Here is a 114,139-nt window from a genome sequence, read left to right as displayed (position 1 = left end):
AACAACGGCAATCGGCGCAACTTTTGCAACCCTGTTGCGCGCGCCCTGCCCTAGCATCGTGGGTATCCCTTCAAGGAGCGCCCCATGGACCTCGCCCAGCCCCGCCGCGTCGAACACCAGCAGACCGACAAGGGCTACGTGCCGGTGTACACCACCGCGCTCGTCGAGCAACCGTGGGACACCTACACTGCCGACGACCACGCGACCTGGAGCACGCTGTACCAGCGCCAGCGCGAGCTGCTGGTCGGCCGCGCCTGCCAGGAGTTCCTGGATGCGCAGGACGAGATGGGGATGAGTGCGCACATGATTCCGCGCTTCGACCAGCTCAACGAAGTGCTCGGCGCGGCCACCGGCTGGACCCTGGTCGGCGTCGAAGGCTTGTTGCCGGAACTGGATTTCTTCGACCACCTGGCCAACCGCCGTTTCCCGGTGACCTGGTGGATCCGTCGCCCGGACCAGATCGACTACATCGCCGAACCGGACCTGTTCCACGATCTGTTCGGCCACGTGCCGCTGCTGATGAACCCGGTGTTCGCCGATTACATGGAGGCGTACGGCCGCGGCGGCGTCAAAGCGCATGCGATCGGTCCGGATGCGCTGCAGAACCTGACCCGCCTGTACTGGTACACCGTGGAATTCGGCCTGATCGACACGCCCGAGGGCCTGCGCATCTACGGTGCGGGCATCGTGTCGTCGAAGGGAGAGTCGCTCTACTCGCTGGAATCGGACGCGCCCAATCGCATCGGCTTCGACCTGCAGCGGATCATGCGCACGAAGTACCGCATCGACACCTTCCAGAAGACCTACTTCGTCATCGACAGCTTCGAACAGCTGATGCAGGCGACGTCGCCGGACTTCACCCCGATCTACGCGGCACTGGCCAACCAGGCGCATCTGCCGGCCGGTGACGTGCAGGGCGATGACCGCGTGTTCCAGAAGGGCACGGGCGAAGGCTGGGCTGACGGCGGCGACGTGTGAGACGCGCTGGCCTGCGGGTATCCTGCACGGCATGACCGATGTGTTTGCCGCCCTGCGCGTGACCGACGTCGCTTTCGACGACGACTTCATCCTGCTGGCCCTGGCCGATGGCCGGCGCACCCGACAGCCGCTGCGCTGGGCACCCGCGCTGTTCGAAGCCGATGCCGGGCAACGCGCGCAGTGGGTCGCCACCGCCGATGGCCTGGGCGTGAACTGGCCGGCACTGCTGCCGGCACGCGAGGCGGGCGTGGTCGATATCCTCAACCAGGTCTGGGAAGACCGCTACGACGCGGCGATGGCGCGGCTGAAGGACGCCGGATGGACGCTGGATGCGCTGTCCGATGAGGACCAGCAACTGGTGGCGCTGTGGCGCATGGAAGCGGACATCAACAACGGCGGCTTCATGCAGTTCCTGTGCAACTGGGGCGACCCGACCTGCCAGCTGGCGCTGCGCGCGCTGCAGGCGATGGGCGCGACGCAGACCCACGCGATCCTGGCCGGCATGCGCGGGCTGCTGGATCGGCTGGAAAACGACCCGGCGATCAAGGAACTGACCGACCTGTACGACGCGATGAGCGAAGACGAACAGCAGGCGCTGGAAGCCTTCGAGGACGCCTATTTCGAGCGCCCGGAAGACCTTGCGCGGTTCGGGCTGAAGCACTTCGGCGCGGAGCCGCTGATAACCTGACTGGCCACAATAGGCGCGTCTGGTTTGATGTGATGTCGCAATTGGCCTTGAATCTCAGTCTTGGACCCTAGCAATCTTGCGTGCTGTCCCGTTCGATCCAATGCCCTTGGCCCATGGAGGCCTCGGAGCGGCAACGCTCGAATGATCTTTGTCGATGCATGACCTTCGCTCTGGCTTGAAGGCCGGTCATAAGAGATAGCTCACTAATGCAAACGAGAGTTGAGACGAAGTCCAGCAAGCGCGTACGTGTCGCCGCTGGAGACATCTTTGCAGTTCCATTGGATGCCGAGCAGCAGAGCTTCGGCTACATCCGGGCATATCAGGATGTGGATGTCGGTATTCTCCCTGTCATCTCCAAAGCACGCATTCTTCCCATTGCGCAGATACCCGCTGTGGGCAGCGTGCTGGACGTATTCCTCTTTCAGGATGCTCTGAAGACGGGAAGATGGCCGCGTATCGGCAACCTGCCGTTCAGTGATGAAGCCTCAGCGTGGGCGCCTGCTAGACGACAGGTCGCTGCATTGCGACCTGAAGTGAGGATGGTTGTATTCCGCGGGCACTTCATTGCAGCCGACAAATTTGGCCAGTACGACGAGCTACCGCTTTTTCAGAAGTTCGATGAAGAGGATGTCATCAGGGAAATGCTGCAGCGAGCCGATGGATTCCTTGTCATGGACTCTTAGTGCATCCATCCATTTTTGCCGAGAGCGGCGGCCGCATCGACCGAAGCAGCCGAGCGCAGGCTCGGCTCTACAGGATCAGCGCGGGTACGCCAGCAGCAGCACCAGGTCCTCGTCACCCACCTGCTGCAGCGCATGGCGGCTGCCCTTGCGGGTCAGCAGCGCGTGCCCGGCGTGCACGTCGTACTGCCTGCCGTCCAGCACGTAGCTGCCCTGCCCACTGACGATGTAGTAGATCTCATCCTTGTGCTGCGGATGCAGGCCGATACCCGCGCCCTTGTGCAGCACGCGCTTGCGCAGCACGAAGGGCAGGTCCGCCGCGTCGGCAAAGAACGGATACGCGGTGGTGGGCCCGCCGCCGCCGTGCGGGCCGGGCTGCATGCGCGCAATCGTGCCTTCGTGCACGACCTGCGAATCTCCCGTCGCACCGGCGCCCTGCCCTGCATCCATCACGTCGCAGTCGATGTCCCGCACCAGCGCCGGCTGCAGCGCGGGTAGCAGCGGCACCGCCTCGCGCAATACCAGGCAGGCCACCGCATGGGCGCCGGCCACGCTGAAATGGGTGCCGTCGGTCTTGTTCTGTTCGGGCACGAACAGGAAGTAGGGTCGCGCGCCCTCCTCACCCAGCGCGCGGATCCAGCGCATGCTGCGATCATTCAGATCAATCAGCGCAATCTGCTCGCGCGCGGCCAGCGCCTTCATCGACTGTGTGTAGCGGCCATGCGTGTCCAGCAGTGAACCGAAGTCGTACAGCAGCCGCGCCACCGGCGTGACCAGCACCGGCGTGGCGCCCTTTCCGCGCGCGACCTGTACGTAGCGCATCAGCAGGCGCGGATAGTCGCTGTCCGGGTCGGTATAACGCGTGCGGTCTTCGAACTTCGCATCGTTGTGGCCGAACTGGATCAGCAGCACGTCGCCTTGGCGCAGCTCGGCGGCGATGGCATCCAGGCGCCCTTCGTCGATGAAACTGCGCGTGCTGCGCCCGCCCTTGGCGTGGTTGTGCACCTCCAGGCGCGCCGGGTCCAGGTAGCTCTGCAGCGCCTGGCCCCAGCCGGCCTGCGGCGCGCGCTCGGGGCCGTATGCGGCCGCAGTGGAGTCGCCGGCAATGAAGACCCGCACGGGCGCCGCCTGTGCGGTGGTGCACGACAGCAGCAACAGCAGCAACAGCTTGCGCATGACCAGGCCCTTGTAGAGCCGAGCCGTGCTCGGCTGCTTTGGGAAAGCGGTGCGGACCAAGGTCCGCACCCACCGTTCGTCGCCTTGCCGTCAGCGCGCCAGCCAGCCACCATCGACCGGCAGCACGGCACCGTTGATGTAATCCGACGCGGACGAGGCCAGGAACACCGCCGCACCGGCCAGGTCATCCGGCGTGCCCCAGCGGCCGGCCGGGATGCGCTCCAGGATCGCCTTGTTGCGCGCTTCATCGGCGCGCAGTTGGGCGGTATTGTCGGTAGCCATGTAGCCCGGGGCGATGGCATTGATGTTGATGCCCTTGCCCGCCCACTCGTTGGCCAGCAGCCGGGTGATGCCGGCGATGCCGCTCTTGCTGGCGGTGTACGACGGCACGCGGATACCACCCTGGAAGGACAGCATCGAAGCGATGTTGATGATCTTGCCGTGGCCCTGTTCGATGAAGTGGCGGCCGGCGGCCTGCGAAATGAAGAACGCGGACTTGAGGTTGACGTTCATCACGTCGTCCCAGTCCTGCTCGCTGAAGTCCACCGCATCGGCGCGTCGGATCAGGCCGGCGTTGTTGACCAGGATGTCCAACCCGCCCAGCCCTTCGATGGTCTCGCGGACCACGCGCGCCACCGGCTCGATGCTGATCAGGTTGGCTTCGATGGCCAGGCAGCGGCGGCCCAGCGCGGTGATCTTTTCGATGGTGTCGGTGGGCGGGGCGATGCCGGCCACGGCGACGTCGGCGCCAGCGGCGGCCAGTGCCACGGCGATGCCCTGGCCCAGACCGGTATTGCCACCGGTTACCAGAGCGACCTTGCCTTCCAGGCTGAAGGGATTAGCCATTGCGTATGCGTTCCTTGATTGGGGCGAGCGGGGTCAGCGCTACGGCCGCCGGCACACGGTGCGCGGCGGCCAGGCGGGCTTACTTGAGCTGGCAGATGTCCAGCACGTGCATGTCGGTGTAGTCCAGGTTCTCGCCACCCATCGCCCAGATGAAGGCGTAGTTGCTGGTACCGGCACCCATGTGGATCGACCACGGCGGCGACACGACCGCTTCGTTGTTCTGGATCACGATGTGGCGCTGCGCGTCCGGTTCGCCCATGAAGTGGTAGACGCGGTCGCTGTCGCCCAGGTCGAAGTAGAAGTAAACCTCGCTGCGACGGTCGTGCAGGTGCGGCGGCATGGTGTTCCACACGCTGCCCGGCTTTAGCACGGTCAGGCCCAGCAGCAGCTGCGAGGACTGGCAGGTGGCCGGCACGATGTACTGGTAGATGGTGCGCTCGTTGCTGGTTTCCAGCGCGCCGCGGTCCAGTGCAACGGCGTCCTTGATGGACAGCTGCCTGGTTTCGAAGCGGGCATGGGCCGGGGTCGAGGCCAGATAGAACCGGGCGGGGTTGGCGGCGTCCTGCGAGGCGAATACGACCTCCTTGCTGCCCATGGCCACGTACAGACCGTCCTTCGGACCCAGCGTGTAGACGGTGCCATCCACGGTGACCGTACCGGTGCTGCTGCCGACGTTGATCACGCCCAGTTCCCGGCGCTCCAGGAATGGGTGGCCTGCGGCCGAAGCGGGTTCAGTCTGGGTCGGCAGCGCAAGCGGTGCGTCCACCGGGGCGGCGCCACCAATCACGAAGCGCTCGTAGTGGGTGTACTTGAGGGTCACCGCACCGGCGTTGAACAGGCCATCGAGCAGGTACAGGTCACGCAGCTGGTCGTTGCTGGCACCGTGGATGGCATCGGGATGGGTGGCGTAATGGGTCTTGCTGTACATGGCGTCTCCAGAGCGGGGGGCGGGCCGACGGGTCGGCCCCGGCGCGGTTCACGGTCGATTCTAGCCAGACAGGAAACCGGTGTCATTTTGCGTCGCACGATGCCGGGGATGGCCCGCAGGCGCGGTGGATCGGGTGGATGGGGCAGGGGCGTGTTACGACCAGAGGTCATGACCTGCAGGATTGATCCCTGGGGGATCAATCCTCCGGCGGCTGGCAGGAATCGCGGACGATCAGGTGCGGCCGCACGCTGGCAATGGGCAGCGCGGCCTGGCCTTCGGGCTGGATCAGCATCGCCGCGGCAGTGCGCCCGGTATCGCGCGTGTGCCGGCGCACCGAGGTCAGCGAGGGCCACAGGCGCGAGGCCAGCGGGCTGTCGTCATAGCCGACGATGGACAGCTGGCGCGGAATGTTGATGCCCGCGCGCAGCGCCACCTTGTAGATACCGGCAGCCATTTCATCGTTGCCGGTGAAGATGGCGGTCGGGCGGCGCTTGCCCAGCAGCAGTTTCTCGGCAGCGGCTACACCGGATTCGAAGGTGTAGCCGGCCTCGATGATGCGGTCCTTCGGCAGCTCGATACCGCGTTGCAACAGTGCGTCGATGAAGCCGGCGGTACGTTCATGGGCCGAACGGTAGGCGCTGGGACCGGTCACCAGTGCAATGTCACGGTGGCCGAGCGAGAGCAGGTAGTCGGCGGCTTCGGCCGCACCATCGCGGTCATGGGTGACCACCATCTGCGAGCTTTCGTCCAGCGGCAGCGCTGCCACGCGGGTAAACCGGCAGCCGATCTCATCCAGCATGTCCGCCAGCGCCTGGTCTTCCGAGGCACGCGGCACCAGGATCACGCCGTGCAGCTTCTGCTGCTGCACGAAGCGACGCACGCCTTCGATGTAGCCGGGGCTGCGGCTATCACAGGGATGCACCACCAGCTCGAAGCTGGATCCACGCAATGCATCCAGCGCGCCGTACTGCATGTCCACGATGTACTGCGCGGTGGGGTTGTCGTAGACCATGCCGATCAGGAAGGAGCGGCGGAACGCCAACCCGCGGGCCAGTGGATCGGGCGTATAGCCCACTTCACGCATCAGCGCTTCCACCTTGTCGCGCGTGTCCTTGCGCACCAGTGGCGAGTTGTTGATGATTCTTGAAACCGTTTTCTTGGATACACCCGACAGTCGCGCGATGTCGTTGATGGTGGCTACCTTGCCCTTCGCCAATGCCGGCGTAGCGGCATCGTTCTTGTTGCGCACTGACATGTTTTGAACCCGGTAAGTCTGGGGATTCCGGCTCCGCGCTCAGTCCAGCGCGCGGTAGCGGAAGTTGCGGAAGGTTACCGCACCGTCGCCGGCCGCATACAGCGCCGGCTTCAGCGCCAGGAACCTGCCCGCGACATTGTGATGGTATCCGGACACTTCCATCTGAACCGGATACTTCTGCCAAGTGTGCCCGTCGGTGCTGGAGTGGAAGGTGACGATGTGCCGGTTGTTGGTCACCCGCAACCACAGCCGGCCGCCGCGGCCCGGCGCCGGCCTGGCAGGGCGCTCCTCGCCGTAGCGATGCATGATGAACGACTCGCCGTTGCTGCCTACGCCCACGTACAGCCGGTCGCTGTAGAACAGCAGCGCGCCACCCACGGCACCGGGGGCGATCTCCATCTCCACCTCGAACTGGTAGGCCCGGTCGCCGGCGATGGTGGTCAGCGGCGAGGCATCGCGCGGCGTGCTGCCCTTGCCCTGCAGGACCAGGCCGTTGCCACTGAAACCCAGCCGGCGGTACTCGTCCTGCGCCGGGTTGAAGAACGCCCACTGTGGGCCAAGCGTGCTGCCGCGGAAATCATCCGACAGCGCCATGCCATGAGGCGACAGCGCCTGTCCGGCCGGCTTGCGCAGTGGCTGGCCGAGGTCGCCGCCGTTGGCCCGGAACCAGCCGTCAGCGGTCCATTCGATCGGTTCGAGCAGGGCCTGCCGACCCAGCGTCCAGAAGCCGTTCTCGTACCCGTGGTACATCATCCACCAGCGTCCATCGGTCCCTTCGATCACCGTCGCGTGGCCGCGTGACCACCAGGGCTCGGCCGCCGACTGCGTGCGTGTGATCGGGTTGTTGGGCGCGTTCTCCCATGGGCCGTGGATCGAACGCGAGCGCGCCGTGATCACCATGTGCCCGGTCGGCGGACCGGCGGTGCCACCCACTGCCGTGGTCATGTAGTACCAGCCGTCGCGGACGTGGATCTTCGGGCCTTCCTGCGCGTAGGCCTCAACGTCCCAGTCCTGCGGGTAGCGCCAGCCGTCATAGACGTGTTTCGGCTTGCCGACCACGCTCAACCCGTCGTCGGCCAGCTGCACGTAATCACCGCCACTGAGGAACAGGTAGCGCTTGCCGTCTTCACCCACTGCATGGCCGGGATCGATGTAGCCGCCCAGGCCGATGTCGATCGGCGCGCTCCACGGGCCCTTGATGTCATCGGCCCAGACCACGAAGTTGCTGCGGCGCTCGCCGGTGCGGGCCGGGAAGTAGATGAAGTAGCGCCCCCGGTGCTTGACGATGTCCGGCGCCCAGATCGCCCCCACGTTGCGGGTGATCGCATGGCCCAGCGGCTGCCAGTTCACCAGGTCGCGCGAGTGCCAGATCGGTAGGCCGGGATAGGCGTCGAACGACGACAGCGTGAGGTAGTAATCGTCTCCGTCCTTGAGCACCGAGGGATCCGGATGGTCGCCGGCCAGCACCGGATTGAGGAACGTGCCATCGCCACGGTCCGCCTGGCGCTGGTGTTCCAGCCCCCGCGCCCACTGCGCCGGGGCGCGCGCGGCCTCCGCCGCGGGTGCAGGCCGTGCCGGCAGCAACAGCACGAGCAGAGTGGCGGTGGCGGCGATACGCAGTGCACGCATGGCAGTCTCCTTGTGGCTCAGCCGCGCAGCGCGGCGGGCAGCCACAGCGACAGTGAGGGGAAGAAGGCCACGACCAGCAGCACGGCGAGCGCGGCGAACCAGAACGGCCAGATGGTGCGCATGCTCTGGCCCACGCTGATCTTGCCGATGGCCGTGCCGATGAACAGCACCGAGCCTACCGGGGGCGTGACCAGACCCAGGCCACCGGTGAGCACCAGCACCAGGCCGAAGTGGATCGGATCGATGCCGTAGGCGCGGGCCACCGGCAGGAAGATCGGCGTGCAGATCAGGATCATCGGCGCCAGGTCCATGAAGGTGCCCAGCAACAGCAGCATCACCACGATCATCAGCAGCACCATGAACTGGCTGTGCGCGAACGACTGCAGGAACTCGACGGCGGCCGCGGGCACCTGCAGGTAGGCCAGCAGCCAGCCAAACACGGCGGCGGTGGCAATCACGAACAGGATCACGCCCGTGCTGCGCGCGGCATGGATGACGGTGTCGAAGAACTCGCGCCAGCGCAGTTGCCGGTACAGCACGGTGGTCACCAGCAAGGCGTAGACCACGGCGATGGCTGCGCTTTCCACCGCGGTGAAGATGCCGGCACGGATGCCGATGAAGATCAGCGCGACCAGGCCCAGGCCGGGCAGGGCGGAGACGATGCGCAGGGCCACGGCGCGCCAGCCGGGAAAGACCTCCACGCCATAGCCGCGGCGGCGCGCCACCGCATAGCCGGTGACCATCAGCGCCAGCGTCATCAGCAGCGCGGGGACAATGCCGGCGGCGAACAGGTCGGCGATGGACAGGCCCCCGCCAGCAGCGGCCGAGAACAGGATCAGGTTGTGCGACGGCGGCACCAGCAGCGCCACCAGCGCGGCGGTGATGCTGACGTTCACCGCGAAGTCGCGGTCATAGCCGCGCTTGACCATCTGCGGGATCATCGTGCCGCCCACCGCCGAGACATCGGCGATGGCCGAGCCGGACACGCCACCGAAGAACAGCGAGGACAGGATCGAGACCTGGCCGAGGCCACCGCGCAAGCGGCCAACCAGCGACGAGGCCAGGGCGATCAGGCGCTCCGAGATGCCGCCGCGCATCATGATCTCGCCCGCGAAGATGAACAACGGAATGGCGATCAGCGAGGCCGAGCCGGTACCGGCCGAGATCTGCTGCACCAGCACGATGCTGGGAATATCCAGGTAGAGCAGGGTGGCCAGCGCGGCTGCGGCCAGCGCGTAAGCCACCGGCACGCCGAGCAGCAGCAACACGGCGAACACGGAGAACAGGATGGTGATACCCATGGATCAACGATCTCCTTCAGCGTCTTCGGCGCCGGTGGCGCGGGCCTGCAGCGCGTTCCACGCACGGTTCAGCGCGAACAGCAGCATCAGCCCGCCGCCCACCGCCAGTGGCAGGTAGTTGATGCTCTGCGGCAGATCGGCGCCGGCGGTCTTGATGTCCAGGCCGTCGAGCAGCAGATCACCCGACCAGAAGGCGATGAAGCCTCCCAGCACCGCCACAACCAGCTGCACCAGCACGTCCACCGCACGGCGCAGGCCGGGGCCCATGCAGGCGTGCAGCAGGAAGAAGCCGAAGTGGCGGTTGGTGTGCACACCGCAGGCGGCACCCAGGCTCATCGCCGTGGCCAGCAGCAGCAGCGTGACCGGCTCGGTCCAGCTGGGCGAATCGTTGATCACGTAGCGCGCGAACACCTGCCAGCCCTGCACCACCACCAGCCCCAGCAGGGCAGCAACGGCGCCGTAGATGGCGATGTCGGCGATGCGGTCCAGCAGGCGCTGGCCAGGCCCGGTGGCGGGCGTCGTCGTCTCGGTCATGGCAGTGTCCTCAGGCGGCGCGGATGCGGTCGACCAGCGCGGCGATCTCCGGCTGCTGCAGGTACTGCTGCAGCAGCGGCTGGGCGGCGGTGCGGAAGGCGGGCATGTCCACCTCGTTGGCTTTCACCCCATAGGCCAGCACGGCGCGGCGTGCAGCGTCCTCCGACGCATCCCACTGCTCGCGCATCACCTTCACCGATGCGCGCGCGGTCTGCAGCAGAAGCTGGCGGTCGTCAGGCGACAGGCGTTCGAAGCTGGCACGCGACATCAGCAACACGTCCGGCGCGTACGAATGGTCGCTCTGCGACCAGTAGTGCGCCGCTTCGAAATGGCGGCTGGAATGGAAGCTGCGCATGTTGTTCTCGGCGCCGTCGATCATGTGGGTTTCCATGCCGGAGAACGTGTCGCCCAGCGACATCGGCGTCGGGTTGGCGCCGAGCAGGCGCATCAGCTGGATGAAGATGTCCGATGAGGCGACGCGCAGCTTCAGGCCGTGCAGGTCCTTGGGCGAAACGATGGGGTGCTTGGTGTTGTAGAAGCAGCGTGCACCGGAATCGTAGATCGCCAGGCCGACCAGGCGGCGGCCCTGGAAGCCGCGCAGCACGGCTTCGGCCACGCCGTCATCCAACGCGGCACGCTGGTGCGCCACCGACGTGAACACGTAGGGCAGGCACAGCGCCTGGGTCAGCGGAAAGGCATTGTTCAGCGCACCGGCATAGACGCGGGTGATATCGATGGCACCGAAGCGCGCCATGTCGATCGCCTCGGATTCGCGGCCCAGCTGGCCGGAGTGGTACTGGCGCAGGCGCAGGCGGCCGTTGGTTTCGCGCTGCAGCGTTTCGCCGATCCACTTCACCGCGGTGACGGTAGGGTAGTCGGCCACATGCACGTCGGTGGCGGTCAACAGCGCGCCACCGGCCAGATCGCTGCCCGGCCCGCGGCCACAGGCGGCGAGCATCGGGGTGGCCAGGGCAGCAGCGCCACCGGCCAGGAAGTTACGTCGTGTGATCATCTGCGCCCTCCCGCGCGTGTTCACCAGGGCAGCCCCGCGGTCATCCCGCGGGCACGGCCCGGCAGGCAATGTCACCGAAGCCGGCAAAGCGCACCAGCGCCGTTTGTCCTGCCTCGATATCGTGGATGCCGGTGGCATTGCCGGTGGCGATCAGGTCGCCCTTGCGCAGCGGCCGGCCACGCAGGGCCGAACGGGACAGCGCAAAGGCATAGGCCGCCCGCAGGCCACCGGGCAGGCGGGTGGCGCCACCGATGCCGACCACCTCACCTTCGATCAGTGTCTCGGCACGCAGCGAGTTTTCGTCGCGTGCGGTCCAGTCGACGATCTCCGGGCCCAGCACCAGGCCGTTGTTGTTGCCAAAGTCGGCCACCACCACGCGCGGACCGAGTTCGTTGATGGTGGCGAGCGGACTGCTGGCCACTTCCACGCCGATGTAGAGGCGCGCAGGCAGCGCTTCGGCCTGTTCCGGGGACCAGTGCAGCTGTCCGGCCGGCGCGTCCTCCAACAGCTCCAGCACGTACTCTGCTTCGACTGCGCCGAAGCCCCCGACGAAGACCGGGATGTCGCTTGTTCCACCGGTATCATTCCAGAGCTGACGTTTGAAGATCGGCCCCAGCAGGCGCTCATCGCCGGAGCCGTCGCGACGCTCGGCAGCGATGTAACCCACCTTCCAGCCGACCACCGTATCGCTCCACAGACCGATGGCCTTGTCCTGCACGTGGTAGGCAGCCACCAGATCGACGGGGATCTCTCCGGGGAACGCGGGCAGGGCCTTGCCTGCGCGGCGTGCATCGGTGAAGGCGCGGGCGATGGCGGCTGCACCGTCCGGCGCCGGCCTCTGCCCCTGTGTGCCGTGTTCGTTGCTCAAGAACGGTCTCCCTCTGCGTTGTTGCACTGCCCATCGACAGCGTCTGCAGGAGGTGTATATGGTAAACCGGTGTCATCGCGCAAGCCGCAGCGCATCACACCCGCTTCCGGGGCGCTTGCGGCACGCTGCCCACCCTTCGCTGGAGCCCGGTCCGCCATGCGTCTGCCCCCTCTTGTGCTGTTCCTGTGCGTTCTGTTGACGCTTGCCCCGGCACGTGCCGCCGACGTCCCGCTGCGCGACGGCCAGCGGCTTGCCGGGGAGGTGGCGGGCGAACGCCTGCCGCTGTGGCCGGACGGCCAGGTACCTGGCCAGAGCGCTCCGGCACGGAAGGCGCGGGTGGTTGAGCGCAGCCCCGATCCGGCCCATCCGGACCGGTTCGTGGACGGGATCGATGCGCCATACATGATCGTGCACGCGCCGCCACGTCCGAACGGGCAGGCGGTGCTGGTCATTCCGGGCGGCGGCTACCAGCGGGTGGTAATCGACAAGGAGGGCAGCGCGCTGGTGCCGGACTGGGTGCAGCGGGCAGGCTTCACCCTGTTCGTGCTTCGCTACCGCCTGCCGCAGCCGGGCAGGGACCGCCAGGCGGCGCTGGCCGATGCCCAGCGTGCGCTGCGGGTCGTGCGCGACCAGGCCGCACGCCGCGGCCTGGAGGCTGACAATGTGGCGGTCATGGGCTTTTCCGCCGGCGGCCACGTGGCTGCGCGGCTGGCCACCGGCTTCGATGCTCCGGTCTATCCCGCACGCGATGCGATCGATCAGCTGAGCGCGCGCCCGGCACGGGCGGTGCTGGTCTACCCGGTCATCGACATGGGCGCGCATGCGCACAGCGGTTCGCGCGGGCGATTGCTGGGCGAGCACCCTGACCCCGCATTGGCGGCCCAGTACTCGGTGCAGGAGCACGTGCGCGCGGACATGCCACCGACCATGCTGATCCATGCCAACGACGATCGCGTGGTCAGCGTGCACAACAGCGAGGTGATGGCGCAGGCGCTGGCCAGGGCAGGTGTCGAGCACGAACTGCATGTGTTCGCCCATGGTGGCCACGGCTTCGGCATGCGCCTGCAGCCCGGCTCCACCCTGGCGCAGTGGCCAGCGCTGGCACAGGCATGGCTGACAGCAGGAAAGGGTGCGGAGGGCAGCCGATGACGGGAGCACCCGACGATCTGCAGCGCCGCCGTTTCCTGCGCGACAGCGCGCGCTGGGCGTTGGCCACGGCCACGCTGGTGGCACTGCCGGCAGCGGCGTTGCCCGGTGCACGCGACGAACGCCTGCCGATCGTCCGCGTGCGCGGGGGGCGCGTGCGCGGCCAGCATGAACAAGGCGTGCTGGTATTCCGCGGCGTGCGCTACGGCGCCGATACCGGCACCCATCGCTTCCAGCCACCACGCCGGGAAGCGGCATGGAACGGGATCGCCGACGCACTGGACTATGGCGCGGCCGCACCGCAGGGCGGCGCGGAAGGCCCCGGCAGCGAAGACTGCCTGTTCCTCAACGTCTGGACCCCCGCACTGGGGGATGGCGGCCGCCGCCCGGTGCTGGTCTACATGCACGGGGGTGGGTTCAACAACGGCTCCGGCAGCGATCCGCTGTACGACGGCAGTGCGCTGTGCCGCCGCGGCGATGTGGTGGTAGTGACCCTCAATCATCGGCTGAACACCTTCGGTTACCTGTACCTGGGCGCACTTGGCGACGCACGCTACGCCGCGTCGGGGAATGTCGGCCAGCTCGACCTGGTACAGGCGCTGCAGTGGGTACGCGAACACGCGGCGATCTTCGGCGGTGACGCTGGAAACATCACCGTGTTCGGCCAGTCCGGGGGCGGCGCCAAGATCGCCACGCTGATGGCGATGCCTGCGGCACGCGGCCTGTTCCAGCGCGCGTGGACAATGAGCGGGCAGCAGGTCACCGCGGCCGGCCCGCGTGCCGCCGCACAGCGCGCCGCCATTGCAATGGAGGCAGTGGGTGCAAAGGACCTGTCTGCCCTGCTGCGGCTCCCGGCCGCCGATCTGCTTGCAGCCACCCGTGCCCGCGATCCATCGCGGGTGGAAAGCACATCGCTGTACTTCGGGCCGGTACTGGACGAAGTCTCCCTTCCGGTGCATCCGTTCTGGCCGCAGGCACCGCGGCAGTCGGCCAGCATTCCGATGGTGATCGGCAATACGCGCGACGAGACCCGCGCCTTCCTCGGCAACGATCCGGCCAACTTCGCGCTGACCTGGGAAACGCTGCCGGCGCAGCTGGAACGCCAGCAGTTCGTGGATCTGCTGCCGCAGACGGTGATCGCCGAGTACCGGCGCCTGTACCCGCATTACACGCCTTCGGAGGTGTTCTTCGCGGCCACTACCGCAGGCCGTTCCTGGCGCGGCGCAGTGGAGGAACTGGAAGCGCGTGCGCGCCAGCCCAGTGGGGCCGCGCCCACCTGGGCCTACCAGCTGGACTGGGGCTCACCGGTGGAGCAAGGCCGGCTGCGCGCCTTCCACACGCTGGACATCCCACTGGTGTTCGACAACGCCGGCCTGCCCGGCGCACGCACCGGTGGAGGTGCGGATGCGCATACGCTGGCGGCGGCAATGAGCGACGCACTGATCGCCTTCGCGCGCAACGGCGACCCCAATCATCGCGGAATGCCGCAATGGCCACCCTACGCGCTGCCCCGGCGGCAGACCATGCTGTTCGATCGCCAGAGCGGCGTGGTGGACGATCCTCGTGCCGGCGAACGTGCGCTGTACGCGAAAGTACCGTTCGTGCAGCGCGGTACGCAGTGATGACACCGCGGTGCAAACATTCTGTTAACCCCTCTCGGCTAGAGTCGGGACATGGGAACGATGTCCTTGCCACCGTCATTCACCGGCCGGGAGCGGCTGTTCGCTGCGATCGATGCCGCGGTGATGCTGGGTACGCCGGAGGCCATCACCGGTGCGCTGCAGCGGGTGCTGCGCGAGGCCATCGTCGATCCGTCCATCCAGCTGCCCCCCTGCGTGCGGCGCCCGGTCGAAGGGCATTACGCACGCCGTGAACTGCACCGCAGCCCGACCCTGGGCTACAGCGTCATCGCCATGTGCTGGGGCCCAGGCCAGGGCACGCCCCTGCATGACCACGATGCCATGTGGTGCGTGGAAGGTGTCTGGCAGGGCGAACTGATCGTCACTCCCTATGCGCTGATTGAACAGGATGGCGAACGTCATCGCTTTGCCGCCCAGCCCACGCTGTACGGCCACCGCGGTAGCGCCGGCAGCCTGATTCCGCCGCACGAGTACCACACGCTGTGCAACGCCAGCGACGCAGACGTGGCCGTGTCGCTGCACGTCTACGAGGGCGTGATGGAACGCAGCGCGGTGTTCGAGCCGTTGGATGATGGCTGGTACCAGCGCCGGATGAAGCGGCTGGAGACCGAGGCGTCCTGACCCGCGCCGGATCAAGCCGGGCGTAATGCAGGCATCATCGTGGCACGCCGACCACGTTGTTGAGCCGGGTCACTTCCTCGCCACCGTCGGCCAGCGCCACGCGCACGCGCAGGCCGCTGCGGTCACCGGCCGGCAACGGCAACCAGACCTGCACGGTCTTCGGCTGCAGGTCACTGGGTGCCCCCAGCGCCGGCACGTCCGTGCGGGCGATCTCGCGACCGCGCGCGTCTTCCAGCATTGCTACGCCCACGCCGGTGCCGACATGGCCCAGGCTGTGCACGGTCACCTGCAGCTGGCTGCCGTCGATGCGTACGTCGCCGCGACCCACGCCCAGGTCCGGCCGTGTTTCCACCGGTGTTCCCTCGGACACGCGTTCAAACTCGAACACCTCTGTACGCCCGGGACGGAACTGCAGCGCTACCGAAGCGCTGGTTTCCAGCTGCACGCGGCGTTCGGCGGGCGTGCCGTCGATGTGGCCATCGCCATCGGCATCCACGCCGCTGCGTATCCGCCAGGTCCCGCTGGCCACGTTCCAGCCGGTCATGTCGGCGCCGATGGTGCGCGTGCCCAGGTTGTAGCTGGTAACGGTGAAACGTTCACGCGACGGCGCATGCACCAGCAGGGCGACCTGTTCGGCCGCGTCCTCGCGGTCGAAGCGCCAGCTGACGGTATGGCCGGGCCAGCTCTGGTTGCGCTTCAGCGCGATGCCGCCCAGGCGTGCGCGCTGCAGGAATTCACTGGGCGCTTCCACGCGGTCGGACCACCAGTGGCCCTCGGTGTTCATGTATGCGCGCTGCACTTTCGCCTGCAGGCCGTCGGCATGCAGGGCGGCGATGTATGACCTGTCGCCGCTGGCCTGCCACGCCATCAGGCTGGCGAAACCGGTTTTTCCCGCGTCGGCCTCGGCGCGCAGCAGCGGGTACCAGTCCTGTTGCCGGCCCAGTACGTCCACGACGTTCTCGCCCAGGTTGGCCAGGGCGCCCGGGCCGCCACGGGCCACGCGGTAGTCCAGTGCCTGCAGGTACTTCGCATCGCCGCTCCAGCGCCACGCCGCCCAGAAGGTGTGCATCGTGTCGCCGTTGCCGGAGCCGTTGTTCAACTCGCCGCCGCGGGTGGCACCGCTGGCCCAGTTGATCTCGTTGGGCAGGGTGAAGCCTCCCTTGTCGTCCTTGCCTGCGTGGGCCAGATAGCCATCGGCCAGGCCGATCACCAGCGCGCGGCCGGTGGGATCGGCGTTGTACTGGCCCAGCAGGAACGCCGGGTGCAGCACCGGGAAAGAATACGGCTTCTGCCACTGCCAGTTCGGTTCGCGGTAGACCTTGTTGCCACCGAACCAGTTGCTGGAAAACAGCAGGTGGCCCTGCGGGTTGCGCAGGATGATGCGCTCGTCGAAGGCCTTCACCGTTTCCATCAGGCGTTCCAGCGTCAGCGGGTCGCCCCAGTTGAGGTAGAGCATGGCGCTGTTGGTGTTGATGCCTTCCTCATAGGAATGCAGCTCGTCGGTCTCGATGGTGCTCAAGCCGTTGCTGAACATGCCGTTGCGGTACACCGCATCGGACAGCGCGGTCAGCGAGGCGTTCAATCGATCCGGCTGCACACCCATCAGGGCCAGCCCCGGCCACTGCTGGGTCAGGTCGGAATCGTCGGAGATGCCACCGCCGAAATCCCCGTAGGCCACCTGCCGTTCATCGATCCACCAGTCGACGAACTGCCGCACCTGCGCCAGGTCCTGCACCTGGTTGAATGCCCACGCCGGCACGCCCCTGGGCACGGCAGGCGCCGTGTAGGGCGGGCGGCCCTGGCTGTTGTAGCTGATGTAGTTCCAGTACAGGCGGCCGAGTTCATGGTCCGGATCCACCCGCAGCAGGTCGCTCAGGTCCGCATACACGCGCGCGTACAGGCGTTGGCGCTTGGACGTGGTGTGCTCTTCCACCAGGAAGCCCCAGTTGTCGCGGACCTGGTTGAAGCGGTCGGCCACGTGCTCCCTCAGCGCGTCGGCGCGCGGCTTGAACACCAGCCGGACCTGCGCACCGTCGAGGGCATCGGCATCGAAGCCCGGTGCGGCCGAGGCGATGCTCAGCCACAGGCTGTCCGGGGTGAGGATGCGATCGCGCAGGTCCAGCCACAGCGTGCGTTTCTGCCCTGGTGGCACCGACACCGATACGTCGATCATGTCGCGCGCCGGCCAGATCGGATCCTTGATGCGGATGTTCAGCGGGACCAGCCCATCGTGGGTGGGCGGCAGGTTGAGCGCGGGAAGGTCGATGGCCACGCCGTCCAGGCCGTCGTGCATGTTCTCCCAGCTGTAGGCCCAGCTGCGGATCAGCGGCTGGTTGGCGGGTGCATCGCCCACCCCGGAAGGGATCAGCACGTGCACGATGGGCCGCGGATGCGCAGGCAGGGTGCCTGCATCCCGGCGGCGGGAACCGGCGCCCTTCGGCAGCGCCATCACCGTGCTGCGTTCGGCGGCCGGGAAACGTCCATCGATGTAGCGGCGCAATGCGTCCAGGTTGGTGTAGTCGGGCAGCGCGTGGCTGTCGATGATGTAGGTCTGCTTCACCGTGCCTTCCGGCTCGCCGCCCTCGCTCACGTGGTAGGCCCAGATTTCCTGGATCGGTGTTTCCTGCTCGACGTTGCTGAAACGCAGCACGCCGCCGCGCTGCGCGGCAATGTTGTCGACGCTGCGCACCACCCCGCGCGGGCGCGTGATCAGCACGTCGGTGGCATGTTCGGCGTCGGGCCCGTGGGAGAGGGTGCCGAAGGCCGCACCACGGATCTCCACCCGGTTCACCGTTTCGGTGGCCGGCAGGGTCAGGTCCAGGTGCTGGCCGCCTTCCACATAGGTGTTCCAGTCCGGAAGCTGGAAGTAGTCATTGCGGCCGGGCAGGCGCGAGCGGTTGTAGACGCCCGGCCAGGTGGTTTCGGCGATGCCATCGGTGGCCTTCCACATCCACGCCTTCAGGTCACGGGTGTCGGCAAATTCGATCTTGCGGATGCGGGTGCCGCCCGCCGCCACCGCTGGGGGTGCAGCCCCATCCCAGCCGAAGCGGTGGCGCCAGGCGCGCGTGCCATCGGCAACCCCCACGGCGCTGGCCGGTTCGCGCCCGCGAGCCAGCGCTGCCACCGCTGGCACATCCAGCATGCGGTCGTAGACCCGGATGTGCTGGAAATCGCTGCCACGCAGGAAGTTGTAGCGGCTCTGCACCTGGTACGGCGCCATCACCCGACCGGCCAGGCCAAGCTGGTCCAGCGCGGCATCGTAATCGCCGGTGGCCTGCGCGCGCGCGACTTCGCGGCCATCGATGAACAGGCGCACGCCCTGGTCCTCGTCCCAGGCGAAGGCCAGGTGCAACCACTGGTCGGGACGCGGCAGTGCATCCATGCGGAACGACACGCGGGTGCGTGCCAGGTTGGCATCGGTGACGAAGGCATCGAAGCCGTGCCCGTTCCAGTCGATGCGCAGCCAGGCCATGTCCCAGCTGCTGTGGTCGGCGTAGCCGACGCGGAAGATCACGAACGGCGCTTCACCCACCGCGTAGCGTGAACGCCAGTCGAAGGCCAGCGTGCCGCGCTGGGCCAGGATGTTGCCCGGCGCATCCCAGGCAAGCACGCCGTCGTCTTCCCATTGGATGGCCTTGCCATGCTTGCCGTCGTCGACCACCGCCACCTTGTCGCGAAAGTTCGCTACGGCCTCACCGTGAGCGGTCACGGCCTGCAGGCCGTGATTGGCATCCACATGGAAGAGCAGGGTGGGGACATCGGCGGCGGCCGTCGCGGGGCCTGCGGCCAGGGCGACTGCCAGCAGCAGGCAGCGGAACACGGTCGTGCGGTGCGGCATGGAGACATTTCCTTTCAACGGGCGACGGCCGGCGGAGGGCCGCCGGACCGTAGCAAGGCCACGCCGCAGCGGCACCTTGCGGCGCAGCAGCGGTCATGGCGAACCGCGGCGCGTATCGGCACGCGCCGCCGGCGTTGCTCAGAACTTGTAGCGCACGCCCAGCAGGAACTGGCGGCCGGTTTCGGTGTACTGCAACGGCAGTCGGCCGGTCAGCGGCGAGTAGACCCACTCGTCGGACGCCTCGTTGGTCAGGTTGATGCCTTCCAGGCTCAGTTCCAGCTGGTCGCTGATCTTGTAGCGGACGGAGGCATCGAACACCGTGGTGCCGGTCATGCCGTGATAGCCATCCAGATTGAAGCCGGTCTCCTGGCCAGGGGCCTGGGTCAGGTAGTCATCGCGGTTGGTCGCCGAGATGCGGCCGGCAAACCGCTCCCCTTCGTAGAACAGCGTCGCGTTCCACGATGACTTCGACAGACCGGTGAGATCGGTCTTCATGACCGGCTGGCCTGCCGAGTTGAGGTACTGGATCTTCGATTCCACCCAGGTGTAGTTCAGCTGTATGCCGAGGTTGGCCCACTTGCCGGGCAGGAAGGTGAAAGGCTGCGTGTAGTTGGCTTCCACGCCGTGCAGTTCGCCACCGGGCGTGTTGACCGGCTTGCTGTAGGTGAAGTCATCGCTGGCCGAGGCTCCGGTGCCTTCCAGCAGCGAGGCGGGCAGGCCGCTGTCGCTGTAGGGACGCACTTCGCGGGTGGTCTGGATGAAGCTCTCGATATCCTTGTAGAACAGGCCGATGCCGGCCATCGCGCCCTCGGCGAAGTACCATTCGAAGCCGAGATCGACATTGGTCGCGCGGATCGGATCCAGGTCAGGATTGCCGCTGGAGATGGTGCGCGCGCCGCCGGCCACAGCCACGGTCGCACCGGGCGTCAGGCTGCCCAGTCCCGGCCGGCTCATCACCTTGGCCGCGCCGAGCCGGATCAGGAAGTCCGGCGTGACTTCCGCCACCAGGTTGAGCGAGGGCAGGGTGTCGTCATAGGTGCGGTTGGCCGTGGTCTGCACCGTGCCGTTGGCCAGCGTGGACAGGCCGGTGGAGGACTGCTTGGTGCGCACGTACCGCACGCCCACGTTGCCTGACAGGGGCAGGCTGCCCAGTTCGGTGGAGAACTCGCCCATCAAGTAGGCACCGCGGTCCTTTTCTTCCACGCTGCGCACATTGTTGGCACGCGGCGCCACCGCGAAGCTGCCGCTGTTGCTGTAGATGTCGAACTGCTCGGCAATCGCCCCGAGGTCGGGGACGACCCAGCTGGCGGGGCTGCCGTTGATGCCCTTCAGCCCTGCGGGCGTGGTCATGCCCGCCGGCACGACCTTCGTGCCATCGGCAAAGCCGGGTACGGCCAGCTCGCTGGCACGGCGCAGCTCGGTGGTGCTGAACGTGTAGTCCTTGGCCAGCACGCCGCCCTTCAGGCGGAAGCCCGGGCCGAGATTCCAGTTGAAGTCGATCTGGCCGGTATCGAAGTCATTGTCCACGTACTGCGGCCGCAGGCGGATTTCCGCCAGCTCCCAGCCGTTGGGGTTGGTCGGGTCGATGCCATAGTTGAGGACCGGCGCGCGGTTGTTGCCACGATAGTCGTAGCTGTAACCATCGACGTCATACTTGTCCATGATCACCGTGGTCTGCACGGGGTTCTCATGCCTGGAGCGCGAGATGCCGATCTTGCCGGACAGGGTGAAATCATCTCCGAAGCGATGCTGGCCGTTCAGTGCGATCTGCTTGAACTCGGTACTCCATTCGTCATGGCGGCTTTCGGAACGGATGTCGACATTGTCGAACTCGCCCTGGACCAGGGCGTTGTTCTCGATCACGCCGTTGCGGACCACCATGGCCGGCTTGCCGGCCAGGCGCGGCGTGCTGCTGGTGCCGCGGCTGAAGGAGATCGCCTCGATGTAGTTTTCATCGCGGGTGGCATCGATCTTCGAGTACAGCGCGTCGAGCGAGATTTCAGTGGCATCGCCGGGTTTCCACTGCAGCGAGCCGGTCACGCCCAGGCGCTTCTGCTCATGCTCCATCTGCACGTAGCGCGGGAAACGCGGATGGAACACGTTGGCACCACGCGCTGCGGCGAACGGCGAAGAGGCCGCGAAATTGCCGTTGCTCGGGCCGTTGGCCCAGCGCCCGGTGTTGGAGCCTTCCTCCAGCGCCTGGCGCTCGGAGTAGGCCACCGAAAGCAGGGCGCCGAAGGTGCCATCGGCGAAGGTATTGGATACCAGCGCCGCGACCCGCGGGTCGGCCTTCTCGGCCATGGCGTTGTAGCTGGCCTGGCCACTGGCGGCGAAGGTGAAGCCCTCATAGTCGAACGGCCGCGCGGTACGCAGATCAACCGTGGCACCCAGCGAGCCTTCTTCAACGTCGGCCGAGGCGGTCTTGCGCACCAGCAGCTGCGAGAACAGGTCCGAGGCGAACACATTGAAGTCGAAGCCACGGCCGCGGTTGGTGCCACCGCTCTGGTCACCGGCGCCGACGGTGGTCAGCGCCTCCATGCCGTTGATGCGCACGCGGGTGAAATCCGGGCCCAGGCCGCGCACGGAGATGTTGCGGCCTTCGCCGGCCTCGCGGGTGATGACCACGCCCGGGATGCGCTGCAGTGATTCGGCCAGATTCAGGTCGGGGAACTTGCCGATGTCCTCGGCAACGATGGCGTCGACCACGCCGGCTTCGCCGCGCTTGATGTCCAGCGCCTTTTCAACGCTGGCGCGGTAGCCGGTGACGGTGACCGTGTCCAGATCGGTGGCGGCCTGCTGCTGGGCAGCCGCCGTGGTGGACAGGGCCAGCGCCACGCCCATTGCCAGCAAGGTAACCGGTGTCTTTTTTCCGTGGATCCGAGATTGCATGCCTTTCCCCTCTCCCAAAGGTCTGGTATCGCAGCTGTGCAGCGGAATGACACCGCTGGTCAAAGCCGACGTTAACAGCACGCCTCGAATCGGGCATCTTGCAGCGCAACAGATCCGCAATGTCTCCAAGACGCTTGCAGGACAATGGTTTCGACATGCGAACCGAGCATCCGCAGCGCAACTTCGGTCTAGAATGACACCGCTAGTCAACGCCACACCCCCACGTGGTCCACAACCATGCCGCGCAGTGTCCCACGCTGGCGGCAAGCACGAAGGAGCGGAGATGGGTCGTATCGTGTGTTTCGGGGAGCTGCTGCTGCGCCTGGGTGCGCCCGGCCGCGAGCTGCTGCTGCAGTCTCCGCAGTTGCAGGTGCACGTGGGCGGAGCGGAAGCCAACGTGGGTGTCTCGCTGTCCCGGCTGGGACACCAGGTCTCGATGGTCGGCGCGGTCGCAGGCAACCCGCTCGGTGCCCACGCGCTGGCAGAACTGCGCCGGCACGGCGTGGACACCCGCCACGTTCACGAGGTGCCGGGCGCTCGGATGGGGCTGTATTTCCTCACCACCGGGGCGGTCCAGCGTGCCAGCGAAGTGGTCTATGACCGCGCGGACTCGGCGTTCGCGCGCAGCACTGCGGGCGACCATGACTGGCCGGCGTTGCTGCAGGGCGCGCACTGGCTGCACCTGTCCGGGGTCAGCCCGGCACTGGGGCCGGAGGTCGCCGCAGCGACGCTGGATGCCGCACGCGCGGCGCGGCAGGCCGGGGTTCGTGTTTCCTTTGACGGCAACTTCCGCCCCAGGCTCTGGCAGCGCTGGGGTGGTGACGCCCAGGCCGTGCTGCACGAGCTGTTCGCCCAGGCCGACATCGTCTTCGCCGACCACCGTGACATGGAGGTGGTGCTGGACCGGCCGTTCACGCAACAGGAGCCGGTCGCCCGCGTCGAGGCCGCCGCCGTCGCTGCGTTCGCAGCGTTTCCACAGCTGCAGTGGATGGCGTGCACGCAGCGGCAGGTGATCAGCGTCGACCACCATGCGATGGGTGCACTGTTGCTGGGCCGCGACGGAACACGCGCGCAGGCGCCCGTGCGCCAGCTGCAGGGCATCGTCGATCGCATCGGCGGTGGCGATGCCTTCGCGGCCGGCATCCTGCATGGCATCCTGTCCGGCCTTGATGCCGACGCCACTGTGCGCTTCGGCCTGGCCGCCGGGGCCCTGAAGCATTCCATCCCCGGTGATTTCAATCCTGTCAGCGAAGCTGACGTGCTGGCCCTGATGGGCGAGGAGCGATTCGATGTCCGCCGCTGATCCGCGCGTGCGCGCGGTGCTGAAACTGGCACCGGTGATTCCGGTGTATACCCCCGGCTCGGTGGAGGAGGCCGTGCAGGTCGCACAGGCGCTGTTCCGTGGTGGCCTGCCGGTAATCGAAGTCACGCTGCGCACGCCGCAGGCGATGGACGCCATCCGGGCGATGCGGGAGGCGGTACCCGATGCCGTGGTCGGTGCCGGCACCGTCCTCACGCCCGCGCAGATGCAGGCGGCCCGGGAGGCGGGCGCGCGTTTCGCCGTGTCGCCCGGCGCTACGCCGGCCCTGTATGCAGCCGCCCGCGATGCCGACCTGCCCTACCTGCCGGGCGTGGCCACCGGGTCGGAATTGATCCTGGGCCTGGAGCACGGCCTGGATACGTTCAAATTCTTCCCTGCCGTGCAGGCTGGCGGCGCCGCGCTGCTGTCGGCCTGGCACGGGCCGTTCGCCGATGTCCGCTTCTGCCCGACGGGCGGGATCAGCGTGCAGACCGCACCACAGTTCCTGCACCTGCCCAACGTGCTGTGCGTGGGCGGTTCGTGGCTGACCACCCCGGCGCTGCTGCAGACCCGCGACTGGGATGCCATCGAACGCCTGGCCCGCGAGGCCGCAGTGCTGGCCGGCTGAGGCCGCTGCTGCGTTGCACCGGGCAGCGTCGGGCACCGTCGCGCGCGCTCAGCGCGTGGCGGGCCGGCCCAGGCGCCGGTACAGCGTGCTGCGGCTGATGCCCAGCTGCTTGGCCGCCGCGGAGATGTTGCCGTCGGCGGCCTGCAGGGCCTGACGCATCACCTCCTCGGCGATATCGCGCAGCCCACCGCGGACAGCGCAGGCGCTGTCTGCGGCCGTCACCTGCGGCGACAGCGGCGTGCTCATCAGGTCCGCCGGCAGGTGTGCTGCAGTGATCGGCTCGCCGGGGTCGCTCAACGCCACCAGGGTGCGCAGGCAGGCCTGCAGCTGCCGCAGGTTGCCCGGCCAGCGCTGCCGTTGCAGCAGCTCCAGCACCTCGGCCTGCAGTACGCGGCCTTGGGCCATCGGTGCCCACAGCGCCTGCAGCAGGGCGCCGCGCTCGTCCAGTTCGCGCAGGGTGGGCAGGTGCACCACATGATCGGCGATGCGGTAGTACAGGTCCGCGCGGAAGCGTCCGTCGGCCACGGCCTGCTGCAGGTCGCGGTGGCTGGCGCAGACGAGGGCGAAGTCCAGCTTTACCGGACGGCCACCGCCGAGCGGTGACAGTTCGCGTTCCTGCAGTACGCGCAGCAGTCGCGGCTGCAGGGCCAACGGCATGTCGCCGATCTCATCGAGGAACAGCACACCCCCCTGGGCCTGCCTCAGCAGGCCGGTACTGCCCTGCCGGCGCGCGCCGGTGAAGGCCCCTTCCTCGTAGCCGAACAACTCCGCTTCGATCAGCCCCTCTGGCAGGGCCGCGCAGTTCACCGCCACCAGCGGCTGGCCGGCGCGCGTACTGCGGCGGTGCAGCTCGCGTGCGAATACTTCCTTGCCGGTGCCCGTCTCCCCCTGCACCAGCACCGGCAGGCCGGCATCGAGCACGCGCACGGCCCGGTGCAACTGCTGCTGCACCGGCGTGGCCAGCACCGTGCCGGGCGCCGCCGGCACGGGAGCCACGGGGACCACGCGCGGAGCGCGTGCGGACACGACGCTGCCGGCGCGTGCGCGGCGCTTGCTTTCACTGTGGCCGTACAGCGCGCGTCCCTGCCGGTCCAGCAGCATGCCGTCGTCGTGCAGCCGCGCAAGTGGCTGGTCGAACAGGGCCTCGTAGGAGGCGTGGCCGATGTCGTGCCGGTCCAGCCCGAACAGCCCCAGGCCAACGCGGTTGGCAGCCACCAGGCGGCCGTTGCGGAAGCCGAGCAGCGCTTCGCGCGGGCTGCCCAGCAGCAACGGCTGGGCATGCAGGTGCAGCAGTTCGCAGTCGTCCAGTCCGTCGGCAAAGTAACGGTGCTCGATCTGGTCCACGGCCTGGCGACCCAGCGCCAGCGCATGCAGATGGGCGTGGCGCGCGTCACCGGAAATGTCGAGCACGCCCACGCGCTGGCCGAAGGGATCGAAGATCGGTGTGGCCGAGCAGGTGAGGATGCCGTGCGGGGCGAAGAAATGCTCGCCGCCGCGTACCTGCAGGGCGCGGCCTTCGACGATGGCGGTGCCGATGGCATTGGTGCCGACGGTGCCTTCGTCCCAGCGCACGCCGGGCATCAGCGCGACCTGGCCGGCACGGTCCAGGAAGCTGTTGCTGCCCTCGGCATCCAGCACCCAGCCTTCCTCATCGGTGAGCAGCACGATGCCATCACTGCTGGCCAGCGAGCCGGCCAGGCCTTCCAGCTCGGGCCGGGCCAGCCGCCATAGGCGCTCGCGGCGCTGGCGCAGTTCGCGCAGGGAGGGTTCGGGCACCGGCGCCACGTCGGGCCGTGCATCCACCGATAGGCCCTGGCGCTGGCAGCGCCGCCACGACTGCAGGATGGCGTCGGGTACCACGCCAGCCGGCACTGCACCGCGCTCGAAGAAGGCACGGCGCGCGCCGCCGACGCGCTCGGGAAGAATCGGCTGGGACACCCTCTCGCTCCTTGTCGCATTCTGCGACAGCTGTTGCGGGCACTGTTTCGATTAAAAGCACATCCCGCCTTCAAGTGCCATGACGTCCACTGGTGCGCTGCGGCATTCCGCCAGGGGACCGCCAACACTGATGCCGCCGCGCCGCGTGATGCGCCGCAGCACCGGCGGGATTGGCACGCTCGTTGCGGTAGCCGGGCAGGTCCCGGGTTGTCCGGGCCATCCAAGGAGTGCCCCCGATGAATGCCGTTGCTTCAATCCCGCCCTCGCCCTCAACCGACCCGGCCGGTCCCGGCACGCTGTTCAAACCCCGCTACGACAACTACATCGGTGGCCAGTGGGTGGCACCGCGCAGCGGCCAGTACTTCGACAACATCACGCCGATCACCGGCAGGGTGCTCACCTCGGTGGCGCGCTCCAACGCCGACGACATCGAGGCCGCGCTGGATGCGGCCCATGCCGCCAAGGAAGACTGGGGCAGGCGCTCCACCGCCGAGCGCGCCAACCTCCTCAACCGCATCGCTGACCGCATCGAGCAGAACCTGGAACTGATCGCGCGCGCCGAGACCTGGGACAACGGCAAGCCGATCCGCGAAACCCTCAACGCCGACATCCCGCTGATGATCGACCACTTCCGCTATTTCGCAGGCGTGGTGCGCGCGCAGGAAGGCAGCCTGTCGGAGATCGACAAGGACACCGTGGCCTACCATTTCCACGAACCGCTGGGCGTGGTCGGCCAGATCATCCCGTGGAACTTCCCGTTGCTGATGGCGGCCTGGAAGCTGGCCCCGGCGCTCGCCGCCGGCAACTGCGTGGTGCTCAAGCCGGCCGAGCAGACCCCAGCCTCGATCTTGGTGCTGATGGAGATCATCGGTGACCTGCTGCCCCCGGGCGTGCTCAACATCGTCAACGGCTTTGGCCTGGAAGCAGGCAAGCCGCTGGCCAGCAGCCCACGCATCGCCAAGATCGCCTTCACCGGCGAGACCAGCACCGGCCGCCTGATCATGCAGTACGCCAGCCAGAACCTGATTCCGGTGACGCTGGAACTGGGCGGCAAGTCGCCCAACATCTTCTTCGCCGACGTGATGGCCGAGGACGATGATTTCCTCGACAAGGCCGTGGAGGGCTTCGTGCTGTTCGCGCTGAACCAGGGCGAAGTGTGCACCTGCCCGTCGCGTGCGCTGGTACAGGAATCCATCTACGAGCGTTTCATGGAACGGGTGCTCAGGCGCGTGGCCGCGATCAGGCAGGGTGATCCGCTGGACCCGGACACCATGATCGGCGCACAGGCCTCCGCCGAACAGCTGGACAAGATCCTCTCCTACATCGACATCGGCAAGCAGGAAGGGGCCGAAGTGCTGATCGGTGGCGAGCAGAACACCCTGGGTGGCGACCTGGCCGGTGGTTACTACGTGAAACCCACCGTATTCAGGGGCCACAACCGCATGCGCATCTTCCAGGAGGAGATCTTCGGGCCGGTGGTAGCGGTGACCACCTTCAAGACCGAGGAAGAAGCTCTGCAGATCGCCAACGACACGCTGTACGGCCTGGGTGCCGGCGTGTGGAGCCGGGACGCCGCGCGCCTCTACCGCATGGGCCGTGCCATCCAGGCCGGGCGCGTGTGGACCAACTGCTATCACGCCTACCCGGCGCACGCCGCATTCGGTGGCTACAAGCAGTCGGGCATCGGCCGCGAGAACCACCGGATGATGCTCGACCACTACCAGCAGACCAAGAACCTGCTGGTCAGCTATTCGCCGAAGAAGCTCGGCTTCTTCTGATGGATTGATCGGGATCAAGGCGCAGGCATGGGGCCGGCGCCATCCTGTCTGCAAGCGCACTACGGAGAAGCATGCATGAACAGAACCATGAAGGCCGCCGTCGTCCGCGAGTTCGGCAAGCCACTGGTCATCGAGGAAGTCGTGGTACCGCGCCCGGGGGCGGGCGAGGTGCTGGTCAGGATCGAGGCTTGTGGCGTCTGCCATACCGACCTGCACGCCGCCGAGGGCGACTGGCCGGTGAAACCGAACCCGCCGTTCATCCCCGGCCACGAGGGCGTGGGGCACGTCGTGGCCGTGGGAGGCGGGGTAGGGCACGTCAAGGAAGGCGACAGGGTCGGCATCCCCTGGTTGTACTCGGCGTGTGGTCATTGCGAACACTGCCTGGGTGGCTGGGAAACGCTGTGCGAGACGCAGCGCAACACCGGCTACTCGGTCAACGGCGGCTTCGCCGAGTACGCACTGGCCGATGCCAACTATGTCGGCCTGCTTCCGAAGGACGTGGGCTTCGTCGAGATCGCGCCGGTGCTGTGCGCCGGCGTGACCGTCTACAAGGGCCTGAAGGTCACCGACACCAAGCCCGGTGACTGGGTGGCGATTTCCGGCATCGGTGGCCTGGGCCACATGGCGGTGCAGTACGCTCGCGCAATGGGCCTGAACGTGGCCGCGGTGGACGTGGACGATACCAAGCTTGCACTGGCGCGCCAGCTCGGCGCGCAGGTCACCGTCAACGCGCGCACCACCGACCCGGCCGCCTTCCTGAAGAAGGAAATCGGTGGCGCACACGGTGCACTGGTCACGGCGGTGTCGCCGAAGGCGTTCGAGCAGGCACTGGGCATGGTGCGCCGTGGCGGCACTGTCTCGCTCAATGGCCTGCCGCCCGGCAACTTCCCGCTGGATATCTTCGGCATGGTGCTCAACGGCATCACCGTGCGCGGCTCGATCGTCGGTACCCGGCTGGACCTGCAGGAATCACTGCAGTTCGCCGCCGAGGGCAAGGTCGCGGCCACGGTCAGCACCGACCGCCTGGAAAACATCAACGACGTGTTCGCGCGCATGCATGCGGGCACCATCGAAGGCCGCGTGGTGCTCGACTTCGCCGCCTGACCGCCTGTGCATGGCCGCCGTCGCTCCGTCCCCCTCTCCCACGGACGCGGCGGCCATGCCGATTCATCGGATCGGATCCACACACATTTCGGTAGTGCCGGCCGTTGGCCGGCATGCCGGGTTCTCCGCCGCAGCCGTACAATGCGCGCATGCCTGGCGTGCTCAAGACCCTGTTCCTGTCCATCGTTGCCCTGATCGGCGGCGTGCTGTCGCTTGCGCTGGTCAGCAGCGTCGCCAGCTGGCTGCCACCGTTGCTGGGCCTGTCGCCGGACAACAACAGCGTGCAGCTGGGCTGGGATCTCGCCTTCAGCGTGCTCGGTGGCATCGCCGGGGTTTCCTTTGCCACCTATTACGCGCCCTGCTGGCCGCGATCGCACGGCTTCTCGATCTGGTCGCTGGTCGCGCTGGGCTGTGGCTACGCAATGTGGACGGCCGGTGCGGATTTCCCGTTCTGGTTCGTCATTTCACTGCTGGCGTCACTGCCGTTGCAACTGCTGGCCGGCTGGTGGTTCGGACGTCGTCCCTCGCGCGATGCAAGGTGATGCCGCCCCTGTAGAGCCGAGCCCGTGCTCGGCTTTCATGCACATCGACACAGGCAGCCGAGCATAGGCTCGGCTCTACAGGTCCATGCGCGGCAACGTCTGCTTCAGCCGCGCGATGCCGTGCCAAGGGTCCGCCTTCAGCCGCTTCGCGCGCGCCAGCGCCTTGCCCATGGGAAATGCGTCGGCGGCATTGATGCGAGCCAGTTCATCCCAGCGCAGCGGTACTGCCACGCCAGCGGAATCGCGCGCACGCAACGACCACGAGCACACACTGGTGGCACCCCGCGTATTGCGCAGCCAGTCGATGAAAATGACGCCACCACGCTTGGCCTTGCTCATTGTTGCCACGTAGCGGTCCGGCGCCCGCTCCGCCATCGCCCGGGCGAACGCCTCACAGAACGCCTTGGCCTGTTCCCAGTCGGCCTTGGGCCGCAGCGGCACCACCACATGCACGCCCTTGCCCCCGGACAGCCGCACGAAACTCTTCAGGCCGGCTTCCTGCAGGCGGTCACGGACATCACGCGCAGCGGCTTTCACCTCTGCCCATCCCACCCCTTCACCGGGATCGAGATCGAACACCAAGCGATCCGGGTGCTCGGGATCGGCCACGGTCGCGCCCCACGGATGCAGCTCCAGGGTGTTCATCTGCACCAGTTGCAGCAGGCCCCGCACATCGTCGATGTAGACGTAGTCCTCGCGGCCGCTCTTCTGCTGCAGGGGCACCGCGTGCACGGCATCGCCCAGGCCGGGGCCATGGTGCTTCTGGAAGAAGCAGGCCTTGCCCACGCCATCCGGGCAGCGCAGCAGTGACAAGGGCCGCCCGGCAATTTCGGGCAGGATCCAGCGCGCCATGCGCTGGTAGTAGTCCGCCACGTCGCCCTTGCTGAGCTTCTGCCTGGGGAACACCACCCGCTCCGGATGGGTGATCTGGACCTCGCCCCCGGCTTCAGCACTCGATACGGCCACTCCCAGGTCCTCCTTCTGCTTGTCGCTGCGCAGCCGCTTGAAACTGGCCTGGCGCAGCAGGCCTTCCTTGCCCCAGCCACGGAACGCCACCTCCGCTACCGTCACCGGCTTCACCCAGCGAACGCTGGCGGCGCGGAACGGCACATGCGCGGGCAGTTCCAGCACCGGCGTCCTCACCGCCAGTGGCTGCAGTGCCTTGAGCAGCGCGCGCAGGCTCTCGTCGTCGAAGCCGGTGCCGACCCGCCCCACATAGCGCAATCCGCCGTTGTCCGGCGTGGCGAGAAGCAGCGAGCCGAACCCTACCCGGGAGCCCTTCGGTGCCGTGTAGCCGACAATCACGAACTCGTCGGTGTCTTCATGCTTCACCTTCACCCAGCTGCGTGCACGGGTGTTCACGTAGGGCGCATCCACCTGCTTGCTGACGATGCCTTCGAATCCCGCCTTGCCGCTGGCATCGAATACCTGCGGGCCATGGTCGATCACGTGCTCGCTGAAGGCCAGGGTTCCGGGCGTGGGTCCGATGAGATCCTTCAGCAGCGCCTTGCGCTCCAGCAGCGGTGAACGACTGATGTCCACGCCGGCCACACCCGGCAGATCGAACACGATGTAGCGCAACGGTTGCTTCGAACTCCCGTCGATCACGCGCTGCAGCGCGGCGAAGTCGCTGCGTCCATCCCGGTCCAGCACCACCAGCTCGCCGTCCAGTCGCGCATCCGTCACCGGCAGTGCCTGCACGGCCTGTACCACCTCGGGGAAATCACCGGTCCAATCCAGGCCGTTGCGGGAGCACAGCGTCACCTTGCCTTCGTGCAGATCGGCCAGCAGGCGATAGCCATCCCACTTGATCTCATGCAACCAGCGCTCGCCGTCCGGTGCACTGTCGCGATGATCGGTCAACTGTGGCTTGAAGGCACGCGGGTAGGGCGTGTCACGCGCGCCGTCCAGGTTGAGCGCTCGCGCATGCCAACGCGCATCGGCCTTGCGGGTCGCCGATCGTGCAGCCGGTGCGGCGCGCGTTGACTTGCCCGCCGTGCGCTTGCTCACTGCGGATGTGCGTTTCGGCATGGGGGATTGGAGCAGATCATCTGCTTCGGCATCACGCGCTTCCCCGTCGTCGCGTTTGATCAACAGCCACTGCAGCTGGCGTCCCTTCATCGCTGTGCGCACCAGCTTCCAGCCGCCGGCCAGGCGTTGCCCATGCAGCACGAAGTCGATCTTTCCTGCTGCCAGTGCCTGCAGTGGATCGCCTTCGCAGGCCCATGTGCCGTGATCGAAGACCTCCACGTGGCCAGCGCCATAGTGGCCTTCGGGAATGTCTCCTTCGAAAACGGCGTAGGACAGCGGATGGTCTTCCACTTCCACGGCCAGCCGCTTGTCACCAGCGCGAAGCGAAGGACCCTTCGGCACCGCCCAGCTTTTCAGCACACCGTCCATCTCAAGGCGGAAGTCATAGTGCCGCGAACTGGCATGATGCAGCTGTATGACAAAGATCGGCCGCCGCTTCGGGTTGCCGTGTGCGGGTGTGTCGTCAGGTTCCGGTGTCTGCCCGAGGCCACCGCCAAGCCGGCGCTTTCGCCGGTACTGGTGCAACGACATGGCTCAACCTGCCTTGCGCCGTGCAGCGGTTTTCTTTGCGGCCTTCTTCGTTGCCTTCTTTGCGGCTTTCTTTACCGTCGGCTTGGTGGCTGCTTTCCGCGTTGCCGTCTTCTTCGCCGGCGTACGCTTGTTCGCGTCCAGGCTCTTCTGCAGCAGCGCCATGAAATCGACCACGTTGGTGGTGGCATCCTCGCGCGGTACAGGCTCATCCTCCACCCGGGTGGTACCGCCCTTGGACTTGATTCGCTTGTTAAGCACCTGCTGCAGGCGCTCGCGGAATTCGTCGTGGTACTGCGACGGATCCCAGTCCCCGGACATCGACTCGATCAACTGCTCGGCCATCGCCGTTTCCTTGCTGCTGATGCGGTAATCGGCGAGCTTCCCGGTGGGCAGCTTGTAATCTTCGGGATCCACCAGTTCCTGCGGATAGCGCAGGATCATCAGCACCAGCGCGTCCGCATGCGGCATCACCGCGCACAGGTATTCGCGGGTACGCACCACCACCCGGGCGATGCCCACCTTGCCGGTACTGCGCAATGTCTCGCGCAGCAGCACGTAGCCCTTTTCGGCCTTCTTGCCGGGCACCAGCAGGTAGGGTTTCTCGTAGTAGCGCGGGTCGATCTGTGCGGCATCCACGAACGATTCCACCTCCACCGCTTCGTGGCTTTCCGGTGCCGCAGACCGGATATCGCCTTCCTCCAGCACGACATAGCTGCCCTTGTCGTACTCGTAGGCTTTGACGATATCCTTCCATGGCACTTCCTCGCCGGTATCGGCGTTGACCCGCTCGAAGCGGATCGGCTTGCGGTCGCGGGAGTCGAGCATGCGGAACTGCAGATCGACCTTGCGTTCGCCTGACATCAGCGACACCGGCACGTTGAGCAGGCCAAACGACAGCGTGCCGGTCCAGATCGGGCGGGCCATGAGCGTACCTTTGGCGGGGCAGGGCATCCAGCTTCGGATGGACGGTGTAAACCACCCGTGTCGATACCGTGCACGTGGGTTCTACGAAGAACGGTAGTGCCGGCCGCTGGCCGGCAGAGCTCGCGGCCTGAAGTTTCCTGAGGTTGCCGGCCAGCGGCCGGCACTACTGCAGCAACGGCCTCACCGCCACCGCAGGAATATGATCCAGCGCGCGCCAGGCGTCTTCCACCACCGGCCGTGCCTGCGACCAGCTCAACCGCGACTGCCCGCGCATCTGTTCCCAGTGTTCGGCCAGTTCCTCGCACGTATCCGCGGCGTCACCGCGCGGCCAGTCGGCAGCGTGGGTGGTCAGTGCGAAGGCATAGACCGGGCATAGATCGCGCCAGTTGCGGTGGTTCTGCCCGCGACGCTCTTCGTAGTCGCTGAGCATGTACTGCAGGTAGTCCTGTGCCACCGCCTGCGGATCTTCATGGCGGCGCGTGCGGCGTTGTGCGGTGCGCTGGCCGAGCGGATCGAGCAGGGCGTTGAACACGGACGGTGCGGGTCGTTCAAGACGGGGCATGGCCGGCTCCTGCAGCGGGGGCGGGTGGGCAGGAATACGCGCGGTGCCGTTACCGGGGGGTGAGCGAGATGTTCATGACGCCGGGTTCGCGGCGGCTTTACCTGTGGCGCGGTGTAGTGGGAGCCCCGAGCGCAGGTAGCCAGCCCATGAGCCGAGAGACTTCCCGAGACCCGTTGCGGGAAAACCAGCCACCCATTCCCGGTGAACAGCGCGGCAAGCGCGATGCCGACAATGCCGACTACCGCGGCACCGGCGCACCTTTCTACGACGCCGAGCACGGTGGCGACCATCTGCCGGTGAAGCACGAGGCTGAACAGGCCGCCCAGGACCGCAAGGATGGCGGCGACCGCCATCGCGGCGGCCAGGAAAGCCCGCTCAAGCGTCGCGAACGCAAGCAGCGCGCCAGCGACAACCAGGACGAGGCGCTGGAGGAGACCTTCCCGGCCAGCGACCCGACCTCGCCGTTCGTACCGGCCAAGGCCCCCGACTGACGGGTAGTGCCGGCCGCTGGCCGGCAACGCCTGGGCTGCCCTGCACAGAGCGATGCCGGCCAGCGGCCGGCACTACCACTTCAATGCCACGACCACTGCAGGCCAATATTGGCTCGCCGTCCCGGTCCCGGCTCATAGAAGCGCCCGTTGCCGTCGTTGACGATCACCGAGCCGATGTAGGCCTGGTCCAGCACGTTCTCCAGCCGGGCGAAGGCGCGCAGCTCGCCGCCCGGCAGGCGCCAGCGACGGCCGGCTTCCAGGTTCAGCAACGCGTAGCCCGGCGCCCGCTCGGTGGCTACGTCGTTGACCACGGTATCGCTGCTGGCGGCGGCCTCCAGTGCCCACTGCCAGTCGGCCGGCGTCCACTGCAGCCGGGCAAACGCCTGCTGGCGCGGTACCCCGGGCAGGCGGCTGCCTGCAGCAACCACGCTGTTCGAGGTCAGGTACGGCGAGCGCACCTGCGCCTGCAGCCAGGTCCATGCCAGCTGCAGTTCCAGCTGTTCGGCCAGCGGCTGCCGGTAGTGCAGTTCCACGCCCTGGCGGCGGGTGCGGCCGATGTTGCGATAGGTGCTGCGTCCGCCGATGTTGCTGGCAACTGCCAACTCATCGTCGGTATCTGCGCGGAACAGGCTGATATCGAGCTGGGTTCCGTTTTGTGCATGCCATTTGCTGCCCACCTCCAGGCTGCGGCTGCGCGCCGCCGCCAGATCCAGCGCCAGTCCCGCCTGGCCGTCGGCGCGATACCCCAGCTCGTTGAAGGTGGGCGTCTCGAAGCCGCGGCCCACGGATGCATGCAGGCGCCACTGCGGGCTGGCCTCGAAGCTGATCCCGGCCACCGGTGTGGTCGCCTGGTAGCGGCGGTGGCCACTGTCGTCGGGGTTGGCGCCGACGATGTAGCGGTCGTCGGATTCGAAGCGCACCGCGCTGTGACGCACGCCGGCCAGCAATGACCAGCGCGGGCTCCACTGCCACCAGGCCTGGGCGAACTGGTCCACGTTCTGCACGACGTCGATCTGGTCACGGCGTAGGCGCCCGCGCACGCCCAGGATGCTGCCGATGAAGTTCTCGTAGCCGGTGCGGTGCTGGCGCTGGCGGTCTGCGCTGAGCCCGGCCACCAGATCCAGCGGCCGGCCGGCCAGGTCGCCGTGCCAGCCCCAGCGCGCGTCCAGCCCGCCATAGCCGCCCTGCAGATCGATCACTCCGCCGGCATGCAACGGGCTGTTGGTCTGAGCTGCCGGCGGGATCGGCAGGTACTGGCGTACCGCGCGCTGGCCGGCATAGCCCATCAGCTGCCAACGCTGCGGCCCGGCTTCACGGGTCCAGCGCAGGCCGGTCTGCTGCTGGCGCACCGATTTACGGGTGTTGTACTGGTGCGCCACGGCGGTGGCCTGGCGCGGATCGGCCGCCACCTGGGCACGGCTCAGGCCCAGCGGGTCCTGCGCATCGGGGGCATCCAGCGCATTGAGCAGCAGCTCCAACCGTCCACCGCCCAGATCACCACCGATACGCGCAGTGAGCGATTCGCGGCGGGCACGGCTGTGGTCGCGCCAGCCATCGGTACGGAAGTGGTTGGCGGCGATGTTGTAGTCCAGCCCGCGACCGGCCCCCTTCAGCTGCGCGCCGACGCTGAGCGTGCTGTCGGCGCCGGCGTTCACGCGCAACCGCCACGGATCGCCGGCCTGGCCCTGCGCACTCCAGACCTGCAGCACGCCGCCGGAAGAGTTGCCGTACAGCGCCGAGAACGGCCCGCGCAGCACGTCGATTCGCTCGGCGCCGAGCAGGCTGGCATGTGACAGCTGGCCCTGACCGTCAGGCATGGTGGCCGGCACGCCGTCGATCAGCACCCGCACCCCGCGCACGCCAAAGGTCGAGCGTGCGCCGAAGCCACGGATCGACAGCTGGGTGTCCTGCGCGAAGTTCTGGCGGTCACGGGCGACCAGGCCCGGGACCCCGGCCAGCGCCTCGGACAGCTGTGCACCGGCGCCGGCACGCGCGGCGTCGATCCAGACCGTGTCCTGGCTCGCCGGCAGCGCGAACGGGTCGATGCCGGGCACGCGTGCGGCCTGCACCTGCACGCTGGGCAGGGCGGTCGGCGCGGGCTCGGCCAGCGCCGCCCAAGGCGACAACAGCAGGGCAGCGAGCGGCAGGCAATGGCGTCGTGCGGCAGGATTCATGATTCAGGTTGATGGATCGGGCGGCAACGCACGCCATGGTACGGGGCTGCGGATGACGATGGCGGCGGCCAGCCCCGGCAGGCTTTGTTACGATGGGCTGTTTCCGGCTGCAAGGCCGCAGACCGCGTAGCGCACTTCCTCCCCCTTTCCGTCTACCGAACGAGTACCGCCGTGTCCTTCTTTGCAAACGTGGAACTGGTCCCAGGCGACCCGATCCTGGGCCTGACCGAGGCGTACAACGCCGACAGCCGCCCGACCAAGGTCAACCTGGGTGTGGGCATCTACTACGACGAGAGCGGCCGCATCCCGCTGCTGCGCGCCGTCAAGCAGATCGAGCAGCAGCTTGCCGCTGAAGCCAAACCGCGCGGCTACCTGCCGATCGACGGCCTGCCGGCATACACGCAGGCCACGCGAGAGCTGGTATTCGGCAAGGACTCGCCGCTGCTGGCCGCCGGCCGCGTCACCACCGCACAGACCGTCGGTGGCAGCGGTGCGCTGCGCGTCGGCGCCGACGTGCTGAAGAAGCTGCTGCCGCACGCCACCGTGGCGCTGAGCAACCCGAGCTGGGAGAACCATCGCGCGGTGTTCAGCGCCGCCGGTTTCGAGGTGCTGGATTACACCTATTTCGACCCGACCACCCATGGGGTTGATTTCGACGGCATGCTGGCCGACCTCGGTAAGCTGGAAGCCGGCACCGTAGTGCTGCTGCATGCCTGCTGCCACAACCCCACCGGTGCCGACCTCACGGTCAGCCAGTGGAAGCAGGTCGCGCAACTGCTGAAGGACAAGCAGCTGTTCCCCTTCATCGACATGGCCTACCAGGGCTTCGACAAGGGCATCGAGCAGGACGGCGCCGCCGTGCGCATCATCGCCGAAGCCGGCATCGACAGCTTCATCGTCGCCAACTCGTACTCGAAGTCGTTCTCGCTGTACGGCGAGCGCGTGGGTGCGCTGTCGATGGTGGCGCCGACCGCTGCGGACGCCAAGGCGGTGCAGTCGCAGGTCAAGCGCGTGATCCGCACCATCTACTCCAGCCCGTCCACCCACGGTGCTGCGCTGGTGGCCGGCGTGCTGACCAATCCGGAACTGCGTGCGATGTGGGAGCAGGAGCTGACCGAGATGCGCGAGCGCATCCACGCCCTGCGCCAGGGCCTGGTCGAGAAGCTGGCCGCCGCCGGCGCGCCGCAGTTCGGTTTCATCAACGAACAGGCCGGCATGTTCTCCTATTCCGGCCTGAGCCGCGAACAGGTCGAACGCCTGCGCGACGAGTTCGGCATCTACGCCGTCGGCACCGGCCGCATCTGCGTGGCCGCGCTGAACCAGAACAACCTGGAATACGTCGCCAAGGCCGTGGCCACCGTCGCCAAGGCCTGAAGCAACACTGCACTGGTTTGAGAACAAAGGCGCCGAAGGGCGCCTTTGTTTTTGCTCCTGCTTTGCCTTTGCCACACTCTCCGCGCTCGCGGCGAACCCTGAAGCGCAGGGCGAGGCACACCGTGGCCAGGACCGTGAGGCGCGTGGATACGCCGATCGAGCCCCCATGGATGGGTTTACGGCGTGTCCTGGTCACGGTGTGCCTCGCCCTGCGCCTCCATGAAGGAGTGCGCCGACAGCGCAACGCATCTGGAAACGATTACGCCTTCCCGCGCTCACGCACGCCCCCGCCAGACGGGCGACAATAGGCGTTTTCCCGCTGCCGAGACCTGCCCGCCCATGTCCCGTACTTCGTTGACCCGCTTCCTGATCCAGGAACAGCACGCCGGCCGCATCAATGCCGACCTGCGCCAGCTGATCGCCGTGGTCGCCCGCGCCTGCACCAGTATCTCCATCGCCGTCAGCAAGGGCGCCCTCGGTGGCGTGCTCGGCGACGCCGGTACCGGCAACGTGCAGGGTGAAGCACAGAAGAAGCTGGACGTGATCAGCAACGAGATCCTGCTCGAAGCCAATGCCTGGGGCGGCCATCTCGCTGCCTGCGCCTCGGAGGAAATGGACCATAGCCAGCCGGTGCCGGACATCTATCCGCGCGGTGATTTCCTGCTGCTGTTCGATCCCCTCGATGGCAGCTCCAACATCGACGTCAACGTCTCCGTTGGCACCATCTTCTCGGTGCTGCGCTGCCCGACCAACGTCGAGCTGCCAGGCGATGACGCCTTCCTGCAGCCGGGCAGCAAGCAGATCGCCGCTGGCTACTGCATCTACGGGCCCAGCACCCAGCTGGTGCTGACCGTCGGCCACGGCACCCACGCCTTCACTCTGGACCGCGAGAAGGGCGAGTTCGTGCTGACCACCGAGAACATGCAGATTCCGGCGGCCACCCAGGAGTTCGCCATCAACATGTCCAACCAGCGTCACTGGGAAGCGCCGATGCAGGCCTACGTCAGCGACCTGCTGGCAGGCAAGGAAGGCGCGCGCGGCAAGAACTTCAACATGCGCTGGATCGCCAGCATGGTGGCCGACGTACACCGCATCCTGACCCGCGGCGGCATCTTCATCTACCCGTGGGACAAGAAGGATCCGTCCAAGGCCGGCAAGCTGCGCCTGATGTACGAAGCCAACCCGATGGGCCTGCTGGTCGAACAGGCCGGCGGCGCCGCCTCGACCGGCCGTGAGCGCATCCTCGACATCCAGCCTGATCAGCTGCACCAGCGCGTGCCGGTGTTCCTCGGTTCGCGCGAAGAAGTGGCCGCAGCGGTGCGTTACCACCACACGCACGACGAAGCGAAGGGCTGACGGCTCGACGCCTGACGACGGTCATGGCAGTTCGATGACATGACCGCAGGGTGACACCGCGGGCGGCAAACGGCACCATCAAGCCGTTGCCGCCGAAGGAATGCACGCATGCACGAGCAGGGCCCGGTCGATTTCATCGAAGTCATCCACAACGCCGTCCCCAGTGAGGTCTGCGCGGCGATCGTCGAGCGCATGCGTGCCACGCGTGGGCTGCTGCCTGGTGCGGTGGGCAGTGGCGTGTTCCCCGAGCTCAAGCACAGCAAGGATCTGCGCATCAGTGGCCTGGACGGCTGGCAGGACGTCGACCAGCAGCTGCAGATCGCCGTGTTCAACGGCCTGCTGACTTATCTACGCCGTTATCCACAGGCATTGATCGCGCCGCTGATGTTGCAGATCCAGGACAGCAACGGCCAACCGCGACGCCTGTCTGCCGAGGACTTTCCCGACATGCCGCCGCAGCAGCTGGCCGACCTGGCCCGCACCTGCCTGCGCCCGGGCGCGATCAACCTGCAGTGGTATGCGGCAGGCGAGGGCGGCTACCCGTACTGGCACTGCGAGCTGTACCCGAAGGATGCGCAGGCCGAGACCCTGCACCGGCACGTGCTGTGGACGCTCTACCTCAACGACGACTTCGACGAAGGCGAGACCGAGTTCCTGTTCCAGGGCCGCAAGATCGCGCCACGCACCGGCAGCCTGCTGATCGCCCCGACGGCGTTCACCCACACCCATCGCGGCAACCGGCCACAGGGTGGCGACAAGTTCATCGCCACCAGCTGGATCCTGTTCCAGAGTGCGCAGAAGTTGTTCGGGGGGTGACGCAGAACTGCTCGTCGGCCTTGATGTAGAGTCGAGCCATGCTCGACTGATGGCCTCAGAACAACGACCCCTGCGGCGAATCCTTCTTCGGCGGCAACGGCTTCTGGAACCGGCTGCAATCCAGCTTCGGCCAATGGCTGTTCTGCGCATTGAATCCCAACCGCTTGCGCGCCAGCTTGAAGCGGTTGTTCAATAGATCGGCATACACGCCCTGGCCCCGCATGCGCGTGCCGAACCGGCTGTCGTAGTCCTTGCCGCCGCGCAGCTGCTGGATGGTGCTCATCACATGCGCGGCGCGATCGGGATGATGCGTGTCGAGCCAGTCGCGGAACAGTGGTGCCACTTCCAGCGGCAGGCGCAGCAGCACGTAGCCCGCGGTGCTCGCACCTGCGTCGTGTGCGGCCTCCAGCACGGCTTCCAGCTCGCTGTCGTTGATCCACGGAATCACCGGCGCCACCATCACGCCCACCGGGATACCCGCATCATGCAGGCGCTTCATCGCGCGCAGCCGTGCATGTGGCGCCGATGCACGCGGTTCCAGCTTCGCGGAGAGATGCGGGTCCAGCGAGGTCACCGAGAAATGAACGCTGACCAGGTTCTCCGCGGCCAGCGGCGCAAGCAGATCGATATCGCGCTCGACCAGTGCGTTCTTGGTGATCAGCGAGAACGGATGCCTGGTCTCCAGCATCACTTCGATCAGCTGGCGGGTCAGTTTGAACTTGCGCTCGATCGGCTGATACGCATCGGTGTTGATGCCCAGCGCGATCGGCTGCGGCACGTAACCGGGTTTCGACAGTTCCTTGCGCAGCAGCTGAGGCGCATTGGTCTTGGCGAACAGCTTGGTCTCAAAGTCCAGGCCCGGCGACAGGTTCAGATAGGCGTGCGAGGGGCGCGCGAAACAGTAGGAACAGCCATGCTCGCAACCGCGATACGGATTCACCGACTGGCTGAAGCCGACGTCCGGCGAAGTGTTGCGGGTGATGATGCTGCGCGCGGTTTCGGCGCGTACTTCGGTGCGCAGGCGCGGGGCGAGGAACTCTTCGCTTTCGTCGACCGCCCAGCCGTCGTCCACCGCCTCGCTGACGGTGCTTTCGAAGCGCCCGGCAAGGTGGGACGTGGAACCTCGGCCCTTGATCGCAATACCCATTGCGGCAGCGTACGCCGTGGCCGTCTCAATGGCTGCGACGGCCGCCTGAAGGGTTCAGCGGGATGCTGAGCCGAGCGTGGGCTCGGCTGCATCCATCGGTCACAGCAGGGCCAGATAGCCCCGCACGGTGGCATCCAGCCCGTCATACAGTGCCTCGCCGATCAGCGCATGGCCGATCGACACCTCCAGCACGTCCGGCACATGGCCCAGGAAATCGCGCAGGTTGTCCTGCGACAGGTCGTGCCCGGCGTTGACGCCCAAGCCCACCGCCTGCGCCCGCCGCGCGGCAGTGGCGAACAGTTCCAGCATCGCCGCAGCGTCGCCCGCCGCATGCGCCTCCGCGTAGGGGCCGGTATACAGCTCGATGCGATCGGCACCGACCTCGGCCGCCTGCTCCAGCAACGGGTTGCCCGCGTCGACAAACAGGCTGACCCGGCAGCCCATCGCCTTCAGTTCGGCAATCAACGGGCGCAAGCGCTCGGCGTCGCGTTCGAAGTCGAAACCGTGGTCGGAGGTGATCTGGCCGTCGCCGTCGGGCACCAGGGTGGCCTGCGCGGGCCGAGTCTGTTCGCACAGCGGCAGCAGCCCCGGGTAGCCCTCGCGCGGCGGCGCGAAGGGATTGCCTTCGATGTTGAACTCGACCCCACGCGCGCGGGTCAGGGTGGACAGGGCCAGCACGTCCTCGGCGGTGATGTGGCGGCGGTCCGGCCGCGGATGCACGGTGATGCCATGCGCGCCGGCATCCAGGCAGGCCTGGGCGGCGCGCACCACGTCCGGTTCGGTACCGCCGCGCGAATTGCGCAGGACGGCGATCTTGTTGACGTTGACGCTGAGCTGGGTCATGGAACGGAACTACTTGGAAAGAGGGGACGGATCGTTGTCGTTGGCGTCATCGTTGCGGCGCGCCTGGGCCTGCTCGCGCAGGCGGCGCAGTTCCTCGGCATCGATCAGGGTGGCCGGGTCGCGCTGCAGGTCGCCGAAACGGGCCACGTAACGACCGCGTACCCAGGCCAGCAGGAAGGCGAGCGCCGCCAGCAGGCACAGGGTCATCAACCCTGCGCTCGGGGTCTTCAGCGCGAAGGCAAAGCAGCCCAGCGCCAGCAGCAGGTACAACCAGTACATAGTCGGGCTCCCCGGATGATCGCCGCAGTGTAGCGCTGCGTCAGAGCAGCGGCGAGGCCAGCCGGGCGAAGGCCTCGGGCAGGCGGTGCAGCCACAGCGAGCGCCCGGCCTGGTCATGCACCCGGGTGGCGCGATCGAATTCACCCTGCAGCAGCTCGGCCAGCGCCGCCACGCGGTCTCGGTCGCTGATCATCATCGACAGCTCGAAGTTCAGGCGGAAGCTGCGGTGGTCGAAGTTGGCACTGCCGACAATGCAGACGTCGTCGTCGGCGATGAATGCCTTGGTGTGCAGCATGCGCGGGCCGTACTCGTAGATCTTCACGCCGGCATGCAACAGCTCGTCGAAGTACGAGCGCGCGGCCTGGGTGACGAACCAGGAATCGCTCATTTTCGGTACCAGCAGGCGCACGTCCAGGCCGCCCAGCGCGGCCGAAGTCAGTGCCATCCGCGCCGCTTCACCCGGCACGAAATAGGGCGTCACCAGCCACACCCGCTCGTGCGCTTCCTGGATCGCGGCGACGTGCAGCCGGTGGATCGTCTCCCAGCCCGAATCCGGGCCGGACACCAGTACCTGCGCGTTGATCGCGCCATCCCCGCGCAGCGGCATATCGGCCGGCCACAAGCGGGCGATATCCATCCGCGACGGTTCCTGGCCACTGGCGTAGAGCCAGTCCTCGGCGAACACCAGCTGCAGGCTGCGCACCACATGACCGCGGATGCGCATGTGCAGGTCGCGATAGGCGTCGGGCCTGCGGCTTTCGTCTTCCTCGTCGGTGATGTTGATGCCGCCAGTGAAGGCCAGGCGGCCATCGACAATCACCAGCTTGCGGTGCGTGCGCAGGTTCAGCCACGGGCGCTTGAACGGTTTCAGCAGCTGCCGCGGGTGGAACCAGATCGCTTCACCGCCGGCCTCGAGCAGGGGCTGCAGGAAACGGCGGGGCAGGGCGGATGAGCCCACCGCATCCAGCAGCAGGCGCACCTGCACACCGGCACGTGCGCGCTCGACCAGGGCATCGCGCAGGGCGGTGCCTGCGTGATCCGGATTGAAGATGTAGTACTCCAGATGGATGTGATCGTGCGCCTGTGCAACGGCTTCCAGCAAGGCCGCGTAGGTCGCCGCACCGTCCACCAGCCAGGTCACTTCGGTGGCACTGCTTGGGGCCAGTCCGGTCGTGGCCTGGGCAACCTTGGCCAGTTCGGTGCAGTCCGAATCGGGCGGGCAGACATCGCTGTAGTGCTCCATGCCCGAGCGTGCACGGCCACGACGCAGGCGCTGCCGCTTCACCTTCTGCGGGCCCAGCAGGTAATAGATGAAGAGCCCCAGGTAGGGCAGCAGTGCCAACGAAAGGATCCAGCTCAGCGTGGCCACCGGCTCGCGCTTCTGCAGCATGATCCAGCCCGCCAGCGCGAACAGGTACAGCAGGTAGGCCACCGCCAGGATCGTGCCGAGGTGGGCGATACCGTCGAGCCAATGGCGCAGGGAATCGAAGAGGGCGAGCATGCGCCGATCATAGCGGGCGCGTGCTCCCTGATGGGGCCAGATCCCTTTTCCTGCGGAAAGGGATCTGACCCCGACTGCATCCCACAAACAAAAAAAACGCCCCTGTCTCCAGGGGCGTCTGCAGTCGCGTCATGACTGTTGTATTGCGGTGTCGCGTTTACTGCTGCACAAAACCGATCTTCTTCATCTGAGCGTTCTTCGCGGCGGCCAGAACCTTGGCCATCACGTCGTACTCGGAATCCGGGCTGGCGTCGATGCGCAGTTCCGGCTGGTTGGTCGGGTCACGCTGGACCTCCTGCTCCATCCGCTGCTGCAGCTCGCTGGTATTGATCGGGCTGTTGTTCCACGAGACCTGGTTGCTCGCGTCGATCTTCAGTTCGATCGGCGGCGGCGGTTCGACCAGCTGCGGCGGTGGGTTGAGCACGCGCTGCGGCAGGTCCACGGCGATCGGGTACGTCATGATCGGCGCGGTCACGATGAAGATGATCAGCAGCACCAGCATCACGTCCACGAGGGGCGTGACGTTGATGTCTGCCATGGGGCCCTTGCCACCACCACTACTGAATGCCATGGCTTATTGCCCCTTTTCTTTGGTCGCAACGAAGCCGACGTCCAGCATGCCCTGTTCCTGCGCGACCTTGGTCAGGTCGTTGATGACGCGCATCTTGGTGGTGCGGTCACCACGCAGGTTCAGCGGCGGCTGCGGGGTCTGCTGTGCGGCGGTCGCCAAGCGGGACTCGAGAGTCTGCTTGTTGATTTCTTCGTCGTTCCAGTAGATCGAGCCGTCTTCCTTGACTGCCAGCGTGATCGGGTTCGGACGCTTTTCAGCATCTTCCGGCTTCTGGATCAGGTTGGCTTCCGGCAGATCCACCTTGACCTTGTGGGACATCAGGGGCGCCGTGATGATGAAGATGATCAGCAGCACCAGCATCACGTCCACGAGGGGCGTAACGTTGATGTCGGCCATGGGGCCGCCGCTGTTACCACTACTGAAAGCCATAACGGGCTCCGTCTAGATCTTGGTGACTACTTACTTCGTCGCTGGGTGACGCGCGCCGCAATTAGCGGACGCGCGAACCGGTGGCGAAGAAGTCGTGCAGGTCGTGCGCGAAGGTATCGAACTTGCTGATGGTCGCGCTGTTGATCTTGCTGAAGAAGTTGAAGGCGAACACGGCCGGGATTGCGACGAACAGACCGATCGCGGTCATGATCAGCGCTTCACCCACCGGGCCGGCAACGGCGTCGATCGAAGCGGAGCCGGTGGCACCGATCTTGATCAGCGCGCCGTAGATGCCCCACACGGTACCCAGCAGACCGACGAACGGAGCGGTCGCGCCGACGGTGGCCAGCAGGGTCATGCCCGACTGCAGCTTGTTGCTTTCGCGGGTAACGGCCTGACGCAGAGCGCGGTCGACGAACTCCGAACGGCTCAGGTTCTCACCGACGCCGCCGGTAGCACCGCCTTCAGCGCGCTGGTGGTGGGCAGCTGCCTGGGCAGCGTCCAGGGCGATCTTCGAGAACGGCTCCGAAGCCGGCTGCTCTTCCATCGCACGGATGGCGTCCTGCGCGTTCGGGGTGTCCCAGAACAGGCTGACGACGCGATCAGCGGCGCTCTTCAGGCGGGTGGCACGGAAGATGTTGATGACGGTCCAGTACCAGGACATGGCCGACATGGCGATCAGGGTCAGCAGCACGACCCAGGAAACCGCGAAATCACCCGGCTTGGTGGTCATTTCGTGGATCAGGTGCTCGAAGCCCATCTGCGACAGGGCGTTGGACGGATTGCCCCCGGCAGCAGCGGCGATGAAAATTTCCTGCAGCATGACGCTTACCTTTGTTGTGTGTGGTGATAAAGGGTGTAGCTAAGCTAAACAATCGAACCGGGAGCGGGGGTGGCCAGGCGGCCACCCGGACGCATCAGTTCAGTGCAAAGTTGACCGGGACGCGAACGCGACCTGCCGTCTTCTTACCGCCTGCTTCAGCGGCGTTGAAGCGCCACTTGCGAGCCGCTTCCATCGCAGCACGGTCCAGGTCGCGGTTACGGCTGGACTTTTCCACCGTGACATTGGTGACGTTGCCGCTGGCATCGACATCAATGATCAGGATCACTTCGCCCTGGATACCTGCGCGGAAGGCTGCCGGCGGGTAGCGCGGCGGATTCATGGCCTTCGACGAGATGTCCACGCTGGCCTCGATCGAGGTCGGCGGTGCCGGCGGCGCCGGAGGCGACGGCGGGGTGACGATATCGTTCGGGCGCGGCTCCGGCACGTCGACGACCGGCGCCTGCGGCGGCGGCGGTACGGGCGACGGCTTCGGCGGCGACAGATTCTTCACCGGCGGTGGCGGAGTATCCTGCGGCGGCGGCGGCGGCGGCGGCGGTGGGGGCGGCGGCGGCGCGTCGACGATGGTCACCATGACGTTGCGCTCCTTCTCCGCGACGGCCTTGGGAGCCACGGCGGGAATCAGGAGCATCATGAAGGCGGCCAGATGCAGGGCAATTACAAACGCGATGCCGACGATGCGAGGCCAGCTCAGCCCCTTGTCATCGGGTTGTTCGTACCGGTGAACGACTAGTTGTTCCGTCATGCGCCAAGAGCTCAATAGTGGGGCCGGAATCCCGGGGGCGGGATCCCTGATCAGCGGTGCATGACACCGCAGGAACCTCCAAGCTTATACCAATCCTGAGCGCCTGCGCATCAACTGAGCAGGCATTCAGGCGTTATTCCTACTTACTTCAGGTTGATGATTTTTTTGGCATCAGCCTGGTTCTTCACGCCCTTCGCCAGCGCCTGCTGGGCGGCCTGCTTGGCCTCGGGGACGCGACCTTCGGCATGCAGGACGCGTGCCAGGTTCAGGTAGGTCTCACCGTCCTTGGAGAGCGGGGCGGCCTTCTGCCACGCATCGATCGCCTGCGGCACCTGGTCGGAGTAGTAGTAGGACTGGGCCAGCGCCAGGTAGACCTGGTAATCCGGCTTCAGGATGCCCTTCTGCAACCCTTCGTTGATGACCGCGATGACGTCCTTTTCCTTGTTCTCGGTGTTGGCATAGATCGAGTACAGCTGCTTGTACTCGCGCTCTTCGGTGAGCTGGCCGCTGCTGCGCAGCTTGTCCATCACCGCGGCGGCCTTCGGCATCTGGTCAGCCTGCATGTACATGTTGGCCAGATTCAGCTGGGCCTTCTTGTCCGACGGGTTCTTGGCCGCCAGCGCTTCTGCGGCCTGCACGGCCTCACCGGTCTGGCCGGCTTCGGAAAGGGCCGCCATCAGCAGCTGGTTCCAGTTGTCCTTCGGCTCGGCAGCGCCCGCAATGGCCTGCTTCAGCACCGGGATCGCTTCCTGGTAGCGCTCCAGCTGGTACAGCGCCTGGCCCTTGGCAATCAGCTCTTCCGGCTTGGTCGACTTGCTCTCGGCGAAGTACTTGTCCAGGGTGGCCAGGCCTTCCGCAGTCTGGTCTTCCTGCAACTGCAGCTGGCCCAGCATCAGCATCGACTGGAAGTGGCCGTTGTTGTCCAGGCCGTTGAACTGGATGGCCTGCTTCAGGTAGGCGATGGCGGCCGGGGTGTCGTCGGTCTGGTAGGCGGCCTGCGAGGCCAGCTGCGCGGCCAGCGACTTGTCGTACTCGTTGGAGGCGCTGTCAGCCAGGATCGCGTCAGCCTGCGTGCGCGTCTCCGGGAACTTTTCCTTGTTGTAGCTGTCGATCATTTTCTGCAGCTTGCTGCCCATCTTGGCCGAGGCCTTGGCGGTCGGCTCCTGGCGGGTCGCATTGGGGTACAGCGGTTCGGCCTTGGCCTGCTTGCTGCTGCCGCCGCGGCTGCCACGGTCGGAGGAACGCGAGGACTGCGCGAAGGCATCGGTGACCACGGCGCCGGTCAGGGCGGTCGCGACGAGGACGGAAAGCACAGCTTTGTGGTTACGGAAAATCATCGTTCACCTCGATCGAACCGCCGGATAGCGGCAAAGTCGGACTGTCAGAAAAATCTGAGCCGCCAAACGTATCAGAAACAGATGGCGTGAGAAATCGTTTTATGTGCTGCAATACAGCATAGAACTGCGCACTCATCCGCACTTTGGCCGCAGCCCGGCCGCCTGCGCCTGCTGATAGATCGGCGTCAGGCCTGGTGCATCACGGCGCAGTTCCTGGATCCGGTTGGCCGGATCGGGGTGGGTGGACAGCCATTGCGGGCTGCGACCACCGCTGGCCGCCATCATGTTCTGCCACAGATCGACCGCCTGCGCCGGGTTGAAACCGGCCTGGGCCATCAGCCGCTGGCCGATGACATCGGCCTCGCTTTCCTGGGTCCGCGAGCCTGGCAGCAGGAAGGCCGCCTGCGCACCCATGCCGCCCAACTGGTTGACCGTACTGGCGGCACCATCGCCATAGGCAGCACCGGCCAGTGCCCCCAGGACGGCCAGGCCGGTCTGCGCGCCCATCTGCCGGGTGATGCGTTCTTCGTGGTGACGGGCGATGACATGCCCGATCTCATGGCCGATCACGGCAGCCAGCTGGTCCTGGTTCCTGGCGACGGTGAAGATGCCGGTGTTCACGCCCACCTTGCCGCCGGGCAGGGCGAATGCGTTGGGTTCCTTGTCGACGAATACGGCAGTCTCCCACCGTACGCCACGGTACTGAGGCGGCAGTTGTGCGACCAACGCATTGACCACGCACTGCACGTAGCCGTTCTGGCGGCCATCGGTGCTGATCTTCTCTTTCTGCTTGGTCTCGGCAAACGCCTGCGCGCCGAGCTGGTCCAGCTGTGCCTGCGACACGCCGCCCACCATCTGCCGTCGTCCGGTTGGCGAGGTGGTGGTCGCACAGGCACTGACCACGGTGGTGATGACTAGAGCCAGCAGCAGTTGTTTCATGGGTCCGCCCCCGTGTTCATGTGCGCAGTGTGTAGCGTACCTGCTTAATCTTTCGTCAAGCGGGCACGGCGTTACGTTGACCCCAGGAACACCATTGCGGCGAGCGCAACCGCGTTGTTCAGCGCATGCGCGGCAATCGCCGCCCACAGGGTGCCGGTGCGGCGGTACAGCCAGCAGAAGGCGGCGCCCATGCCACCGTACACCAGCCACAGCTGCGCCATGCCCAGCAGCGAGTTCTTGCTGACACCGGGCACTTCATGGACCAGGGCGAACGCCAGGCTGCTGAGGATGAGGCCCAGCCAGGGGCGGCCAGCCTGCCACAGGCGCCCGAACAGGACGCGGCGGAACAGCAGCTCTTCGTAGGCGGGGGCGAGGACGACCGCAAACAGCACCAGGAACAGCGGGAAGCGAGCGATCGCGCTCTGCATCAGTTCCACGTTGGTGGGCACCGGCTCGATGCCGAACTGCTTGGAAAGGAAGGCGATGCCGTTGCTGCCGAGCACGATCAGCGTGGCCACCAGCAGGGTCCAGCCCCAGGTGGACGGCCGCAGCAACGCCTGTCGCGACGCCATGCGCTCGCCGGCGTTTGCCGGGCGTCGCCAGAAGTACAGCAGCAGCGCCGCGCCACCGGTGGCGATCAGGGCCATCAGGATCTGCGCCAGGGCACCGGGCTGGCCCACGGCCGCGCCGACGGCGTCAGGTGTCAGTCCGCCGCCATTGGCCTCGGCGTTGGCGCGGCTGACCACGATTGCACGGTAGAAGCCCCAGAACAGGCCGGTGACCATGCTCAGGCCGACCAAGGTAACGGCGGCGATGCCCAGGTCGATGAAGAAGCCTGCCAACGGTGCCACGGCGCGCGGCGGGGCAGACACCGGCGGAACCGGGGGCGGGGCGGCGGAGACCGGGGTGGATGCGGACATCAGGTACCTGTGTTCAAGGGACGAAGGCCGGTGCAGCTCCCCGCGCACCGGCCAGGTCCCGATTGTGTCAGATATCCAGGTTGGCGACCTTCAGCGCATTGTCTTCGATGAAGTCGCGACGCGGCTCGACGACATCGCCCATCAGGGTGCTGAAGATCTGGTCGGCAGCGACCGCATCCTCGATGCGCACCTGCAGCAGGCGACGGGTCTCCGGGTTCACCGTGGTATCCCACAACTGCTCCGGATTCATTTCACCCAGACCCTTGAATCGCTGGATCTGGCGGCCGCGCTTGGCCTCCTCGAGCAGCCAGTTCTGCGCCTTCGCGAAGCTGTCGACTTCGATCGACTTGGCGCCGCGGGAAATCGTTGCACCTTCGCGCACCAGCCCGTGCAGCAGCTTGGAGGCCTGGTGGATCGCACGCAGTTCGCCACTCTCGAACGCCGACATCGGCAGCACCTGGATGTGCTCCTCGCCCATGTGGCGACGGGTCACCAGCACGGCGGCGGGGCGCTCCTCGTTGGCCTCCTGCAGTTCCAGGCTGAAGCGCGGGCTGCCCAGGCTGCCCTGGTTGAGGCGCTTGGCCAGCGCATCCAGGCCTTCGCCTTCGCCCGCATTGCGCAGGCTGTCCATGTCCATCGGCACGAAATCGACCAGCGCTTCGAGCAGGTTGCGGTCATAACGGTGCGCGTTGCGTTCGATGGAATCGAGCGCGGCGGCGTAGGCCAGCAGCAGCTTCTCCAGCGCAAGGCCTTCGATGCCGGGCTCGCCGGTGGCCGGCACCAGTGAAGCGTTTTCCACTGCGCTGCTGGCCAGGTAGCTGTCCAGCGCCGGGTCATCCTTCAGGTACAGCTCCTGCTTGCCCTGCTTGATCTTGTACAGCGGCGGCAGGCCGATGTAGACGTAACCGCGCTCGATCAGCTCCGGCATCTGACGGTAGAAGAACGTCAGCAGCAGGGTGCGGATGTGGGCGCCGTCGACGTCGGCGTCGGTCATGATGATGATCTTGTGGTAACGCAGCTTGTCCGGGTTGTACTCGTCACGGCCGATGCCGGTGCCCAGTGCGGTGATCAGCGTACCGACCTGGTCGGAGGACAGCATGCGGTCGAAGCGCGCGCGTTCCACGTTGAGGATCTTGCCGCGCAGCGGCAGCACCGCCTGGTTCTTCCGGTTGCGGCCCTGCTTGGCCGAGCCACCTGCCGAGTCACCCTCGACGATGAACAGTTCGGACAGCGCCGGATCCTTTTCCTGGCAGTCGGCCAGCTTGCCCGGCAGGCCGGCGATATCCAGCGCGCCCTTGCGGCGGGTCAGGTCGCGGGCCTTGCGCGCAGCTTCACGTGCACGGGCGGCATCGACGATCTTGCCGGCGATCGCCTTGGCTTCGTTCGGGTTTTCCTGCAGGAACTCTTCCAGGCGCGCACCGAAGGCGTTTTCCACCGCCGGACGCACGTCGGAGCTGACCAGCTTTTCCTTGGTCTGGCTGGAGAAGCTCGGGTCCGGCACCTTCACCGACAGCACCGCGATCATGCCTTCGCGCATGTCATCGCCGGTCAGGTTGATCTTGGCCTGCTTGGCGATGCCGTTCTGCTCGATGTAGTTGTTGAGCACGCGGGTCAGCGCACCGCGGAAACCGGCGAGGTGGGTACCGCCGTCCTTCTGCGGGATGTTGTTGGTGAAGCAGTACATCGTCTCCTGGTAGGAGTCGGTCCACTGCAGCGCCACCTCCACGACGATGCCGTTGTGCTCGCCGGTGACGGAGATGACATTCGGGTGCAGCGGGGTCTTCAGCTGGGCCAGATGCTCCACGAAGCTGCGGATGCCGCCTTCGTAGTGGAAGTCATCGCGACGGCCGTCGCCACGCTCGTCGGCAAGAACGATCTTGACGCCGGAGTTCAGGAACGACAACTCGCGCAGACGGCGGGCCAGGATGTCGTAGTGGAATTCCACGTTGTCGTGGAAGGCGACGGTGGACGGCCAGAAGCGCACGGTGGTGCCACGCTTGGTGGTGGCTTCCAGCTTGGCGAGCGGGGTCACGGCTGCGCCGTTGCTGAACTCCTGCTGGTAGTGGGAGCCGTTCTGGAACACGTCCACCAGCAGCTTCTGCGACAGCGCGTTGACCACGCTGACGCCGACGCCGTGCAGGCCGCCGGAAACCTTGTAGCTGTTGTCGTCGAACTTGCCGCCTGCATGCAGGACGGTCATCACCACTTCGGCGGCGGAGACCTCGCGACCGAGCTTGGCGCTCATCTGCTCGTGCTTGCCGGTCGGAATGCCGCGACCGTTGTCGGACACCGAGACCGAGCCGTCAGCGTGGATCGTCACCGCGACATGGTCGGCGTGGCCGGCCAGCGCTTCGTCGATCGAGTTGTCGACAACCTCGAACACCATGTGGTGCAGACCGGTGCCGTCATGCACGTCACCGATGTACATGCCGGGTCGCTTGCGGACAGCCTCCAGGCCTTCCAGGGCGGTAATGCTGTTGGCGTCGTAATTGCCGTTGTTTGCCGGGGTGTTCTGTTCGTCGCTCATTGCGCTTGCCGTAGGCTCCGCAGGTCGGACACCGCCTGAGGCGATGTGCCGAGAATGAAAGGATTCCAACCCGAATTATACCAGCCGGGGTCGAGTGGCCCTGATGTGCCCACTATGGCACAGCCACGATCTGTGCATGTTCCACGTGGAACCGGGCGATCTGGGCCAGGTCCTGCAGGGCCGCCGGGGGTTCAGTAGCGGTGACGAAGATCTGCGCCGGGCCAGTGAGCAGGCGCTCCAGTACCCGCGCCTGGTGGGTACGATCCAGTTCGGAGGCCAGATCGTCCAGTGCGATCACCGGCCATTCGCCGCGCTGTTCTGCATAATCCTCTGCCTGCGCCAGCAGGCACGCCAATGCAGTCAGCTTGGCCTGACCGCGTGACAGTGCATCGCGACCAGGAATGCTGTGGAAATCCACGCTCCAGTCCGCCCGGTGCGGCCCAACCGAGGTGTACCCGGCCTGGCGGTCACGATCCCGGGCCAGAAGCAGAGCATCCGCCAGGGGAAGCTCATGCCGACGCCAGCCCGGACTGAGTTCCAGTGCCTGGATGCCGAGTTGCGGCGCCAAACTGGCAGCCAGCGCCACGGCACGCTGCTGCAGCCGCTCCAAGTAGTGCTGACGCCGGCTGGTAAGGGGCTCTCCGGCCTCAGCCAACTCGTGATCCCAGGTGTCCAGCATCCGCGACGGGCCGCCCTGCTTGAGCAGGGCATTGCGCTGCTTCAGCGCCCTTGAATAGCGGCGCCACAGGGACAGGAAATCAGGTTCCACGTGGAACAAGCCCCAATCCAGGAAGCGACGGCGGGGCTCGCCACCGCCGCTGACCAGCGCATGGCTGCCGGGCTCGAACGTCACTACCGCCAGCGCCGCGCAGAGGTTGCCGAGCTGAGCCACATCTTCGCCGTCCAATCGTCCCTTCCAGTCCTGGCCACTGTGGCGCAGGCCGGCCTTTCGGCGGTGCGGCGCCTGGTCGGCACGCTGTTCGTCCCATTCCACGAAGATTTCCAGCGCCTCCTGGCCCTGGCGTACCATTCCATCGCGGACCCGGCCGCGGAAGCTGCGGCCATAGGCCATCAGATGCAGGGCCTCCAGCACGCTGGTCTTGCCGGCACCGTTGTCGCCAGTGAGCAGGTTCAGCCCCGGCTGGGGCGAAAGATCCACCGCACTGAAGCGACGCAGTTGGTGCAAGGCGAGGCGGCGGATAAGCATGGGGCGCGAACGACCATCCGCTCGAGGCGGTAGAGGGGCAGGGAATCCATCAGCTTACTGCATCGGTCAAGCCGGACGCGCTGCACCGCATCGATGCGGAGCAGAAGCTCCTGCGCACCCACTGATCGCGGGTTCCACGTGGCGCCAGTTCACGGCATGCCCGCTTCCAGCTCCGGACGCAGCTGAAATTCCTTCAATTCTGCACAGGGTTGCGGGGTGTGGCCCCCCAGATTTCGACGATTTCAGGACCACTGCCGCAGGTGTTTGGCGAGCGCTTGGCCGGCCGGATGAACGGGCGGGCGCCCGGATTCCTCCAAATCTGCGATCCGATGCCCTGCGAGGTTCCACAGATTTCAAAGAATCCGGCCCATTGGTTTCACGCTGTCCACAGCGGCCCTGTATGACTTATACACAAGGTATGGGCAATCTGTGGATAAAAAAGCCATTTTGCTTGGGTCTGGAAACTATCCACAGGTTCCCCCCCAGCCTGAGGCGCCTCTATACAGGGGGTTTCACCCACATAAATCCCTTTTAGATCATGTAGATAACACATTTTTCCACGAAATCTGGCTCCACCATCACCACCATGCTTTAGATTTATACCCAGATTTAGAAGCTAGGCTTGGCCCGATCTGCCCCGAATGACTCCTGTGGACAGAGAGGATTTCAGAAATGGCGAGCACCGTCGCCGCAGCGTGGATGCGCTTGGGCATCCGACCAGGTCCATAGCAACTGCGTCGAGACTCCAGGTACCGGCCCCGATCAAAGCTGATTTGGAAGCAGTCCCTGACATCGACTCAAAGTCCCCGTCGGCAGCGGGCGTGGTAAGCAAACCGCACGCAACCGGGTCCAACAGGGAAGATGCTTTCCGTCTGAAATCCGCGCTTGAAAGGGTAGTCCCGATGATCCACGTGGAACGTGCAAAAAAAAACGCCCGGGAGCTTCCCCGGGCGTCGTTATGTTCCACGTGGAACCGAGCTGATGTCAGAGACGCAGCGGCATGACCACGTGGCGCGACTTCTCGCTGCTGGACTCACGCACCAGCGCCGAGGAGTTGGAGTCGCGCAGCTGGATGATGACTTCCTCATCGCGCAGGGCGGAGAGGGCATCCAGCAGGTAGTTCACGTTGAAGCCAATGGCCAGATCGCTGACCGTGGTGTCGGCTTCGATCTCTTCCTGGGCTTCTTCCTGCTCCGGGTTGTGCGCGCTGATCTTCAGGTTGCCCGGCGAGACTTCCACGCGGATACCGCGGTACTTCTCGTTGGACAGGATCGCAGCACGCTGCAACGAGGCACGCAGTGCTTCACGATCAACCTTCACTTCGCGGTCGGCACCGATCGGGATCACCGCTTCGTAATCCGGGAAACGGCCGTCGATCAGCTTGGAGGTGAAGGTGACATCGTCGCGCTTGACGCGCACATGGCTGCGACCGACTTCCAGCTCGATCTCGCGATCACCGCTTTCCAGCAGGCGCTGAAGCTCGGTCACGCCCTTGCGCGGCACGATGATCTGGCGCTTGGAACCGCTCGGCTTGGCCAGTTCGGTTTCACACAGCGCCAGACGGTGGCCGTCGGTGGCGACGGTACGCAGGGCATCACCGCGCAGATCGAACAGCAGGCCATTGAGGTAATAGCGTACGTCCTGCTGGGCCATCGCGAACGCGGTGCGCTCGATCAGCTCCTTCAGGGTCGCTTCGCCGATGGCCACGCGCTCAGTGGCTTCCACTTCGTCAACCGACGGGAAGTCATTGGAGGGCAGGGTTGCCAGGGTGAAGCGGCTACGACCGGCCTGCACGGTGATCTTGTCTCCGGTCTGCGAGACGGTGATCCGGCTGCCATCGGGCAGGGCGCGGATGATCTCGAACAGCTTGCGGGCGGGAATGGTGGTTTCGCCGTCCTGGGCATCTTCAACCGCGATCCGCGACACCATCTCCACTTCCAGGTCGGTACCGGTCAGCGACAGCTGGCCGTTCTGCACCTGGACCAGGAAATTGGCCAGAACCGGAAGGGTCTGGCGGCGTTCGACCACGTTGACGACCTGTGCCAACGGCTTGAGAAAGGCTTCGCGCTGCAGTGTGAAACGCATGTGGTTCCGTGCCCCTATGCTTTAAAAAATGTGGAATAAATCAAAAGCTTGGTGGTGCTGGTAGAGACAGAATCGCTGGAAAACAATGCTAAGTCTTTGTAAATAAAGGCGTTTCAGGCATCGAAACCCTCTGTATTACCGACCCCCAAGGGGTGGGGAAAGCTGTGGATAAATTCGACGGGATTTCAGACGCCATTTTTATCCACAACGTGTCCCGCGCTTGCTACCGGATTCTGCACCGTTTTGTGCGATGACGCCTCATCGGCATCCGTGCATCATTCGCTCAGCTTCCGGATCAGCTTGTCCCAGTCCTCGCGGAGCTTGCCGTCGGTTTCCATCAGGGTCCGGATCTGGCGGCAGGCATGCAGCACCGTGGTGTGATCGCGACCGGCAAAGGCGTCGCCGATCTCGGGCAGGCTGTGCTCGGTCAGTTCCTTGGTCAGCGCCATGGCGACCTGGCGGGGGCGGGCGAGCGAGCGGGTCCGACGCTTCGACAGCAGATCCTTGATCTGCAGGCCGTAGTAGTCGGCAACGGTTTTCTGGATGTTGGGAATGCTGATCGCCTGCTGCTGGGCGCGCAGCAGGTCGCGCAGGGTTTCCTGGGCGAATTCGGTGGTGATCGCGCGGCCGGTGAAGTTGGCGCGGGCGGTCAGGGTATTGAGCGCGCCCTCGAGGTCGCGCACGTTGGAGCGCATCTTCTTGGCGATCAGGAACGCAACATCATCGGGAATCTCGGCACCGCGTTCGCGCGCCTTGGCCAGCACGATCGCGGCGCGGGTCTCGAAGTCCGGCGGTTCGATCGCGACCGACAGGCCCCAGGCAAGCCGCGACTTCAGGCGCGCTTCCAGGCCTTCGACCTCGCGCGGATAGCGGTCGCAGGTCAGGATGATCTGCTGCTTGCCATCGAACAACGCGTTGAAGGTGTGGAAGAACTCTTCCTGCGTGCGGTCCTTGCCGGCGAAGAACTGGATGTCATCGATCAGCAGCGCGTCCACCTGCTGGAACTGGCGCTTGAACTGATCCATGGTCTTTTCCTGCAGGGCCCGGATCATGGCGCTGAAGAACTGTTCCGAACGCAGGTACAGCACCTTCGCGCCTGGATTGGCCTGGCGCATCGCGTTGCCGGCGGCGAACATCAGGTGGGTCTTGCCCAGGCCGGTGCCTCCGTACAGCAGCAGCGGATTGTGGGCCCGGTCGCCCGGCTTCTGCGCTGCCTGGAAGGCAGCGGCCAGGCCCAGCTGGTTGCTGCGCCCTTCGACGAAGTTGGCGAAGGTGTAGTGATTGTCCAGATTGCCGGCAAACGGCACCTGCGGTTCGCTGGACACAGGCGCCGACGACGTGGAAACCGGCGCGTTCTGCGCCTCCACGGGGCGCGGGCGCGAGCCGATTTCAAGAAAAACGTCGCTGAACCCGGCGAAGTGCGCCAGCAGTTCGCGGATCCGGGCCAGGTACAGCTCGCGGACCTGATCGACGATGAAGGCATTGGGTGCATACAGCACCAGGCTGTCCACGCGCAGATCGGCCTGCAGCGGCTTCAACCAGGTATGAACGTCTTCCGGCGGGAACTCCGCTTCGAGGCGCTCGAGACTACGGGACCAGGCATCCATCAGCAATAATCGTCCGGTGGCCGGGGCATGGACGCGACAAGGCGCCCAGACACAGGCCGGAAAGGGGGGAAATGGATGGCTCAGACTACCACCGAGCGCCCGCCTTCGGAATGCTTGTCCCCTACTTATTCACAAAAACATCCACAGCTATTGCACAGCCCGGTGAATTCGCGTAGTCCCCAGGGGTTGACGTGAGGGGGGAGACCTCTCTAGAATTTCCGGTTCTTTCCGTCCCATTCATACGAGAGGCCCCCAATGGCCACGAAGCGCACCTACCAGCCCAGCAACCTCAAGCGTAAGCGCGACCACGGCTTCCGTGCCCGTATGAAGACCGCTGACGGCCGCAAGATCCTGTCGCGTCGCCGCGCCAAGGGCCGCAAAGTCCTGAGCGCCTGATTGCCATGCCGCACCCCGCGGCAGACGCAATCCCTTCGACAGTGAATACTGCAGACCCGCGCAAGCGATTCCCTCGCTCTGCGCGGGTTCGCACGCGTGCCGAATACTCAACGGTCTTCAACGGCGCCCGCCGTGTGTCCGATCCGCTGATGACCCTGCACTGGCTGCCGGCTGACCGGCCGGCCAGGCTGGGTCTGGCGGTTTCCCGCAAGGTCGATCCGAACGCCGTCGGGCGTAACCGGATCAAGCGCGTCCTGCGCGACATCCTGCGTCAGACACGTACCGATATCCAGCCAGGCGACTTCGTCGTCGTGGCCCGTAGTGCTGCGCGTTCCGCCAGCAACGACGAGATCCGCCAGGCCTTCCTGCGCCTGCTGCGTCGCCTGCGTGCATTGCCCGCGCCGGGCGTGGACGGCACAATGCCGCCGCCTGATGGCATCGCAACTTCTTCTTTGACCGAGCCGGCATCGCGTCCCGGCCCCGCCGAGCCTGTCCGCTGATGAACCAGACCCGCGTATTCCTCATTTTTGCCTGGCTGATGGTGGCCGTGCTGCTGTGGATGGAGTGGAGCCGTGAAAAGGCTGCTCCGACCCCGCCACCGACGACCACGTCGGCCCCGGCTGCCGCACAGAGTGTTCCGGGCGCTGCCTCGGGCAGCATTCCCAGTGCACAGGTCCCGGGCGCTCCGGGCCAGGCCGCTGTGCAGGCGCAGGCCAGTGCCACCCCGGCCAGCCAGCGCGTGACCGTCACCACCGACGTGCTGCGCCTGGTGCTCGATGGTGGCCGCGTGCTCGACGCCGAGCTGCTGCAGTTCCCGCAGACCAAGGACGAAGGCAGCCCGCCGGTTCGCCTGCTGACCGAAGACCCCGCGCATCCGTACAGCGCGATCAGTGGCTGGGCCAGCGAAGACAAGAACACCCCGGTTCCCGGCGCCGACGGCTTCAAGCTGGTCGGTGACACCAAGGACTTCGTGCTGGCCAAGGGCCAGAACGAGCTGCAGATCCCGTTCGTGTGGACCGCCGACAACGGCGTGACCATCAAGCGCACCCTGACCGTCTCGCGCAACGAGTACGCCGTGCGCTTCAAGGACGAGGTCAGCAATGCCGGCACCGCACCGTGGAACGGTTACGTCTACCGCACCCTGGACCGTACCCCGACCATCCTGTCGCGGAGCATGACCAACCCGGACTCCTTCAGCTTCAACGGCGCCACCTGGTACGACAACGACAAGAAGTACCAGCGCCGTGCGTTCAAGGACTACCTGGAAGACGGCACGCTCAACCAGAACATCACCGGCGGCTGGCTGGCGATGCTGCAGCACCACTTCTTCACCGCCTGGATCCCGCAGAAGGACCAGACCGCACACTACGTACTGTCGCAGGTGGCCGGTCGCGACCTGATCGAAGCGCGTGGCCCGGCCTTCACCGTGGCCCCGGGCCAGTCCACCAGCACCGAGGCCCGGCTGTGGGTCGGCCCGAAGCTGGTCAACCTGATTGCCAAGGAAGACGTGCCGGGCCTGGACCGCGTGGTCGACTACAGCCGCTTCTCGATGATGGCGGTGATCGGCCAGGGCCTGTTCTGGGTGCTGAACCAGGTGCACAAGCTGGTCGGCAACTGGGGCTGGGCGATCGTCGGCCTGGTGGTGCTGCTGAAGCTGGTGCTGTACCCGCTGTCGGCGACCCAGTACAAGAGCGGTGCCAAGATGCGTCGCTTCCAGCCGCGCATCGCGCAGCTGAAGGAACGCTATGGCGATGACCGCCAGAAGTTCCAGACCGCGATGATGGAGCTGTACAAGAAGGAAAAGATCAATCCGATGGGCGGCTGCCTGCCGATCCTCATCCAGATGCCGATCTTCTTCGCCCTGTACTGGGTGCTGGTGGAATCGGTCGAACTGCGCCAGGCGCCCTGGTTCGGCTGGATCCAGGACCTCACTGCACGCGACCCGTACTTCATCCTGCCGGTGATCAACGTGGCAGTGATGTGGTTCACCCAGAAGCTGACCCCGGCACCGGGCATGGACCCGATGCAGCAGAAGATGATGCAGTTCATGCCGCTGGTGTTCGGCGTCATGATGGCCTTCATGCCGTCCGGCCTGGTCCTGTACTGGGTGGTCAACGGCGGCCTGGGCCTGCTGCAGCAGTGGTGGATGACCAAGCGCCACGGCGGCGAGCCGGTCCCGGCCACCACCGCTCCGGCCCCGGTCAAGAAGAAGTAATCGGTAGAGCCGGCCGCTGGCCGGCCGACCCCAGCAGAAGCCCGCCGCAAGGCGGGCTTTTCGCATGCGGCGTTAGAATCGCCTGCACACCGTTCCTCCCATCTTCGAGTCCGCCATGCGTGCGTCGTCGTTCCGCCTGTTCCTGCCTTCGCTGTTGTTGACCCTGGTTGTTGCCGGCTGCGGTGACAAGGACGCGAAGGCGCCGGCGACCACCGTCACCCAGGCGAGCGCGCAGGCTGCGGCTGCCGCCGATCCTGCCGCTGCGCCGTTGCTGGCAGCGCTGCAGAAGCAGCTCGATGGCTACCGCCGGATCATCGTGCTGCTGGCCGACGAGGAGCAGCAGTCGACCGCCGACCGCGGCACCTCCACGCGTGTGGGACAGCAGCTGTTCCACGATGGCCTGGAACAGCGCACGATCATCGCCGCGCAGTTCGACACCCTGCTGCGCGGTTCCAGCCCGCAGCGCTTTGCCACCCTCGGCACGGTGCTGGACTACATCGAGTCTGCGCCCGAACTGTTCGACGCCGATCGCCTGGCCTTCCGTGAAGTGCTGCGTGACCTGCATGAGCGGGTCGGCACCGATTCCTCGCTGCCGGCGGTGAAGCTGCACCAGCGCATCGGTGAGGATCTGGAAGCACTCGATGAGATCGAGCGCAACTACAACCAGGAACTGACCCGCATCTTCAGCCGCTTCGAGCGCACACGCGCCATCGAACTGAAGCGCGAGAAGTGGGACGACTACATCGCCCACCTGCACAGGGACTACAGCCGTGAAGCGATCCTGCGCGACTACGGGGTGATCGAGCCGTATCCGATGTCGATGAAGGACAGCGACCGTGAGATCTTTGGCCGCGACCTGCCGGCCAAGACGGTGGTGTTGACCTTCGACGATGGCCCGCACAAGGCCTACACCGATGAAGTGGTGGCCATCCTCAAGCGCTACGACGTGCCGGGCGTGTTCTTCGAAGTGGGCCGCAACCTCGGCAAGGTCGAGGCCGATGGCAAGGTCAGCCTCGGCCCGATGGCGAAGATCAGCCGCAACCTGATGGAACAGGGCTATGCGGTGGGCAACCACAGCCTGACACACGCCCAGCTCTCACGGACCACCGGCGATGCGCTGCGCCAGCAGGTGCTGGACACCGACACGCTGCTGAAGGATGTCGACAGCAAGCGCGCGCCGCTGTTCCGCTTCCCGTATGGTGCGCGCAATGCCGAAGGCCTGCAGCTGCTCAACGAGGCCGGGCTGAAGTCGATCATGTGGAACATCGACTCGATGGACTGGGCCGACCCGGTACCGGAATCGATCGTGCAGCGCGTGCTCGACCAGGTGAACAAGGAGCAGCGCGGCATCATCCTGTTCCATGACATCCATGATCGTGCAGTCAAGGCGCTGCCGCAGATCCTCGACCGGCTGATCGCCGAGGGTTACCAGTTCGCCGGCTGGAACGGCCGCGACTTCACCGTGGCCCGTGCGCGCAAGGGTGATGCCGGTGCCGCCACCGTCACCACCGGCTACGAGAAGTCGTGGGCGATCGTGGTCGGCATCGACAACTACGCCAAGTGGCCGAAGCTGGAATACGCCAGCCATGACGCGCAGGCGGTGGCCGATACCCTCACCGGGCAGTTCGGCTTCCCGTCCTCGCAGGTGATCGTGCTGAAGAACGAGCAGGCCACGCGCAACAACATCCTCGCGGCCTTCCACGATCGCCTGGCTGACGATCGCACCGGAAAGAACGACCGCGTGTTCGTATTCTTCGCTGGCCACGGCGCGACCCGTCAGCTCGCCTCCGGGCGCGACCTCGGCTACATCATCCCGGTCGATTCGGATCCGAAGGAATTCGCCACCGACGCGATTGCGATGACCGACATCCAGAACATTGCCGAAAGCATGCAGGCCAAGCATGTGATGTTCGTGATGGATGCCTGCTACAGCGGCCTGGGCCTGACCCGTGGCGGCCCGTCGTCATCGTCGTTCCTGCGCGAGAACGCGCGCCGCAGCGCGCGGCAGATGCTGACCGCCGGTGGTGCCGACCAGCAGGTGGCCGATGCCGGCCCGAATGGCCACTCGGTATTCACCTGGGTGCTGCTGCAGGCGCTGGCCGGGAAGGGGGATCTCAACGGCGATGGCCTGATCACCGGTACCGAGCTGGCCGCCTACGTGGCGCCGGCCGTATCGGCGGTCTCGCACCAGACCCCGGCCTTCGGCAGCCTGCCCGGTTCGCAGGGCGGGGAGTTCGTGTTCCAGGTCCCGGACAGCCAGGAATTCCTCAACGCTGATACGCGCCAGCTGACCGCCGATGCGATCGCGCTGAACAACAAGGTGGATGCCGCCAGCGAGGCCAAGGGCAGCCAGGCACCGGTGACGGTGGCTGACCTGCAGGGCGGCAAGGCCCAGCTGGTGGTGCCTTCCGCCGGGCCGGCGTCCGACCGCCAGCGCGCGCAGCAGGCCAATGACCGCGGCCTGCAGCTGTACCGCGAGAAGCAGTACGACGAGGCAGCCGCGCAGTTCACCGAAGCGCTGAAGCTGCGTCCTGACTTTGCCCAAGCGGCGAACAACCTCGGCTTTGTCTACTACCGCCAGCAACGCTATGCCGAAGCCGCGCGCTGGCTGGAGAACACGCTGAAGATCGACCCCTCGCGCGCCGTGGCCTATCTGAACCTGGGCGATGCCTACTTCAACGCGGGCGACAAGGCCAAGGCGAAGCAGGCCTATACCACCTACCTGGCGCTGCAGCCGCAGGGCAGTGGTGCCGCGCAGGCACGCGCGCAGCTGGAGAAGCTCTGAGCCATGAACGACGCGATCCGCACCGACACCATCGTGGCCATTGCCAGTGCGCCGGGCGCCGGCGGTGTCGGCCTGCTGCGCCTGTCCGGCCCGCGCGCCGCGGCGATCGCCCGCGCGCTGGGCGCGCCCGCGCTGCGGCCGCGCCATGCGCACTATGCGCGCCTGCGCGACGCCGATGGCGAAGTCATCGACGATGGCATCGTGCTGTGGTTCCCGGCGCCGAACAGCTTCACAGGCGAAGAGGTGGTGGAACTGCAGGGGCACGGCAGCCCGGTGCTGCTGCAGCAACTGGTCGCGCGCTGCATTGCACTCGGTGCGCGCCAGGCGCGGCCGGGTGAGTTCAGCGAACGCGCGTTCCTCAACGGCAAACTCGACCTGGCCCAGGCCGAAGCCATCGCCGACCTGATCGCGGCCGGTGACAACCGTGCCGCGCGCGCGGCACGCCGCTCGCTGGATGGCGTGTTCTCGCGGCGCATCGACGCGGTGGTGGAACAACTGGTGCTGCTGCGCATCCACGTGGAAGCGGCCATCGACTTCGCCGACGAACCGCTGGATACCCTTGGCGGTGCGCAGGTGCGGCGTGGGCTGGAGCAGGCGCGCAGTGATCTGGCCCTGCTGCGCCGCGACGCCGAACGCGGTCGTCGCCTGCGCGATGGCCTGCACGCGGTACTGATCGGGCCGCCCAATGCGGGCAAGAGTTCACTGCTGAACGCACTGGCCGGCAGCGAACGCGCCATCGTCACCGACATCGCCGGCACCACCCGCGATACCCTGCGCGAGACCATCCGCCTGGATGGCCTGGAGCTGACCCTGGTCGACACCGCCGGCCTGCGCGACGGTGGCGACGCCATCGAACGCGAAGGCATGCGCCGCGCGCACGTGGAAATCGAGCGCACCGACCTGGCGCTGATCGTGCTCGACGCGCGCGATCCGGCGGCCGGGCAGGCGGCGTTGGGTGATGCCGTGGCAGCGGTGCCGCACAAGATCTACATCCACAACAAGTCGGACCTGCTCGGTGTGCTGCCGGCGCTGGACGAGCCGGACCGCGTGTTCGTTTCGGCAGCCACCGGCGCCGGGCTGGACGACCTGCATGCGCGCCTGCGTTCGATTGCCTCGGCCGGGGCAGGGGAGCAGGTGGACGGCGAGTTCTCCGCGCGCACGCGCCATGTGGATGCGATCGAGCGAGCGCAGGAACACGCGCAGCGCGCCGATGGCGAGCTGGCGCTTGAGCACCTGGAACTGGCCGCCGAGGAATTGCGGCTGGCCCATGACGCACTGGGCGAGATCACCGGGCAGATGAGTGCCGATGATCTGCTGGGAAGGATCTTCTCGAGCTTCTGCATCGGCAAGTAACTGTAGAGCCGAGCACGTGCTCGGCTGTCCTACCGGTCAGCCGAGCATGGGCTCGGCTCCACAGGTGCAGGCTTCCCCCACCTGTCACATTGCCGCCGCATACTGACGGCCATCACATACCGCTTGGGGAAGTCGCAGTGAAGTCGTGGGGTTGTGCGTTGCTGTTGTCGCTGGCCGTGGCACCATCGGTGGCCATGAGTGCTGAATCCTCCACCCCGGCCGCACCCAAGGCGTCGGTCTACGGCCATCGCGGGGCAAGCGCGCTGCTGCCCGAGCACACCCTGGCGTCGTACGCGCAGGCGATCGCCGATGGCGCCGACTACATCGAACCGGACCTGGTGATGACCAGGGACGGGGGGATGGTGGCACGGCACGAGAACGAGATCGGCGGCACCACCGACGTCGCCTCGCATCCAGAGTTCGCCAGCCGCCGCACGACCAAGGTGATCGACGGTCAGAAGGTCGACGGCTGGTTCACCGAAGACTTCACCCTGGCCGAGCTGAAGACCCTGTATGCGCGCGAGCGCCTGCCGGAGCTGCGCAGTACCGCCTACGACGGCCAGTTCCGCATCGCCAGCCTGGACGAGATCCTGGCCTTCCTGGTCCAGCAGGCCGGACGTGCCAACCGCGGCATCGGCCTGGTGCCGGAGATCAAGCACCCGACCTACTTCCAGTCCATCGGCCTGCCGATGGAAGACAAGCTGCTGGCCGCACTGCGTGGCAACGCGTACACCAATGTCGGGCCGGTCACGATCCAGTCGTTCGAGACCGCCAACCTGCGCTACCTGCGCGGCAGGATCGGCCGGGGCAGCAACATCCGGCTGCTGCAGCTGCTGTGGAAGGGCGATACCCAGCCGGCCGACATCGCCCAGGCCGGCGGCGCGCTGACCTATGCGCAGATGATGACCCCGGCCGGCCTGAAGGACATCGCCAGTTATGCCGACGGCATCGGCCCGGAACTGCGCTCGATCATTCCGCTGGATGCCAAGGGCGCGTTGGGCACGCCGACCTCGCTGGTACGTGATGCGCGTGCCGCCGGGTTGATGGTGATTCCGTACACCTTCCGTCCGGAAAACCACTTCCAGCCCAGCAACCTGCGCCAGGGCGCCGACAGCGCGCGCAATGCCGAGGGATCGATCGCCGAGATGCGGGCTTACCTGGCGACGGGTATCGATGCGTTCTTCACCGATGACCCGGCGCTGGGCCGGCAGGCGGTGGATGGGATGGGCGCGGCGGGGAACTGACCGTCCCGGTAGTGCCGGCCGCTGGCCGGCATCCGGGTACCGGCCAGCGGCCGGCACTACCGTCACCTCAACCGCGCGGTTCGTCCGGGCGGCGGAACGGGATCACCACGTAGTCCTGGCCCTCGCGAGGCTGCCACAGCACCGGTACGCGCTGCGGTGACGGCGGCTCCAGTTCCTCGTTGGACAGCGGCTCGGCCTCGTCTTCTTCGTCTTCCCAGCTGTAACGCTGGCGCGGTGGCAGTGGGTCGGCGTTGCGGAACAGCAGCGCGGCGATGATGCCGGCGAAGGCGCCGCCCATGTGCGACTGCCAGGACACACCATCGGCGTGCGGCAGGATGGTCATCAGCATGCCGCCGTAGAACAGCATGCCGATCAGGCCGGTGGCAATCGCCGCACGGTCGCGGCGCAGCAGGCCGAGGCTGGCCAGCAGGAACATCAGGCCATGGGTGACGCCACTGGCGCCCAGGTGCACGCTACCCGGATTGCCCAGCATCCACGCGCCGAGGCCCGAACCCAGCCACAGCAGGGGCAGCGCGCGTACGGTGGCTTTCGGATACACGCTGCCGGCGAGCGTGCCGAGGATCAGGATCGCGATGCTGTTGGCGGCGATATGCTCGACCGAGGCATGCAGCATCGGGCCGCCGATCAGGCCGAGCAGGCCCTTGGCTTCCAGCGGCGCGACCGCCCACGGTCGCCAGTCGAAGGTGCCCTGCAGGGCGAACACGGCCACCAGCACCAGCACGGCGGCCAGGCTGACATTGAACGCCCGCAGGATGCGCGAGCGATCATTGCGGGGGGCCGGCACGTCGCCGGCGGGCAGGGGCGCGTTGTTGTCCATACCTCAGCAATGGCGGTGACTGGCGCGAAACCAAGGCCACCGCAACGGGAGAGTGGAGGCGGCCGGCGGGACAATCCCACCGGCCACGCCGTTCAACGGGTCAGGCTCAGGCCTGGCCTTCGCCTTCCTTCGGCGGGTACTTCAGGCTCAGCACCACGGTGGCGGCGATGATCACCGCGACCACGCCCAGCGAGACCGGGGTCGGGATCTTGAACAGGTCGATGATCATCATCTTGATGCCGATGAAGCCCAACACCAGTGCCAGTCCGTACGGCAGCAGGTGGAAGCGGTCGGCCATGCCGGCCAGCAGGAAGAACATCGCGCGCAGGCCCAGCACCGCGAACACGTTGGAGGTGAGCACGATGAACGGGTCGGTGGTGATCGCGAAGATCGCCGGGATGCTGTCCACGGCGAAGATCACGTCGGTGACCGCAATCAGGATCAGCACCGCGAACAGCGGGGTGAACCAGCGCACGCCATCACGCTTCACGCTCAGCGCATTGCCTTCATAGCCCGGCAGCAGGCGCAGGTGCTTGCGCATCCAGCGCAGGGCCGGATTGGTCTCCAGGTCCGGTTCCTGGCCGGCGGCGAACCACATCTTCCAACCGGTGAACAGCAGGAAGGCGCCGAACACGTAGAGCAGCCAATGGAACTGGCTGATCAGCACGCTGCCAGCGAAGATCATGATCGTACGCAGCACGATCGCACCCAGGATGCCGATGATCAGCACCTTCTGGCGCTGTTCCTCCGGCACCGCGAAGTAGCTCATGATCATCAGGAAGACAAAGATGTTGTCGACCGCCAGGGCCTTTTCGACCAGGTAGCCGGTCAGGAACTCGAGGCCGACCTTGTTGGCCACGACCTGGCCGGCGGTCTCATTCAGGTAGTACCAGAGGCCGGCGTTGAACAGCAGGGCCAGCGCGACCCAGCCGATGGACCACCACAAGGCCTCCTTGAAGGTGACCTTGTGCGGTCCACCATGGCGCATCAACACGAGGTCGACCAGCAGGGCGATGACCACCACCGCTGCGAAGCCGCCCCACAACCACACGTTACCGATCGTCTGCATTGGGAATGTCCGTTGGAAAGATGAATGCCAGGCCGGACGGCGAGGATCTGCAACGGAGGATCGGGAGGGGGATCCAGGGACAGAGCTTCGCCAGTACGGCGAAGGTCTCGCTCGCAGTTCCAGTCGGCTGGAACTGCCGTTGCACCGGAGCCTGCGGGCTCGAAATGACGGCGACAACGTCTGGGAGCTACTCCCCTTCTGGGGCCGATTCTGCCGCCTGGCCGGGCCGCCGTCAAATGGGGAGGCCAGGGGTCGGATCCCCAAAGGGGCTCCGACCCCATCGTCGCCACGCTGGGGTCAGAGCCCCTGCGGGGAACTGACCCCGGCGCCCGGTTTACAATGGGTGGATGAATACCCCCCTTCCGATTGTCCGCCTCAAGAATGCGTGGCGCTCCAGCCACCCGTGGATCTTCCAGAAACTGGTCGAGAAGCCGACCGTCCGGCCCAAGCCCGGTTCCATCGTCGACGTGGTCGGCATCGATGGCGAGTTCATTGGCCGCGGGTTCTACAACGGGCACTCGCGCATTGCCGTGCGCATCCTTGAAACCGACCAGAACGTACCGGTGGATGCCGGCTGGTTCTCGCGCAAGATCGCCCAGGCAGTGTCGCTGCGCCGTGAGGTGCTGAAGCTCGACGCGGTGTCCGACGCCTGGCGTGTCGTGCACAGCGAAGGTGACGGCCTGTCCGGCCTGGTGGTGGACCGCTACGGCGACCTGGTGGTGGTCGAGTTCTTCGCCGCCGGCATGTTCCGCCACCGCGAATGGATCTACGATGCGCTGCGCGAGCAGTTCCCCGGCTGCCGTTTCCACAGCTTCGCCGACGAGCACGTGCAGAAGCAGGAAAGCTTCGACTTCCACGGCAACACCACCACCGAAGCGTCGGTGATCACCGAGTACGGCATCAAGTTCCGCGCCGACCCGGCCGGTGCGCACAAGACCGGTTTCTTCGCCGACCAGCGCGAGAACCGTGAGTGGCTGAGCCAGCAGGTGGAAGGCAAGAGCGTGCTCGACCTGTGCTGCAACACCGGCGGTTTTGCCGTGTACGCAGCGGCGCGTGGTGCTTCCGAAGTGATCGGCATCGACATCGACGAGGACGTGATCCAGATCGCCAAGGGCAATTCGCGCCTGAACAACGTGCGCCCGAAGTTCATCCAGTCCGACATCTTCCCGTGGCTGCGCGACGCCGCCAACCGCGGTGAGCAGTACGACGTGGTGATCCTGGACCCGGCGAAGATGACCCGCGACCGCGACCAGGTCATCACCGCGCTGAAGAAGTACCTGGACATGAACAAGCTGGCGCTGGGCGTGGTCAAGCCGGGCGGCCTGTTCGCCACCTTCTCGTGCACCGGCCTGGTGGCCGAGGACCAGTTCCTCGACATGCTGCGCCGCGCGGCCTATTTCTCCGGTCGCACGATCCAGATCCTGAAGGTTGCTGGTGCGGGTCCGGACCATCCGTTCATGGCCCACGTGCAGGAATCGCGTTACCTGAAGGCCGTGTTCTGCCGCGTGGTGGACTGACCGCGTCACTGCCGATCTCTGTAGAGCCGAGCCCACGCTCGGCTCTACAAAAAGGCCGGGCGCAGCGCTATGGTCGGGCTCTTCCCATTGCCGGTGAGAGCCCATGCCCTCGTTGCGTCGCTTGTCCGTCGTGCTCGCCCTGGCGCTGTGCGCGCCGCTGTCCGTCCACGCCATCGAGTTCAGCGCGCAGGAGCTGGCCCGTGCCAAGGCGCTGCAGCAGCGCCTGGTCACTCTCGACAGCCACCTCGATACGCCGGCCAACTTCGGCCGCAGCGGCTTCGACATCGAACAGCGCCACGACCGCAACGCACTCTCGCAGGTGGATTACCCGCGCATGGTCGAAGGCGCGCTGGACGGCGGCTTCTGGGCGATCTACACCGACCAGGGCGACCGCAGCGCCGCAGCGCATCTGGCCGAGCGTGACCATGGCCTGCAGCGGTTGCTGGAAATCCGCGAGATGCTGGCGGCCAATCCCGAGCGTTTCGCGCTGGCATTGACCGCCGATGACGCGGCGCGGATCAAGGCCGCCGGCAAGCGCGTGGTCTACATCAGCATGGAAAACGCCAGCCCGCTGGTGGCCGACCCCAGCCTGCTCTCGTTCTATCACCGCGCAGGCCTGCGCCTGCTCAGCACCGTGCACTTCGCCAACAACGAGTTCGCCGATTCGGCCACCGACCCCAAGGGGGCCGAGTGGAAGGGCCTGAGCCCGGCCGGCAAGGACCTGGTGCGGCAGGCGGTGAAGCTGGGCATCGTGATCGACCAGTCGCACGCCTCGGACGCGGTGTTCGACGACCTGCTGGCGATGATGCCGGTGCCGTTCGTGCTGTCACACAGCTCGGCCAAGGCGGTCTACGACCATCCGCGCAATCTTGATGACGCGCGGCTGCGCAGGCTGGCCAAGGCCGGCGGCGTGATCCAGGTGAACGCCTATGGCGGCTACCTGATCGACACCGCAAAGACGCCAGAGCGCAAACAGGCCGAGGAAGCGCTGAGCAAGCAGCTGGGCGGCTGGGAAGGCATGGGCATCGAACAGGGCGTTGCCCTGCTGAAGGCCGAACAGGCGCTGGACCATGAGCATCCGGTGCGCCACGCCAGCCTGGACGACTTCTTCGCCCACTTCGAGCACATCCTCACGGTGGTCGGCCCCGAGCACGTGGGCATCGGCCTGGACTGGGATGGCGGTGGCGGACTGAGTGACCTGCCCGATGTCAGCCAGCTGCCAAAGATCACCGCGTGGCTGCTGCGCAAGGGCTATACCGAGAAGCAGATTGCCGGCATCTGGGGCGGCAACCTGCTGCGGGTGATGCGCCAGGCGCAGGATTACGCCGCAAAGCAGGGCGGTTGAAACGCCCTGCGGCAGTGCCAGCCACTGGCCGGCATTGCCCTATCAACAGGAAGCGGGTTGCCGGCCAGCGGCCGGCACTACCGGTGATCCGTTCATTTCGCGATCAGCGCGTGGCGGCGGCTGTACAGGAAGTACAACACCAGGCCGGCCACGTTCCACAGCAGGAAGTACAGCTGAGTGGTGTGCGGCAGGCTGATGAACAGGTAGATGCAGCCCAGTGCGGCCAGCGGGCCGACCACGAAAGCCAGCGGCGTGCGGAAGGTGCGCTCGCGGTTCGGCTCGCGCAGGCGCAGCACCACCAGGCAGATACCTACCGCAGTGAACGCGGCCAGGGTACCGGCGTTGGCCAGTGCGGCGATCTCGTCCAGGCGCGCCACGCCGGCCAGGGCCGAAACCACGACCGCAGTGAACAACGTGGTCGCCACCGGCGTGCCGGTACGTGCGTTGACCTTGGACAGGCCACGCGGCAGCAGGCCATCGCGGCTCATAACGAAGAAGATGCGGCTCTGGCCGTACAGGAAGGCCAGCAGCACGGTCGGCAGGGCGATGATCGCAATCACGCCGATCACCATTGCCGCGGTCGGATGGCCCAGCTGGCGCATGATCAGCGCCAGCGGCTCGGCGCTGTGGCCGAACACTGCGTAGCTCATCGCACCGACTGCCGCCAGCGCCACCAGCACGTAGACGATGGTGCAGCCGATCATCGAACCGATGATGCCGATCGACAGGTCGCGGCCCGGGTTCTTGGTTTCCTCGGCGGCGGTGGAGATCGCATCGAAGCCGTAGAAGGCGAAGAAGATGATCGCCGCTGCCGCCATCACGCCGTGCTCGACGCCGTCGGGGCCCATCGACTTGGCAAAGCCGTACGGCATGAACGGCTGCAGGTTGGCGCTGTCGAAGGCGGGCAGGGCCACGGCGACGAAGATCGCCAGCGCGATCAGCTTGAACACCACCAGGATCGCATTGAGCGTGGCGCTTTCCTTGGTGCCGGCCATCAGCATGCCGGCCACCAGCCAGGTGATGATGATCGCCGGCAGGTTGATCATTCCGCCTTCCACGTGCGGGCCGGCGGCGAGCCAGGCTGGCAGGTGCACGTTCCAGCCGAACTGGGTGTGCACCCATTCGAGGAAGCCGACGAAGTAGCCGGACCAGCCCACCGCCACCGTACTCACCACCAGCGAGTACTCCAGGATCAGGCTCCAGCCCACCACCCAGGCGAACACCTCGCCCAGTGCACTGTAGCTGTAGGTGTAGGCACTGCCGGCGGCCGGCATCATCGTCGACAGCTCGGCGTAGGACAGCGCCGCACAGGCGCAGACCGCACCTGCGATGGCAAAGGAGATCAGCACGGCCGGGCCGGCCAGGTTGGCACCGACGCCGATCAGCGTGTAGATACCGGTACCGACGATGGCGCCAATACCCAGCGCGATCAGGTGCGGCCAGCTGAGCGTCGGGATCAGACGCCTGCCGGCTTCGTGGACGGTGACGGAATCTAGGGACTTGCGCCGGAACAGGGACATGCAGGCCTCGGAAGGGGTGACTGAGAACGACAAGTTCCCGAGTGTGACCGAACGCAGCGCAGCATTACCACTGACGGGGGTCATACCCGACGCGCCGCGCGCTGCACCTCGATCAGGCTGCCGGAATCGGCATAAAGCAGGCCGACCCCCGCGCCGGGCGACGTCAGGGCATGGCGGGCCAGTGGCAGCCGTCTTCCTGCCAGGCCTCGACGTCATCGTGGAAAGAGGTCCTGCGCCCGTCACGGGCACGCTCATAGCTCAGGTCCAGCACCAGCGCGCCCTGGGTACTCAACAGGTAGCGGCCGTTGAGGCGGCCGTCGATGCGCTCTTCCCACACGCTGTCGAACTGGTAGGGACGATCCTCTGCCAGCACCGTGGTCTCCATCGAGACCCGGCGCAGGGGCAGGCGCCCGCGCTGGCCGGCGTAGCGCACGTCGGCCGCGCCGTCTTCCAGCCAGCGCCATTCCAGGTGGATGCTGTCGTTGCGGCCGCCGGTCAGGCAGCGATGGTCCTGCACGGTGGCGCCAGAGGCGGTGCCGGCGAACAGCAGGGTCAGGGCGAAGCCGGTCAGGCGGACCATCCACGCGCATCCATTGCAGAAGGGGGGCCAGCATAGCCCGCCCTGCCTGCCATGCCCTCAGCGCCCGCGCGGCCGCAGCTGGGTGCCGCCGCTCATCAGCATCCGCGGCAACGGCATCCGCAGGAAATCGTGCGGGAACGACGGTGCCACCGCACTGATCGCATCGAGGTGGGCCAGGGCCTCGGCCGGCAGCACCAGCTGCAGCGCGTCCAGATTGTGCTCGAACTGCGTCAGGGTGCGGGCGCCGATGATCGGCAGCGCGCCGGCGCCGGGGCGCTGCAGCAACCAGGCGAGTGCAACCTGCGCAGGCGAATGCGAAAGATCGGCAGCGATGGTTGCGACGTCCCCGGCAATCTGCAGCGAACGCGGCGTCAACGCACCATTGATCAGGGCCACGCTGCGGCGCGACCCGCCGGGTGTGGCTGGCAACGCCTCGGCGCTGGCGAGATCGGCCGTGCTGTACTTGCCGGTCAGCACGCCGCTGCCCAATGGCGACCACGCCACCACGCCCAGCCCCAGCGCATCGGCCATCGGCAGCAGTTCATGCTCGACGCTGCGCTGGATCAGGCTGTACTCGATCTGCAGCGCCACCAGCGGCGACCAGCCACGCAGGTCGGCCAGGGTCTGCATGCGCGCGATCTGCCAGGCCGGCGTGTCCGAGATGCCGGCGTAAAGCACCTTGCCGCTGCGGACCAGGTCGTCGAAGCCCCGCATGACTTCGTCAACGCCGGTGGTGTCGTCCCAGGCGTGCAGGTACAGCAGGTCGAGGTAGTCGGTCCCCAACCGCCGCAGACTGTCCTCCACCGAGCGCAGCATGCTCTTGCGGTGGTTGCCGGCGTTGTTGGGGTCACCGGGGACGGTGGCGAGGGTGTACTTGCTGGCGATCACCAGCCGGTCGCGCTGGCCCTGGGCGAACCGGCCAAGCAGGGTTTCCGCACTGCCGTTGGTGTAGTTGTTGGCGGTATCAATGAAGTTGCCGCCACGTTCGACGTAGGTGTCGAAGATGCGGCGAGCTTCGGTTTCGTCCGCGCCCCAGCCCCAGTCGGCGCCGAAGGTCATCGTGCCCAGTGCCATCGGGCTGATGCGAAGGCCGGAGCGGCCGAGCAGGCGGTAGTGGTCCAGCGACATGCGGGGGTCTCACAGGAAGGCGACGGTGCCGCCGGGAGGCACAGCATCGGCCGACCGTTCCTGTGGATAAACTGGATGGCACCGGACTCACCATGAAGAGTGGCTTCACAATGTATCCCTCCGCACCGTTGTCGGCGGTGGTCGCCTTCGTTCACGTCGCCGACCATGCCAGCTTCACCCGCGCTGCAGATGCGCTGGGCATCTCCACCTCGGCACTGTCGCAGAGCGTGCGCGCGCTGGAGGCGCGGATGGGCGTGCGCCTGCTGCAACGGACCACGCGCCGGGTCGGCCTGACCGAACACGGTGCGCGCTTCCTTGAACGTGTACGGGGCGGACTGGAGCAGATCGATTCGGCGTTCGCGGACCTCGACAGCGCGCGTGCGGTTCCGGCCGGGAAGCTGCGCATCACCCTTCCACGCATCGTGGCCGAGCGCCGGGTGCTGCCGGCACTGCCTTCGTTCCTGGCGCGCTATCCACAGGTGGACGTGGAGCTGTGCGTGGAGCCGGCGTTGACCGATCTGGTGGCCGAAGGCTTCGACGCCGGTATCCGGCTCGGCGAGTCACTGGCGCGCGGCATGATCGCAGTGCCGATCGGACCGCCGGAGCGGCAGGTGGTGGTGGCCACGCCCGGCTACTTCGCGCAGCACGGCATTCCGGCCAGCCCGCACGAACTGCAGGGCCATGCATGCATCGTCCACCGCCGCGCCAACGGCCGGCTGATGCCCTGGGAGTTCAGCCGCGATGACCATGACCTGGAGGTCGAGGTCAACGGCAGGCTGGTGTTCAACGATGCCGAGCTGGCCCACGGCGCCGTGCTGGCCGGGCTCGGCATGGCGCAGGGGTTCGCGTCACTGGTGGCCGATGACCTGGCATCCGGGCGCCTGCAGGCGGTGCTGCAGGACTGGCAACCGCCGTTCCCCGGCTTCCACCTGTATTACCCCGCGCGCGAGCACATGGCACCGAAGTTGCGGGTGTTCATCGACCATCTGCGCGCAGGACTGCACGGCGGGACGGGGCCCACCTAGGCCGGCAGGCGTAGCGTCGAGCCTGCGCTGTCAGCCGTTCAGCCCCAACCGGATGCCGAACCCGACCAGGAACAGGCCGGCCACGCGGCGCAGCGCGTCGCTGATCCGCGGGTGCTGGATCAGCCGGCGACGGGCCAGGTTGCCCACGCCGATCAGCATCGAGCAGTAGGCGATGCTGACCACCAGGATGATGCCGGCCAGCGCCGCGAAGGTGGCGATGCCCTGCTGTGCCTTGGGATCGATGAACAACGGCAGGAACGCCATGTAGAACAGGATCGCCTTCGGGTTGAGCAGGCTGACCAGGATCGCCTGCTGGAAGTAGCGGCCCGGCTGCATGCGGATCGGGCCGGCATCACCGCCCTCGTGCTTCGGTGTGCGCAGCAGGCCGATGCCGACCCACACCAGGTAGGCCGCACCCAGGTACTGCACGGCGTGGAACACCAGCGGGTTGGCCTTGAGCAGCGCGGCCACGCCGGCCAGCGCCAGCCACATCAGGATCTGGTCGCCGACCAGCAGGCCGGCCAGTGCGGTGTAACCGCCGCGCACGCCACCACGGCCGGTGGCGGTCAGCAGGGTGAAGGTACCGGGACCGGGCAGGGCGAGAAACACCAGCACGGCGACCAGAAACGTCCACAGGTCCTGGATGCCCATCCACGGCATGGCGGTGTTCTCTCTTACGGGGGGCCGCCATTGTCGGCCAGTGCCGGGACTGGCGACAGGGGGCCGGCAGGACCTTCGGGCATGCCGGACAGCAGAGGTTGCAGGTGCTGGCGCAGCTGCGCGTGCAGCTGCCGCACCGCCGGCGAGAACTGCTTGCGGTGCGGGCAGACCAGCTGCAACGGTATGTGGCTGCCGATGCCGTCGAGCAGCAGCTGCAGGCGCCCTGCGAGCACATCCTCGCGCAGGTCCAGCCAGGATTTGTAGGTGATGCCTTCGCCGGCCACCGCCCAGCGCCGCACCACGTCGGCGTCGTCGCAGACCAGCGGGCCGCGCACCGGAATCACGCTGCGGCGCCCGTCGACCTCGAACGACCAGCGATCGTAGGCGCGGCCACCGAGCTGGTAGACAAGGCAATCGTGCTCACGCAACTCGTCCAGGCGGGTGGGCGTGCCGCGCCGCTGCAGATAGTCGGGCGACGCCGCGAGTACGCGCCGATTGCCTTCCAGCAGGGGCAGGGCGACGTAGTTGGCGTCGTCGAAGTGGCCGATGCGGATGGCCACGTCGACCGGGTCGCGGAACACGTCGGCCACTTCGTCGGACAGGCGCAGGTGCAGGCGCAGCCGTGGGTGCGCGGCGCGAAAGGCGCTCAGCCAGGGCAGCAGCAGGTTGCGGCCGAAGTCCGACGGGGCCGACAGCTGCAGGGTGCCGTGCAGTTCGGCGTCTTCGCCCTGCACGCGCGCCTGGCCCTCGCGCAGGGTGGCCAGTACCTCCTGCGCATACGGCAGGTACAGCGCCCCCTCGCCGGTCAGGCGCAGGCTGCGCGTGGTGCGCACGAACAGGCGCAGGTCCAGCTCGCGTTCCAGCCGCGCCACCGCCGCAGCGACCTGCCCCGGCAGCAGGTCGGCTTCGCGGGCCGCGTGCGAGAAGCTGCCCAGTGCGGCAGTGCGGACGAACAGCTGCAGATCGTCGAAGCGGATCATCTTCATCGCCAGAGTGAAAGTGCTGCCCGATTCTGCGCCTTTCTGAGGGACCGCGTGCGGCGCAACCTGTCGCCTCCTTCCCCACTGGACCGCTGCCATGCGCGCCATTGCCTACACCCAAGCCGGCCTGCCGATCGATGATGCCCAGGCCCTGATCGACATTGAACTGGAACTGCCGCAGCCCGGCCCGCGTGACCTGCGCGTGGCGGTACGCGCGGTGGCGGTGAACCCGGTCGACACCAAGGTCCGCCGTGGCGTGGCCACCGATGGCCCGCGCGTGCTGGGCTGGGATGCGGTCGGCATCGTCGACGCGGTGGGCAGCGAGGTGACCCTGTTCCAGCCCGGCGACGCGGTCTACTACGCCGGCGTCATCGACCGCCCGGGCAGCAATGCGCAGTACCAGCTGGTGGACGAGCGCAGCGTCGGGCGCAAGCCTGCCAGCCTCGATGATGCCGCCGCCGCCGCGCTGCCACTGACTGCAATCACCGCCTGGGAGCTGCTGTTCGACCGCCTGCGCATCCCGGAGGGGGGTGGCGAAGGCCAGACCCTGCTGGTGATCGGTGCTGCCGGTGGTGTCGGTTCGATCCTGGTGCAGCTGGCGCGAAAGCTGACCAGGCTGACCGTGATCGGCACCGCCTCGCGCCCCGATACCCAGGACTGGGCGTACGCAATGGGGGCACACCACGTGATCGACCACAGCCTGCCGCTGGCCGAGGGACTGGCGCGGCTCGGCATCAGCGAGGTGCAGCATGTCGCGAGCCTGACCCACTCCGACCAGTACTACGCGCAGATCGTGGAACTGCTGGCACCGCAGGGCCAACTGGGGCTGATCGATGATCCTGGCCAGGTGGACGTGATGGCGCTCAAGCGCAAGGCACTGTCACTGCACTGGGAGTCGATGTTCACCCGGCCGCTGTACCGCACCGCCGACATGCAGCGCCAGCACGACCTGTTGAACCGTGTGGCCGAGCTGATCGATACGGGCGTGCTGCACACCACCCTGGGCGAGCACTTCGGGCGCATCGACGCGGCCAACCTGCGGCGCGCCCACGCGCTGCTGGAAAGCCAGCGCGCCAAGGGCAAGATCGTGCTGGAAGGCTGGTAGCACGAAGCTTTCTGTAGAGCCGAGCCCGCGCTCGGCTGCTGTTCGCGTAGGGGCGTCAGCGGAGCATGGGCCCGGTTCTACAGCGCTTCTTCCACGCATGACGTGGATCAGCCGTGTCGACCAAGGTCGACACCTACCAACAGCTGCGGGAACCACAGCTCACGCCACGCCGTTGTCGACGTGGGTGGTGAAACCGGGCTGCTGGCGCAGGCGTTCGAACCATGCTGCGAGGTGTGGCAGCGCCGGTTTACTGCCCGGCGTGCTGCGCCAGCGTTGGGCCGACAGCCCCAGCACGACATCAGCGAGGGTGAAGGCGTTGCCCGCCACGTAGCCGTTGGTGGCGGCCAGCTGTGCATCAAGCACAGCCATCAGCCGGTTCCACTGCGCCAGGCTGGCCTCGGCACGGGTGTCATCGGGGTAGTCCGGGTGCCGCCGCACGCGCGCCATGAACACGTGCCGCCAGGCGCTGTTGAGGTCGCTGGCCTGCCAGTCCATCCACTGCTCGACCCGGGCGCGGCCCTGTGCCGTACCGGGCAGCAGGTCATCACGGCCAGCGCGTACGGCCAGGTAGCGGCAGATGCTGTTGGATTCCCACAGCACGAAGTCGCCATCGCGCAGGACCGGCACCTGCCGGTTGGGGTTCAGCGTGGCCAGCAGGTCAGGTGGGGGGGCCGGCTCGTGATGCAGGGGCAGATCCAGCTCCGCGCACAGCCACAGTACCTTGCGCACGTTGATGGAAGTGGGCTTTCCGTATAGAGCGGGCATGGTCCTGACGCAGCAGCTGAGACTCGGCCAGCCTACACTTGCCCCATGCAAACCGAATACCTGCTCATTGCCGGCCTTCTATTGGCTGTGCTCATCCTGCAACTGGTCGCCCTGCTGCGCCGTCCGCCGCATGACCGCCTGGAACAGGCCGTGCGCGAGGAGGCCCGCGCCGGGCGCAGCGAACTGCGCGAACAGCTCGATGGCTTCGCCCGCGCGCTGACCGATCTGTCCACCCGCACCGATCAGCGCCTGGACCTGCTGCGCGAAGCGCTGGGCGAAGATGCCCGCAAAGCGCGCGCTGAAGTGGCCGACAGCCAGCAGCGCGGCGCAGCGTCGATGGGGCAGCGGCTGCAGGAACTGCGCGGCCAGCTGGAGACCTTCGGCCAGCAGCAGGAGGCACGCATCCATGCGTTTGGCCAGCAGCTGCAGGAGCTCACTGCGCGCACCGATACCCAGCTCGGGGCGCTGCGCCAGACCCTGGTGGACGATGCACGCAAGGGCCGCGAGGAGGGCGCGCAGTCGCAGCAGCGCCTGACCGACAGTCTGGGCCTGCGCCTGCAGGAACTGACCCAGCGCAACGAGCAGCGCATCGCCGAGATGCGTGCCACGCTGGAGGAACAGCTGCGCGCGCTGCAGAACGACAACGCCCAGAAGCTGGAGCAGATGCGCCACACCGTGGACGAGAAGCTGCAGTCGACGCTGGAAACGCGGCTGGGCAACTCCTTCAAGCTGGTCTCCGAACGCCTGGAACAGGTGCAGCGTGGCCTCGGCGAGATGCAGCAGCTGGCCACCGGCGTGGGCGACCTCAAGCGCGTGCTGACCAACGTCAAGAACCGCGGCAGCTGGGGTGAAGTGCAGCTGGAGAACATCCTCGAGCAGACACTCACCCAGGAGCAGTACGCGCGTGCGGTGAGGGTGCGCCCGGATAGTGGCGAGATGGTCGATATCGCCGTGCGCCTGCCGGGCCGCAGCAGCGACGACACGCCGGTGTGGCTGCCGATCGACTCCAAGTTCCCGCGCGAGGATTACGAGCGCCTGCTGGACGCACAGGAACAGGGCGATGCCGAGGGCGTGCGCCTGCAGGGCATCCAGCTGGAGCGCGCGGTGCGCGTGCAGGCCAAGTCGATCTGCGACAAGTACATCGTGCCACCGCACACCACGGACTTCGCGGTGATGTTCCTGCCCACCGAAGGCCTGTATGCCGAGGTGATCCGGCGCCCGGGCCTGGTCGACCTGCTGCAGCGCGAGCACCGTGTGGTGGTGGCCGGACCGACCACGGTCACCGCGTTGCTCAACAGCCTGCAGATGGGCTTCCGCACGCTGGCCATTGAAAAGCGATCCAGCGAAGTGTGGAGCCTGCTGGGTGCGGTCAAGAGCGAGTTCGGGAAGTTCGCCGGCATCCTGGAAAAGGCCGAGAAGCAGATCACTACCGTTGGCCGCAGCATCGGTGAGGCCAGCCGCAAGACCCGCACCATCGAACGCCGCCTGCGTGGCGTGGAGTCGCTGGCGTCCGAACAGGCGCAGTCGCTGCTCGGCGACCTGGCCGAGGGTGATGCGGCGGCCGAGGAGGAAGGCAGTGACGGCGAGGGCGACGAGGCCTGAGCCACGCTGACACGCCGCCTGCATCGCCGATGGGTATGCTGGCGGCCTGTCCGCTTCGACCAGGTACCGCCATGCGCCTGCCCCGCTGCACCAGCCTTGTCCTGACCGCGCTGCTCGCCGCCTGCAGCAGCGCGCCAACGACCGTGGACACGACCACGCAGGCCGCCTCCAGCACCCCTGAAGCGGACGAGGCCTACCGCGAAGCACGAGACGTGGACTGCCAGGCCGCCGGTGGCACCCTGCAGCGGCTCGGCCGGCTGCAGCGCGAGCAATGCGTGATTCCCTATGCCGACGCCGGCAAGGCCTGCAGCCGCAAGAGCGACTGCAGCGGCCAGTGCCTGGCGACGGGAGAGGTGGTGGCCGGCGTCGTGGCGACAGGCACCTGCCAGCGTGATGCCAGCCAGAACTTCGGTTGCCGCCAGCGCATTGATGACGGCAAGGCGCAGGGCACGATCTGCGTGGATTGAATCCTCGCGCCGGCCGCTGGCCGGCAGCCTCATGAACCCGTGCGAACGGTCGCACGATTGCCGGCCAGCGGCCGGCACTACCGGCATCGCGCGGCGCTATGCTGGTGGGCCATTCCCGCCGTAGCCGGAGCCCCGCGTGAGCATCCCGATCCAGGACATTCCCCTCACCACCATCGACGGCCAGCCGTCCTCGCTTGCCGACTACCAGGGCAAGGTGCTGCTGCTGGTCAACGTCGCCTCCAAGTGCGGCCTGACCCCGCAGTACGAAGGCCTGCAGGCGCTGTATGCGGAAAAGCATGCGCAGGGCCTGGAAGTGCTAGGCTTCCCCGCCAACAACTTCCTTGGCCAGGAGCCGGGCAGCGAGGCCGAGATCCAGCAGTTCTGCCAGCTCACCTACGATGTCAGTTTCCCGATGTTCTCCAAGATCAGCGTGGCTGGCGAAGACACCCACCCGCTGTACCAGCAGCTGACCGCCGCGCAGCCGCAGTCGATCGGCGAAGGCCCGCTGCGCGAGCGCCTGGCCAGCAAGGAGATCCCGATCCATCCGGCACCGGCAGTGCTGTGGAACTTCGAGAAGTTCCTGGTCGGCCGCGATGGCAAGGTGGTTGCACGCTTTGCCCCGGACGTGGCGGCCGATGACGTGCGCCTGCGTGACGCCATCGAGGCCGCGCTGGTGGCCTGAGCAAAGCGTGCCAATCCAGGTTGGCACCTGCCGGAAAAGAAAAACCCCGCCGAGGCGGGGTTTTTTCATGCACGGGTTGCAGCGATCAGTTGCTCCAGTTCGGCATCGGCATCGCATCCACGGGGATCGGCGAATTGGCATCATCATGGCCGCGGTCGCGCTTGCTGCGCAGATCGTTCTCGATCTGGTAGTTGCGGCGCTGCATCCACGCATCGCGCACCAGCGAGTACTCGTCCACGGCGGTGTCGCGCAGATCGTCGATCGCCAGCAGCTGCGCGCGGGTATCGACCAGCTGCAGGCCCTGCAGGCCGATGCGGACCTTGTCCTCTTCGATTCGGCGGATCGGCGACAACGGGATGTCACCGGCCAGGCCGAACACATCGCGCACGGTACGCGGGCCGAAGAACGGCAGTTCCACGTAGCGCGAACGACGCCAGCCCCAGGCACCCAGGGTCTGGCCGAAATCTTCATTGCGACGCGGCACCATCGCCTTGCTGGCCGGATCGAACAGGCCACCGATGCCCAGCGTGCTGTTCATCAGGAAGCGGCCGAGGCTGTCCCACGCATCGGCACCGCGGCCCTGCAGCAGCTGGTTGGTGATGGTCACCGGCGCACGCAGGTTGCTGAAGAAGTTGCTGACGCCGGTACGCGCGAAGCGCGGCACCACATGGGTATAGGCGGTGGCCAGCGGGCGGGCCACACCTCGGTCGACCGCATTGTTGAACTTGTGGACCTTGCGGTTGAACGGTTCCCACGGATCGTAGGCCGCCGCACTGCCGGTGTTGCCGGTGCCACCATACAGGGCGTCGAAATCATCGTCGCTGGCGGCGGAGGATGCTGCGGTCTTCGGTGGGCTGGCCTCTGCGCCCTGCGGCGCAGCTGTCGGCGCCGCAGCGGCAGGCGTCGCCGGGTTGGCCACGGAAGCGACCGGAGCAGTACCGACCACGCCGGTATCGGCCGTTGCGGCCGGCGCTTCGGCCGCAGGGCCGGGCGCGACCACGGTGCTGGCGACCGGTGCGTCGCTGCGCGCGGGCTTGCCGGCACAGGCGGTCAGGGCGGTGGCCAGGAGGATCAGGGGGAAAGTGCGTACGACGTTCATGTCAGCTCGCAGCAGAAGTAGCGTTGAAGTCCAGGTCGGGCGACAGCCGGTAGGCTGCGCTCAGCTCGTTGAAGCCGGCCGGCGCGCCGGAAATGGCCAGCGCATGGCCTGCCTTGCGTGCCCGGGAGGCCAGTTCGGCCAGCAGGGCCAGGCCGGCGCTGTCCACGCGCTCGACCTCACCCAGCTCCAGCCGCGCCAGCTTGGCTGGCAGGGCCTGCAGTTGCGGCCACAGTGCAATCACCGCGGCACGGTCGAGCACCCCGCGCAGGCGCAGGGTGTCGCCTTCCAGCAGCGCCAGTGCGTTACTTGCCATTGCCCGCCGGCCCGGCCTGCATGCTGCCGCTGCGCAGCTCGCTGGCCACCTGCTTGATGCCCTTCTGGCGCAAGGGAGTATCGAACTGGTTGCGGAAGGTCTGCACGTAGGAAATGCCTTCGATGTTGACGTCGAAGATCTTCCACTGGCCGTTCACGTTGCGCATCCAGTACTCGACCGGGGTCGGTTCGTTGCCGGCGCGCACCAGTTCAGTGCTGACGCGCACGCCACGGTTGCCCGGCAGCGGGCTTTCACCCTTCAGGCGGAAGCTCGGCTTGCCCTGGATGTTGAGCAGGGTCGAACCGTAGCGCTGCATCAGGCTGTCGGCCATCGCATCGGCGAACAGCTTGATGTCGGCGTCGGAGGCGCCGCGTGCGTGCGGGCCCAGCACCAGGCGTGCCGCATAGTCGCGGTCAAAGGTGCGGTTCAGTTCGCTGTCGATGTAGCTGCGCAGGCTGGCCGGGTTGCTGCTGAACTCGCTGCGGCGCTGCTGCAGCGTGGTCAGAATGCGCGTGCTGGCGTCGATCACCACCTTGCCGGCCTGGCCCTGCGCTGCGGCAGCGGCGGGGGCGGCCGCCTGGGCCTGGGCAAGGAACGGGGTGGCCATCAGCAGCGCCGAGGCGAGCAGGGCGGGGATCAGTTTCATTTTCATGGTTGCGGTTCCGTTGCAGGCGCCTGCGCGCCATCGTTGGGCTTCTGAGCGGCGCCGCCACCGGCGCCGCCACTGAACATGTACTTGCCAACCAGCTGGATCAGGTCCACCGCCGGCTGGGTGAAGACGATCTCGTCACCGGCCTTCAGCACGTCCGGGTCACCGCCCGGCTGCAGACCGATATAGCTCTCGCCGAGCAAACCACTGGTGAAGATGCCCGCCGAGGTGTCCGCCGGCAGGTCCTTGACCTTGCTGTCCATGCGCAGGGTCACGATGGATTCGAACTTCACCGGATCCAGGTCGATGGAGGCGACCTGGCCGACGGTGACGCCGCCGATCTTCACCGGCGCCTGCTTGCGCAGCTGGCCGACCTGGGAGAAGCGCGCCTTCAGCTCGTAGCCCTGGCTGCCCCAGCTCCAGCGCTGGTTGGTCGAGGCCACGGCCAGCACCATCAGCGAGGCCAGGGCCAGCAGCAGGAAGGCGCCGACGGAGAATTCGAGTCTGGGACCGCGGATGGCCATGTGGATTACCTGATCGAGTCGTGGTGGCCGCGCGCGCATGCGCACCGCCGGTGGAGGGGTTAGGTGAACAACATTGCCGACAGCACGAAGTTGAACATCAGCACCAGCAGCGAGGCATTGACCACCGCACGGGTGGTCGCCACCGAGGTGCCCTCGATGGTCGGCTCGGCGTGGAAACCAACATAGGCGGCGACCAGCGCTGCGGTGCCGCCGAAAATCGCCGACTTCAGCATCGCCACGCCGAAGTCATCCCAGAAATCGACGCTGTTGCGCAGTGCCGACCAGAACACGCCATTGTCCAGGCCCAGCACGTGCACCGCTTCGAAGTAGCTGGCGCTGATCGCCAGCGAGCAGAAGATGCCGGTCAGCAGCGGCACGGTCAGCACCGCCGCCCAGAAGCGCGGCGCGACGGCTTTGGCCACCGGGTCGATCGCCATCAGCTCCAGTGCCTTGATCTGGTCGGTGGCGCGCATCAGGCCCAGTTCGGCGGCGATCGAGCTGCCGGCGCGGCCGATGAACAGCAGCGCGGTCAGCACCGGCGCCAGTTCCCGGTACAGCGACAGGCCGAGCAGGGTCGACAGCGCGTCGGCCGCACCGAAGGTGGTCAGCGTGCGGTAGCCCTGCAGGGTCAGCACCAGGCCGACGAAGGCACCACCGACGGCGATGATCGGCAGCGAGCGTGCGCCGATCTTGTAGATCTCGCGGGTCAGCTCGGCCAGGAAATCACGGGTCGGCAGCGAACCACGCAGCACGGTCAGCGAGAACAGGCCGGCGCGACCCAGCGAGCGGGTGGCTTGGACGAACGGCATCAGGCGACCCTCGCGCGCGGCGCGGCATCGAACGGAATGGGGCCATCGGGCTGGCCGTGCAGGAACTGCCGCAGCAGCGGGTCCTGGCTGGACTGCAGCGCCTCGGGCGTGCCCTGGAACACGATGCCGCCATTGGCGATGGCGATCACCTGGTCGCAGATCGGCAGGGTCTCGTGCACGTGGTGGCTGACGATGATGCTGGTCAGCCCCAGGCTGTGGTTGAGGCGCTGGATCAGGCTCATGATCACGCCGGAGGCGATCGGGTCCAACCCGGTCAGCGGCTCGTCGTAGATCATCAGTGGCGGATCCAGTGCCAGCGCGCGGGCCAGCGCGACGCGGCGCGCCATGCCGCCGGACAGTTCGCGCGGCCAGGCATCGGCAGCGGCCAGCAGACCCACGGCGTGCAGCTTCATTTCCACCAGGCGGCGCAGCACGGCGGTCGGCAGGCGGGTATGCGTGCGCAGCGGCAGCGCGACGTTTTCGGCGACGGTCAGATCGGTCAGCAGGCCGTTGCCCTGCAGCAGCACACCCACGCTCTTGCGCATTTCCAGCAGCGCGCCGCTGTCATGCGGAATCGGCTTGCCGAACAGGGTGACCTCGCCGGCGACCGGACGCAGTTCGCCGGTCAGTGCCGCCAGCAGGGTCGACTTGCCACTGCCGGACGGGCCCAGCACGGCCGTGATGCTGCCCTTGGGCACCTGCAGCGACACGTCACGCAGGATCGTGCGCCCGCTCCGGTCGATGCGGACGTTGGATAACTGCACCAGACTGGAGGTGGAAGCCGACATGGGCACCATTAACGTTTTTTAGACATCGAAGGATCGGGCCCATCGGCTGAACATAAGCAGACTGGACGGTCCAGTATTGTGGCACGGCAAGACCCTTGCCAGGCCGGGACAATCGGCCGGCGGCGCGGAACAATCCGTACCGGCGATGGGCGGGCCATTGAATACTGCCTGCCGTGCTGCACACTGTGCATGATGAGTGACCCGGGCAGCGATTTCCGCCTCTACCATTCCAACTCCCTGGACGTGCTGGCTGCGCTGCTGGCGCGCAACGTGCGTGTGCCGGTTCCGGGCCAGCCGCTGCTCGCGCCGGAGGTGGTGCTGATCCCGCAGGTGGCGATGCGGCGTTGGCTGCAAGCGACACTCGCTGCCGAATATGGCGTGGCCGCCAACCTCGAGTTCCTGACCCCGGGCGAGTTCGTTGCCCGTGCACTCAATGCCAATGTGCCGGGCGAACACGACGACCTGGACGCGGCGGGCCTGCACTGGAAGCTGTACCAGGCACTGCGCGACCCGGCGCTGCTGGCGCAGCCACCGATGCGCGCGCTGCAGTCCTATCTTGCCGGCGGCGACGCCCTGAAGCCGTGGGCACTGGCCGGTGAACTGGCGTCGGTGTTCGAGAAGTACCAGGCCTGGCGCCGCGACTGGTTGCTGCGCTGGGAGGCCGGCGCCGACCCGGCCGACCCGCAGGCGATCCTGTGGCGCACCATCGCCCATGGCCGCGACTACCGCGCGCGCCGCATCCAGGCGTACCTGGATCGCTTCGAGGGCGCCGGCCAGCCGCTGCCGCAGGGCCTGCCGCCGCGCATGTCCGCGTTCGCAACGCTCAACATCTCGCCCGATGTGCTGCGGGTGATGGCCACCCAGGCGCGGGTGGGCGAGCTGCACTTCTATATGCCCACCCCGGTGCAGTCGTACTGGGGTGACCTGCAGACGCTGGCCGAGCGCCTGCGCAGCGGCGCGCCCGATCCCTTCGGTGAAGCGGCCGGTGAGAACCGCCTGCTGGAAGCCTGGGGTGCGGCCGGCCGCGACTTCATGGCGGTGCTGGGCAGCTACGAGGTGGTGCACCCGGCCGGCGAGATTGCCGCGTATTCGGATCCGGAAGAAGACACCCGGCCGACCCTGGACGAAGGCGGCCTGTCCGACAGCCTGCTGCATCGCCTGCAGCGCGATCTGTTCCACCGTCGCGCACTGCCCTCGGGCGAACTGCGTGATGGGCTGCGCAGCGACGACCCCAGCCTGCAGGTGCATGCCTGCCACACCCGGCTGCGCGAGCTGCAGGTGCTGCACGACCAGCTCAGAAGCCTGTTGCAGGACCCGCGCTTCGACCCACCGCTGCAGGCGCGCGAGATCGCGGTGCTTGCACCGGACATCGATCCCTATGTGCCGTACCTGGAAGCGGTGTTCGGCGGCCGCGGCGGCGAGGAGGAGCACATTCCCTACGCGCTGGCCGACAGCAGCCCGCTCGCGGGCGAGCCGCTGGCCGATGTGTTCGTGCACCTGCTGGGCCTGCCGGTGTCGCGCTTTGGCCTGAATGAAGTGCTGGACCTGCTGGCCAGCGCGCCGCTGGCCGAAGCGGCCGGGCTGGAGGCAGTGGACTTTGATCGCCTGCATGGCTGGCTGCAGCAGGCCGGCGCACGTTGGGGCCTGGATGCGAAGCACCGCAACCAGCACCAGGCGCCGGCCGACGACGCCTACACCTGGCAGTTCGCACTGGACCGCCTGGTGCTCGGTCACGCCACCGGCAGCGAGGCGGACCTGGCCGGCGTGGCTCCGTGGATCGAGCTGGAGGGCGGCGCGCTGGAAGCACTGGACCGGCTGCTGCGGCTGCTGCGCGTGCTGGCGGTCTACCAGCGTCGCCTCGGCGAGCTGCTGACCCCGGCGCAGTGGCGGCAACGGCTGCTGTCGCTGCTGGACGCGCTGCTGCCGACCGCGCCCAGCTCGCCCAACAGCCAGCGTGCCCTCGAGCGCCTGCGCAAGCTGCTGAATCAGTTCGCCGACGATGCCGCCAAGGCCGGGTTCGAAGACGGTGTGCCGCCTGAGGTGGTGCGTTCGCACTTCGCCGGCGTACTGGGCGAGGCCGATACGCGCGCGCCGCTGCTGACCGGTGGCATCAGTTTCGGCCGCATGGTGCCGATGCGCCTGCTGCCGTTCCGGGTGATCTGCGTGCTCGGTCTCAATGATGGCGATTTCCCGCGTCGCGACCCAGCTGCCGGTCTCAACCAGCTCACCGCCGAGCTGGACACGCCACGCCGCCGCCCGGGCGATCGCTCCACCCGCGAAGACGACCGCTTCCTGTTCCTGCAGCTGTTCGCCGCCGCGCAGGAGGTGTTCTACCTCAGCTACCTCGGCGCCGATCCACGCGATGGCAGCGTGCGTGAGCCGTCGGTGCTGGTCAGTGAACTGATCGATGCCGCCGCCGCGTATCACCTCGATCCGCCTGCGGCGGCCCGCGGCTTTACCGTGCGCCATGCACTGCAGCCGTTCTCACCTGCGGCGTTCGGAGATGGTGATCCACGCCGCTTCAGCTATCGGCGGCAATGGCATCCCGCTGCCGGCCGCCTCACCGGCCAGCGTGGGGGCCTGCAGCCGTGGTTCGATGCCCCTTTGCCGCCGCCGCCCGACGATGCGGTGGAAGGCGAGCTCGCGCTCGACACCCTGCGCCGCTTCCTGTGCGACCCGGCCGGGCAGTTCCTCGCACAGTCGATGGGCCTGCGCCTGGCCGACGATGCCGGGGAAGTTGATGACCTGGAACCGCTGGTGCTGTCATCGCGCGGCCCGGAAAAGCGCAGCGTACAGGCGGCGGTGGTGCGCGCCACGCTCAGCGGCGATACCGAGCCGCTGTACCCGCGGCTGCGCGCGCGTGGCCTGCTGCCGTCCGGTCCATTGGGCCAGCGCCAGTTCGAGGTGGAGCAGTTGAAGACCCGCCCGTATGCCAGTGCGTTGCTGGACTGGATGCAGGGCGAGCCGCTTGAAAGCCGTCGCTACGAAGTGGAGATCGATGGCGTGCGCCTGCACGGCCGCGTGGCCGATCGGCATCCCGAAGGGCTGGTGCGCCTGCGTGCCGGCACGCTCAATGGCAATGCAGTGATCCGCCAGGGCCTGGACTGGCTGCTGGCCAACGCCGCCGGCGACGCACTGCCCCTTGTGCAGTTCCACGATGGCGGCGACGCCGGTCCCGGCCCGCATGTACTGCCGGCACTGAGCGTTCCCGCTGCACGCGCGGCGCTGCGCGCGCTGCTGCAGTTGCGCCAGCGCGGCCTGCGTGAGCCGCTGCGCTTTGCCCCGTATACCGGCTGGGTGCTGTACAACGCGCCGGCAGAGAAACAGCGCAGCGAGGGCTGGAAGCAGTGGCACGGCAGCGACCGCAGCTGGGGTGAATCCAGCAGCGACGCCTGGCAGCTGCTGCTGCGCGGGGCCGACCCGTTCGCCTCCGATGCCAGCTATGCCGACCTGCTGCGCAACAGCCAGGTGGTCTTCAGCGCCGTGCGCGAAGGCCGCGCTCTCGGCGCCGAAACTCGCCAGGAGGGCAGCGCATGAGCCCGGCCTTCATCGATGAGCGAGCCCAGTGCATGGCGGTCGATCCCTATCTGGCCCTGCCGCTGGAGGGCATCCGCCTGATCGAAGCCAGCGCCGGTACCGGCAAGACCTTCACCCTGGCCACGCTGTTTACCCGCCTGGTGGTGGAGCAGGGCCTGCGCATCGGACACATCCTGGCGGTGACCTTCACCGATGCGGCTACCCAGGAACTGCGCAAGCGCATCCGCGAGCGCCTGGCGCTGGCCGCACGCCTGGTCGATCTGGAACCGGTCGAAGGCGAAGCGCCGGACGTGCGGCTGACCCGCGAAGTGCTGCAGCGCCATCTGCAGTGCGGCACCGAGAGCGCCGCCGCACTGAAACGCCGTCTGCAGGTGGCCGCCGACGAGATCGACCTGGCATCCATCTTCACCATCCACGGCTTCTGCACCCGCGTGCTGCGCGAGCATGCGCTGGAAAGCGGCCACACCTTTGATCCGCCGGAACTGCTGGCCAGCGATCGTGAACTGCTGGAGGAGCTCGCGGCCGACCTGTGGCGCGTGCATGCCAATGACCCGGCCACGCTGGAACCGCTGACCTGGCTGTGGTCCACCCCGGACGCACTGGCCGCCGATCTGCGCGCTCTGCTGGCCGCGCCACCGCTGCACCCGTTGCCACAGGCGGTGGCGCTGGCCGATCCACACCCGGCATTGCAGGCCACTGCCTCCGAACTGCAGCAGGCGCTGCGCGAGCATGGCGAGCAGTTCTTCATCGACCTCTGCGATGCGGTCGACAACAAATGGATCAACGGCGTGTCATACAAGCTGGGCTGGCTGCACCCGCTGGGCCGGCAACTGCTGGGCTGGGCCGAGCGCGCAGACCCGCGCGAGCTGCTGACCAGCGAGCGCCTGCCGGCACTGCTGCCGGAGGCGCTGGCGGCCAAGACCAACAAGAAATTCGCCGAGCGCACGCCATCGTCGCCATTGCAGGCGCCGTTGGCCCGCTATGTCGCGCTTCTGGCCGAACGCGATGCCTGGCTGCGTGCCACCGCGTTGAACTTCCTGCACGCGCTTCGCGCCGAAGCCAGACAGCGCCTGCAGGCGCTGAAGCGCACCCGTCGGGTGCAGACCTACGACGATCTGATCGATGGCGTGGCACTGGCCCTGGAAGGCCCGCAGCGGCTGGCACTGGTCAAGCAGCTGCGCGCGCAGTACCGCATCGCGCTGGTCGATGAGTTCCAGGATACCGACGACCGTCAGTGGGGCATTTTCCACACCGTGTTCGGCGATTCACCGGAGGTGCGCGAGCTCGGCCTGGCACCGGCGCTGTTCCTGATCGGCGATCCCAAGCAGGCGATCTACGGTTTCCGCGGCGGTGACATCCACACTTACCTGAAGGCCAAGCGGGCGGCGCAACAGGCGCCGGTGCTTGACCAGAACTTCCGCTCGCGACCGGCCGTGCTGCGGGCGCTGCAGGCGCTGTACGACAACGGTGGCGAAGACGCCTTCCTCGAGCGTGACATCCAGTTCGAGCCGGTGCGGCCCGGTGGCGTGCGCAGCGATGCGGACTACCAGCGCGACGGCCATGCCGCCCGGGCACTCACCCTGCACGTGCTGCGCAGTGGCGGTGACAAGGCGATGAGTGCCGATGCCTCGCGCGAGGCAGCGACCCGCGCCTGTGTGGCGGCGATCCACCAGATCCTGGTCGAGGCGCGCGCGGGCAATGCGGTGCTGCGTGGGCGCCCGGTACAGCCGGGTGACATCGCGGTGCTGGTGCGTTCGCATCGCGAGGCCACGCTGGTGCAACGCGCGCTGGCTGCGGTCGGCATTCCTGCCGTGGCAGCGGGCAAGCAGAGCCTGTTCGCCACCAGCGAAGCGCGTGATCTCCGTGCACTGCTGCTGGCGCTGCTGCAGCCGGCCGACGAAGGCCGCCTGCGGGCCGCGCTGGCAACGGTCCTGCTCGGCCAGCGTGCCAGTGCGATTGCGGCGATGGAACGCGAGGGCGACCTGCAACGCGGGTTCCAGGCGCAGCTGCTGCATTGGCGCGAGCGCTGGCAACGCGGCGGACCGTTCGCAGTGATTGCCGATGTCTGTGCCGCACAGGGTGAACGCCTGCTGGCGCTGATCGATGGCGAGCGCCGCCTGACCAATTACCTGCAGCTGGGCGAACTGCTGCAGGAGGCCTCGGCGCAGGCGCTGGGCATGCACGGCCTGCTGGACTGGCTGCAGGGCCAGATGGCCAGCGCCGACCAGGATGACGAGCAGCAGCTGCTGCGCCTGGAATCGGATGCGCGCCGCGTGCAGATCATCACCCTGCACAAGAGCAAGGGCCTGGAGTACCCGCTGGTGTTCCTGCCCTTCGTCGGCGTCGACGGCGGTGCGCCGAACACCGCCTCGCACTGCACGGTCCATGTGGGAGGCCAGCGCCAGCTGCACTGGAAGCTGGGCAAGGACGAGGCCTGGGAAGCGGCCACTGCGCAGCGCGAACGCGAGCAGCGTGCCGAGGATGCGCGCCTGCTGTACGTCGGCCTGACCCGTGCCGAGCACGCGCTGTGGATCGCCGCGGGTGATCTGGCCGGCCTCGGCAGGACGCGGCTGGCACCGCTGCTGGGTGACCTGCAGGCGCTGCGCGCGCATGCCGATGTGTGCATCGATGACAGTGAGGTACCGGCTGCGCTGCCGCAGCTGGCGGCCGAAGTGGAAGGAGATCTTCCGGCGGTGCGTGCACTGACCCGGCGCGTTCCGCACGACTGGTGGGTGTACAGCTTCACCCAGCTGGCCCACGCCGATGCCGGCGCGGGCAGTGACATCGAAGCCGCCGCCACCGCGCTGCCGGCGCCGGCAGCCGACGAACCCACCGGCCCGGAGCTGCCGCTGGAACCGGCACTGCCGGAAGCCGCCGCGGCGGCCGAGGACAGCGCGCCGCTCGACCCGCGTTTCATGGGCAGCCGCTTCGGCAACGTGCTGCACGAGGCAATGGAGAACGTCGACTTCGCCGCATGGGCTGACTGGCAACCAGGCCGGGAAGCACCCGAGGGCCAGGCCGAGGTGCTGCGCAAGGCGCTGCACGATGAGGGCTATGCCGACGTCGATCTGGACGATGGCGTAGCGGTGCTGGTGCCGCTGGTGGGCCACACGCTGACCGTACCGCTGCCCGAAGGCGGTGCGCTGTACAGCCTCGGTGAAGGCGAGCGCCGCGCCGAAATCGACTTCCATTTCGCCATCGAACCAACCACGGTGCCGGCCCTGCTGCAGGTGCTGCATGCGCACGGCGTTTCCAGTGGTCGCCGAGGCTTCGGCCAGCGCCGCCGCCTGGAAGGGCTGATGACCGGCATGATCGACCTGACCTACGTGCGTGATGGTCGGTGGTACGTGCTCGACTACAAGTCCAACCGCCTGCCCGGCTACAGCCCGGACCTTCTGGCCATTGCCATGCGCCACAGCGAATACGATCTGCAGGCGCTGATCTATACCGTGGCCCTGCATCGCTGGCTGCGCTTCCGCCTGGGCGCGGCCTACGACTACGAGCGCGACATGGGCGGCATCCGCTACCTGTTCTGCCGCGGCCTGGATGGCGCGGGCAATGGCGTGCACGTGGATCGTTTCCCGTACGCGCTGGTGGATGCACTCGACGCGCTGTTCGCCGGCGGCGAGCAGGCCCAGGCCCAGCTCGCCGCGCGTGCCCGTGGAGCCAGCGCATGAGCCTGCTGAAGGAGCTGCACCAGAAGGGCCTGCTGCGCACTCTCGATCATGCATTGGCGACCAGCCTGCAGCGGCTGCGCGACGACACGCCCGACAGTGTGGCACTGGCGGCGGCTCTGGCTTCGCTGGCGGTGTCGCAGGGCCACGCCGCGTTCGATCCGGCTCAACCGCAGCGGTTGCTGGAAGGCGTGCCCGAGTGGCCTGCCGCTCAGGACTGGCTGGCACAGTTGCGTGCATCGCCGTGGGTAGCGACGCCGGACCAGGCCGACGCCATCGCCGAGGATGCGCCGCTGGTGCTGGAAAACGGCCTGCTTTACCTGCGCCGCTACCGGGAGTACGAGCGTCAGCTGGCGGTCGGCCTGCAACGCATCGGCCGGCATCCCATGCCCGCGCCGGACATGGCAGCGTTGGCGCCGTTGTTCGTGCAGCTGTTCCCGCAGGCATTGCGCAGCGAGGATCACCAGGCACGCGCGGCCGGGGTGACCCTGCGCCATCCACTGGCGCTGGTCACCGGCGGCCCCGGCACCGGCAAGACCACGACCATCGCACGCCTGTTGCTGCTTCTGGCCGCGCAGGCCCGGCACGCCGGCCAGCCGCTGCCCGAGGTGGCGCTGGCCGCGCCCACCGGTCGCGCCGCCGAGCGGATGGCAGAGAGCCTGCGGCAGGCCGTGCAGCGCTTGCAGGAGCACGGCGTGGACCCGGCGCTGTGCACGGCATTGCCCAGTACCGGCACCACCCTGCATCGCCTGCTCGGCGTGATCCCGGATTCGCCGCGCTTCCGCCACCACGCCGACAATCCGCTGCCGGTGGATGTGGTGGTGGTCGACGAAGCGTCGATGATCGATCTGCCGATGATGGCCAAGCTGGTTGACGCGATCGCCAGCGGCACGCGGCTGATCCTGCTCGGTGATCCCGACCAGCTGCCGTCGGTGGAAGCGGGCGACGTGCTCAGTGCGATCCTGCGTGCCAGCGGCGATGGCAACGGCACCCGCGCCGACGACGCGCTGGCGCTGCACGGCCTGCTGGCCCCGGCCACCTTGCAGCCGCAGGCCGCACCACGCGCTTTCGCCGGCCGTCGCGTGCAGCTGCAGCGCGGCTACCGGCAGAGTGATGCGCTGGACCTGGCACCGCTGGCGCATGCCGTGCGCGAAGGCGACAGCGGCACCGCGTTGCAGCTGCTGCGCAGTGCTGAACTGGCCGGCGTGCATTTCCACGAAGGCGAAGCCGATCCACTGCGCGGCCAACGCGAGCACCTGCTGGGCCATTGGCGTGCACTGGCCGAGGCCGCGGATCCGGTAAGTGCCCTGCAGCAGGCCGGTCGCCTGCGCGTGCTGACCGCGCTGCGCGAAGGCCCGCAAGGTGCGCGCGGGCTCAACAGCCGCATCGAACAGCTGCTGGCTGGCAACACCCCGGGCTACTTCCAGGGCCGCCTGCTGCTGGTCACCGAGAACAGCTACCGGCACCGCCTATTCAACGGTGATATCGGCATCTGCCTGCGCGATGGCAGTGGCGCGATGGTGGCCTGGTTCCCCGGCGACAGCGTCGACCAGCCGCGCGCCTTCCACCCGGCGGCACTACCCGCGCACGAAAGCGCCTTTGCGATGACCGTGCACAAGGCACAGGGTTCGGAGTTCGATGAAGTGTGGTTGCAGCTGCCGCGCCAGGACAGCCGCGTGCTGTCGCGCGAACTGGTCTACACCGGCCTGACCCGTGCCCGCCAGGTGCTGCATGTGGCGGGCAGCGCCGACGTGCTGCAGGCGGCGTTGAAGCGCCACGCCAGCCGATTGGGCGGGTTGGCCTGGCGGTTGGGTGCCGAAGATGTGCCCGAACAACCAGCGCGCATCGAACAGCCCACGGTGCAGGGCACGTTGTTCTGAATCGGGGCCGGATCCCGTTCCCATCGGGCTCTGACCCCATCGCCCCGATGTCGCATTTGCCGTTTGATGACGCCGTCGGCGCTACCTATCCTGCGTTGCTACCCCACGACACAGGAACCGGCACATGGCGCTTATCGCCCTGGATGACCCACGCTGGGCCGAACTGCAGCATGCCTATGGGGCTGCGGATGACATCCCGGAGCTGCTCGCCAATCTCAGTATCCCGAAAGACGAAAGATCGGAAGACGATCCGATCGAGGACACCTGGCACGAGCTGTGGAGCAGCCTGTGCCATCAAGGGGACGTCTACAGCGCTTCGTTTGCGGCGGTTCCGCATATCGTGAACGCACTTCTGCTTCAGTCAAAGGCACTCACGTTTGACTTCGTTGGGCTGCCGATCAAAATTGAAGTTGAGAGACGAGAAGCCGACATCGTGCTCCCGGACTTTCTGGAGCCGCAGTACTCAGAGGCGCTCCAGAACCTCGCTCGCTTTGCCGCCAGCGTAATCCTGGAGACGCATGATAGAAGCATGAGTTCAGCGTTGCTGACATCGCTCGCGTTGGCCCACGGCAATACCGGCGTCGCACGCATGCTTGGGCAGATAACCGCTTACGAGGCTGATGAAGCGGTCGATCTGTTCCTGAATCGCTAGCAGAAGCAGTCGAGCATGGCTCGACTCTACAAAAGCGTATTTCGATCATCCCGGCGCTCATCCACGCATGGCGTGGATCTATTGGCCACCGGAAAACTGTCGAAGGCGGGGTGGGTCCGGTTGAGGGGGTGTGAGCGGCATGGATGCCGCGACCAAGCCCCCATGGATGGGTTTACGGCGTCCCCCTCAACCGGACCTACCCCGCCATCCCACGGAATGCCAGCCTTTGACGTTGCCGTTGACGTTGCCTCGGCAGGTGCAGGGCGCAGCCCTGCCGCTCCCGTCATTCAGCAATCAGCACCAGCCCATCCGGGAACACGATCGCCGCTTCATCAGCACTCACATCGAAGAAGCCCACGCCGTGCTTCTCGGCCAGATCCTGCACGCGCCCGTGCGCGCGCTCGGCCACCGAATAGGCAAACGCACCGTAGATCACCTGCTGGCCGATGCTGTACTCGGTCACTTCGGCACGGTCGTCATCGTCGTTGCTAAGCGGTCCGTTCATCGGCGGGAATTCCTGCGCCATCTCCGTAAACCACGCCTGCAGCGCCGCGCTGCTGACTGCCGGGTCGTCGTACTCGTGGCGCTCGTTCCACTGCGTCTGCTTTTCGAACCAGGCGATGAAGGCCGCCGCCTCACGTGGGGCGGCGCTGGCCTCGAACACCATCATGTCGTAACTCATTGAACCATCCTGCTGCCGTGGCGAAAGGCTGCCGGGCATCGCCCGGCGTCACCGATCATTATCAGGCTGATGCAGCGTCGGTGTCCGCCCACTCCGGCGCCAGCGCCTTCGCCTCCGGGAACAGCGCGAAGCGCAGGCCGATCAGGCCCATCAGCGCCTCGTCGCGGGCCTTGCAGGCGGCCACGCTGCCGACCCGTGCCAGCGAGGTATCCAGCCGCTCGCGCAGCGCGTCGGCCGCCACCATCGGCTTGCGCGCCGCGATCTGCCGCCGGTAGTGCCCAGCGATCTCCTCCAGGATGTGCTCGACGGCTTCGCGGCTGCGCTCGGGCAGTTCCAGCCGTGCACGGCGCAGCTGCAGGATGTTCAGGCCGATGCGCGCCTCGTTGAGCATGTCCACCGAGGCGATGTCGCTGCCCTCCGGCGTCGCCGCCAGGCGCGGTGCGAGCAGGCCCAGCAGGTCGAGCATGCGTGCGGCGAAGCGCTGCCGGTCCTGCTGGCCACGTCCTTCGGCGGCTTCGGCCAGCGTGGTCCAGCCCTGCCGCACCAGCCGGCGTGCGGTCCACTCGGCACCTACCGAACGGAACAGGCGGGTCATCACCACTGCAAAGCCAATGCCGATGAACATCGCGATCGACGAGTTGAGGAAGACCTGGATGTTGGCGCTGTAGGTGTTCTGCAGGCTCAGCAACGCAGCCAGGTTGACTGTCAGCGGCAGCGCGAACAGCGCACTCTTGGGATGATGCAGCAGCAGTCCCAGCGGCAGGAAGGCCACCGCCAACACCAGCGCCAGCAGGCCGAAGTCGTGCACGGCTGGAAACACGCCGAACAGGTACACGCCCGCCACTACCGAGGCGACCATCGCCCACACCAGGAACTGCACCATGCTGGGGGCCGGATCGTCCTGTGCGGCGAAGAACGCGGCGGTCACCGCGGCCATCATCGCGCCATTGCCACCGCCCTCCCAACCGAGTGCGATCCACAGCACGCAGTAGCTCATCAGTGCCACGCCGGCACTGAGCGCGGAGAACAGCGCCATGCCGTAGTCGACGTGCCTGTCGGCGGCCACGCGCTCGGTGCGGATGCGGTAGTGCGCGCGGTCCAGCGGCGCGGTGCCGTGGTCGATCGCGTGCTGCAGGGTGCGGCAGTCCTGCCACAGGTCGACCAGCTCCTCCAGGCGCAGCAGCAGGCTGGCCAGCTGCAGGTGCTGCAGGTCGCGGTCCACCTGCGGCTTCAGCGCGCTGATGCGCGCGCGCAGGCGGGCGTATTCGCTGGCGTTGGTCGGGCCGTCCAGCCAATCGCGGATGTCGTCGACCAGCGCCGGCAGCCCTTCGGGCAGGGCCTGGCCGCCGCTGCGCAGCGCGCTCAACCGATCGGCAATCGAGGACAGCACCGGCAACAGCAGCAGCATGCGCTCACGCAGGCGCTCCATCGACACCGCAGACCCGGCGTGGCGCGGGTCGTCTCGGCGCAGGAACTCGATCAGTGCCTCGAACTGCACCAGGTCGGCGGCCAGCCGGTTGCGCGGCGCATGCGCGCGGCCACGTTCAAGGATCTGCCGGCACCACTGCGCGGCGTCCTCCATCCAGTTGCCGATGCGGGCGCGCAGCATCGGGCGCACCGAGGCCGGGAACAGCAGCGAGGCGAACAGCACCGCCACCACGGTGCCGAGGATGATCTCCTCGCTGCGTGCCACCACGGTGTCGAAGATGGTTTCCGGCGAGGTCACCGCCGGGAAGCCGATGAAGGCGGTGGTGTAGCCGGCCAGCAGGAACGCGTAGCCGCGCGGGCCGCGGTTGAGCAGGGCCATGAACAGGCAGCCGGCCAGCCAGATCGACATCGCCGCGCTCAGCACCAGCGGCGTTTCCACCAGCGCCGGCAGCACCAGCAGGGTGGCCAGCCCGGCCACCAGGGTGCCGACGATGCGGTACACGCCCTTGGCGCGGGTCGGCCCCAGCAGCGGCTGGCTGACGATGTACACCGTGCCCATGGCCCAGTACGGGCGCGACAGGTTGCCAGCCATGGCGATGTACAGCGCGGCCACCGCGGCCAGGTAGGTCTTGATCGAGAACAGCCACGCCTGGCGATCGGTCAGCGCGTTCATGGCTTACTTCGCCGAGGCCTGTGCATTGGCGGACGTTGCCTGCCAGCCGCCACCCAGCACCAGGAACAGATGGATCTGGTCGCGCGAGACCTGCGCTTCGGCGGCGGCCAGGGTGGCATCGCTGGTGGCCAGGCTGCGGTCGGCATCCAGGCTGGACAGGTACGGCGTGCGGCCGCCCTGGTACAAGCGGCGGTTCTGCTCGGCGGCCAATGCGGCCTGTTCCTGCGCGGTGTGCAGCGACTGCAGGCGGCGCAGGTCCTGGGCGTAGCGGTCCAGCGCGGTCTGGGTCTCGCGCAGCGCCTGCAGCACGGTGTGGTCGAACTCGGCCAGGGCCGCGTCGGCACCGGCTTCGGCGGCGTGGATGCGCGCGTGGGTACCGGACGACGGCAGCGTCCACGAGATCAGCGGGCCGATCGACCACTGCTGGGTCATCGGCGTGCCGAAGTCTTCCAGCAGGCCAGCCGCACCCACCGAGGCACCGAGGCGGATGTCCGGATACAGCTCGGCGGTCGCCACGCCAATCCGCGCGGTGGCCGAGGCCAGCTTGCGTTCGGCCTGGCGCACGTCGGGGCGGCGCTGCAGCAGTGCCCGGCCGTCACCGACCGGCAGCGGCTGCGCCAGGCTGGGCGCGTGCGCACAGTCGATCACGCCGGCTGGCAGCTGGCCCGGGGTTTTCCCAAGCAGCGCGGCCAGCGAATAGGCGGCCGCCGAACGCTGCGCGCGCAGCGGCGGCAGCGCGGCTTCCAGCAATGCCACCTGCGCATTGGCGCGGGCCAGTTCCGGCGGCGTGCCGCGGCCGGCTGCGATCAGGCGCTCGGTGACGCTGCGGCTGCGCTGCTGCAGCTGCAGCGAATGCTCGGCCACGTGCAGTTCGTGGTTGGCGTGGCAGATTTCCAGGTAGCTGTCGGCGACCTGCGCGACCACGCTGACCTGGGCCAGGTCGCGCGCCGCAGCAACGGACTGCTCGTCGGCACGCGCCGCCTCGGCGCCGCGCTTGAGCTTGCCGAACAGGTCGAACTGGTAGCTGACCGCGAACTTGCCATCGGCCAGGTTGATCACCGGCAGTTCGTGCTCCTGCAGGAACGATTCGGCCGACAGCTGCGCGCGGCTGACCCCGGCCTCGGCTTCGTACTCGAAGCCACCGGCGTCCAGCGCCTGTTCGTATACCGCCGCCGCACGGCGCAGGTGCGCATCGGCGGCCTTCAGTTCCACGTTGTCACGCAGTGCCTGGGTGATCAGCCCGTCCAGCACCGGGTCGTTGTACAGCGACCACCAGCGGTCGGGCAGCGCCTGGTTGGCGGCAATCTGCGGGTTCTGCGTATCGATGAACGCCGCATTGGCCTGCGGGCGCTTGAAGGCCGAGCCTTCGGGCAGTGCATAGTCCGGGCCGACGGTTTTGCACGCGGCCAGGCTGGCCAGTGCGACGATCAGGCCGAGACGGGGCAGGGCGGCGTTCACAGGCCCGCCTGTGTCGGCACGGTGCCGGCCTTGTCGTCGTGCTTGGTGCTGGTGGTCTGCACGGTCACCGTGGCGGTACGGCCGGCAATCAGCTCAACGCCCTTGGGCACTTCGTCGATGGCGATGCGCACCGGAATGCGCTGGGCCAGGCGCACCCAGTCGAAGGCCGGGGTCACGTTCGGCAGCAGGGTGCTGCCGTTGCTGCGGTAGCGGTCTTCGATGCCGGCGGCGATGCTTTCGACATGGCCGTGCAGCGGGGTCGATTCGCCCATCAGGCGGATGTCCACGCGCTGCCCCGGCGCCACGCCGCGCAGGCGGGTCTCCTCGAAGTAGCCATCGATGCGGAACGAGCCGGTATCCAGCAGCGCCAGCACCGGCTTGCCGGCCACCACGTAGTCGCCCACGCGCATCGTGCGGTCGTTGACCCGGCCGTCGGCCGGCGCGCGCACCTCGGTGCGGCCCAGGTTGAGCTCGGCCAGGTCCACTGCGGCCTGTGCGGTGGCCAGCGCCGCCTGTGCGGCCTGCAGCTTGGCGCGGCGCACTTCGGCGTCCTCGGCGGCAACCAGGTCCTGCAGGCTGCGGTCGCGGCCGATCTCGCGGCGCAGCTGTGCCACCGAGGCCTGGCGCTCGGCCAGGCTGGCCTTGGCCTGCTCCAGCGCGATGCGGTAGCGGGCGCGATCGACCACGAACAGCAGGTCGCCCTTCTTTACTGCCTGGTTGTCGGCCACGTTCACCGTTTCCACCAGGCCCGAAACATCCGGCGCCACCTGCACCACGTCGGCGCCGACATGGGCGTCGCGGGTCCACGGCTCATCCATGTAATAGACCCACAGCTGGCGCAGCACCAGCAGGGCGACGATCACGGCTGCGCTGGTGAGCAGCACCGGCAGGGTCTTCTTCACGATCTTGTTCACGATTGCATCCAACGCAGGAGGTGGAACAGCAGGCCCAGCACGATCCCGTACAGCGCCAGGTTGAACAGCGCCGGGTGCCAGACATGGCGATAGGCACCGGCACGCTGCAGCAGCGCGTGCAGGCCGCTGTTGACCAGGTAGGCCAACACCATCAACCCGAGCAGGGTCGGGACGAACACTCCATGGAGACTGAATTCACCGGGCATCGGTAGGGGCGGGGGCGAGGTGGGGAAGGGGAGGAACAACGAAACAACGGCAACGGGTAAAAGCCGCTGGCGTGTGCACGGCAGCGGCGGCGTTCGGGGGCAGCGCTCTTACGTGATGCGGTCGGCGGCCTCGGCCAGCAGGCGCCATGCCTTCAGCACGGCGTGCAGTTCATCCATGGAAAGCTCGCCGAACACGTCCTGGCGCAGGCCGATCAACTGGTCTTCCAGTTCGCTGACCAGCGCATGGCCCTCGTCGGTCAGCCACAACAGGTTGGCGCGGCGGTCGCTGGCGTCGCTCTCGCGGCGGACCAGGCCACTGGCACACAGCTTGTCCAGCAGGCGTACCAGGGAAGGACCCTCCATGCCCAGCTGCTGGGCCAGCGCCACCTGGCGGATGCCACCGCCGGAGCGGCCGATCATCAGCAGGGGCATGGTGCAGGCAGTGGAGATGCCGTAGCTGCCGAGCCGGCTGTCGGCCAGGCGCTGCCACTGCCGCCCTGCGTACAGCAGGCCGGAGCTGAGCTGCATCTGCAGCACGGTGCGCTCGTCGAGGGGTCGGTCCATAAGAGATAGATAGGATACTACTAATTTCATTCCTATCAATAGGTATTGCTGAATGGGTGGGTAGGAATACTGAGGAAAGCGTTGCGCCCGCTTGGTGTCGGGTGGGGCAGCGGGGGCCGGACGGTGCAGGACACGCCGCAAGTACGTCCCTGTAGGCTCGGCCACGGCATCCATGCCGTGGACGGTCCTGCCCCGCCCGGCCCCGCTGCCCTCCCATCACCCCGCGAGCGCGGTGGGTTGGCTCTTTAAAGGCAGGAGCAGTGCGGACCAACGGCCCGCACCCACCGCAGCAGCGGCCCGCGGTGCTTCAGAAGCCATGAACCCCCGCTTTTGCCCCCGCTTTCGGGCGGTCCGGCCGCGCCCGCAGGAAACCGTCGGAGAGGGGGAGGGGCAGGCCGGGCAGGACCGTCCACGGCATGGATGCCGTGGCCGAGCCTACAGGGACGTACTTGCGGCGTGTCCTGCCCGGCCTGCCCCTTCCCCCTCTCGCTCAGCAGCAACGAGGCGCCGGAAGAACCCCCCGATGAACCGTCCCAACAGGACGACCCACCCCCCGGTCGGGTACGATGCTCGCCCCCCGTTCGGGACGCTGTACGCAATGAGCAAGAACAACGAAAAGGCCGCCCCGCAGGGCGACGTGACCCAGGACCAGGCCGAGGATGCCGTGCGCACCCTGCTGCGCTGGGCCGGTGAGGACCCGTCCCGTGAAGGCCTGCTGGATACCCCCCGCCGTGTCGCCGAAGCCTATGGCGACTGGTTCAGCGGTTACCGCGACGACCCGCGCGCCTACATGGAGCGCACCTTCGAGGAAGTGGCCGGCTATGACGAACTCATCGTCCTGCGCGACATCGAGTACGAAAGCCACTGCGAGCACCACATGGCGCCGATCATCGGCCGTGTGCATGTCGGCTACCTGCCGGCCGGCAAGGTGGTGGGCATCAGCAAGCTGGCCCGCGTCGTCGAAGCCTACGCCCGCCGTTTCCAGGTGCAGGAGAAGATGACCGCGCAGATCGCCCAGTGCATCCAGGATGTGCTGCAGCCGATCGGTGTCGGCGTGGTCGTCGAAGGCGCGCACGAATGCATGACCACCCGCGGCATCCACAAGCGCGGCGTCAGCATGGTCACCTCCAAGATGCTGGGCAGCTTCCGCGACGACGCGCGTACCCGCGCCGAGTTCCTGCGCTTCATCGAAGTGGGCGGCAAGCGCTGAGCCGCTTGACCGCACTCCGCCGGCCCCTGCGGGCCGGCATGCCCACGGCTGCCGGCGCGGCCGCCGTGCGTGGCTGCCCCTCCCCGCCAGCCCTCATGACTCCTTTCGCTGCATGAAGCATCGCGAACGCATCTCCCGTTACCGCCATCTGCGCGAACAGCCCCAGTGGAAGCTGCTCGCCGCCGACCACGCTCCGGAAATCATCGGCCTGCTGCAGGGGCTGCTGATGGACGGCGAGCGCACCCTGCCTTCGTCGGTGCTCAACGAGCGCCTGCAGCGTGCGCTGGATCAGCTCAACGGCGATGAACTGTCGCGCGAGCTGCCGCGTACCGCGCAGGCCTACATCGCGCACTGGCTGGCCCAGGGCTGGCTGGAACGCCGCCTGCCCGAGGGCGCCGACCAGGAGCAGTACGAACTGTCGACCGCGGCGCTGCAGGCGATCCGCTTCGCCGACGGTCTCGAGCAGGCCCGCGTGGCCGCCACCGAAAGCCGCCTGGCACTGGTCATCGAACAGCTCTCGCAGCTGGCCGCGCAGACCGAATCCGATCCGGACGCACGCCTGTCGGCGCTGCGCGACGAGCGCGACCGGATCGACGCAGAGATTGCCCGTGTCGGCGCCGGCCGTGTGATCGCGCTGGACGGCAAGCGCGCGCTGGAACGTGCGCGCCAGATCATCGGCCTGGCCGACGAGCTGACCGAGGACTTCCGCCGCGTGCGCGACGACTTCGAGCAGCTCAACCGCGAGTTCCGCGAACGCATCATCGACGACGAGGGCGAGCGCGGCGATGTGCTGTCGCAGCTGTTCGAAGGCGTGGACGTGATCGGCGAAAGTGATGCCGGGCGCAGCTTCCAGGCCTTCTGGCGCCTGCTCAACGACGCCGAGCAGAGCGCCCAGCTCGATGCCGCACTGGAGGCAGTGCTGGCGCGCGGCTTCGCCCGCCGCCTGGACCGCAACGAACGCAACTTCCTGCGCGGCTTCACCAGCACCATGCTCGAGCGCGGTGGCCAGGTGCACGATGTGCTGCAGCACTTCGCGCGCAGCCTGCGCGGCTTCGTGCAGAGCCGTGGCTATCTGGAACAGCGCCGCCTCAACCAGCTGCTGAAGCAGGCGCAGTCCGAAGCGCTGGCACTGCGTGACGAGTTCCCCGCACAACGTGGCATCGGCCGCGACCTGCAGCTGACCACCAGCCGCCTGCGCTCGTGGTCGCAATGGAAACTGCACGATCCGCGCAGCGCCCAGGTCGATGGCAACGTCGAGTACAACGACGCCGCCGCGATCAGCCTGGAAAGCGTCGGCGATCTGGTGGCTTCGTCCGAAATCGATTTCCGCACCCTGCGCCGCGACCTGCACGACCTGCTCGATGCCCAGCCGCGGCTCAGCATCGCCCAGGCCCTGTCGCAGCGCGAGGCGCCGCAGGGCCTTGGCAGCGTCATCGGCTACCTGTCGCTGGGCACGCGCTTCGGCAACGTGGTCGCCGGCGAGCAGGAGCTTGCGCAATGGCGTGGTGGCGACGGCCAGATCCGTCGCGCCCGCATCCCGCTGGTTTGGTTCACCCAGGAGAGACGCCATGAGCTGGCATGAAGATCCCATCGACGCAGCGCAGGCCGACATGGCGGAAGACGCCTACGAGGCCGAGCCGGTGGCGGCCGTGGCGCAGCCCCGCCGTGGCAACGACGTGTATTACCTCGGCGATACCGGGCGCCTGCCGCTGGATGCGCGCCGCGCGCTGTGCCAGCTGCTGATCGGCCCCAGCATCGACCAGCTGCGCCACGCCAAGCTGTGGCCGGCGCTGATCCGCAGCGAAGCGGCCATCCGCTCGTCGCTGGCCGACCTGTTCCTGGAACTGGTGCTCGACCGCGACAGTGGCGTGGCGTTCACCCGCCAGGCCGATACCGAGGACGTCGATGCGCCGGTGCTGCTGCGCACCTCGCCGCTGACCTTCATCGACTCGGTGCTGCTGCTGTACCTGCGCCAGCAGCTGGCCGAGGCCGATGCGCGCGGCAACCGCGCGGTGGTCGCCGACGCCGAGATGGCCGAAGCGCTGGCCATCTACGAAAAGAACCTGTCCACCGACCGCGCCGGCTTCAACCGTCGCGTCGCATCGGCGGTGCAGAAGATGAAGGACAACCACATCCTGACCCGCCTCAGCGGCCAGGAAGACCGCCACGAAGTCTCGCCGGCGCTGAAGCTGCTGTTCTCCGCCGAAGACGTGTCCCAGCTTTCGGCGGTCTACCGCCAGCTGCGTGAAACCCCGGCCGCCGAGGCCTGAGAGACCCGACCATCGCATGGCTATCTCCAAGCACACTCCCGCCCTGTTCAACGAAGGCCTGCCGGACCCGCGCCTGCAGCAGTTCCGCATGCGCCGCCTGCAGGTGCACAACTGGGGCACCTTCAACGGCCTGACCGAAGTACCGATCGCCGAGCGCGGCTTCCTGTTCGTCGGCCGCTCCGGCTCGGGCAAGTCGACCCTGCTCGATGCCATGTCCGCGCTGCTGACGCCGCCGGCCATCGTCGACTTCAACGCCGCTGCGCGTGAAGCCGAGCGCAGTGGCCGCGACCGCAACCTGGTGTCCTACGTGCGCGGCGCGTGGGCCGACCAGCAGGACAGCGGCACCGGCGAAATCGCCACCCAGTACCTGCGCAAGGGCGCGACCTGGACCGCACTGGTGCTGGAATACCGCGCTGGCGATGGCCGCGTGGTCAGCCTGGTGCGCCTGCTGTGGATCTCCGGCAATGGCACCTCGGCTGGTGACGTGCGCAAGCACTACATGATCGCCGAGCGCCCGTTCGACATCGCCAAGGACCTCGGCGGCTTCGACCTGGACCTGCGCAAGCTGAAGCAGAAGCTGCCCGACCTGCACCACTTCGATACCTTCTCCGGCTACGCCGAGCGCTTCCGCGACCTGCTCGGCATCGACAACGAGATGGCGCTGCGCCTGCTGCACAAGACGCAGTCGGCAAAGAACCTGGGCGACCTCAACGTCTTCCTGCGCGACTTCATGCTCGACACGCCGAAGACCTTCGACGCCGCCGAGCGCCTGGTCAGCGACTTCGCCGAGCTTGATGGCGCGCACCAGGCGGTGGTCACCGCCCGCCGCCAGGTGGAAACCCTGCTGCCGGCGCGTGCCTACTACAACGACCTGAAGGAAATGCACCGCCGCCGCGGCGACGACGAAGCGCTGAAGCTGGGTGTCGACAGCTTCCGCGAAAGCCGGCGCCAGGCGCTGATCGAAGCGCGCCTGCGCGAGATGGACGTGCGTGACCGCGGCCTGCTTGGCGAAGAAGCCCAGCGCCGTGCCGCACTGGACAATCACACCGAGCGCCTGGCCGAACTGGAACTGCAGCGCCGCCAGCAGGGCGGTGAGCGCATCGAAGAACTGGAACGCGAGCAGGGCCGTGCCGAAGCTGAGCGCGACCGCCGCCAGGCCAAGCGCGAGCAGGCACGCCAGGCGGCGCAGCAGCTGGGGACCGAACTGCCGGACGACGCCCACGGCTTCGCTGAACTGGTCGAGCGCGCACAGAACGAACTGCAGGACCGCCAGCGTGCCTCCTCGGCACTGGACGACGCGATCAGTGACCGCCTGGGCGGCAAGCGCGATGACGAGCGCCGCTTCGGCGAGGTCCGTGCCGAACTCGAAGCGATGCAGCGCACGCCCTCCAACATCCCGGCGCCGATGCAGAAGCTGCGCGCGCGTCTGGCCGAAGAGACCGGCATCGCCGAGGCGGCACTGCCCTTCGTCGGCGAACTGATCCAGGTCCGCTCGGAAGAGCAGGGCTGGCAGGGTGCCATCGAGCGCGTGCTGGGTGGCTTCGCGCTGTCGCTGCTGGTCGACGACAAGCATTACAACGACGTCGCCGAATGGGTGAACCGTACCCACCTCGGCATGCGCTTCACCTATTACCGCGTGCGCCGCAACGATGATGCATTCGCCCGTGAGCCATCGGCGAAGTCGCTGCTGCACAAGCTTGAACTGCGCGAGCATGTGTTCGAAAGCTGGCTGCGCCGCGAGCTGGGCAGGCGCTTCGACTACGAATGCGTGGATGCCAAGCAGCTGCGCAACGTCGACCGCGGCATCACCCGCGAAGGCCAAGTCAAGCATCCCGGCGACCGCTTCGAGAAGGACGACCGCAGTGCGGTGGGCGACCGCCGTCGCTGGATCCTCGGCTTCAACAACCACGACAAGGTGGGCGCCTTCGAGCGCGAAGCACAGGAACTGGCCAAGCGCATCGCCAGCTGCGAGACCGACATCGCGCGCCTGCGCGGGCAGCGTGACCGCGACAACGAACGCCGCCTGGCGTGCCACGAGCTGGTCAGCATCAGCTGGAACGAGATCGACATCGCCGCTCCGCAGCAGCGCCTGAGCGATATCGAAGCCACCCTGCGCGACCTGCGCGAAGGCAACGCCGATCTCGCCAAGCTGGCCAAGCAGATCGACGCCGTGCGTGCCGACATCGAGCAGGCCCGCCGTACCTATGAAGACGTCCGCGTCGAGCGCGGCCAGCTGGTCAAGGAACGTGATCGCCTTGACCGCGCACGCCAGCAGAGCCGCGCACTGGTGCTGCCGAGCCTGGCCCAGGAGCAGGAAGCCGGCCTCGCCGAGCGCCTGCAGGAACAGGGTCCGCTCAGCCTGGAAACGCTCGAAGCGCACATGCGCCAGGTCAGCAACGCGCTGAACGAGCAGCTGTCGTCCTCGCAGCAGGACCTCAACCGCATCGAGAACCAGCTGATCGGCTGCTTCCGCCGCTTCATCCAGCAGTGGCCGGAGGAGTCGGGCGACTTCACCGTGTCGGTGGCCTCGGCCGAGGACTTCCTCGCACGCCTCGAACGGCTGGAACGCGACGGCCTGCCACAGCACGAAGAGCGCTTCTTCGACCTGCTGCAGAACCAGAGCAAGAACAACCTGCTGGCCCTGCAGCGCCACAGCGCAGAGGCCCGCAAGTCGATCGGCCAGCGCCTGGACGAGGTGAACGCCAGCCTTGAGCAGGTGCCGTTCAACCGTGGCACGCTGCTGACCATCGAACTGAGCGACCGCCGCCTGCCGGAGGTCGCCGAGTTCCACCTGCAGCTGCGCGAGGTGCTGTCGCAGCAGCAGACCGAGCAGCGTGAGCTGGCCGAGTCGCAGTTCACCGTTCTGCGCCAGCTGGTCAACCGCCTCGGCTCGCAGGAAGGCGAAGACAAGCGCTGGCGCGAGCTGGTGCTGGACGTGCGCATGCACGTGGAGTTCATCGGCGTCGAGCTGGATGCGGAAACGCGCCAGCAGGTCGAGATCTACCGCAGCGGCGCCGGCAAGTCCGGTGGCCAGCGCCAGAAGCTGGCCACCACCTGCCTGGCGGCTGCGCTGCGCTACCAGCTCGGCGGCGCCGACAGCCAGCTGCCCAGCTACGCCGCGGTCGTGCTCGACGAGGCCTTCGACAAGGCCGACAACGAGTTCACCGCGCTGGCGATGAACATCTTCGACAACTTCGGCTTCCAGATGGTGGTCGCCACCCCGCTGAAGTCGGTGATGACGCTGGAACCGTTCATCGGCGGCGCCTGCTTCGTCGAAATCAGCGGCCGCCACGACTCCGGCGTGCTGCTGATCGAGTACGACGAAGAGGGCAAGCGCCTGAAGCTGCCCGAGCGCAGCCGCCAGCAGGCCAACGAACCGGAAGAAGCCGAGGCCTGACCCGGCCGATTGAAGGGGAATGCCGGCCAGCGGCCGGCACTACCCATGGGCGGGATTCGGTAGTGCCGGCCGCTGGCCGGCAACCGCATTCACGCAGCGCGGAACGTATCCCACGCCATCCGCGCGATCAGCACCACCACCAGCCCCACGAACAGCTTGCGGATGAACGGCGTGCCGCCCTTCAGCGCCAGGCGCGTGCCCACCACCGAACCGATGATGTTGGCTGCGGCCATTGGCAGCGCGAACAGCCACAGGATGTTGCCGGTCGGCACGAAGAACGAGATCGCTGCCACGTTGGTCGCCAGGTTCACGACCTTCGAAGCCGCTGACGCGCGCAGGAAATCCAGCCCGAAGAAGCGCACGAACAGGAAGATCAGGAAACTGCCGGTGCCTGGCCCGAAGAAGCCGTCGTAGAAGCCGATCGCCGCACCGATCGCCAGCGCGATCACCAGTTCGCGGCGGCCGATCTCTTGCGGCCGGTGCAACGCGCCGAAGTCCTTCTTCCACAGCGTATAGGCCAGCATCGCGATCAGCAGCACCAGCACCAGTGGGCGCACCGCGTCCTTGGGCAACAGGCTGACCGCCGTGGCCCCGGCGAAGGAGAAGATGAAGGCCGTGCCGGCCGCGAACAGTACCGGCTTCCACGGGAAGCGCACATTGCGCGCATAGCGCCAGGCAGCCGCACCGGTACCGAACATCGAACTGAACTTGTTGGTACCAAACAGCATCGCCGGTGTCTGCTGTGGCAGCACCGTGAACAGGCCGGGCAGCTGTACCAGGCCGCCGCCGCCCACGGCAGCATCCACGAGACCGGCGATGAAGGCGATCACCACCAGCCACCACAACTCAGGGGGAACCAGTTCCAGCACGGCGATCAATCAAAGTGGGGGCGCGACAGCATACGCCTGTCCTGATCCGGGTGACTGCCGCCGTGCATGGATCAATTCCTGCAACCCGGCGACAATGCCGGCATGAGCCGAAAATCCGCCGATCCGTGCCCCTGTGGCCTTCCTGCCGATTATCCGGCCTGCTGTGGCCGTTTCCATGCCGGCGAGGCCGCGCCCGATGCCGAGCGCCTGATGCGTTCGCGCTACAGCGCCTATGTGAGGGGCCTGGCCGGCTACCTGCGCCACACCTGGCACCCGGACACGCGACCGGCCGAGCTGTCGCTGGACGATGCGCCAGGCCAGCGCACCCATTGGCTGGGCCTGACCGTGCACGACCACACGGTCACCGGCGCAGACAGTGCTGAAGTGCGCTTCACCGCGCGCTACCGCATCGGCGGCGGGAGCGCGGTGAGAATGACCGAGCACAGCCGATTCCGGCGCATCGACGGCCGCTGGTATTACCTCGACGCGGTCTGAGCGCTACGCACTGGATGCAGCCAGCAGGCGCTGGCCGCCGTGCGCGCGGACCTGGTTGCGACCTCCGTCCTTGGCCATGTACAGCGCCTGGTCGGCGGCCTTGACCACTGCCGTCGGTCGCGGATCCACGCGGCTGTCGGCCAGCCCGATACTGACCGTCACCTGCACCACCTGGCCGGTGCCGCCGCGTCCGCGCTGCTGACGGCCGGCTTCGTCGTCACGGCTGCGGGTGCTGCGGTCGCGCAGCTGCATGCGGGTGTCCTCGATGCTCTGCCGCAGTGCTTCGACGGCCTCGATGCAGGCCGTCGCCGGGCGGTCCAGGAACACCACCGCGAATTCCTCGCCGCCATAGCGGAACGCTCGGCCACCGTCGCCGACACGCGCCAACCGCGACCCCACCAGGCGCAGCACGTCGTCGCCGGTGTCGTGGCCGTGGGTGTCGTTGAACGACTTGAAGTGGTCCACGTCCACCATCGCGATGCTGTAGGTGCCGCGCGCCCGCTGCAGGGTCTCATTGAACGCTCGTCGCCCCGGCAGGCCGGTCAGCTCATCGCGGAAGGCCATGTGGAAGGATTCCTGCAGCATCGCGCCCAGCATCAGCAGCAGGGCAGCGCTGCTCAGCGCCGCCAGCAGTACCGGCTGCAGGAAGATCCGCGGCAGCATCCACCACAGGCACAGCAGGGCCAGCAGCATCGCCGTGTGCAGTGGCCGCGGATGCCGCCACGCCTGCCAGCCCAACGCTGCGGCCGCCAGCAGGAACAGCAGCGCCGGCAGCTGCGCCAGCGCATTCCAGTCGGCGGGAATCCAGGCCCAGTGACGGCTCGACAGCAGATCGTGCATGCCCTGCGGCTGTTGTGCCGCAAGCAGCAGGAAGATCACCAGGGCCGCGCCGCAGACCACGCTGCGCAGCAGCAGGTCCTGGCGTCGGCGTCCGCGTTCCGGCCACAGTGCCAGCCCGGCAAACAGCAGCGGTACCCAGGCCGAGATTGCGTGGAAGCGCAACGGAGTCCAGGCGTCGACATGGCCGCTGCGCAGGTAGCCCCCGACGTCCCGGTGCAGCAGGGCGAACACCACCGCCACGACCAGCAGCAGGCACAACGTGCGTATCTGGTGGTAGAGCAGGGCCAGGCCCGCGCCGAGGCAGGCCAGCAGCCAGGGCAGGATGCGTTGGGCCGGGCTGGCCACATCCTCGGTGCCCAGTGCCATCCACAGCACCAGGACGACCAGCATGGCGGGCAGCACGAACAGGTAATGCGCAGGCTGGCGGAGTGGATGCAGGGGCACGCAGGAAGTCCAGTGCGGTGACGATGCGGCCGCAACACTGCCGTTAGCGGCGTCCTCACCCGCTTCTTGAACACGCGCTTCCTGAAAAGGTATGCCCGCAACCATGTGAATGGGGCAGTGTGCCGCCATGACGTCGCACTCACCGCACTGCGCCGATGCTGTAGGCATGGACAGCGTACCCACCGCCGTCGCTGCCCCGCAGCACGACCTCGCCCACCACTTCGCACGTGTGCGTGCCCGCAGCCTGCAGTTGGCCGCACCGCTCAGTGCAGAGGACGCCATGCTGCAGAGCATGGCCGACGCCAGTCCCAGCAAGTGGCACCTGGCCCATACCACCTGGTTCTTCGAACGCTTCGTGCTGGCAGGATTCGCCAGCGCGCCGGCGCATGATCCAGCCTGGGACTATCTTTTCAACAGCTACTACAAAAGCATCGGTCCGGCGCACGCGCGGCCGCAACGCGGTCTGTTGTCGCGGCCATCGCTGCAGCAGGTGCGCGACTACCGCCAGCAGGTCGACATGCAGGTGCAGTCACGGCTGGCGGCGGGTGACCTCGACGTGCAGGCGCTGCACCACCTGCAGTTGGGCCTGCAGCACGAACAGCAGCACCAGGAACTGCTGTTGACCGACATCAAGCATGCGTTCTGGTGCAATCCATTGCAGCCGGCCTACCGTGAGGACCTGCAGCCTGCCACCAGCGCTGCCAGTGCGCAGGGCTGGATCGAATCACCCGAACGCATCGTCACCATTGGCGCCGCAGCCTGGCCGCAGCACGCCGCCTTCGCCTACGACAACGAATCGCCGGCGCATCGCGTGCTGCTCCCCGCACACGCACTGGCAGAGCGTCCCGTCAGCAATGGCGAGTACCTCGCCTTCATCGAGGCTGGCGGCTACCGCGAGCCGCGCTGGTGGCTCAGCGAAGGCTGGGCGTTGCGCGAAGCCGAGGGCTGGCAGCACCCGCTGTACTGGGACGATGCCCTGCAGCGCGAGTACACCCTCGGCGGTTGGCGAGAGCTGGACCCGCATGCGCCGGTCTGCCACCTCAGCTATTACGAGGCCGATGCCTGCGCCCGCTGGGCTGGTGCGCGCCTGCCCAGCGAGTTCGAGTGGGAAGCCGCGGCTGCGTCGCAGCCCCTGCGTGGCCATTTTGCCGACGACGATCAGCTGCACCCTCGGGCGGGGCAGGGCAGTGGGCTGCGGCAGCTGTTCGGCGATGTATGGGAATGGACCCACAGCGCGTATGGCGCCTATCCGGGCTTTCGCCCTTTCGCCGGCAACCTCGGTGAATACAACGGCAAGTTCATGTGCGGGCAATGGGTGCTGCGCGGTGGCAGCTGCGCCACGCCGCGTGGCCACGTGCGAGCCAGCTACCGCAACTTCTTCATGCCCCCGGCGCGTTGGCAGTTCTCCGGGCTGCGCCTGGCCAGGGATCTCGCATGAGTACGGTGCAGGACGCGCTGCAGGCGCTGACCGATCTCACTCCCGGCCGCCAGCAGATCCTTACCGACGTGATGGCCGGGTTGTTGCGCACGCCCCGCCAGCTGCCGTCCAAGTACTTTTACGATGCACGCGGCTCGCGCCTGTTCGAGCAGATCACGCATACTCCCGAGTACTACCCCACGCGCACCGAGCTGGCCCTGCTTTCACGGGTACTGCCGGACATCGCCCGATGCGTCGGGCCGCACCTGCACGTGGTGGAACTGGGCAGCGGCAGTGGCCGCAAGACCGCGTTGCTGCTGACCGCCCTGCACGAGCCGGTGGCCTACACGCCGATAGAAATCTCGCGTGCCGCGCTGCTGTCCAGCATCGACCATCTGGCCCCGGCGCTGCCCGAGGTGGAGATGCTGCCGGTCTGTGCCGACTTTACCCGTCCCGTCGCCGTACCCGTGCCCGAACGCGGACCCGCGCGACGGCTGCTGTTCTTCCCTGGTTCCACGCTGGGCAACTTTGAAGGAGAAGACGCGGTCGCGCTGCTGCGCGCGATGCGCCAGACCATGGGGCATGATGGCCTGGCCCTGGTCGGCATCGACCTGCACAAGGACCCGGCGTTGATCGAAGCGGCCTACAACGATGCGCAGGGCGTCACCGCCACATTCACCCTCAACCTGCTGGCCCGCCTAAACCGCGAGATCGGCAGCGACTTCGATCTCGATGGCTTCCGTCATCGTGCACGCTACAGCACTGCGCGGTTGCGCATCGAGACCGATCTGGTCAGCCAGCGGGCACAGGACGTCCACCTGGATGGCCACATTTTCCACTTCGCCGCCGGTGAACCCATCCGCGTCGAGTACAGCCACAAGTACACCGATGACAGCTTCGACGCGCTGTTGCGGCAGTCGGGCCTGCAGGTGGCGCAGCGATGGGATGCCGAAAGCCCCGCCTACGGCCTGCGCTTGCTGCGCCGCGCCTGAGGTGGTGGCCAGCCGGTGCCCCTTCAGGTTCGGCGGCACCGCTGCCCCTAAGATGGCCGTGCAACGGCAACACGGAGGACGCCATGCCTGTTCTGACCACGCTCGGCCTGGCGGCCGCCCTTGCGTCGACCCCGGCGCTGCCTGCGGCTTCCGCCACCAGCACCGATCCGGCGTTCAGCCGCTGCTTGGCGGGCCTGCAGGCCACCGCCGCGACCCAGGGCATCGGCGCCGACCGCTTCAACGAGATCACCGCCGGGCTCACCCCGGACCCCAGCGTGCTCGGCCTGCTCGATGCACAGCCCGAATTCACCACGCCGATCTGGGACTATCTGGCCGCGCTGGTTGATCGCCAGCGTGTGGCTGATGGTCGCGCCCTGCTGCAGCAGCACCGCGACCTGCTCGATCGCGTGTCGGCCCAGTATGGCGTCGATCCGGCCACCATCGTCGCGGTCTGGGGCGTGGAGAGCGACTACGGCCGCGTGTTCGGCAAGCGCCCGCTGCTGCAGTCATTGGCCACGCTGTCGTGCGCCGGCCGCCGCCAACCTTTCTTCCGCGGTGAGCTGCTGGCGCTGCTCAAGCTGATCGACCGCGGCGACCTGCAGGCACAGGGGCTCACCGGCTCCTGGGCCGGTGCCTTCGGGCACACCCAGTTCATGCCCAGCACCTATGCACGCATCGCCGTGGATGGTGATGGCGATGGCCGCCGCGATCTGGTCGGCAGCATTCCCGATGCACTGGCCTCCACCGCCAACTACCTCAAGCGTGCCGGTTGGCGCAGTGGTGAACCATGGGGCATGGAGGTGCGTGTGCCCGCCGGCTTCAACGCCAGCCAGGCCGGCCGCACCCAGCGTCGCGCCCTGGCCGATTGGCGCGCGCAGGGCGTGACCGCGCTGGATGGCAGCGCGTTGGCTCCGGCCAACCTGCCGGCGGATGCGCGCGCCGCCCTGCTGCTGCCGGCCGGCAACAAGGGCCCGGCGCTGCTGGTGTTCCGCAACTACGACGCGATCTACAGCTACAACGCTGCCGAAAGCTATGCGCTGGCGATCGCGACGCTGGCCGACGAGTTGCGGGGCGGCAACGGGTTGGCTACCGCCTGGCCGACCGACGATCCAGGCCTGGGCCGCGATGAGCGCCGCCAGCTGCAGACCCAGCTGCTGGCCCGCGGCCACGACATCGGTGCTGCCGACGGCATGATCGGTACCGCCACGCGCCGCGCGATCCAGGCCGAGCAGCAGCGCCTGGGCTGGGCCAACGCAGATGGGCGCGCGGGACAGCGTATCCTTCGCACTCTGCAGAACACGCCGCGCACTGCGCCGGTGCCCACGCGTTTCATGCTTCCCAGCAACTACAGTGCCGTGCAATCGCCGGCCATACGGAGTCGATCCCACGTGCAGCAGATCCAGGGTGTACGCAGCGGGCAGTACCAAGGGCTCGATGCCTGGCTGGTGGAAACTGCCGACGCCAGCGCGGCCGTCAGTGTGTTTGGCGGCCAGCTGCTTTCCTTCGTGCCCAAGGGCCAGCCGGATCTGATGTGGCTGTCCCCCCGGCGCGCCGAACTGCCCACGCCGATCCGCGGAGGCAGCCCCGTCTGCTGGCCGTACTTCGGCCGCCAGGGCCAGGGCAACGACGTGCCCGCCCACGGTTTCGTGCGTACCGTGCCGTGGGAACTGCAACAGGCCCGTCGCCTGGACGACGGCAGCATCGAGCTCACGCTGGCACCCCCGGTGCTGCAGAGCCTGGACCTGCGGCTGCGGATGACTGTGCGCGTAGGCCGCCAGTTGACCCAGCGACTGATCACCGAGAACGTCGGCAGTTCCCATGCCAGCATCACCCAGGCGCTGCACAACTATTTCCGCGTGGGTGATGCCAGCGCGGTGGAGGTGGACGGCGTGGACGGGCTGGACTATCTGGACAAGTTCGAGAACTATGCGACGCCGCGTCGGCAGCAGGGCGCCTGGACGTTGCGCGATCCCCGTGATCCCGGGCGCAGCGACCGCATCTACACGCAGGCCAAGGGTCACTATGTCCTGCGCGATCCGGTGCTGAAACGCCGCATCGACATCCGTACGGAAGGAAGTCGCTCGCTGGTGGCGTGGAATCCCGGTGCCGAGGCTGCAGCGAAGATGGCAGATGTGGGTGAGGGCTGGCGCGACTACGTCTGCCTGGAAGCGGCCAACGCCGGGCCCGACGTGGTGACCCTGCCGCCGGGTGGCAGCCACGTGCTGTCTCAGACATTGTCAGCGGCACCGTGGACACCGGTCACCCGGTAACGAATCAACGCAGCAAGGACGTTTTCATGCAGGAAGCACAGTGGTGGTACGCCAACAGCAGGCAGAGCGAAGGACCGGTGGACCTGGCCGCCCTGCGTCGCCTGCAGCAGGACGGCACGGTGACGGCACGCACGCTGCTGTGGTGCGAAGGCATGCCCTCGTGGCGCCCATTGGCGGAGCTGGAACAGGATTCAACGCCCATCGAGATGGCGCCGGCTCCGGATATCGACACAGCCCCACCGGTTGAGGTCGT

Annotated in this window: 94 protein-coding genes (1 of these 94 only partly in view); 41 read left to right on the top strand and 53 right to left on the bottom strand. The window is 67.2% G+C overall.

Translation table 11 applies throughout. The annotated features are described in order from the left end of the window. Positions 1–84 precede the first annotated feature (84 nt). The 3 genes from phhA to ACMGRF_RS18690 all read left to right on the top strand — a co-directional run bounded on the left by phhA (position 85) and on the right by ACMGRF_RS18690 (position 2,349). Positions 85–978, top strand: a complete 894-nt coding sequence (phhA, locus tag ACMGRF_RS18700; RefSeq protein ID WP_049416198.1) for a phenylalanine 4-monooxygenase — start codon at positions 85–87, stop codon at positions 976–978. A 31-nt stretch (positions 979–1,009) separates the two neighbouring features. Further along, positions 1,010–1,666 carry a DUF4375 domain-containing protein gene (locus tag ACMGRF_RS18695; RefSeq protein ID WP_134709610.1) on the top strand — a complete coding sequence of 219 codons (657 nt, stop codon included), beginning with the start codon at positions 1,010–1,012 and terminating at the stop codon, positions 1,664–1,666. A gap of 206 nt (positions 1,667–1,872) precedes the next feature. After that, entirely contained in the window at positions 1,873–2,349 is a 477-nt protein-coding gene (locus ACMGRF_RS18690) for an Imm26 family immunity protein (RefSeq protein ID WP_049438634.1), read from the top strand. Between the two features lie 75 nt (positions 2,350–2,424). On the opposite strand, the gene ACMGRF_RS18685 is transcribed toward ACMGRF_RS18690, so the two are convergent. The 9 genes from ACMGRF_RS18685 to ACMGRF_RS18645 form a co-directional block, all read right to left on the bottom strand. Then, positions 2,425–3,522, bottom strand: coding sequence for a GDSL-type esterase/lipase family protein (locus ACMGRF_RS18685; RefSeq protein ID WP_262257438.1), 1,098 nt, complete (start codon positions 3,520–3,522; stop codon positions 2,425–2,427). A gap of 90 nt (positions 3,523–3,612) precedes the next feature. Further along, positions 3,613–4,368 (bottom strand): 2-dehydro-3-deoxy-D-gluconate 5-dehydrogenase KduD, encoded by a 756-nt coding sequence (gene kduD / locus ACMGRF_RS18680; RefSeq protein WP_005421125.1) that lies wholly within the window; start codon positions 4,366–4,368, stop codon positions 3,613–3,615. Positions 4,369–4,447: 79 nt separating this feature from the next. Beyond that, positions 4,448–5,296, bottom strand: coding sequence for a 5-dehydro-4-deoxy-D-glucuronate isomerase (kduI, locus tag ACMGRF_RS18675; protein WP_262257437.1), 849 nt, complete (start codon positions 5,294–5,296; stop codon positions 4,448–4,450). Between the two features lie 196 nt (positions 5,297–5,492). Further along, on the bottom strand, positions 5,493–6,551 hold the full coding sequence (locus ACMGRF_RS18670) for a LacI family DNA-binding transcriptional regulator (protein ID WP_005421130.1): 1,059 nt from the start codon (positions 6,549–6,551) through the stop codon (positions 5,493–5,495). Positions 6,552–6,590: 39 nt separating this feature from the next. Then, a complete protein-coding gene (locus ACMGRF_RS18665; protein WP_414485471.1) occupies positions 6,591–8,180 on the bottom strand; it encodes a family 43 glycosylhydrolase in 1,590 nt (529 codons plus the stop codon). A 17-nt stretch (positions 8,181–8,197) separates the two neighbouring features. Next, positions 8,198–9,481, bottom strand: coding sequence for a TRAP transporter large permease (locus tag ACMGRF_RS18660; RefSeq protein WP_005421133.1), 1,284 nt, complete (start codon positions 9,479–9,481; stop codon positions 8,198–8,200). Positions 9,482–9,484: 3 nt separating this feature from the next. Next, positions 9,485–10,015 (bottom strand): TRAP transporter small permease, encoded by a 531-nt coding sequence (locus ACMGRF_RS18655; protein ID WP_005421135.1) that lies wholly within the window; start codon positions 10,013–10,015, stop codon positions 9,485–9,487. A gap of 10 nt (positions 10,016–10,025) precedes the next feature. After that, entirely contained in the window at positions 10,026–11,027 is a 1,002-nt protein-coding gene (locus tag ACMGRF_RS18650; protein ID WP_414485470.1) for a TRAP transporter substrate-binding protein, read from the bottom strand. A gap of 40 nt (positions 11,028–11,067) precedes the next feature. Then, the gene (locus tag ACMGRF_RS18645) at positions 11,068–11,895 is read right to left on the bottom strand and encodes a 2-keto-4-pentenoate hydratase (RefSeq protein ID WP_414485469.1); all 828 of its coding nucleotides are present in this window, start codon (positions 11,893–11,895) and stop codon (positions 11,068–11,070) included. 174 nt (positions 11,896–12,069) lie between these two features. Here ACMGRF_RS18645 and ACMGRF_RS18640 point away from each other — a divergent pair, with 174 nt between their 5' ends. From ACMGRF_RS18640 to ACMGRF_RS18630, 3 genes are read left to right on the top strand one after another with little or no spacing between them, the layout of a single operon-like run. Beyond that, positions 12,070–13,044 (top strand): alpha/beta hydrolase, encoded by a 975-nt coding sequence (locus tag ACMGRF_RS18640; RefSeq protein ID WP_049438644.1) that lies wholly within the window; start codon positions 12,070–12,072, stop codon positions 13,042–13,044. After that, complete coding sequence (locus ACMGRF_RS18635) at positions 13,041–14,663, top strand: carboxylesterase/lipase family protein (protein ID WP_414485468.1); 1,623 nt, start codon at positions 13,041–13,043, stop codon at positions 14,661–14,663. The genes ACMGRF_RS18640 and ACMGRF_RS18635 overlap by 4 nt, the downstream gene beginning before the upstream one ends. A gap of 51 nt (positions 14,664–14,714) precedes the next feature. Further along, a complete protein-coding gene (locus ACMGRF_RS18630) occupies positions 14,715–15,302 on the top strand; it encodes a cysteine dioxygenase family protein (protein ID WP_005421147.1) in 588 nt (195 codons plus the stop codon). 34 nt (positions 15,303–15,336) lie between these two features. On the opposite strand, the gene ACMGRF_RS18625 is transcribed toward ACMGRF_RS18630, so the two are convergent. Both ACMGRF_RS18625 and ACMGRF_RS18620 read right to left on the bottom strand, forming a co-directional pair. Next, complete coding sequence (locus ACMGRF_RS18625; RefSeq protein ID WP_414485467.1) at positions 15,337–19,140, bottom strand: LamG-like jellyroll fold domain-containing protein; 3,804 nt, start codon at positions 19,138–19,140, stop codon at positions 15,337–15,339. A 138-nt stretch (positions 19,141–19,278) separates the two neighbouring features. Next, the gene (locus ACMGRF_RS18620; RefSeq protein ID WP_414485466.1) at positions 19,279–22,029 is read right to left on the bottom strand and encodes a TonB-dependent receptor; all 2,751 of its coding nucleotides are present in this window, start codon (positions 22,027–22,029) and stop codon (positions 19,279–19,281) included. Between the two features lie 283 nt (positions 22,030–22,312). Between ACMGRF_RS18620 and ACMGRF_RS18615 the strand changes: the two genes are divergently transcribed. Continuing rightward, positions 22,313–23,332: a sugar kinase gene (locus ACMGRF_RS18615; RefSeq protein WP_005421153.1), complete on the top strand. Its 1,020-nt coding sequence runs from the start codon at positions 22,313–22,315 to the stop codon at positions 23,330–23,332. Then, on the top strand, positions 23,319–23,957 hold the full coding sequence (gene eda, locus ACMGRF_RS18610; protein WP_049438647.1) for a bifunctional 4-hydroxy-2-oxoglutarate aldolase/2-dehydro-3-deoxy-phosphogluconate aldolase: 639 nt from the start codon (positions 23,319–23,321) through the stop codon (positions 23,955–23,957). The genes ACMGRF_RS18615 and eda overlap by 14 nt, the downstream gene beginning before the upstream one ends. Positions 23,958–24,005: 48 nt before the next feature. On the opposite strand, the gene ACMGRF_RS18605 is transcribed toward eda, so the two are convergent. Next, a complete protein-coding gene (locus ACMGRF_RS18605; protein WP_180879827.1) occupies positions 24,006–25,895 on the bottom strand; it encodes a sigma-54-dependent Fis family transcriptional regulator in 1,890 nt (629 codons plus the stop codon). Positions 25,896–26,131: 236 nt separating this feature from the next. On the opposite strand from ACMGRF_RS18605, the gene adh reads away from it, so the two are divergent. The 3 genes from adh to ACMGRF_RS18590 all read left to right on the top strand — a co-directional run bounded on the left by adh (position 26,132) and on the right by ACMGRF_RS18590 (position 29,319). Then, positions 26,132–27,673, top strand: coding sequence for an aldehyde dehydrogenase (gene adh / locus ACMGRF_RS18600; protein ID WP_414485465.1), 1,542 nt, complete (start codon positions 26,132–26,134; stop codon positions 27,671–27,673). Positions 27,674–27,748: 75 nt separating this feature from the next. Next, a complete protein-coding gene (gene adhP, locus ACMGRF_RS18595; RefSeq protein ID WP_005421163.1) occupies positions 27,749–28,777 on the top strand; it encodes an alcohol dehydrogenase AdhP in 1,029 nt (342 codons plus the stop codon). A 149-nt stretch (positions 28,778–28,926) separates the two neighbouring features. Beyond that, positions 28,927–29,319: a hypothetical protein gene (locus ACMGRF_RS18590; RefSeq protein ID WP_099485886.1), complete on the top strand. Its 393-nt coding sequence runs from the start codon at positions 28,927–28,929 to the stop codon at positions 29,317–29,319. A gap of 75 nt (positions 29,320–29,394) precedes the next feature. Here ACMGRF_RS18590 and ligD read toward each other — a convergent pair whose 3' ends face one another. From ligD to ACMGRF_RS18575, 3 genes are all read right to left on the bottom strand, one after another. Continuing rightward, positions 29,395–31,881: a DNA ligase D gene (gene ligD, locus ACMGRF_RS18585; RefSeq protein ID WP_180879829.1), complete on the bottom strand. Its 2,487-nt coding sequence runs from the start codon at positions 31,879–31,881 to the stop codon at positions 29,395–29,397. 3 nt (positions 31,882–31,884) lie between these two features. Beyond that, the gene (locus tag ACMGRF_RS18580) at positions 31,885–32,805 is read right to left on the bottom strand and encodes a Ku protein (RefSeq protein WP_049413392.1); all 921 of its coding nucleotides are present in this window, start codon (positions 32,803–32,805) and stop codon (positions 31,885–31,887) included. Positions 32,806–32,968: 163 nt separating this feature from the next. Beyond that, complete coding sequence (locus tag ACMGRF_RS18575) at positions 32,969–33,367, bottom strand: hypothetical protein (protein ID WP_049413394.1); 399 nt, start codon at positions 33,365–33,367, stop codon at positions 32,969–32,971. A 146-nt stretch (positions 33,368–33,513) separates the two neighbouring features. Here ACMGRF_RS18575 and ACMGRF_RS18570 point away from each other — a divergent pair, with 146 nt between their 5' ends. Continuing rightward, positions 33,514–33,858 (top strand): hypothetical protein, encoded by a 345-nt coding sequence (locus ACMGRF_RS18570; RefSeq protein WP_262223742.1) that lies wholly within the window; start codon positions 33,514–33,516, stop codon positions 33,856–33,858. Positions 33,859–33,938: 80 nt separating this feature from the next. Here ACMGRF_RS18570 and ACMGRF_RS18565 read toward each other — a convergent pair whose 3' ends face one another. Beyond that, positions 33,939–36,032, bottom strand: a complete 2,094-nt coding sequence (locus ACMGRF_RS18565) for a TonB-dependent receptor family protein (RefSeq protein ID WP_414485464.1) — start codon at positions 36,030–36,032, stop codon at positions 33,939–33,941. Positions 36,033–36,203: 171 nt separating this feature from the next. On the opposite strand from ACMGRF_RS18565, the gene ACMGRF_RS18560 reads away from it, so the two are divergent. The 3 genes from ACMGRF_RS18560 (at position 36,204) to ACMGRF_RS18550 (ending at position 39,578) form a co-directional block, all read left to right on the top strand. Continuing rightward, on the top strand, positions 36,204–37,406 hold the full coding sequence (locus ACMGRF_RS18560; RefSeq protein ID WP_049438653.1) for an aromatic amino acid transaminase: 1,203 nt from the start codon (positions 36,204–36,206) through the stop codon (positions 37,404–37,406). Between the two features lie 339 nt (positions 37,407–37,745). Beyond that, positions 37,746–38,762, top strand: a complete 1,017-nt coding sequence (locus ACMGRF_RS18555) for a class 1 fructose-bisphosphatase (protein ID WP_049413403.1) — start codon at positions 37,746–37,748, stop codon at positions 38,760–38,762. A 108-nt stretch (positions 38,763–38,870) separates the two neighbouring features. After that, the gene (locus ACMGRF_RS18550) at positions 38,871–39,578 is read left to right on the top strand and encodes a 2OG-Fe(II) oxygenase (RefSeq protein WP_049413404.1); all 708 of its coding nucleotides are present in this window, start codon (positions 38,871–38,873) and stop codon (positions 39,576–39,578) included. Positions 39,579–39,633: 55 nt separating this feature from the next. Here ACMGRF_RS18550 and ACMGRF_RS18545 read toward each other — a convergent pair whose 3' ends face one another. The 15 genes from ACMGRF_RS18545 to dnaA form a co-directional block, all read right to left on the bottom strand. After that, positions 39,634–40,725: a PA0069 family radical SAM protein gene (locus ACMGRF_RS18545; RefSeq protein WP_099485357.1), complete on the bottom strand. Its 1,092-nt coding sequence runs from the start codon at positions 40,723–40,725 to the stop codon at positions 39,634–39,636. 99 nt (positions 40,726–40,824) lie between these two features. Beyond that, a complete protein-coding gene (locus ACMGRF_RS18540; protein WP_164284299.1) occupies positions 40,825–41,568 on the bottom strand; it encodes a pyridoxine 5'-phosphate synthase in 744 nt (247 codons plus the stop codon). 9 nt (positions 41,569–41,577) lie between these two features. Further along, positions 41,578–41,847: a hypothetical protein gene (locus ACMGRF_RS18535; protein ID WP_049438866.1), complete on the bottom strand. Its 270-nt coding sequence runs from the start codon at positions 41,845–41,847 to the stop codon at positions 41,578–41,580. 40 nt (positions 41,848–41,887) lie between these two features. Beyond that, on the bottom strand, positions 41,888–43,348 hold the full coding sequence (gene cls / locus ACMGRF_RS18530; RefSeq protein ID WP_049413411.1) for a cardiolipin synthase: 1,461 nt from the start codon (positions 43,346–43,348) through the stop codon (positions 41,888–41,890). Between the two features lie 157 nt (positions 43,349–43,505). After that, positions 43,506–43,919, bottom strand: a complete 414-nt coding sequence (locus ACMGRF_RS18525) for an ExbD/TolR family protein (protein WP_005411740.1) — start codon at positions 43,917–43,919, stop codon at positions 43,506–43,508. Positions 43,920–43,922: 3 nt separating this feature from the next. Next, positions 43,923–44,348 carry an ExbD/TolR family protein gene (locus tag ACMGRF_RS18520; RefSeq protein WP_005421196.1) on the bottom strand — a complete coding sequence of 142 codons (426 nt, stop codon included), beginning with the start codon at positions 44,346–44,348 and terminating at the stop codon, positions 43,923–43,925. 61 nt (positions 44,349–44,409) lie between these two features. After that, the gene (gene exbB / locus ACMGRF_RS18515; RefSeq protein WP_005411738.1) at positions 44,410–45,171 is read right to left on the bottom strand and encodes a TonB-system energizer ExbB; all 762 of its coding nucleotides are present in this window, start codon (positions 45,169–45,171) and stop codon (positions 44,410–44,412) included. 94 nt (positions 45,172–45,265) lie between these two features. After that, positions 45,266–45,934, bottom strand: a complete 669-nt coding sequence (locus tag ACMGRF_RS18510) for an energy transducer TonB (RefSeq protein ID WP_005421199.1) — start codon at positions 45,932–45,934, stop codon at positions 45,266–45,268. 143 nt (positions 45,935–46,077) lie between these two features. Further along, the gene (locus tag ACMGRF_RS18505; RefSeq protein WP_049417129.1) at positions 46,078–47,271 is read right to left on the bottom strand and encodes a tetratricopeptide repeat protein; all 1,194 of its coding nucleotides are present in this window, start codon (positions 47,269–47,271) and stop codon (positions 46,078–46,080) included. Positions 47,272–47,403: 132 nt separating this feature from the next. Then, complete coding sequence (locus tag ACMGRF_RS18500) at positions 47,404–48,210, bottom strand: M48 family metallopeptidase (protein ID WP_049417131.1); 807 nt, start codon at positions 48,208–48,210, stop codon at positions 47,404–47,406. 71 nt (positions 48,211–48,281) lie between these two features. Further along, positions 48,282–49,130: a CPBP family intramembrane glutamic endopeptidase gene (locus tag ACMGRF_RS18495; RefSeq protein WP_049417132.1), complete on the bottom strand. Its 849-nt coding sequence runs from the start codon at positions 49,128–49,130 to the stop codon at positions 48,282–48,284. Between the two features lie 67 nt (positions 49,131–49,197). After that, the gene (gene gyrB / locus ACMGRF_RS18490; protein ID WP_049417134.1) at positions 49,198–51,657 is read right to left on the bottom strand and encodes a DNA topoisomerase (ATP-hydrolyzing) subunit B; all 2,460 of its coding nucleotides are present in this window, start codon (positions 51,655–51,657) and stop codon (positions 49,198–49,200) included. Positions 51,658–51,769: 112 nt separating this feature from the next. Then, complete coding sequence (gene recF / locus ACMGRF_RS18485) at positions 51,770–52,864, bottom strand: DNA replication/repair protein RecF (RefSeq protein WP_414485463.1); 1,095 nt, start codon at positions 52,862–52,864, stop codon at positions 51,770–51,772. 984 nt (positions 52,865–53,848) lie between these two features. Beyond that, complete coding sequence (gene dnaN, locus ACMGRF_RS18480) at positions 53,849–54,949, bottom strand: DNA polymerase III subunit beta (RefSeq protein WP_049417138.1); 1,101 nt, start codon at positions 54,947–54,949, stop codon at positions 53,849–53,851. 275 nt (positions 54,950–55,224) lie between these two features. Continuing rightward, the gene (dnaA, locus tag ACMGRF_RS18475) at positions 55,225–56,556 is read right to left on the bottom strand and encodes a chromosomal replication initiator protein DnaA (RefSeq protein WP_049417185.1); all 1,332 of its coding nucleotides are present in this window, start codon (positions 56,554–56,556) and stop codon (positions 55,225–55,227) included. A gap of 255 nt (positions 56,557–56,811) precedes the next feature. Here dnaA and rpmH point away from each other — a divergent pair, with 255 nt between their 5' ends. From rpmH to ACMGRF_RS18445, 6 genes are all read left to right on the top strand, one after another. Next, complete coding sequence (gene rpmH, locus ACMGRF_RS18470) at positions 56,812–56,952, top strand: 50S ribosomal protein L34 (protein ID WP_005411729.1); 141 nt, start codon at positions 56,812–56,814, stop codon at positions 56,950–56,952. 5 nt (positions 56,953–56,957) lie between these two features. Then, entirely contained in the window at positions 56,958–57,452 is a 495-nt protein-coding gene (gene rnpA / locus ACMGRF_RS18465; RefSeq protein WP_065427425.1) for a ribonuclease P protein component, read from the top strand. Continuing rightward, a complete protein-coding gene (yidC, locus tag ACMGRF_RS18460; RefSeq protein WP_049417140.1) occupies positions 57,452–59,167 on the top strand; it encodes a membrane protein insertase YidC in 1,716 nt (571 codons plus the stop codon). Before rnpA ends, yidC begins: the two co-directional genes overlap by 1 nt. A 115-nt stretch (positions 59,168–59,282) precedes the next feature. Further along, complete coding sequence (locus ACMGRF_RS18455) at positions 59,283–61,952, top strand: polysaccharide deacetylase family protein (RefSeq protein WP_099485999.1); 2,670 nt, start codon at positions 59,283–59,285, stop codon at positions 61,950–61,952. A 3-nt stretch (positions 61,953–61,955) separates the two neighbouring features. Then, positions 61,956–63,305 carry a tRNA uridine-5-carboxymethylaminomethyl(34) synthesis GTPase MnmE gene (gene mnmE / locus ACMGRF_RS18450; RefSeq protein ID WP_049417143.1) on the top strand — a complete coding sequence of 450 codons (1,350 nt, stop codon included), beginning with the start codon at positions 61,956–61,958 and terminating at the stop codon, positions 63,303–63,305. A 137-nt stretch (positions 63,306–63,442) separates the two neighbouring features. After that, on the top strand, positions 63,443–64,549 hold the full coding sequence (locus ACMGRF_RS18445; protein WP_414485462.1) for a glycerophosphodiester phosphodiesterase: 1,107 nt from the start codon (positions 63,443–63,445) through the stop codon (positions 64,547–64,549). A gap of 67 nt (positions 64,550–64,616) precedes the next feature. Here ACMGRF_RS18445 and ACMGRF_RS18440 read toward each other — a convergent pair whose 3' ends face one another. After that, on the bottom strand, positions 64,617–65,387 hold the full coding sequence (locus ACMGRF_RS18440) for a rhomboid family intramembrane serine protease (protein ID WP_049417149.1): 771 nt from the start codon (positions 65,385–65,387) through the stop codon (positions 64,617–64,619). Positions 65,388–65,493: 106 nt separating this feature from the next. Further along, positions 65,494–66,456, bottom strand: coding sequence for a TerC family protein (locus ACMGRF_RS18435; RefSeq protein WP_049417151.1), 963 nt, complete (start codon positions 66,454–66,456; stop codon positions 65,494–65,496). A gap of 347 nt (positions 66,457–66,803) precedes the next feature. On the opposite strand from ACMGRF_RS18435, the gene ACMGRF_RS18430 reads away from it, so the two are divergent. Continuing rightward, positions 66,804–67,973: a class I SAM-dependent rRNA methyltransferase gene (locus ACMGRF_RS18430; RefSeq protein WP_049417152.1), complete on the top strand. Its 1,170-nt coding sequence runs from the start codon at positions 66,804–66,806 to the stop codon at positions 67,971–67,973. 103 nt (positions 67,974–68,076) lie between these two features. Next, the gene (locus ACMGRF_RS18425) at positions 68,077–69,318 is read left to right on the top strand and encodes a dipeptidase (RefSeq protein ID WP_134709598.1); all 1,242 of its coding nucleotides are present in this window, start codon (positions 68,077–68,079) and stop codon (positions 69,316–69,318) included. Positions 69,319–69,410: 92 nt separating this feature from the next. On the opposite strand, the gene ACMGRF_RS18420 is transcribed toward ACMGRF_RS18425, so the two are convergent. From ACMGRF_RS18420 to ACMGRF_RS18410, 3 genes are all read right to left on the bottom strand, one after another. Beyond that, positions 69,411–70,838, bottom strand: coding sequence for an amino acid permease (locus ACMGRF_RS18420; RefSeq protein ID WP_049417155.1), 1,428 nt, complete (start codon positions 70,836–70,838; stop codon positions 69,411–69,413). A 163-nt stretch (positions 70,839–71,001) separates the two neighbouring features. Further along, positions 71,002–71,418 carry a hypothetical protein gene (locus ACMGRF_RS18415; protein WP_049439130.1) on the bottom strand — a complete coding sequence of 139 codons (417 nt, stop codon included), beginning with the start codon at positions 71,416–71,418 and terminating at the stop codon, positions 71,002–71,004. A 57-nt stretch (positions 71,419–71,475) separates the two neighbouring features. Further along, the gene (locus ACMGRF_RS18410; protein WP_049439129.1) at positions 71,476–72,546 is read right to left on the bottom strand and encodes an aldo/keto reductase; all 1,071 of its coding nucleotides are present in this window, start codon (positions 72,544–72,546) and stop codon (positions 71,476–71,478) included. Positions 72,547–72,656: 110 nt separating this feature from the next. On the opposite strand from ACMGRF_RS18410, the gene ACMGRF_RS18405 reads away from it, so the two are divergent. Continuing rightward, a complete protein-coding gene (locus ACMGRF_RS18405) occupies positions 72,657–73,571 on the top strand; it encodes a LysR family transcriptional regulator (protein WP_111191800.1) in 915 nt (304 codons plus the stop codon). Between the two features lie 30 nt (positions 73,572–73,601). Here the strand turns inward: ACMGRF_RS18405 and leuE are convergent, their stop codons facing one another. Both leuE and ACMGRF_RS18395 read right to left on the bottom strand, forming a co-directional pair. Next, positions 73,602–74,231, bottom strand: a complete 630-nt coding sequence (gene leuE / locus ACMGRF_RS18400) for a leucine efflux protein LeuE (RefSeq protein WP_111191799.1) — start codon at positions 74,229–74,231, stop codon at positions 73,602–73,604. Positions 74,232–74,245: 14 nt separating this feature from the next. Further along, on the bottom strand, positions 74,246–75,217 hold the full coding sequence (locus tag ACMGRF_RS18395; protein ID WP_049417164.1) for a LysR family transcriptional regulator: 972 nt from the start codon (positions 75,215–75,217) through the stop codon (positions 74,246–74,248). A 91-nt stretch (positions 75,218–75,308) separates the two neighbouring features. On the opposite strand from ACMGRF_RS18395, the gene ACMGRF_RS18390 reads away from it, so the two are divergent. After that, positions 75,309–76,316, top strand: a complete 1,008-nt coding sequence (locus ACMGRF_RS18390) for a zinc-binding alcohol dehydrogenase family protein (RefSeq protein ID WP_049417166.1) — start codon at positions 75,309–75,311, stop codon at positions 76,314–76,316. A 159-nt stretch (positions 76,317–76,475) separates the two neighbouring features. Here the strand turns inward: ACMGRF_RS18390 and ACMGRF_RS18385 are convergent, their stop codons facing one another. Beyond that, entirely contained in the window at positions 76,476–77,081 is a 606-nt protein-coding gene (locus ACMGRF_RS18385; RefSeq protein WP_414485460.1) for a glutathione S-transferase family protein, read from the bottom strand. Positions 77,082–77,126: 45 nt separating this feature from the next. On the opposite strand from ACMGRF_RS18385, the gene rmuC reads away from it, so the two are divergent. From rmuC to ACMGRF_RS18370, 3 genes are all read left to right on the top strand, one after another. Beyond that, positions 77,127–78,683 carry a DNA recombination protein RmuC gene (gene rmuC / locus ACMGRF_RS18380; RefSeq protein ID WP_099486005.1) on the top strand — a complete coding sequence of 519 codons (1,557 nt, stop codon included), beginning with the start codon at positions 77,127–77,129 and terminating at the stop codon, positions 78,681–78,683. A 71-nt stretch (positions 78,684–78,754) separates the two neighbouring features. Then, positions 78,755–79,150: a hypothetical protein gene (locus ACMGRF_RS18375; RefSeq protein ID WP_111191798.1), complete on the top strand. Its 396-nt coding sequence runs from the start codon at positions 78,755–78,757 to the stop codon at positions 79,148–79,150. Positions 79,151–79,286: 136 nt separating this feature from the next. Further along, positions 79,287–79,832, top strand: a complete 546-nt coding sequence (locus tag ACMGRF_RS18370; RefSeq protein ID WP_414485459.1) for a glutathione peroxidase — start codon at positions 79,287–79,289, stop codon at positions 79,830–79,832. A gap of 85 nt (positions 79,833–79,917) precedes the next feature. Here the strand turns inward: ACMGRF_RS18370 and ACMGRF_RS18365 are convergent, their stop codons facing one another. Genes ACMGRF_RS18365 through ACMGRF_RS18340 form a run of 6 tightly spaced genes read right to left on the bottom strand, consistent with a single transcriptional unit; the run spans position 79,918 to position 84,014 of the window. Then, complete coding sequence (locus ACMGRF_RS18365) at positions 79,918–80,931, bottom strand: VacJ family lipoprotein (RefSeq protein ID WP_049417175.1); 1,014 nt, start codon at positions 80,929–80,931, stop codon at positions 79,918–79,920. A gap of 1 nt (position 80,932) precedes the next feature. After that, complete coding sequence (locus tag ACMGRF_RS18360) at positions 80,933–81,244, bottom strand: lipid asymmetry maintenance protein MlaB (RefSeq protein ID WP_049417176.1); 312 nt, start codon at positions 81,242–81,244, stop codon at positions 80,933–80,935. Then, positions 81,234–81,896 carry a phospholipid-binding protein MlaC gene (locus ACMGRF_RS18355; protein WP_049417178.1) on the bottom strand — a complete coding sequence of 221 codons (663 nt, stop codon included), beginning with the start codon at positions 81,894–81,896 and terminating at the stop codon, positions 81,234–81,236. Before ACMGRF_RS18355 ends, ACMGRF_RS18360 begins: the two co-directional genes overlap by 11 nt. Further along, positions 81,893–82,417: an outer membrane lipid asymmetry maintenance protein MlaD gene (gene mlaD, locus ACMGRF_RS18350; protein WP_005411706.1), complete on the bottom strand. Its 525-nt coding sequence runs from the start codon at positions 82,415–82,417 to the stop codon at positions 81,893–81,895. Before mlaD ends, ACMGRF_RS18355 begins: the two co-directional genes overlap by 4 nt. Positions 82,418–82,476: 59 nt before the next feature. Next, positions 82,477–83,226, bottom strand: coding sequence for an MlaE family lipid ABC transporter permease subunit (locus ACMGRF_RS18345; protein ID WP_005414955.1), 750 nt, complete (start codon positions 83,224–83,226; stop codon positions 82,477–82,479). After that, positions 83,226–84,014, bottom strand: a complete 789-nt coding sequence (locus ACMGRF_RS18340; RefSeq protein ID WP_014039019.1) for an ABC transporter ATP-binding protein — start codon at positions 84,012–84,014, stop codon at positions 83,226–83,228. Before ACMGRF_RS18340 ends, ACMGRF_RS18345 begins: the two co-directional genes overlap by 1 nt. 189 nt (positions 84,015–84,203) lie before the next feature. On the opposite strand from ACMGRF_RS18340, the gene recC reads away from it, so the two are divergent. From recC to ACMGRF_RS18320, 4 genes are all read left to right on the top strand, one after another. Then, positions 84,204–87,551, top strand: coding sequence for an exodeoxyribonuclease V subunit gamma (recC, locus tag ACMGRF_RS18335; protein WP_180879859.1), 3,348 nt, complete (start codon positions 84,204–84,206; stop codon positions 87,549–87,551). Beyond that, on the top strand, positions 87,548–91,228 hold the full coding sequence (recB, locus tag ACMGRF_RS18330; protein ID WP_414485458.1) for an exodeoxyribonuclease V subunit beta: 3,681 nt from the start codon (positions 87,548–87,550) through the stop codon (positions 91,226–91,228). The genes recC and recB overlap by 4 nt, the downstream gene beginning before the upstream one ends. After that, positions 91,225–93,105 (top strand): exodeoxyribonuclease V subunit alpha, encoded by a 1,881-nt coding sequence (gene recD / locus ACMGRF_RS18325; protein WP_414485457.1) that lies wholly within the window; start codon positions 91,225–91,227, stop codon positions 93,103–93,105. The genes recB and recD overlap by 4 nt, the downstream gene beginning before the upstream one ends. 124 nt (positions 93,106–93,229) lie before the next feature. Then, the gene (locus ACMGRF_RS18320) at positions 93,230–93,757 is read left to right on the top strand and encodes a hypothetical protein (RefSeq protein WP_049414009.1); all 528 of its coding nucleotides are present in this window, start codon (positions 93,230–93,232) and stop codon (positions 93,755–93,757) included. 283 nt (positions 93,758–94,040) lie between these two features. Here ACMGRF_RS18320 and ACMGRF_RS18315 read toward each other — a convergent pair whose 3' ends face one another. The 6 genes from ACMGRF_RS18315 to ACMGRF_RS18290 form a co-directional block, all read right to left on the bottom strand. After that, positions 94,041–94,439, bottom strand: a complete 399-nt coding sequence (locus ACMGRF_RS18315; protein WP_049441258.1) for a hypothetical protein — start codon at positions 94,437–94,439, stop codon at positions 94,041–94,043. Between the two features lie 61 nt (positions 94,440–94,500). Beyond that, complete coding sequence (locus ACMGRF_RS18310; protein WP_049441257.1) at positions 94,501–96,540, bottom strand: FUSC family protein; 2,040 nt, start codon at positions 96,538–96,540, stop codon at positions 94,501–94,503. 3 nt (positions 96,541–96,543) lie between these two features. Further along, positions 96,544–97,998 carry an efflux transporter outer membrane subunit gene (locus tag ACMGRF_RS18305; protein WP_164283810.1) on the bottom strand — a complete coding sequence of 485 codons (1,455 nt, stop codon included), beginning with the start codon at positions 97,996–97,998 and terminating at the stop codon, positions 96,544–96,546. Next, a complete protein-coding gene (locus tag ACMGRF_RS18300) occupies positions 97,995–98,912 on the bottom strand; it encodes an HlyD family secretion protein (protein ID WP_049441253.1) in 918 nt (305 codons plus the stop codon). The genes ACMGRF_RS18305 and ACMGRF_RS18300 overlap by 4 nt, the downstream gene beginning before the upstream one ends. Beyond that, positions 98,909–99,118 (bottom strand): DUF1656 domain-containing protein, encoded by a 210-nt coding sequence (locus ACMGRF_RS18295; RefSeq protein WP_025875651.1) that lies wholly within the window; start codon positions 99,116–99,118, stop codon positions 98,909–98,911. Before ACMGRF_RS18295 ends, ACMGRF_RS18300 begins: the two co-directional genes overlap by 4 nt. A gap of 108 nt (positions 99,119–99,226) precedes the next feature. Beyond that, positions 99,227–99,682, bottom strand: a complete 456-nt coding sequence (locus ACMGRF_RS18290) for a MarR family winged helix-turn-helix transcriptional regulator (RefSeq protein ID WP_005421298.1) — start codon at positions 99,680–99,682, stop codon at positions 99,227–99,229. Positions 99,683–100,280: 598 nt separating this feature from the next. Here ACMGRF_RS18290 and folE point away from each other — a divergent pair. From folE to ACMGRF_RS18270, 4 genes are all read left to right on the top strand, one after another. Then, positions 100,281–100,892 (top strand): GTP cyclohydrolase I FolE, encoded by a 612-nt coding sequence (gene folE, locus ACMGRF_RS18285; RefSeq protein ID WP_004141296.1) that lies wholly within the window; start codon positions 100,281–100,283, stop codon positions 100,890–100,892. 112 nt (positions 100,893–101,004) lie between these two features. Further along, positions 101,005–102,474 (top strand): DUF3375 domain-containing protein, encoded by a 1,470-nt coding sequence (locus ACMGRF_RS18280; RefSeq protein WP_049412510.1) that lies wholly within the window; start codon positions 101,005–101,007, stop codon positions 102,472–102,474. Continuing rightward, the gene (locus tag ACMGRF_RS18275) at positions 102,461–103,162 is read left to right on the top strand and encodes a DUF4194 domain-containing protein (RefSeq protein ID WP_049438706.1); all 702 of its coding nucleotides are present in this window, start codon (positions 102,461–102,463) and stop codon (positions 103,160–103,162) included. Before ACMGRF_RS18280 ends, ACMGRF_RS18275 begins: the two co-directional genes overlap by 14 nt. 16 nt (positions 103,163–103,178) lie before the next feature. Further along, positions 103,179–106,559: an ATP-binding protein gene (locus tag ACMGRF_RS18270; protein ID WP_099486022.1), complete on the top strand. Its 3,381-nt coding sequence runs from the start codon at positions 103,179–103,181 to the stop codon at positions 106,557–106,559. An 89-nt stretch (positions 106,560–106,648) separates the two neighbouring features. Here ACMGRF_RS18270 and ACMGRF_RS18265 read toward each other — a convergent pair whose 3' ends face one another. Continuing rightward, on the bottom strand, positions 106,649–107,428 hold the full coding sequence (locus ACMGRF_RS18265) for a sulfite exporter TauE/SafE family protein (protein WP_049412519.1): 780 nt from the start codon (positions 107,426–107,428) through the stop codon (positions 106,649–106,651). A 102-nt stretch (positions 107,429–107,530) separates the two neighbouring features. Between ACMGRF_RS18265 and ACMGRF_RS18260 the strand changes: the two genes are divergently transcribed. Beyond that, complete coding sequence (locus ACMGRF_RS18260) at positions 107,531–107,923, top strand: YchJ family metal-binding protein (RefSeq protein WP_061480648.1); 393 nt, start codon at positions 107,531–107,533, stop codon at positions 107,921–107,923. A gap of 3 nt (positions 107,924–107,926) precedes the next feature. On the opposite strand, the gene ACMGRF_RS18255 is transcribed toward ACMGRF_RS18260, so the two are convergent. Continuing rightward, positions 107,927–109,207, bottom strand: a complete 1,281-nt coding sequence (locus ACMGRF_RS18255) for a sensor domain-containing diguanylate cyclase (RefSeq protein ID WP_049412500.1) — start codon at positions 109,205–109,207, stop codon at positions 107,927–107,929. A 166-nt stretch (positions 109,208–109,373) separates the two neighbouring features. Here ACMGRF_RS18255 and egtB point away from each other — a divergent pair, with 166 nt between their 5' ends. The 4 genes from egtB to ACMGRF_RS18235 all read left to right on the top strand — a co-directional run. After that, on the top strand, positions 109,374–110,645 hold the full coding sequence (egtB, locus tag ACMGRF_RS18250; RefSeq protein ID WP_049412498.1) for an ergothioneine biosynthesis protein EgtB: 1,272 nt from the start codon (positions 109,374–109,376) through the stop codon (positions 110,643–110,645). After that, the gene (gene egtD, locus ACMGRF_RS18245; protein ID WP_049412495.1) at positions 110,642–111,616 is read left to right on the top strand and encodes an L-histidine N(alpha)-methyltransferase; all 975 of its coding nucleotides are present in this window, start codon (positions 110,642–110,644) and stop codon (positions 111,614–111,616) included. Before egtB ends, egtD begins: the two co-directional genes overlap by 4 nt. 83 nt (positions 111,617–111,699) lie before the next feature. Then, entirely contained in the window at positions 111,700–113,886 is a 2,187-nt protein-coding gene (locus ACMGRF_RS18240; protein ID WP_414485456.1) for a lytic murein transglycosylase, read from the top strand. A gap of 26 nt (positions 113,887–113,912) precedes the next feature. Continuing rightward, on the top strand, positions 113,913–114,139 hold the 5' end (the start) of the coding sequence (locus tag ACMGRF_RS18235; protein WP_049412490.1) for a DUF2628 domain-containing protein. The gene runs 547 nt beyond the window's last position; only the first 227 of its 774 coding nucleotides appear in the window; the start codon lies at positions 113,913–113,915; its stop codon lies beyond the right edge, outside the window.

Origin of the sequence: Stenotrophomonas sp. EMP41, assembly GCF_047495535.1 — a bacterium.
Taxonomy (GTDB): Bacteria; Pseudomonadota; Gammaproteobacteria; order Xanthomonadales; family Xanthomonadaceae; genus Stenotrophomonas; species Stenotrophomonas sepilia.
This window is presented reverse-complemented; position numbering and strand designations above follow the sequence as displayed.

Excerpts from the sequence above, each read along its gene's own strand:
- phhA (WP_049416198.1), top strand. The coding sequence starts at position 85 with ATGGACCTCGCCCAGCCCCGCCGCGTCGAACACCAGCAGACCGACAAG.
- ACMGRF_RS18695 (WP_134709610.1), top strand. The coding sequence starts at position 1,010 with ATGACCGATGTGTTTGCCGCCCTGCGCGTGACCGACGTCGCTTTCGAC.
- ACMGRF_RS18690 (WP_049438634.1), top strand. The coding sequence starts at position 1,873 with ATGCAAACGAGAGTTGAGACGAAGTCCAGCAAGCGCGTACGTGTCGCC.
- ACMGRF_RS18685 (WP_262257438.1), bottom strand. The coding sequence starts at position 3,522 with ATGCGCAAGCTGTTGCTGCTGTTGCTGCTGTCGTGCACCACCGCACAG.
- kduD (WP_005421125.1), bottom strand. The coding sequence starts at position 4,368 with ATGGCTAATCCCTTCAGCCTGGAAGGCAAGGTCGCTCTGGTAACCGGT.
- kduI (WP_262257437.1), bottom strand. The coding sequence starts at position 5,296 with ATGTACAGCAAGACCCATTACGCCACCCATCCCGATGCCATCCACGGT.
- ACMGRF_RS18670 (WP_005421130.1), bottom strand. The coding sequence starts at position 6,551 with ATGTCAGTGCGCAACAAGAACGATGCCGCTACGCCGGCATTGGCGAAG.
- ACMGRF_RS18665 (WP_414485471.1), bottom strand. The coding sequence starts at position 8,180 with ATGCGTGCACTGCGTATCGCCGCCACCGCCACTCTGCTCGTGCTGTTG.
- ACMGRF_RS18660 (WP_005421133.1), bottom strand. The coding sequence starts at position 9,481 with ATGGGTATCACCATCCTGTTCTCCGTGTTCGCCGTGTTGCTGCTGCTC.
- ACMGRF_RS18655 (WP_005421135.1), bottom strand. The coding sequence starts at position 10,015 with ATGACCGAGACGACGACGCCCGCCACCGGGCCTGGCCAGCGCCTGCTG.
- ACMGRF_RS18650 (WP_414485470.1), bottom strand. The coding sequence starts at position 11,027 with ATGATCACACGACGTAACTTCCTGGCCGGTGGCGCTGCTGCCCTGGCC.
- ACMGRF_RS18635 (WP_414485468.1), top strand. The coding sequence starts at position 13,041 with ATGACGGGAGCACCCGACGATCTGCAGCGCCGCCGTTTCCTGCGCGAC.
- ACMGRF_RS18630 (WP_005421147.1), top strand. The coding sequence starts at position 14,715 with ATGGGAACGATGTCCTTGCCACCGTCATTCACCGGCCGGGAGCGGCTG.
- ACMGRF_RS18625 (WP_414485467.1), bottom strand. The coding sequence starts at position 19,140 with ATGCCGCACCGCACGACCGTGTTCCGCTGCCTGCTGCTGGCAGTCGCC.
- ACMGRF_RS18620 (WP_414485466.1), bottom strand. The coding sequence starts at position 22,029 with ATGCAATCTCGGATCCACGGAAAAAAGACACCGGTTACCTTGCTGGCA.
- ACMGRF_RS18615 (WP_005421153.1), top strand. The coding sequence starts at position 22,313 with ATGGGTCGTATCGTGTGTTTCGGGGAGCTGCTGCTGCGCCTGGGTGCG.
- eda (WP_049438647.1), top strand. The coding sequence starts at position 23,319 with ATGTCCGCCGCTGATCCGCGCGTGCGCGCGGTGCTGAAACTGGCACCG.
- adh (WP_414485465.1), top strand. The coding sequence starts at position 26,132 with ATGAATGCCGTTGCTTCAATCCCGCCCTCGCCCTCAACCGACCCGGCC.
- adhP (WP_005421163.1), top strand. The coding sequence starts at position 27,749 with ATGAACAGAACCATGAAGGCCGCCGTCGTCCGCGAGTTCGGCAAGCCA.
- ACMGRF_RS18590 (WP_099485886.1), top strand. The coding sequence starts at position 28,927 with ATGCCTGGCGTGCTCAAGACCCTGTTCCTGTCCATCGTTGCCCTGATC.
- ligD (WP_180879829.1), bottom strand. The coding sequence starts at position 31,881 with ATGTCGTTGCACCAGTACCGGCGAAAGCGCCGGCTTGGCGGTGGCCTC.
- ACMGRF_RS18580 (WP_049413392.1), bottom strand. The coding sequence starts at position 32,805 with ATGGCCCGCCCGATCTGGACCGGCACGCTGTCGTTTGGCCTGCTCAAC.
- ACMGRF_RS18575 (WP_049413394.1), bottom strand. The coding sequence starts at position 33,367 with ATGCCCCGTCTTGAACGACCCGCACCGTCCGTGTTCAACGCCCTGCTC.
- ACMGRF_RS18570 (WP_262223742.1), top strand. The coding sequence starts at position 33,514 with ATGAGCCGAGAGACTTCCCGAGACCCGTTGCGGGAAAACCAGCCACCC.
- ACMGRF_RS18565 (WP_414485464.1), bottom strand. The coding sequence starts at position 36,032 with ATGAATCCTGCCGCACGACGCCATTGCCTGCCGCTCGCTGCCCTGCTG.
- ACMGRF_RS18555 (WP_049413403.1), top strand. The coding sequence starts at position 37,746 with ATGTCCCGTACTTCGTTGACCCGCTTCCTGATCCAGGAACAGCACGCC.
- ACMGRF_RS18550 (WP_049413404.1), top strand. The coding sequence starts at position 38,871 with ATGCACGAGCAGGGCCCGGTCGATTTCATCGAAGTCATCCACAACGCC.
- ACMGRF_RS18545 (WP_099485357.1), bottom strand. The coding sequence starts at position 40,725 with ATGGGTATTGCGATCAAGGGCCGAGGTTCCACGTCCCACCTTGCCGGG.
- ACMGRF_RS18540 (WP_164284299.1), bottom strand. The coding sequence starts at position 41,568 with ATGACCCAGCTCAGCGTCAACGTCAACAAGATCGCCGTCCTGCGCAAT.
- ACMGRF_RS18535 (WP_049438866.1), bottom strand. The coding sequence starts at position 41,847 with ATGTACTGGTTGTACCTGCTGCTGGCGCTGGGCTGCTTTGCCTTCGCG.
- cls (WP_049413411.1), bottom strand. The coding sequence starts at position 43,348 with ATGCTCGCCCTCTTCGATTCCCTGCGCCATTGGCTCGACGGTATCGCC.
- ACMGRF_RS18525 (WP_005411740.1), bottom strand. The coding sequence starts at position 43,919 with ATGGCATTCAGTAGTGGTGGTGGCAAGGGCCCCATGGCAGACATCAAC.
- ACMGRF_RS18520 (WP_005421196.1), bottom strand. The coding sequence starts at position 44,348 with ATGGCTTTCAGTAGTGGTAACAGCGGCGGCCCCATGGCCGACATCAAC.
- exbB (WP_005411738.1), bottom strand. The coding sequence starts at position 45,171 with ATGCTGCAGGAAATTTTCATCGCCGCTGCTGCCGGGGGCAATCCGTCC.
- ACMGRF_RS18510 (WP_005421199.1), bottom strand. The coding sequence starts at position 45,934 with ATGACGGAACAACTAGTCGTTCACCGGTACGAACAACCCGATGACAAG.
- ACMGRF_RS18505 (WP_049417129.1), bottom strand. The coding sequence starts at position 47,271 with ATGATTTTCCGTAACCACAAAGCTGTGCTTTCCGTCCTCGTCGCGACC.
- ACMGRF_RS18500 (WP_049417131.1), bottom strand. The coding sequence starts at position 48,210 with ATGAAACAACTGCTGCTGGCTCTAGTCATCACCACCGTGGTCAGTGCC.
- ACMGRF_RS18495 (WP_049417132.1), bottom strand. The coding sequence starts at position 49,130 with ATGTCCGCATCCACCCCGGTCTCCGCCGCCCCGCCCCCGGTTCCGCCG.
- gyrB (WP_049417134.1), bottom strand. The coding sequence starts at position 51,657 with ATGAGCGACGAACAGAACACCCCGGCAAACAACGGCAATTACGACGCC.
- recF (WP_414485463.1), bottom strand. The coding sequence starts at position 52,864 with ATGCTTATCCGCCGCCTCGCCTTGCACCAACTGCGTCGCTTCAGTGCG.
- dnaN (WP_049417138.1), bottom strand. The coding sequence starts at position 54,949 with ATGCGTTTCACACTGCAGCGCGAAGCCTTTCTCAAGCCGTTGGCACAG.
- dnaA (WP_049417185.1), bottom strand. The coding sequence starts at position 56,556 with ATGGATGCCTGGTCCCGTAGTCTCGAGCGCCTCGAAGCGGAGTTCCCG.
- rpmH (WP_005411729.1), top strand. The coding sequence starts at position 56,812 with ATGGCCACGAAGCGCACCTACCAGCCCAGCAACCTCAAGCGTAAGCGC.
- rnpA (WP_065427425.1), top strand. The coding sequence starts at position 56,958 with ATGCCGCACCCCGCGGCAGACGCAATCCCTTCGACAGTGAATACTGCA.
- yidC (WP_049417140.1), top strand. The coding sequence starts at position 57,452 with ATGAACCAGACCCGCGTATTCCTCATTTTTGCCTGGCTGATGGTGGCC.
- ACMGRF_RS18455 (WP_099485999.1), top strand. The coding sequence starts at position 59,283 with ATGCGTGCGTCGTCGTTCCGCCTGTTCCTGCCTTCGCTGTTGTTGACC.
- mnmE (WP_049417143.1), top strand. The coding sequence starts at position 61,956 with ATGAACGACGCGATCCGCACCGACACCATCGTGGCCATTGCCAGTGCG.
- ACMGRF_RS18440 (WP_049417149.1), bottom strand. The coding sequence starts at position 65,387 with ATGGACAACAACGCGCCCCTGCCCGCCGGCGACGTGCCGGCCCCCCGC.
- ACMGRF_RS18435 (WP_049417151.1), bottom strand. The coding sequence starts at position 66,456 with ATGCAGACGATCGGTAACGTGTGGTTGTGGGGCGGCTTCGCAGCGGTG.
- ACMGRF_RS18430 (WP_049417152.1), top strand. The coding sequence starts at position 66,804 with ATGAATACCCCCCTTCCGATTGTCCGCCTCAAGAATGCGTGGCGCTCC.
- ACMGRF_RS18425 (WP_134709598.1), top strand. The coding sequence starts at position 68,077 with ATGCCCTCGTTGCGTCGCTTGTCCGTCGTGCTCGCCCTGGCGCTGTGC.
- ACMGRF_RS18420 (WP_049417155.1), bottom strand. The coding sequence starts at position 70,838 with ATGTCCCTGTTCCGGCGCAAGTCCCTAGATTCCGTCACCGTCCACGAA.
- ACMGRF_RS18415 (WP_049439130.1), bottom strand. The coding sequence starts at position 71,418 with ATGGTCCGCCTGACCGGCTTCGCCCTGACCCTGCTGTTCGCCGGCACC.
- ACMGRF_RS18410 (WP_049439129.1), bottom strand. The coding sequence starts at position 72,546 with ATGTCGCTGGACCACTACCGCCTGCTCGGCCGCTCCGGCCTTCGCATC.
- ACMGRF_RS18405 (WP_111191800.1), top strand. The coding sequence starts at position 72,657 with ATGTATCCCTCCGCACCGTTGTCGGCGGTGGTCGCCTTCGTTCACGTC.
- leuE (WP_111191799.1), bottom strand. The coding sequence starts at position 74,231 with ATGCCGTGGATGGGCATCCAGGACCTGTGGACGTTTCTGGTCGCCGTG.
- ACMGRF_RS18395 (WP_049417164.1), bottom strand. The coding sequence starts at position 75,217 with ATGAAGATGATCCGCTTCGACGATCTGCAGCTGTTCGTCCGCACTGCC.
- ACMGRF_RS18390 (WP_049417166.1), top strand. The coding sequence starts at position 75,309 with ATGCGCGCCATTGCCTACACCCAAGCCGGCCTGCCGATCGATGATGCC.
- ACMGRF_RS18385 (WP_414485460.1), bottom strand. The coding sequence starts at position 77,081 with ATGCCCGCTCTATACGGAAAGCCCACTTCCATCAACGTGCGCAAGGTA.
- rmuC (WP_099486005.1), top strand. The coding sequence starts at position 77,127 with ATGCAAACCGAATACCTGCTCATTGCCGGCCTTCTATTGGCTGTGCTC.
- ACMGRF_RS18375 (WP_111191798.1), top strand. The coding sequence starts at position 78,755 with ATGCGCCTGCCCCGCTGCACCAGCCTTGTCCTGACCGCGCTGCTCGCC.
- ACMGRF_RS18365 (WP_049417175.1), bottom strand. The coding sequence starts at position 80,931 with ATGAACGTCGTACGCACTTTCCCCCTGATCCTCCTGGCCACCGCCCTG.
- ACMGRF_RS18360 (WP_049417176.1), bottom strand. The coding sequence starts at position 81,244 with ATGGCAAGTAACGCACTGGCGCTGCTGGAAGGCGACACCCTGCGCCTG.
- ACMGRF_RS18355 (WP_049417178.1), bottom strand. The coding sequence starts at position 81,896 with ATGAAAATGAAACTGATCCCCGCCCTGCTCGCCTCGGCGCTGCTGATG.
- mlaD (WP_005411706.1), bottom strand. The coding sequence starts at position 82,417 with ATGGCCATCCGCGGTCCCAGACTCGAATTCTCCGTCGGCGCCTTCCTG.
- ACMGRF_RS18345 (WP_005414955.1), bottom strand. The coding sequence starts at position 83,226 with ATGCCGTTCGTCCAAGCCACCCGCTCGCTGGGTCGCGCCGGCCTGTTC.
- ACMGRF_RS18340 (WP_014039019.1), bottom strand. The coding sequence starts at position 84,014 with ATGTCGGCTTCCACCTCCAGTCTGGTGCAGTTATCCAACGTCCGCATC.
- recC (WP_180879859.1), top strand. The coding sequence starts at position 84,204 with ATGATGAGTGACCCGGGCAGCGATTTCCGCCTCTACCATTCCAACTCC.
- recB (WP_414485458.1), top strand. The coding sequence starts at position 87,548 with ATGAGCCCGGCCTTCATCGATGAGCGAGCCCAGTGCATGGCGGTCGAT.
- recD (WP_414485457.1), top strand. The coding sequence starts at position 91,225 with ATGAGCCTGCTGAAGGAGCTGCACCAGAAGGGCCTGCTGCGCACTCTC.
- ACMGRF_RS18320 (WP_049414009.1), top strand. The coding sequence starts at position 93,230 with ATGGCGCTTATCGCCCTGGATGACCCACGCTGGGCCGAACTGCAGCAT.
- ACMGRF_RS18315 (WP_049441258.1), bottom strand. The coding sequence starts at position 94,439 with ATGAGTTACGACATGATGGTGTTCGAGGCCAGCGCCGCCCCACGTGAG.
- ACMGRF_RS18310 (WP_049441257.1), bottom strand. The coding sequence starts at position 96,540 with ATGAACGCGCTGACCGATCGCCAGGCGTGGCTGTTCTCGATCAAGACC.
- ACMGRF_RS18295 (WP_025875651.1), bottom strand. The coding sequence starts at position 99,118 with ATGCCCGGTGAATTCAGTCTCCATGGAGTGTTCGTCCCGACCCTGCTC.
- ACMGRF_RS18290 (WP_005421298.1), bottom strand. The coding sequence starts at position 99,682 with ATGGACCGACCCCTCGACGAGCGCACCGTGCTGCAGATGCAGCTCAGC.
- folE (WP_004141296.1), top strand. The coding sequence starts at position 100,281 with ATGAGCAAGAACAACGAAAAGGCCGCCCCGCAGGGCGACGTGACCCAG.
- ACMGRF_RS18280 (WP_049412510.1), top strand. The coding sequence starts at position 101,005 with ATGAAGCATCGCGAACGCATCTCCCGTTACCGCCATCTGCGCGAACAG.
- ACMGRF_RS18275 (WP_049438706.1), top strand. The coding sequence starts at position 102,461 with ATGAGCTGGCATGAAGATCCCATCGACGCAGCGCAGGCCGACATGGCG.
- ACMGRF_RS18270 (WP_099486022.1), top strand. The coding sequence starts at position 103,179 with ATGGCTATCTCCAAGCACACTCCCGCCCTGTTCAACGAAGGCCTGCCG.
- ACMGRF_RS18260 (WP_061480648.1), top strand. The coding sequence starts at position 107,531 with ATGAGCCGAAAATCCGCCGATCCGTGCCCCTGTGGCCTTCCTGCCGAT.
- egtB (WP_049412498.1), top strand. The coding sequence starts at position 109,374 with ATGGACAGCGTACCCACCGCCGTCGCTGCCCCGCAGCACGACCTCGCC.
- egtD (WP_049412495.1), top strand. The coding sequence starts at position 110,642 with ATGAGTACGGTGCAGGACGCGCTGCAGGCGCTGACCGATCTCACTCCC.
- ACMGRF_RS18240 (WP_414485456.1), top strand. The coding sequence starts at position 111,700 with ATGCCTGTTCTGACCACGCTCGGCCTGGCGGCCGCCCTTGCGTCGACC.